Genomic DNA, 112,376 nt, shown 5'->3' with positions numbered 1-112,376 from the left:
CACTCGACAAGAAGATCGGCGAGCCGGTCGAGATTACCGTGAACGGCCGCAAAATCGGCCGGGGCGAGATTACCGTTCTGGAACATGACGACACCAGATTCGGCATCAAGCTCACTGAAATTTATAACGCGAAGAAAAGCTGAACCCTGCTCATGACGAGCCCACTCCCCCTTGCGGGACGGAGACGAAGACCATGATGGACTTTGACGATTTCAGCGGCGCGATCGCCGAGAAACCGTTATCTCAGACTGAAAAGGCAGCCGCCGTCCTTCTCGCCATGGGCAAGCAAGTGGCTGGACGGCTGCTGAAATACTTCACGCAGAACGAGCTGCAGATGATCATCGCCTCGGCGCAATCACTGCGAGTTATTCCGCCGGACGAGCTGGCGCAGCTCGTGGCGGAATTCGAGGACCTCTTCACCGAGGGCGCCGGCCTCATGGATAACGCCAAGGCCATCGAGAGCATTCTCGAAGAGGGCCTGACGCCCGACGAGGTCGACAGTCTGCTCGGCCGCCGTACCGCCTTCCAGGCTTACGAGACCTCCATCTGGGATCGCCTGGGCGAGGCCGATCCGGTCTTCGTTGCCAAGTTCTTCCTGCGCGAGCATCCTCAGACGATCGCCTATGTGCTCTCCATGATGCCTTCGGCCTTCGGTGCCAAGATCCTGCTGCAGCTTCCCGAGGCACAGCGCGCCGACATCATGAACCGCACGGTCAACATCAAGGATGTCAGCCCGAAGGCTGCCCAAATCATCGAAAACCGCGTGCTCGGGCTGATGGCGGAGATCGACACAGAGCGCAACGCCTCCGGTTCCACGAAGGTCGCCGACCTGATGAACGAACTCGACAAGCCGGTCGTCGATACCCTGCTGAGCTCGCTGGAATCGATCAACAAGGAATCGGTCGAGAAGGTTCGCCCGAAGATCTTCCTCTTCGACGATCTCACGCGCATGCCGCAGCCGAGCCGCGTCCTGCTGCTCAACGACATCGCCGCCGACATCCTGACGATGGCGCTGCGGGGATCCGGCAACGAGATCCGGGAGATCGTGCTGTCCTCGATCAGCCCGCGTCAGCGCCGCATGATCGAATCCGACCTGCAGATGGGCAATGCCGGCATCAATCCGCGCGAAATCGCCATTGCCCGGCGTGCCATCGCCCAGGAAGCCATTCGTCTGGCCAACTCCGGCCAGATCGAGCTCAAGGCCAAGGAAAATACGCCTGTGGAAGAAGCCGCATAAACGCGGCGCGACTCAGCCAAAACATCGTAAACAGATGATCTGAGGGCCGCGTATCATGCGCGGCCTCTTTCCGTTTCGCAAAGGGCGGCTGCTTTGGCTGACGAAGACAAGGACAGTAAAACAGAAAAACCGACGGAGAAAAAACTCCGCGATACGATCGAGAAAGGCAATGTCCCCCACTCCAGGGAGGCGACGCTCTTTGCTTCCATGCTCGCGACTGTCATCTACGTCACCTTCTTTCTGCCAGAACGCATGGGCCGCATGGGCGAGGTTTTACGCGACCTCTTCGAAAAGCCGGATCAATGGCAGCTGGAAACGGGCCCGGACGCCATATCGCTGTTTACGCGCATAGGCTGGGAAGTCGGCAACATGGTGCTGCCGGCCGTGGCGCTCTTCTTCGTCTTCGGGATCGGCGCCTCGATCTTCCAGAACCTGCCGACCCCCGTTCTCGAACGAATCAGGCCACAGTTTTCCCGCATATCGCCGGCCAAAGGGTTCACGCGCATCTTCAGCGCCACCGGCCTGGTGGAATTCGGCAAATCCCTCGCGAAAATCGTGCTTGTCAGCATCGTCATGTTTTTTGTGCTGCGCAGCCAGTATTTCCACGCGATCGATTCGATGGTGTCCGACCCACAGACCATCTTCGTGCGGCTCTCGACGATCGTTCAGCGCATCCTGATCATCGTGCTGCTGGCGACCATCGTCGTTGGCATCGCCGACCTGCTGTGGAGCCGCCACCACTGGTTCGACCAATTGAAGATGACGAAGCAGGAGGTCAAGGACGAACACAAGCAGTCGCAGGGTGACCCGATCGTCAAGTCGCGCCAGCGCTCGATCGCGCGTGACCGCGCTCGCCGCCGCATGATGAAACAGGTGCCACGCGCCACGCTCATCATCGCCAACCCGACCCACTTTGCCGTCGCGCTACGCTATGTGCGCGAGGAAAACGACGCGCCCGTCGTCGTTGCCAAGGGCCAGGATCTTATTGCCTTGAAAATCAGGGAGATAGCTGAGGCTAACAATATTCCCGTTTTCGAAGATCCGCCGCTCGCACGCTCCATGTTTGCGCAAGTCTCGGTTGATAGCGTCATACCATCAGCATTTTACAAAGCTGTCGCAGAGCTCATCCATCGGGTCTATGCGGCGCAGACGAAAAAACGGGTACGATAAACCAAATGAAAAAATGCCCCTACTCTGCCCAACGCGAACAAATATTAGCCGAAGCCATTAGCCCGGTCGCAAGCGAACTGCGCCTTCTCGATGCCGCCGATCTGATCTCGCTGCTGCGCTTCGAACGATATGGCAATCTCGGTGATCTCGTGGCCTCGGCGGCTGAGCTTTATTTTCTTCCCGGCACGGTCAACTTCGGGCTCGGCGGCGACTATAAGCTCGAGTGGGGCGGGCCGGCGGAAGTGACACTCGATCTGGAGATCAAGCCGCGGGGCATCACCATCTATGCCAAGCTCGCGCTGACGGAACATCATGCGGGCATCGAAATCAGCCATATCGCCTTCGACAAGGCCTCGTCCGACCCGGACGAAAATACGGCGCTGCTTGCACGCAGCCTGAGAGACGCACGTTATCTCGTTCGCGGCGAAGCGGCACACGCAGTCTGAAAAATTTAGCGTTGCAAGACTTGCGAGGATGATCCGTTTCGGCGCAGCGTCAGCTTATGTAGCCGAAGCGGATCGCCTTTGCGATTGCCTGGATGCGGTTGACGCTATCGAGCTTGATCGTCGCCGATCCGAGATAGGCATTGACCGTATGCACCGACAATCCCAGCTTCTCGGCAATCTCCTCGCTGATGCGCCCATCGCCGGCAAGCTGCAGACAGGCGATTTCGCGCTCGCTCAGCGCTTCGGCGGCCTGTGACCGGCGTTCATCCAGTGACAGGAGCTCCATCATGAGCTGGCAGCTGCGGCCGTGCAGCTCGACGATCATATCGCTCGAAAGATCCATGAACTTGGCCGTGAAGACGGTATAGCCATTGCCGACGGCACCGAGCCGCGCGGGAAAGGCAACGCCGGCAAAGGGCAGGAGATGCGGCTTCAGGCGCTGCGTGAAGGCGGCAAAATCCGGCGTCTCGGCCGTGCTGTCGCTATCGCGCCCGTTCCACATCAGCGGCAGCAGCGATTTGTCGATATGCTCGATCAGCGCTTCGCCATAGGCCTCCACGAAGGATTTGCCGACGACCGAGTTGGCCGAGCCCCAATTATCGAGCTCGCATACCAGGCGCTGCTTATGCGGGAGGCCTGAGCCGTGCAGCCGATAAACGGCGAAATGCTGCGCATCGATCAGCTTCTGCATCGACACGAGCTTCGGGTACAGGTCGGAGCGGCCGGAGATCCGCCCGGAACGGGTAAGCCGTGATTCGGTCGGCATACCCATTGTCCTGTCTGGCTGATAGCGCATCCGGTCGGCCCTTAAACGAGATTGTTGCGCACGGCGAAGGCGATCGCTTCCGAGCGGGTCTTGGTCGCGGTCTTGCGCATTACACTGGTGATGTAGTTATTGATGGTATTGCGCGAGATCCCGAGAATCATGGCGATCTCGTCGCTCGTCTTGCCTTCGGCGATCCAGAACAGGCATTCCAGTTCGCGCTCGGTCAGCTCGAAATCGCGCTCAAGCTTACCCTCGAAGCAACGCGTCGAGCTGGCGAGATAGCCGGCCAGGAGGCCGACGTCCCTCAGCCGCTCGGGCGACAGTACTGCCGCTTCATTCGCCAGCAGCAGCAACGAGAAGCGTGTTCGGCCAACATTGAACGTCAGGGCGTGATACTGACGGCCTATACCTTCAGGCAGCGCGATATCATCCGGCAGGGCCGCCAGGCTCGGCTGAAACAGCGCCATGCATTTTTCCAGCTCGCCGATACGGCCATACCCGCTCGTCAGTTCCGTCGCCAGACGCCGGACGAGATCGAAGGGCCAATCGGAGGCAATCACGAAGTCGAGGCCGCTTTCCTGGATGAGATCGGATCGAACCAGAAGATAATGGGAGGCACCGGCATAGCTCGCCAAGGCATGAAGGCCGGCTTGCAGATAGGCAGGGCCGGAAACGGCACCCAGCTGCAGAACAAGTTGCTCGCGCGAGATGGCTCTGGCGGGCACGCTCGATCGCGCATCCCTATCGCCTTTGCTTACCTGCGATATCTGCATGTCCATACTTGCATTTCCTGCCGCTGTTGGACGATCGGCCGTCAACGAGAGCATTGTTTCGTCAGAACCCAATCCCTTCACCTCAGAGAACCGGCGACGTATCTGGACGAAACATCGAAGCCCGGTCTTTCTCGACCGCGGCACAGATACATCCCGGCGGGTTCGGGAAGGTGAGCATAGCTCGCCTCTGAATTCGACATCCGCAATCGTGTCGGCATACATCGCCGCAAACACAAACCGCGAACCATGGACTAAATCTTTCCGCTTTGAACTCTACGAACTTAGACATGCGAAACGCCGAAAAGCGGGCCGAATCGTTCCGTTTATTCATGTATTACGCAATAAGCACAGTATTTGTAAGTCGATTCTCCACACCCAACAACTGTATGTCCTTTGAATTCCATCTTACGAACACGTCAATTCGGCTTATAGCGACTAATTAATCACAGGTTCAAATCGACGGCGCGGCAGGCTCCAATGCCACCTGTCGAGACAAAAAAAGACCGGGAGATTTCCCGGTCCTTTCATCAGGCTGCCTGGTCGACGGCCCATTTTCTGAGGATCTTTGCTGCGCGCTCTTCGCTGATTTCCACCATGCGGGACAGGCGGCGCTCCGGCCCTTCCTTGACGCGGCGGTTGAAGGTGCCGGCATCGTCGCCCATGGTCAGCAGATCGTCGGTGCTGTCGAAACCGAAGTCCGAGCCGAAGCCGTCCATGAGAGCCGCACCGGGGCCACCCACTGCCGGTGCGAAGTCCGGCAGCTCGAGGCCGGCCGCTTCCGGCAGCGCTGCGCCGCCATTTGCACCACCAAGCGAGCGGATCAGCGGACGGAAGCCCATCCAGATGATGAGGACAGCGACGGCGACGAAGGCCAGCGAGTTGATGATGCCAGCCATGTTGCGGCTCAGCATGTCGGTGATGCTGAAGCTGGAGGACGTATCTTCAAGCAGCTGACTGTCGAGGAAATTCATGGCATTGACGGTGACGATGTCGCCGCGGGCCGGATCGACGCCCGCTGCTGTTGCGACGATCTTCTGCATCTCGGCGATATAGGCATCGACCTTCGCCTGGTCGGCACCTTCGCCGACCATTTGCGCGATGCGACCCTTGTTGACCACCACCGCGACGGAGAGCTTTTCGATCTTGTAGCTGTTGCGGGTCGTGGCCGTCGTCTTGCTGTTGATTTCGTAGTTGGTCTGCTCCTCGCGCTTGTCGGACTGGTCGTTCGACGTCGGCGAGTTGCCACCGGATTTCGGAGCCGCCTGCGGGATATTCTGCTCCACGGTGGCTGCTGTGTCCGGCTGGCTTTGCTGCGACTTCTGCGCTTCCTTAACTGTGCGAACGGAGCGCTCGACCTTCGAGTCGGGATCGAAGGTGGTTTCCTGCACCTGCTGACTGTCGGTATTCAGCTGCGCCGTCACACTGGAACGGAAATTGTCCATGCCGAGGAAGGGCGCCAAGGCTTTGTCGATGTTGGATTCAACTTCGCTCTGGACATTCTGCACAATGCCGAGATTGCGGCTCAGCGCTCCGTTGCCAGGATCGTCTCCCGATGCGAGGAGCTGGCCCGTGGAATCGAGGATGGTGACGTCGTCGACTTCCAGGCCGGGAACGGCGGAGGCGACGAGATGGCGGATAGCCGAAGCCGATTTGCGGGCAGCCTCCGCACTCGCGCGGATCATGACCGATGCCGTCGGCTTCTGATCCGCCTTCCGGAAGTTGCCGACATCCTGCATGACGATGTGGACGCGGGCAGCGCTGATGCCGGCGATAGAAGTGATGGTGCGACTGATTTCACCCTCGAGAGCACGCACGCGGGTAACTTCCTGCATGAAGGAAGTCAGACCGAGCGAACCAACATTGTCGAACAGCTCATAGCCGGCTTTGCCGCTCGTCGGCAGGCCGCGCTCGGCGAGAAGCGCGCGGGCCTTGCCGGTCATGCCTGCCGGAACGGTCAGGCTGGAGCCGTCCGTACCGACCTGGAAATTGATCTTGGCTTCAGCGAGCGCGATGCTGATCTGATTGAGATCCGTCGGGTCCAGGCCGACATACAGCGTCTCCTGAGCGGGCTTATTGACGTAGAGGGCCGCCAAAAGGATCAGCAGCACGGAGGCGGCGCCTACGCCTCCCATGATCATCAGCCGCGTTCTCCCGAGATTCTGCAGATTCCGAAACAGGGGAACTAATTGATTTAACAGATTCATTCTGTTCTCGCACGATTCGTCAAAGACCTGATGGCTTTGTAACCTGCTGCGAAAATAGAAATCGAAACTTGTGCGAGCGTTTCGTCCGGCCAGAAGAGCCCAGAAAAAAGGCGGAAAGAATCGGAAGATTATATAAGAAAAACAGTATCTATCGTCGACGGCAGCTAGAAGAAGTCGAAATCGCCGGCAGCCTTTGCCATGGGTTGGACCAGGGGCTGGGCCATGGACGGGGAATGCGCATGAAAACTGCTGCCGCCAAGCGCCCTTTGCATTTCTGTGAGCTTGACGAGGCTCAGCGCCGTTGCCAGATCCACCGTCCAGGCCTCGGGCATAGCTCCGGCAATGGTATCGATGAATTCGGCGATGCCGCGCGTCTTCTGCACCGCAAGATCGATGCCCTGGACGACCTTCACGGCCTCCGGCGAGGCCAGTATATTGGCATCGCTGATGTCAAGCAGCTGAGGTTCGACGCGTTCGATCAGATAGGCGATGTCATGCAATTCGGAAACGATGCGCAGAAGGATAGCCGGAAGCGTCTCCTCGATGGCAGCCGTCTCAACGTGCTGAAAGGGGGTCATGCACTTGCCTCGCTGATCAGAAAAATTCGATCGTGTTGTCGACTGGTTTGGGAGCCGCGACCGGACGCTGCTCCAGCGCTACGGTCTTCTGTGTCTCGGCGCCGGTCAGCGGATATTGCCTGGCTCTTCCGGAAATCGGCCAATATTCGATCTTGCGCCCGTGCTCGCCGCCCGTGCTGGAACTGACGACCGGGATACCCTCGTCTTTCAGAAACTGCATGGCAAAGATCGCGTTCTGCTCGCCGACATTGGAGAAGGTCGCGATCGTCTTGGCGCCACCGAAGACTTTCGCCTCCAGCCGGTCGCGCCTTGCGCCCTTCTTCAGCAGACCGTTGATCAGAAGTTCCATCAGGTGCACGCCGTAACGCGTCGCATCGCCACCGCTCATCGGCGAGTTCGCCATTCCAGGGAGAAGGAAATGGTTCATGCCGCCGACGCCGGCGATGGGATCGCGCAGGCAGGCCGCCACGCAGGAGCCGAGGATGGTCGTCAGCACCACTTCTGGATCGCTGATAACCTTGTACTCGCCCTGAATGATATGCACGCGACGGGCCGCACCCTCGACGATCATTTCAATGCTCCGAACACAGCCTCGATGGCTGCCTTCATCTTTTCGATGGTGAAGGGCTTGGCGAGTACGTTGTTGGCCCCGAGCTGCGCCGCCTTCTGAACCAGCGCGCGGTCGCCCTGCGCCGTCAGAATGATGAAGGCGGCCTTCTTGGTCGCCGGGTTGGTGCGCACGGCCTGCAGAAGGCCAAGGCCATCCATCTTCGGCATGTTGAAATCGGAGATGACGAGATGATGCGGCTGCTGCTGCATGATCTTCATCCCCTGCTCGCCATCGCCGGCAGCCGTGATCTGCTTGAAGCCGAGCTGCGTCAGCGCATCGCTGAGCAGGAGGCGGCTGGTGACCTGATCGTCTACGATCAGAACTTTGATTTTCTCCGCTAGAGACATTATTCGCTCCCTTCCTTTCGGGCGGCTGTGGCTTTCAAAATTTCCTCGCCAATGGCGTTCAGCGGAAACTGCTGTTCGACTGCACCAAGCTCGTGGGCGACCCTCGGCATGCCGTAGACCACGCAGGTCTTCTCGTTCTGGCCGATGGTGCGCGCACCCGCGTGGCGCATCTTGAGGAGACCGGCGGCGCCGTCGCGCCCCATACCGGTCAGGATTACGCCGACGGCATTGCGGCCGGCCAGTTCGGCAACCGAGTCAAAGAGCACGTCGACGGAAGGACGATGGCCGTTCACCGGCCCGCCGTCTACCAGACGACAATGAGGCGCGGACGCATTGGCGACCCTAAGGTGCCTTTCACCGCCAGGCGCCAGATAGATCTTGCCGATTTCCAGCCGCGCACCGTCGGTCGCTTCCTGGACGACCGGCGCACAGAGGCGATTCAGCCGCTCGGCGAAGCTGCGCGTAAAGGTCGGCGGCATATGCTGCGTGATAACGGTCGGCGGACAATTGGCCGGGAATTTCTGCAGTACATTGATCAGGGCCTCGACGCCGCCCGTGGAAGAACCGATGGCGACGATCTTACGCCCCACGCGGAAGTCCGCGACGGCCGGCGGCGGCACGCGCTGAGCGGTGGGCTTCACATACTGACGCTGCGAGCGGGCAGCCGCCTTCACCTTATCCGCCAGATCGCCGAAAGGATGCGGCTCGCCCGGCGAGGGCTTTCCGACGCAGTCGAATGCGCCGATTTCGAGGGCGGCAAGCGTCGCGTCGGCACCGCGATGGGTCATGGTGGAGACCATGATGACTGGCATGGGCCTCAGCGTCATGATCTTTTCCAGGAATTCGAGGCCGTTCATGTTCGGCATCTCGATATCGAGGGTGACGACATCCGGATTGAGCGCCTTGATGGCGGCGCGCGCTTCCAAGGCGTCGCCAGCCTGGCCGATGACGTCGACCTCTGGATCGGCACGCAAGACGGCGGTGATGAGACCCCGCATGGTCGGGGAGTCATCGACGACAAGAACACGAGCGAGAGAACTCATGGCTTCCTCCCTGCGGTCTTGCCGAGATAGCGATAGGTGGTGATGCCGATATTGTCGAAGACGTGCTTGGCCTCGCCGGCCACGCGCTCGGAGTGGCCGATATAGAGATGGCCGGCATCCTGGAGTTGGCCGGCAAAGCGCGTCCAGATTTTCGTCTGCGTCGGCTCGTCGAAATAGATAACGACGTTGCGGCAGAAGATGACGTCGAACAGGCCCTTGAAGGGCCACTGCCCGAGGAGGTTCAGCTCGTTGAAGGTGATGAGCCGCTTGACGCGATCGTCGATCTGGAATTTGCGGCGACCCTGGACATTGACTTCCTGGAACCAGTGCTTGCGCATGGCAGGAGAAACCGTTTCGAGCGAAGATTCATCATAGGCGCCGGCGCGGGCAAGCCCGAGGATCTTGGGATCGATATCCGTCGCCAGGATCCTGAAATCGAAATCGGCGACATTCGGCATCAAGGCAAGCACCGTCAGCGCGATCGAGTAAGGCTCCTGCCCGTCGGAACAGGCGGCTGACCAGATGCGCACCCGGCCGCCGGCCTTGGCGCGCGCCAACAGGCCAGGCAGAACCTCGTCGCGCAGATGATCGAAATGATGGTTTTCGCGGAAAAAGCGGGTGAAGTTCGTCGTCAGATGCGACAGCATCTCGCGACGCGCCGCACTTCCCGCCGGCGACGACACGAGCTGGCAGTAGTCGCGGAAGCCGGCGAGGCCCAGCGCGCGGATATGCTTCGACAGCCTGGAATAGACGAGCGACGCCTTGCTCTCGTTGAGAGAAATGCCGGCATCCGCATAGATCATTGCGGCGATTTCCGAGAGGTCGCGGCGCGTCAGCGGGTATTCGCCGCTCGCCAGCACCTCGTCCGGAGACGCCTTGAAATCCATTGCTCCCATCATGCTCATGCAGCCTCGCTTTCGCTTTCAGGGAACAGGGCTTCCAGCTCGATCAGGCAGATCATGCGGCGATCGATCGCCACGATGCCGCGGGCAAACTGCCGTTCGTGATCGGAGGAAACCTCCGGCGTCGGCTGTATGCTGTCGTCCGTAATGGTCAGGATATCCGAAACCGCATCGACCAGAAGACCGACCGCCTTGCGCTTGGCCTGGGCCACGATGATCACATGCCGAACTGTCGGTTCCGCCCGCTTCATCCCGAGCCGGGCGGAGAGATCGATGATCGGCAGCACCGCGCCGCGCAGGTTGACGATCCCGAGCACATAGCCGGGCGCATGCGGCATGGCCGTTGCGGGCGTCCAGCCGCGGATTTCCCGAACCGACATGATGTTAACGCAGAATTCCTGGTCGCCGATGCGAAAGGCGATCAGCTCGCGATTGCCCTGGTTCAGGCTCTTGACGGCATAAGACATCAAGTCACCCCGCCGCCGCGTAAGACATTTCGGGCTTCAGCGCCTGGCCGCGCGAAGCGCCGACCACGGCATCGACATCCAGGATAAGCGCCACGCGGCCATCGCCGAGAATGGTCGCTGCAGCAATGCCCGGGACATGCGTGTAGTTGGCCTCGAGGCTCTTGATGACGACCTGGCGCTGGCCCTGGATGGCATCGACCATGAGAGCGCGCTGACCACCACCTTCCGATTCCACCAGCAGTGCGACGCCGTCGACCGGATTGGCCTGAGTGGCGCGGAAGTTCAGGATGCGCCCGACGTCAACCAGCGGGCAGAAGCTGTTGCGGATCGAGATCAGTCGATGGTTGGCGCCGAAGGAGTGGATCGCGGAAGCCTCGGGCTGCAGCGTCTCGACGATCGCCGTCAGCGGCACGACGAGCGTCTGGCCGGCAACCGTGACCACCATGCCGTCGAGAACGGCCAGCGTCAGCGGCAGGCTCATGGTGAAGACCGAGCCCTGCCCCGGCCTGGAGGTGATGTTGATGCGGCCGCCGAGCGCCTGGATCGAGCGCTTGACCACGTCCATGCCGACGCCGCGGCCGGAAATGTCCGAAATCTTGTCGGCGGTCGAGAAGCCCGGCAGGAAGATCAGGTTGTCGATTTCCTCATCCGACAGATTGGCGTCTGCCGCGATCAGGTCGTTGTCGATGGCCTTCTGGCGCACTCTCTCGCGATTGATGCCGGCGCCGTCGTCGGCAAGCTCGATCAGGATGCGGCCGGAACGATGCTTTGCCGTCAGCCGGACGGTGCCTTCCGGGTTCTTGCCCAGCGTCGAGCGCTTTTCCGGCGTTTCGATGCCATGATCGACGGCATTGCGGATCATGTGCGTCAGCGGTTCTGCAAGCTTGTCGATGACCGTCTTGTCGACCTCGGTGTTTTCGCCCTCGGTGATCAGGCGGATCGACTTGCCGGTCATATCGGCGATTTCGCGGACGATGCGCGACATCCGCTGGAAGACGGGCTTCACCGGCTGTGCGCGGATCGCCATGACGCTGTCCTGGATCTCGCGGGTGAGCTGCTGCAGCTCCTCGAGACCCATATTGATCGAGGACACGCCATTATTGTCATTCTCGATGACACTCTGGGAGAGCATTGCCTGGTTGATGACAAGCTCGCCGACGAGGTTGATCAGGCGATCGACGCGGTCGAGATCGACACGGATGGTCTGGCCGGCGGCTGCGGCGGCATTGTTCTGCGCTGCGGCGGCATTGGAAGCGGCAGCTGCGGCAAGGGCGGCCTCTTTCTTCTCGACGCGTGCAGCGGCCGAGGCGAGCAGCGTAACATTGCTTGCGGTTTCCGCGGCCGCAACGGCGGCAGCGACATCGTTTCTGGGCGCCGGTATTTCTTTTCCGGCCTCTGCAGCCGGAGCGACGCCGTCATTGTCAAGGATCGAAAGATCGAAGGGCACCGGTACCATCGGCAACTCTTCGCTGGTCGAAGACCCGTCGTCTGCGGCCGGCTGGACATCGAGATCGCAATCCCATTCGGCAAATTCAAAGACGGTACGAATGGCATCTTCGCCCTTGTCCGTCTTGATCGAGATTGCCCACTTGAAATAGGCGCCTTCGGGATCGATGTCGGGAAGGCCCGGCAATGCATCCATATCGCAGAAGATGTTCATCTCGCCGAGCCGCGAGAGGTCGCGCAGCAACAGCGTCGCATCGTTGCCCTTGGCGTAGAGATCGGACCGCGGCTTGAAGCTGACTTCATATTCCGGCCTGGCATCGACGGCCAGCTCGTCGCTGCCGAAATCATCGTCGAAGCTGAAGGGGATCGGCTGGAAACCACTTTCGTCGGTCGGCGAAGGCGCGGCCGCGACGGACTTCGGAGCAACTTCGGCAACCACCGCTGCCGACGGCGCGGGAACATCGCCATTTGCCAGCGCTTCCAGTTCCTTGACAAGGCCACGGCTGCGCGCCGGATCGACGCTGCCGCCATCGCGAGCAGCATTGGTGAGATCCGCCAGAACGTCGGCGGCCTTGAGCATGACCTTCAGGACATCCTGGGTCGGCTCCAGCTTGTTGGATCGAACGCAATCGAGCGTCGTCTCGAAGACATGAGCGAAGGCGACCAGATCGTCCAGACCGAAGGCACCCGCCCCACCCTTGATGGAATGAACGGCGCGGAATACGGCGTTGACGGTTTCCGGGTCACGGTCGCCATCATTCATTTTCAGGAGACCGGATTCCAGTTCGGCGAGCTGCTCTTCGCACTCCTGGAAGAAAATCTCTTTGATTTCGTTCATGTCCATGAGGGATGGATCCTGTCTAGGCGGTTACGCGCTCGATGGCATCGATCAGCTTGGCGGGATCGAACGGCTTGACGATCCAGCCGGTCGCACCGGCCTGGCGGGCACGGTTCTTCTTTTCCGCGTCGCTTTCCGTCGTCAGCACGAGGATCGGAACCGCGCGGTATCTGTCGTTGCGGCGAACGCCCTCGATAAAGCCGAAGCCGTCGAGACGCGGCATATTGATATCGGTGACGATAACGTCAGGATTGGCTTCTTCCAGAATTTCCAGGCCCTCGACACCGTCTTCGGCCTGAATGGTCTCAAAGCCTGCATTGTTGAGGGTCACGAGAAGCATGTTTCGGATGGTTCGAGAATCATCCACCGTCAGCACTTTTTTCTTCATTGCCGGATCTCCTTGGCAAGCAGATGGGAGATATCCACCCCGATCACCTGCATCGTTTTTTGAAATGCATCCGACACCTTGGAGAAGGTGAAGGAGAGTTTGTCCTCATCCCAGGTCTTGGCGGCAGCCATGATGACCTGCACGCACAAAGTCCCGATCCTTTCGACACCGGACGCATCGATCGCGACATTGCTGCCGCGCAACCCCATCAGTGTACCGCGAAGGCTCGAGGCCTCGTTGAGGTCCAGCACTGCGGCCAGACTGATTGTCTTTTCGCCTTTCCTGCTCGGCATCGCGTTATTCCTCGTTGTCTGAAATCAGGCCCGTCGGCCCGCATGTGCATGAAACTGAAAGATCAATAGGCATTGCGATCGCCTCCCGCTGCGGCCCTGCGAAGCGGGAAGCCGAAATCGGCCATATCCTCTTCGTTCTGCGTGATGCCGAACTCCTCGCGAGCTGGGAGCTGCGGTTGCTGCGCGGCCCTGACCGGGACGGCAGGGGCCGCATGCCGCCGCTCGCGCTCGATGCGGAATTCGCGGATGGTCCGGCCGAGTTCGACGACGACGGAATGAAGGTGATCGGCACCTTCCTCGGAGCGGCTGGCCTCGCTGCCGGCAGCGGCCGCACGCTCGCTGTGGCCACCGATATCTGATGTCAGTGCCTTGAGGCCGGCGACTTGTTCGTCGCTGGCCGCGACAATTCCGGAAATGGCTTCATTGATATCCGTCACCTGGCGGACAATGCTGCCGATCGCTTCCTGGGTGCGGCCGACCATCTGCACGCCGGCATCCACCTGCGCTTTAGTGCCCGTCACCAGAACCTTGATCTCGCGTGCGGCATCGGCGGAACGCTGGGCAAGCGCGCGGACTTCCTGCGCAACGACGGCAAAGCCGCGGCCGCTATCACCGGCGCGGGCGGCCTCGATGCCGGCATTCAGCGCAAGAAGATTGGTCTGGAAAGCGATCTCATCGATGACGCCGATGATCTGGCCGATCTTTTCAGCTGACGTTTCGATATCGGCCATGGCCGATATCGCCTGCCCGACGATCTTGCCGCTGTCTTCGGCCGCCACGCGGGTCGATGCGGTGACGCGCTCGGCCGAGCGGGTATTGGCTGCATTGCCGCGCACCTGTTCGGCCAGTTCCGCTAACTGCTTTGCAGAGGCCGCAAGTCCTCGCGACTGCTCGGACGATTTTTCAGCCAGGGATTTTGTGGCGCGGGAAATGGCGTCGCTCGTCGCTTCGGCCGCCTGCACACCACCGGACAGCGCCGAAAACTGCTGCTGAATATCAGTAAGCGCCGAGTTCAAGGCTTCCGCCACTTCGGTATAGGCCTCAGGACAATCCATCGGCATACGGGTCGTGAGATCGCGAGCGGCAAGGCCGTTGGCGAGATCGGCAATCAAGGCCGCTGCCTCGGCGCGGTCGGCAGCCCGCTGTTCGGCCAGCGCCCGCTGATGACCGACCCGTAATTCGTTGAACCGCAACGATACGGCAATCTCGGCATCGACCATCACCAGGCGCACGACCGATGTCACGAGTTCGCTGAGCTCGCGGGCACGTCGCTTGGCTCCCGGCAGAATGGCACGGCCGCCCATATCTTCGAGCAGGCCGGAAAGAAGATGCTCCAGCATCACGCCATGGCCCGCAACATGCCAGCGCGGATCGAGTCCCATCTTGCTTTCGCTGTCGGACAGAACCTTGACGCGCTCGGCATAGAGGCTGTCGAAGCGCGCATCCGTCAGCACATCCCAGTGCGAGGAGTGCAGATCCTGGAGCCGTAGGAGCTGGCTTTCGCTCGAAAAATTGCGCGCAGCGTCGGGATAGGTCTGGAAACGGAGGAAAAGATCGCGCAGGCCGGCTTTCAGATGCGCCTCGAGCATTGGCCGGTGACGGCGCAGCGTTTCGCATTGTCCGGCATCGAGACCAGCAAAACGCAAGCGGTCGCGAAGGCTGCCAGCCTGTGCCCTGCCTGCCTGATCTGAAGGCGTATCCTGCGCCAAAGTCGCCCCTGCCGAACTGCCGCGCATTGAAGCGCAGGCGAAACCGCTGATGATCCGCGCCAGGCGCAATGAGGAGGCGAGAAAAGGCAGCCGTAGCCGTCGATCGACTGATCGAGGCACCGAAGCTCGCTCGTTCATCAAAGTCTGTTGCGGACCTGTTTGATGACATGGATACCGGATCGGACCCGGTACGACGGGGCGGCTTCATGCCTGGTGAGAACGAGTCACAATTTTCCCATTCCGACGTTCAAGTTCAATATTTATGGTTAATTCCTTGCCCGAAGGTTAATGACGGACGAGACGCAGCTCGTAGTTATCCCTACTAAATTAGCGACTACTTTGTTGCCGGAAAAGAACATCGATCGTAAGTCACGAGCAAGCTTCATCCCTTACTACCCAAGGGATAGACAGTTTCGATGTCGTTACGGAGAGAGCAATGATTGTTCTTGGTTTGACAGCCTCGCTGATGGCCAGCCTGACGCTTACGGCCTTCATGCTTCTATATCGTCTCGAAGAGGTGCGCGGCAAAGCCACTAGCCGCATTCTCTAGACAAAGCTGTAACGGACGTCTCAGATCCAAGATCGGACATATGGCATCTCGTGGCCAAGACGGCGAGCGCTGCTGTTCTTACGGACGGCAGGGAGCTAGCTTTGGCCTCAATAGTTCCGTATTAAGCCTCACGATCAGGCACCGAGACCCATCTTTTAATGCTCGACACGACCCATTCCCGAACAAACGCCCAGAAACTTTCGCTGGGGCTCGCCCTCGCGATCATCTTCGGAGTGACGCTCTGGCGCGTGCTCATGTTGCTCCTCAACAAGACGGACCTCTTCGTCGATGAGGCGCAATATTGGTTCTGGGGCCAGAATCTCGATTTCGGTTATTATTCCAAGCCGCCGATGATTGCCTGGGTCATCCGCTTCTTCAATGCGATCTCCGGCTCGGATTCGACCTTCTGGATCCGCATATCGGCACCGCTCTTCCATCTTGCCACAGCCCTGATGCTGATGTGCACCACGCGGCGGCTGATCGACGACGAGACCGGACGCGAGATTGCGCCATGGGTCGGCGTCATCTTCATCACCCTGCCGGCTGCCTCGCTTTCGGCCGTGCTGGTGTCGACCGATACGATCCAGATCCTGTTCGTGACGATCGCCATCTGGGCCTTTATCGGTCTGACCAGGCGCTCCTCGATACTGGAAGCCATCATCCTCGGCGCTAGCCTCGGTTGCGCTTTCCTGACGAAATATTCGGTGCTCTTCCTTCTGCCGGGCGTCGGCATTGCCATGCTGACGATGCGTTCGGCGCGGATCGCCTGGCGGGATATGGTGATTGCCGCCATCGTCGGCGCCATCGTCGTTTCCCCCAATCTCTGGTGGAACCTTACGCATGATGCGGCGACCATAAAGCACACCGAAAACATCGCCCAATGGAGCAAGAGCGGCGGCGCCAACACTCTGCTGAAGCACATGCTCAACGGGCTCAGCTTCTTCGGCGCGCAGTTCGGCGTAGTCGGCCCGGTCGTCTTCTTTGCGCTCTTGTGGGCAACGTGGCGCCTGATCCGTGGACAGAGCGACGACCGAGAGAAACTGCTGTTCTGGCTCTCTGTGCCTGTCGCAGCGCTGATTACGCTGCAGGCCCTTCTCGCCAAGGCCTATGCCAACTGGGCCGTTTCAGCCTATGCCGCAGGCACCATTCTTGCCGTCTGGCTGCTCTATCGGCTGACGAAAAAGGGGCTGAGCACCTCGCTGATCATAGGCGCCGTCGTCGCCGTCGTGATCCCGGTACTGACGGTCTTCGCCTATGACATCAAGCTGCCGAACGGCAATCTCGTCATGAAGCGCTATGTCGGCCGCAGCGTCATCAGTCAAGAAATCGCCGATATCGCCACGCAGGCGAAGATGACTGAAATTGCCGCGCAGGATCGCGATATCCTTGCCGATCTCTATTATACGCTCAAGGGCAAGCCGTTCCGTATCTATGCCCGCCCTTTCGGCGGCTTCCCCCACAATTATTATGAGCAGGATTTTTCCCTGCCGGCCAGTGTGACCGGTCCGGTATTGTTCGTCGACAACGATCCGATCGAGTGCCCGGAAGGCCAGGCCGAGCTCCTGAAGAGCTGGTCGCCGCCCTATGGCGAAATGAAGGGCAAGACGCTCTACGCCTATCGCGTGCCGGCATCCTGCCTGGCGCCCAAACCGTCAGCCACGGCTGAAACGGAAAATTAAGAAATCGAGCCGGAACTGTTGACCGGCTCGTGCAACTGCATCATGACAGGCCGCTACTAGGAAGACGCTAGGCGTCCTGTTATCATGACCGAACCGCCGGAGTTCGCTCCGGCAAAGGAATGAAGGCATTTTGGACCGTTGAGCCCGCTCGAATTCGGCGCCGCCGACAGCGAAGATAGAGACGACAGGACGCATCGCGCCGGAGCGCGCGTGATCGCCTCGCTGTTCGTCGCGTTTTTCGCCTATATCGGACTGGCGCTCGGCGGCGGCATCAATCTTGCCACGCGCGCCGATGCCGAAGCCCTCTCGTCGGGCAAGGACAGTCAGCCCCTCTACCTTTCCCTGCGCGATCCGGTGCGCGGCATTGTCGTTGCCGACCGGCTGGTGACACCGAAGGCCGCATGGCATGACATCGGGCCTGCAACGCTTGCTGCCCTCCCTACCCTCGGATATCCGGCAACCTTGTGGCAGGCGAACCGCCCGAACGATGCCGCAAGGCTCGAATCCCTGGCGTTTCGCGCCTATCTCGCTCGCGCACCTCCAGCCGCGCTCGCCTGAGCGTTTGGCGCGTATGCGCCGCATTTCCGACAAGACCTCAAGTCCGCCTGCGGCGAAGCCGTCGGCATAGGCCTATTTTCAAGGATAATACCCATGCGTACCTCACCATGGCTCGTGGCACTTTATACAGTGGTCATCGTCATTGGCTTTCTGATCGCCCTGCCGAACGCGCTGCCGCCGTCGGTTCTCAACAAGATTCCGTCCTGGCTGCCGCATAGCCAGGTTTCGCTCGGTCTCGACCTTCGTGGCGGTTCCTATCTCGTTCTCGAAGTCGATGAGAAGGACCTGACGAACGGCCGACTGCAGTCGCTGCAGCAGGACGCACGTCGCGTGCTGCGCGACAAGAACATCCAGACCCGCTCGATCGTCCGCAACGGCGATCAGATCGTCGTGACGCTCACTGATCCCTCGCAGAGCAGCGATGCAGTGACGCAACTGCGCACGCTTGCCAACACGATCACATCCGGCCTCTCAGCCGGTCAATCCGATCTCAACATCACGCCGAATGGCGCGACGATCGCGATGTCCTTCTCGCAAGCCGGCATTTCCGCCAATGTGGATTCAGCCGTTCAGCAGAGCCTTGAAGTCATCCGCAAGCGCGTCGACCAGGTGGGCGTCGCCGAGCCGACCATTCAGCGCGTCGGCCCGAACCGCGTTCTCGTCCAGCTTCCGGGTGCACAGGATCCGTCGCATCTGCGCGAGCTTCTCGGCTCGACCGCGAAGATGTCCTTCCACCTGCTCGCCGGCAATGTCGATCCGAACAATCCCGGCCCCGGCGTCACCATCATGAAGGACGAGCAGGGCAACAGCTATCCGGTTCTCGACCGCATCGAACTGTCGGGTGACCGCCTGACGGACGCCCGCGTCAGCTTCGATCCGAACACGCATGAGCCGCTCGTCACCTTCCGCTTCGACAGCGCCGGCGCCAACCGCTTTGCCGAAATCACCCGCGAAAATGTCGGCAGGCCCTTTGCAATCGTTCTCGACAACAAGGTGCTGAGCGCACCGAATATCCGCGAGCCGATCACCGGCGGTTCGGGCCAGATCTCCGGCAATTTCACCGCCGACAGCGCCACCACGCTTGCAGCCCTGCTGCGCGCCGGCGCTCTGCCCGCCAAGCTCACCGTCATCGAAGAACGCACCGTCGGCGCCGATCTCGGTAGCGACGCGATCCAGAAGGGCATCTATAGCGGCCTCGTCGGCTTCGTCTTGGTTGCCGCCTTCATCTTCGTGCTCTATGGCGCCTGGGGCATTCTCGCCAATGTCGCGCTGCTCATCCACACGGTCCTGACTTTCTCGGCTCTGACGCTTGTCGGCGCCACGCTGACGCTGCCGGGCATCGCCGGTATCGTCCTTGGCATCGGCCTTGCGGTTGATGCCAACGTTCTCATCAACGAGCGCATCCGCGAAGAAACCCGCAAGGGCCGCGGCGCCTTCGCCGCCATCGATAATGGCTTCAAGAAGGCATATTCGACGATCATCGACGGCAACATGACGGCGCTCATCGCCGCCGCCATCCTGTTCTACTTCGGCTCCGGCCCGGTTCGCGGCTTTGCCGTGACCATGGGTCTCGGCCTCATCATCTCGATGTTCACCTCCGTCGCCTTCGTGCGCGTCGTGATGATCGCCATCACCCGTCGCCGCAAGCTGAAGGTGATCAACATCAGGCCGCTGATCCCCTTCAGCCCTTATGACAAGCACATCCAGTTCATGAAGGCCCGCTTCTTCGGCGTCACCGTCTCGGCGATCCTGTCGATCGCCTCGGTGGTTCTGTTCATCCATCCGGGCCTCAACTACGGCGTCGATTTCCGCGGCGGCATCCAGATGTCGGTCAAGACCAAGGACGCAGCCGATCTGTCTACGTTCCGCGAGGGCTTGAACACGCTCGGCCTCGGCGAAATCGCACTGCAGTCCTTCGGCGACAACAATAGCCTTCTTGTCCGCGCCCAGCGCCAGGACGGCGGCGAAGAGGCGCAGACGGCGGCAGTGACCAAGCTCAAGGCGGAAATCGTCAAGATCGACCCCGGCGCGACCATCGAAGGCACCGATGTCATCGGCCCTAAGGTCTCGGGCGAGCTTGCCTGGGCCGGTATCCTGTCAGTCGTAATCGCCAGCCTGGCGATGCTCGTCTATATCTGGGTGCGGTTCGAATGGCCGTTCGCGGTCGGCGCCATCGTCACGCTGGTGCTCGATGTGACCAAGGCGATCGGCTTCTTCGCGATCACCGGCCTCGATTTCAACCTGACGGCCATCGCCGCGATCCTGACGCTTGTGGGATATTCGGTGAACGACAAGGTCGTGGTCTATGACCGCATGCGTGAAAACATGCGGCTCTACAAGTCGATGCCGCTGCGCGACATCATTGACAAGTCGATCAACGAGACCCTGGCGCGAAGCCTCTATACCAACGCCACCGCCTTCCTGGCGTTGGTGCCGATGGCGATCTGGGGCGGCAGCGCCGTCTCCAGCTTCGCGATCCCGATGGTGTTCGGCATCCTCGTCGCCGGCGCCTCATCGGTCTTCATCGCGGCGCCGATCCTGCTGTTCCTCGGCGACTGGCGTCGCCGTCATGCCAAGCCGGTCGCCAATGACACGGCATCGGCAGACGGCAAGCCCGGTAAGGACAACAAGCAGATTCCTGCTGCTTAATATATGAAAAGAGGACATGCCCGGCTTCCGGGCATGTCTACCAGCCGCTTACGAAATCGGCGGCATATGCAAAGGCAAGCCCGGACGCGGGGCCGTAATCTTTTCCACAACACCGTTTTCCTGCTCGCTGACGAGCAAATGCTTGCCGTCCACGGTGAAGGCGATATTGGCTGGCCTTGTGCCGTCGGTGCGGATATGGCCGGCCATTTTTCCCTCGGCGTCCACCATAGAAATTTCACCCAGGCCGTACATGGCACAATACAGCATGCCATTGCGATCAAAAGCGAGGCCTGCCGGTCCGCGCAGCGCATTGACGGCAGGCGATGTCATCGACTGGACAAACATTTCCTGCCTGCCGCCCACGACCTGCCGATAGATTTTTCCGGTCAGCGTTTCGCTATAATAGAGCAATCCGTCGGCATCGAAGGCAATGCCGCTCGCAAAGAGCAAGCCGGCTGCCAGGACCCGGATGACCCGGCCCTCGGCCGGATCGATCTGATAGACACAGCCATTATAAGCCGCCTTGAAGAAATCGGGATGGATGTGGCCGCCTTCGAGAAGATTGGCAAGAGGGATGCCGGAATCAGTCATGTAAAGCAGGCCGTCAGGTCCGAAAGCGAGTGCATTCGGATGGAGAAACGGACCATCGGCGCTGCCTTCAATGACCTGCAGGACGCGGCCTTGCGCCGATAATCTGACAAGGGAATTCTCCGGGCCATTGGCGACCCAGAAACATCCGTCACCATCCGCCGCAATCCCCATCGGCCAGCCGCCGACCCGGCAAAGTTCCTGCGGTACGCCGCTTGCGTCGAAAAGTTTCAGACAGCGGCGGCTGGCATCCATTTCTACGACCGCGAGGCGGCCGTCCGACAAGGCCACGAGGCCGCTAGGCAGACGCAGCCCGGTGGCAATCGTTTCGTTCATGTTTTGAAACCTTCATTCTACGCATTACGAAGCCCCAAAAACTCAAAATGCTGCGCCGAAATGATACATAAGCATGACGAAGATCCTTTTCGAGCCGGGCGAATGCAAATCCCGATAAGATTCTTGCGCCAGAGGTCACATCCGCGTGCAGGCCCTGCTCATCTTGACAGGCTTTAGCGATTCGGAACATCCATAGAACGTTCCTATATTTTCGCGTTTGCGATTCGCCGCATATCGCGCTCCGTGCCGGCCGCCGGAGATAGTCAGGAGAGTTGATGACCGCCGCCTATCTGGAAAAGCTGAACCCGGAGCAACGGCTGGCGGTGGAACACGGCACGACTGCGGGCGACGGTCATATTGCCGGGCCGCTGCTCGTCATAGCGGGAGCCGGCTCCGGCAAGACAAACACGCTTGCCCATCGCGTCGCGCATCTGATCGTCAAAGGCGCAGACCCCCGTCGTATTCTGCTGATGACCTTTTCGCGCCGCGCCGCAGCCGAAATGGGCCGCCGTGTCGAGCGCATCTGCCGCGAGGTGCTGGGTGCGAATTCCGGCATCACCGCCGATGCACTTGCCTGGACCGGCACGTTCCATGGTATCGGTGCGCGCCTGCTCCGGGATTATGCAGAACAGATCGGCATCGATCCCGTCTTCACGATCCACGACCGGGAAGACAGCGCCGACCTCATGAATCTGGCGCGCCACGACCTCGGCTTCTCGAAGACAGAGAATCGCTTCCCGACAAAGGCGACATGCCTTGCCATCTACTCCCGTTCCGTCAATGCGGAAGCGCCCCTCGACGGCGTGCTGCGCGACTTCTTCCCCTGGTGCGCCATGTGGGAAAAGCAGCTGCGCGATCTTTTCGCTGCCTATGTCGAGGCAAAGCAGGTGCAGAACGTGCTCGATTACGACGACCTGCTGCTCTACTGGGCACATATGCTGCAGGAGCCGCTGATCGCCGAGGATATCGGCAGCCGCTTTGACCACGTGCTTGTCGACGAATATCAGGATACGAACCGGCTGCAGTCCTCGATCCTGCTGGCTTTGAAGCCGGATGGGCGCGGATTGACCGTCGTCGGCGACGATGCGCAGTCGATCTATTCCTTCCGCGCCGCAACCGTGCGCAACATTCTCGATTTCCCGAAGGCCTTCACGCCCTCGGCCGATATCGTTACCCTCGACCGCAACTATCGCTCGACACAGCCGATCCTGGCCGCCGCCAATGCCGTGATCGATCTTGCCTCCGAGCGCTTTACCAAGAACCTGCGGACCGAGCGGCAAAGCGTAGAGCGGCCGCGGCTGGTGACCGTGCGTGATGAGGCCGATCAGGCGCGCTACATCGCCGATCAAATACTGGAAAATCGCGAGGGTGGCGCAAGGCTCAAGCAGCAGGCCGTGCTCTTCCGCACCTCGAGCCACAGCGGCCCACTCGAAGTGGAACTCACCCGGCGCAACATTCCCTTCGTCAAGTTCGGTGGATTGAAATTCCTCGACAGTGCTCATGTCAAGGACATGCTTGCGGCGCTGCGCTTCGCCCAGAACCCGCGCGACCGTGTGGCGGGGTTCCGCCTGATGCAGCTCCTGCCCGGCGTTGGCCCTTCGACAGCACAGCGCGTACTCGACCAGATCGGCGAAGAGGCAAGCCCGATCACGGCGCTCACCGAACTCCCGCCGCCACCGCGCACGGGAGACGATTGGACCGCCTTTGTCGAGACGATGCGGGAGGTCAAAAGCGGGAAGGCCGGCTGGCCGGCGGAAATCGGCCTCGTTCGCCAATGGTACGAGCCACATCTGGAACGCGTACATGAGGATGCATCGACCCGCCAGGCGGATCTCGTCCAGCTCGAACAGATTGCCGCTGGCTACGGCTCGCGTGAGCGCTTCCTCACCGAGCTGACGCTCGATCCGCCCGACGCCACCAGCGACCAGGCGGGTGTGCCGCTACTCGACGAGGACTATCTGATCCTCTCGACCATTCATTCCGCCAAGGGGCAGGAATGGACGAAGGTCTTCATCCTGAATGCCGTCGATGGCTGCATCCCCGCCGACCTCGCCGTCGGATCATCCGCCGAAATCGAGGAAGAGCGTCGGCTGCTCTATGTCGCGATGACGCGGGCCAAGGACAATCTCGATCTCGTCATTCCGCAGCGCTTCTTCGTGCACGGCCAGCATGCGCAGGGCGACAAGCATGTCTTCGCCTCGCGCACCCGCTTCATTCCAGCAACCTTGCTGCAGTTTTTCGAGGTCTGCGGCTGGCCGCAGGCGCGTGCCGAAAGCGCTGCCGCCATTCGGGCGCGAGAGGTGCGCGTCGATGTGGGTGCGCGGATGCGGGGCATGTGGCGGTGAGTTGCAGCAATTGAGGTCGGCAGGTCAGGCATGTTCTTTGATGCCGCCTCTTACCGCCTAGCCCCTCACCCGGCCAACTATCCAGCCATCCTCACTTCGCCTCGCGAAACATCTCGATGATCGCCGAAAAATCGCGTCCGCCATTGCCGAGCTTTTCGAAGAGTGCGTAGAGCTGCGCCGCCTCCGCGCCCAGAGGCGTCGACGCACCGCTGGAGAGCGCCGCTTCCTGCGACAGCCGCAAGTCCTTGAGCATCAGCGCCGCCGCAAAGCCGGGCTTGTAATCATTGTTGGCGGGCGAGGTCGGCACCGGACCGGGCACGGGGCAGTAGGTATTGATCGACCAGCATTGGCCGGAGGAGGTCGAAGCGACATCGAAGAGGGCCTGGTGCGAAAGGCCAAGCTTCTCGCCGAGCACGAAAGCCTCGCAGACGCCGATCATGGAGATGCCGAGGATCATGTTGTTGCAGATCTTCGCGGCCTGGCCGGCGCCGGCATCGCCGCAATGGACGATCTTCTTGCCCATCACCTCGAGCAGCGGTTTGGCGGCGGCAAAGCTTTCCGTCGAGCCGCCAGCCATGAAGGTCAACGTTCCGGCCGCGGCACCTCCGGTGCCGCCGGACACCGGCGCATCGAGAGAAAGACAACCGACGTCAGCCGCCATCGCGTGAGCCTTGCGGGCACTGTCGACATCGATGGTGGAGCTGTCGATCAGCAAGGTTCCCTTGGGCACGGAGCGCAGCACGTCAGCCCAGACGGTCAGGACATGCTGGCCTTTCGGCAGCATGGTCACGACCACTTCGGCATCGGCCAAGGCCTCTGTCAGCACGCTGGCAGCCTTTACGCCAGACGCTTCGGCTGCCTTCAGCACATCATGCGAGAGGTCGAACCCAGTGACGGCATGGCCCGCCTTGACCAGATTGGCGGCCATCGGGCCTCCCATATTGCCGAGGCCGATGAATGCGATCCGCGTCATGATGTTTTCCTCCCATGATCGGTTATCTTGCGAAAAGCGGTGGCTGCGCCGGTATGAAGAAACGGTCGATGGCATCCGCCGTCACTTCGGAAAGGCTCGCCGGAGACCATTTCGGATTGCGGTCCTTGTCGATGACGGCGGCGCGCACGCCCTCGTAGAAATCGTGATTATACAATATGCCCTTGCAGGCGCCGAGTTCACGATTGAGGCATTCGGCCAAATCGACGCTCGTTCGCCCTGCCCTGAGCAGCCGCAAGGTCAGCTTCAGGCTGGTCGGCGAGCGGCTGGCAATCACGCTTGCGGCTTCTGCGGCAAATTCTCCCGGTTCATCCGCCAAAGCCTTCAGAATTTCCTCCACCGTGTCTGCCGAAAACGCCCGGTCGATCACCTCTCGGTTTGCCGCGAGCCGGCTTTCGCCGGCATCTACAGCCATCGTTTTGATGAGGGCGTGCACGTCTGCGGCAGAGGCCGCAGCGGGCAGCACGGCTATCGCATCGATGAGGGCTGGCAATGCGGAGGATGCCACACGATGATCGGCAAAACCGGCGTGGATAACATCGGCTGCGCCGACGGTCTGTCCGGTCAGACCCATCCAAGTGCCGGCCTCCCCCGGCGCGTGCGGCAGGAGCCAAGTGGCACCGACATCAGGGAAGTAGCCGATGCCGGTTTCGGGCATGGCAAGGCGCGTGCGTTCGGTGACGACGCGATGGCTGCCATGGGCCGACAGACCGACGCCGCCGCCCATGGTAATGCCGTCCATCAACACGACATAGGGTTTGGGATAGCGCGAGATGGCATGGTTGAGCAGAAACTCCTCGCGCCAGAAGATTTCCGCTTCATCGGTGCTTTCCTTGCCGCTCCGATGCAGCAGGCGGATATCGCCGCCTGCGCAGAAGCCGCGTTCCCCCTCGCCCAGGACGATGACGCTGGCGATCGCAGGATCTGCGGCGAAATCCTCCAGGGCCGGCGCAATGACCCGCACCATTGGCAATGTCAGGCTGTTCAGCGCCTTCGGGCGGTTAAGTCTGACAATGCCCGCCGATCCGCGCCGCTCGATGATGACTTCATCCGTGCTATCCATGCAAATCTCCTGTCCGTGCTGCCAGCCATGAATAGGGCTTCATCTGTTGTCGGCAAGGATCATTTCGGCTGCCTTCTCGGCGATCATGATGGTTGGTGAATTGGTGTTGCCCGATGTGATCGACGGCATGACGGAGGCGTCGGCGATACGCAGCCTTGCCAATGCTCTGAGCCGCAAGCGGGGGTCGACGACGCTTTGCCCGTCGCCGCCCATGCGGCACGTACCGACCGGATGGAAAATCGTCGTGCCGATATCGCCGGCAGCGCGCTCCAGATCGGCATCGGTCTCATAGGCCGGCCCCGGCTTGAACTCCTCCGGGCGGAACCGGGCGAAGGAGGGCTGCGCCACGATCCGCCGCGTCAGGCGAATGGAGCGCACGGCGATATCCCGGTCGCGAGCTGCGGAAAGATAGTTGGGGCTGATGGCCGGTTGGAGGGCGAAATCGGGGCTGCGCACATGCACCGAGCCGCGGCTTTCAGGGCGGAGATTGCAGACACTTGCGGTTATCGCTGGAAAGGGATGAACGGGATCACCGAACCTGTCGAGCGAGACCGGCTGCACGTGATATTGCAGGTCCGGCGTTTCCTTGTCCGGCCCGGAGCGTGTGAAGATACCGAGCTGGCTCGGCGCCATCGCCATAGGGCCTGAACGGCGAACCAGATATTCGAGGCCGATCGCCGCTTTGCCGAACAGCTTCGTCGCCTTCTCGTTCAACGTGGGCACGCCGGTCACCTTGTAGGCAAGGCGAAGCTGCAGATGATCCTGCAGGTTTTCGCCGACGGACCGAACCTCGCGCACGACCTCAATACCGGCTCTACTTAACACCTCGCCATGGCCGATTCCCGAGAGCTCGAGAATGTGCGGCGAGCCGATGGAGCCGGCAGAGAGCACCGTTTCCTTGGTGGCATAGACGCGCTTCGCCACGCCGTCATGTTGGAATTCGACGCCGGTCACGGCATCCCCCTCGACGATCAACCGGCGGACCTGCGCCTTGGTATAGACGGTGAGATTGCCGCGCTTCATGGCCGGGCGCAGGAAAGCTTTCGTGGTGTTCCAGCGAATGCCGGAGCGCTGGTTGACGTCGAAATAGCCGGAACCTTCGTTGTTGCCGCGATTGAAATCAGCCGTTTCTGGGATGCCAGCCTCCTTGGCGGCTGCCTGGAAGGCATCGAGCACGGCCCAGCGCACGCGCGCCTTCTCCACCCGCCATTCGCCGCCGGCGCCATGCATCTCGTCCTTGCCGCGATAGTGATCCTCGGACTTGACGAAATAGGGCAGCACGTCGTCCCAACCCCAGCCGGCGCAGCCGAGCTGGCGCCAGAGATCATAGTCACGCGCCTGGCCGCGCATATAGATCATGCCGTTGATGGAGGAGCAGCCGCCGAGCACCTTTCCGCGCGGATAGTTCAGCGACCGGCCATTCAGCCCCGCTTCCGGCGATGTGGTGAAGCACCAGTCGGTGCGGGGATTGTTGATGCAATAGAGATAGCCGACCGGGATGTGGATCCAATGGTAATTGTCGTTGCCGCCGGCCTCCAGCAGCAGCACCCTGTTGTTGCGGTCGGCCGAGAGCCGGTTGGCGAGCACGCATCCGGCACTGCCGGCACCGATGATGATGTAGTCGAAGCGATCCATTCAAGAGACTCTGTCGTCCCCCTCTCCCCGCATGCGAGGAGAGGGTTAGGGTGAGGGGCGGGAAGGCTCGGCAAATTCCGTATTCGCAGGAATAAGTGCAGGCCCCTCATCCGCCCTTCGGGCACCTTCTCCCCGCCTGCGGGGAGAAGGAAACTCAAATCGCTAGCGCCGATATTCGAACCCCAGCTTCCGTCCCAGCCGCGAGGCATAGAATTCGCCAACGACGCCGCGGCGGAAGAGCAGGACGCAGACCATGAAGACGATGCCGGTGATGATGGTGACGGGGAATTCGGAAGTCGCCAGGTAGTTTTCCAGCGTCGCCACGAAGCCCGCACCGAAAATCGGGCCGATCAGCGTGCCGATGCCGCCGAGGAGCGTCATAAGGATGACTTCACCGGACATCTGCCAGGCGACGTCGGTGAGCGTCGCGAACTGGAAGACCAGCGCCTTGACCGCTCCTGCAAGCCCGGCGAGCGCCGCCGACATGACGAAGGCGCCGAGCTTGTAATGCGCGACGGAATAGCCGAGCGAGATCGCCCGCTGTTCGTTCTCGCGGATCGACTTCAGGATCATGCCGAAGGGCGAATTGATGAAACGCCAGATGATCAGCACGCCGATCAGAAACACGGCGAGGACGAAATAATACATGTTCAAAGAGTTGCTGAGGTCGAGGACGCCGAAGAGATAGCCGCGCGGAACCGACTGAATGCCGTCCTCGCCATGGGTAAATGCCGCCTGCAGGCAGAAGAAATAGAACATGTATGAGAGCGCCAGCGTGATCATGGCGAAATAGATGCCTTGCCTCCGGATGGCGACGAAGCCCATGACAAGACCGAGCAGCGAGGCCCCGGCAACGCCGATCAAAATGCCGAGCTCAGGCGGCAGGCCCCATTCCTTCACGGCGTGGGCGGTGAAATAGGCCGCGCCGCCGAAGAAGGTGGCATGGCCGAAGGAGAGCAGGCCGGCATAGCCGAGCAGCAGATTGAAGGCACAGGCAAACAGCGCGAAGCAGAGCACCTTCATGACGAAGATCGGGTAGATGAAGAACGGCGCCCAGATCAGGCCGACGAGGCCGACAACCAAAAGCAGCTTCTGCACGGAAAGCTTCGGACGCTCCTTGGAACTCAAGCTGATTAATCCAGCCATATCACGCCTCCCGACCGAAGAGACCTGCAGGCCTCAGAAGCAGCACAATTGCCATGATCACGAAGATGACGATATTCGAGGCTTCAGGATAGAAAACCTTGGTGAGGCCTTCGGCAATCCCAAGCATATAGCCTGTGACGATCGCGCCCATGATCGAGCCCATGCCGCCGACGACCACAACGGCGAAGACGATGATGATCATGTTCGATCCCATCAGCGGCGAGACCTGGTAGATCGGCGCGGCCAGCACGCCGGCAAAGGCGGCGAGCGCGACGCCGAAACCGTAGGTGAGCGTCAGAAGCACCGGCACGTTGACGCCGAAGACCTGCACAAGTGTGGAATTTTCCGTCGCCGCGCGCAGATAGGCGCCGAGCTTGGTCTTCTCGATCAGCAGCCAGGTGCCGATGCAGACGACCAGCGAGGCGATGACCACCCAGCCGCGATAGACGGGCAGGAACATGAAGCCGATATTCTTCGCGCCCGCCAGCTCCGTCGGAACGGCATAGGGCTGGCCGGAGGAGCCGTAGAGATAGCGGAAGGTTCCTTCGATGGTCAGCGCCATGCCGAAGGTGAAAAGCAATCCGTAGAGCGGATCGATCCTGTAGAGCCGGCGCAGGCAGAGCCGCTCGACCAGAGCGCCGAACAGGCCGACGATCAGCGGCGCGAGAACGAGGGCCGGCCAATAACCGATGCCGGCATAGGCAAACAAGAGATAGGCGGTGAAGGCACCGAGCATATAGAGCGCACCATGGGCGAAATTGATGACCCGCAACATGCCGAAGATGATCGCCAGGCCGAGGCTCAGCAACGCATAGAAGGAGCCGTTGATGAGGCCGATCAGCAATTGACCGAGAAGCGCCTGCGCGGGGATGCCGAATATCGTCGTCATGGCTCAGACCCCCAGAACCTTGTGCAGCATATCCATGCGCTCTGTGAGTTCGCCAACGGGGAACTCCGAGACCATCTGGCCGTGATCCATCACATAGAAGCGATCGGCGATGCGGCTCGCAAAGCGGAAATTCTGCTCGACGAGCAAGATGGTCATGCCGCGGCCTTTCAGCTTCTGCAGGACTTCGCCGATGCGCTGGACGATGACGGGCGCGAGACCCTCGGTGGGTTCGTCGAGCAGCAGCATGCGGACGCCGGTGCGCAGGATGCGGGCCATGGCGAGCATCTGCTGCTCACCGCCGGAAAGCCTGGTGCCGACGCTGTTGCGCCGCTCATGCAGGTTGGGAAACAGCTCGAAGATCTCATCGAGCGTCATACCGCCTGCTGCGACGACCGGCGGCAGCATCAGGTTTTCATAGACGCTGAGCGTCGAGAAGATGCCGCGTTCTTCCGGCACGAAGCCGATGCCCTGATGCGCAGTCTTGTGCAGCGGCACCTGCATCATGTCCTTGCCGGCAAACGCGATCCTGCCCTTGCGGGCACGAACGATGCCGACGATCGTGCGCAGCGTCGTCGTCTTGCCGACACCATTGCGGCCGAGGATGGTGATGGTCTCCCCCTCGCCCACACGCATATCGACACCGTGCAGAATATGGCTTTCGCCATACCAGGCATTGAGGCCCTGAACGTCGAGAAGCGGCGCCATCGTCAAGCCTCCTCCGTGCCCATATAAGCTTCGCGGACGCGCGGATCGCGGCTGACCGTCGCGTAATCGCCCTGAGCCAGGATCTCGCCGCGCTGCAGCACCGTGACATGATGGCAGATATCGGCAACGACGGAGAGATTGTGCTCCACCATGAGCACGGCCCTGTCGCGCGCGACGTCGCGGATGATGGCGGAGACCGTGTTTACATCCTCCAGCCCCATGCCGGCCATCGGCTCATCGAGCAGCAGCACCTTCGGATCGAGCGCGAGCGTGGTGGCAATCTCCAGCACGCGCTTGCGGCCATAGGAAAGATCGGCAGCGACGGCATTGCGCTCCTTCGAAAGGCCGACGGAGGCAATGAGCTGTTCGGCGCGGGCATTGAGGCTGTCGAGGGCCGATAGCGGGCGCCAGAACTGATGGGCGAGATTGCTCGGCCGCTGCAAGGCGACGCGGACATTGTCCAGCACCGTCAGATGCGGGAAGACGGCGGAAATCTGGAAGGAGCGCACGAGGCCCATGCGCGCGACCTTGTCAGGTCTCGTCTTGGTAATATCGGTCCCGAGCAGTGTGATGGTCCCATGCGTCGGCTGCAGGAACTTGGTGAGAAGGTTGAACACCGTCGTCTTGCCGGCGCCGTTCGGGCCGATCAGCGCGTGGACCTGGGCATGATGTACGTCAAGATCGACATTCTTGACGGCGGTGAAGCCGCCGAAGTCGCGGCGCAGTCCCCGGGCGGACAAAACCACCCGGGGCTCTTCATGCAGATGTGTCGCGGACATCGCCATGGGCCGGTCCGTGTCCTATTGCTTGACGAGGTCGCAGCCGCTCTTGGCCGGATCGATATAGGCTTCCTTGCCGGGGATCGTTGCCAGCACGTTGAAATAATCCCACGGCTCCTTGCTCTCCTCAGGCTTCTTCACCTGAAGCAGATACATGTCGTGGATCATGCGGCCGTTGGCGCCGACCGTGCCGCCGCGGCCGAAGAAATCATCGACCGGCATTTCGTGCAGCTGCTTGGCAACGGCGTCGGTATCATCCGTGCCGGCCTTCTGCACGGCCTTTAGATACTGCATCACGGCGGAATAAGTGCCGGCATGGATCATGTTCGGCATTTTGCCGGTACGGGCAAAGAAGCGCTTGCCGAACTCGCGGCTCTTGTCGTCGAGGTTCCAGTAGTAGCCTTCCGTCAGCGTCAGCCCCTGCGCCGCCTGCAGGCCGAGGCCGTGAACTTCTGCGAGCGTGAAGAGCAGTGCCGCCAGATGCTGGCCACCCTGGGTGATGCCGAATTCGGAGGCCTGCTTGATGGCGTTGGAGGTATCGAGGCCGGCATTGGCAAGACCGATCACCTTGGCGCCAGACGACTGTGCCTGCAGCAGGAAGGATGAGAAATCATTCGTCGACAGCGGATGGCGGACGGAGCCCAGGATCTTGCCGCCGCTTGCCTTGACGAAATCGCCGGTCTGCTGCTCGAGCGAATAGCCAAAAGCATAGTCTGCCGTCAGGAAGAACCAGGTGTCGCCGCCCTGCTTGACGAGCGCGCCGCCGGTGCCGACAGCGAGAGCATGCGTGTCATAAGCCCAATGGAAGCCATAGGGCGAGCATTGCTTGCCAGTAAGATCGGTGGTCGCAGCACCTGTGACGATGTCGATCTTCTTCTTTTCCTTGCCAACCGCCTGAACGGCGAGCGCGACCGAAGAGGTCGTCAGCTCCATGATGGCATCGACCTTGTCCTGGTCGTACCATTGGCGGGCAATGTTGGAGGCGATATCCGGCTTGTTCTGGTGGTCGGCATCGACGATCTCGATCGGCACGCCGAGAACCTTGCCGCCAAAATCCTCCGCGGCCATCTTGGCGGCCGCTACCGATGATTTCCCACCGAAATCCGCATAGACGCCGGACTGGTCGTTGAGGATGCCGATCTTGACGACACCATCGGACGGGCCAGCGGCGAAAGCCGCAGTGCTGGCTGCAAGCAGAAATGCAAGTGACGCAATAAGACTCTTTCGCATATCCTCTCCTCCCAGAGATTTGGCAAAAACGAATCTGTTCAAAATTGGCCAGCCGCTTTCCTCAAAACGGCTTTTCCCACCGCCAAGATCACGGAATTCGCGCGTTGACGCAAGTCGCGATTGCAATTAATTCCAAACAAGGTCTGTTCATTTTTGAACAGAGGAGGATGCATGAAGCGTACGCCGCACTTTACCTGGGACGATTTGCAATTTTTCCTCGCCGTTGCGCGAACGGGGCAGCTTTCCACCGCGGCGCGACAATTGCGCAGCAGCCACGCCACGGTCTCGCGGCGCATTGACCGACTGGAGTTCGCCTTGAAGGTCAAGCTCTTCGAGCGCAATCCACGCGGTTACATGCTGACCAGCATGGGGCAGCGCTTCGTCGATACGGCCGAGCATATGGAGCAGGAGACCGAACGTCTCCGCGCCGATCTATCTGCGGGGTCGGCAGCACAACGGGGTGTCGTGCGCATCAGCGCGCCGGAGGGTTTTTCAAACTTCTTCTTCACCGGCGTCCTGCCGGAATTCACTGCGAAACACCCGAATATTTCGCTCGAGCTGATCACCATTCAGCAGATCATGTCGCTCTCGCGCAAGGAGGCCGATATCGTCGTGGTGCTCGACCCGCCGAAGGCCGGGCCCTACTTCACCGAGAAGCTCACCGACTATCACCTCCAGGTCTACGGATCGCGCAACTACCTCGCCCGCCATCCGCCGATCGAAAGCCGTGACGACCTGCCGGACTTCGCCTTCATCGGCTATATCGAGGACATGATTTTTGCGCCCGGCCTGGATTATCTCGATGACGTCCACCCCCGCATCAGGCCGCAATTCCAAAGCTCAAGCATCTTTGCGCAGCTGACGGCGACCAAGAATGGCCAGGGGCTGTGCGTGCTACCGTTTTTTATCGCCGGCAAGCATCCCGATCTGCAGGTGGTTCTGCCGCATGAGGTGGATCTCAGGCGCCATTACTGGATCACCTGCCACCGCGACCTGCGCCAATCGCCACGCGTGCGCACTGTCATCGATTTTCTCGCGGAAGCCGTGCGCAAGAATGCGCCGGCTTTTCTTGGTCCCTGGAGACGCCCGGAAAGCTGAGATCGTCAGTCGCGTTACAGCATGCTTGGAGCGGCGTAGATCCTGCTGACGCCCGCCGCGTCGAAGCCCGCACGTTCGGCAAGGCGAAACTCCCAATCAAGCGACGAGCGCACGATCATTTCCAGATCATTGTATTTCGGCGTCCATCCCAATTCGCGACGAGCAAGCGTCGCATCGGCGACGATACTGGCCATATCGCCGGCGCGCCGGGGAGCGATGTGGATGCGGAAGGCACGGCCGTAGACGCGCATGACCATGTTGAGCACATCCAGAACCGAATAGCCCTGGCCGTAGCCGCAATTGGCAACCAGTGAGCGGCCGTCTTCGCGCAGATGCCGCAATGCCATCAGATGCGCTTCGACGAGATCGCTGACGTGGATATAGTCGCGAACGCCGGTGCCGTCATGCGTCGCATAATCGGTGCCGTAGATATCAACCTGACCGCGGCGGCCGAGGGCGGCCTCGCAGGCGACCTTGATGAGGTGGGTAGCGCCGTTGGTCGACTGACCCGCCCTTCCCTCGGGATCGGCGCCGGCCACGTTGAAATAACGCAACGCCACATAGCGGAAATCATAGGCAGCAGCGGCATCGCGCAGCATCAGCTCGGACATCAGCTTGGATTGCCCATAGGGGGATTCAGGCCGCAGCGGCGCATCCTCGCCGACCGGCCTGTCCGCCGGCTGCTGGCCATAAACAGCGGCGGTGGACGAAAAGACGAAATGGCGGATGTCGGCCCTGATGGCGGCGCTCATGAGGATGCGGGTCTTGCCCGTGTTGTTTTCGTAATAGGCAAGAGGATCCTCGATCGATACGGGGACGACGGCCGAGCCAGCGAAGTGGATGATGGCCTCTATGTTATTCTCGGCGAAAATCTGATGCAGGAGCGCTTCATCGGCGATATCGCCGAGATAGAAGCGGGCAGCCGGCGGAACGGCCCAGCGAAAGCCCGTGGAGAGACGATCGAGGACAACAACGTCCTCTCCCGCGTCCAGCAATCTCCACACCATGTGGCTGCCGATATAACCGGCCCCGCCCGTCACCAAGACAGTCATTCTTCGCGTCCCCGCCAAGTCTTACCGCCTCCATATGAGGCCGCTTCCCCTGCGAAATTGGTTAAAAGCAGGAGGTCTGCTGGGAAAGATTGCGGGAATGGTTAGAGGGGGCTTTCGCGGATCGATTGCATTTTATGGATCGGCTCTATGGTGCGCTTAGAGAATGCGCCCCCCTCTGTCACTTCGTGACATCTCCCCCACAAGGGGGGGAGATCGTTGGGAGTTTGCCGCACGCTCTGCATGAACAATAAAGCTTTGGCTCAACAGATATGATGTTGGTTGAGTGTGAGAGGCTACCGCGAGTTTCCAATCTCCCCCCTTGTGGGGGAGATGTCGCGATAGCGACAGAGGGGGGTATCAGGACCGGCCAAAGCGAACGCTGCTAGTTGCAGCGCGCAGGTCGCTCCTACAAACTCAAAATATACCGGCTCAACCGCTCCGCAGCATCCGCCACCTGCACCGGATCGCGCAGGAAGCAGGCGCGCATGAAGAGCTCGCCGCCTAACCCGAAAGCCGTCCCAGGCGCGAGGCCGACCCCGGTCTTGTCGACGATGTCAATGGCGGCCTTGCGGCTGTCGGTCACGCCATCGATCTTCAGGAAGGAGTAGAGCGCGCCATCCGGCTTCAGCGTCTGCACGCGATTGGTGGCGATCAGCGCGTCGCAGAGGATATCCCGCGAGCGAGTGGCCTTCTCGATATTGGAGCGGACGAAATCATCGCCCTCGTTCAAGGCCGCAACCGCGCCTCTCTGCATGAACTGCGCAACGCCCGAGGTCGAATATTGCACGAGGTTTTCGATCACCTGCCCGAGCTCAGCGGGTGCGACGATCCAGCCAACACGCCAACCGGTCATCGACCAGTTCTTCGAGAAGGAATTGACGAACAGGATCTTGTCGTCGGCTTCCTTGACGTCGAGGAAGCTCGGCGCGCGGCCGCCGGCATAGTAGTAGAGCGCATAGATTTCGTCGGCCATGATCCAGAGATCGTGCTTGCGCGCTAAGGCGAGAATATCGCTGAGATCCTGATGGGTCGCCGTCCAGCCTGTTGGATTGGATGGGCTATTGATGAACAGGCCCTTGGTCTTCGGCGTAATCGCCGCTTCCAACCGATCGAGATCGAGCGACCATTTACCATGGTCGAATTGTAAGGGTACGGCGACGGAGCGAGCGCCTGCGATCTCGAGCGCAGCGGCGATGTTCGGCCAGGCTGGGGAGAAATAAACCATCTCGTCGCCGGGAGCGGTGATGGCCTGCACGGATAGCTGAATCGCCTGCATGCCGGAGCCGACGACATAGAAGTTCTCCATCGGCAGCGAGGTGCCGAAATGCCGGCCATAATAATCGGCGAGCGCCTGGCGCAGTTCCGGAATGCCGCGTTGCCAGGTGTAGAAGGTCTCGCCGGCGTTGAGCGAGGCCATGGCGGCACGATTGATGAAATCCGGCGTCGGCAGATCGCCCTCGCCGACCCAGAGCGGCAGCAGGCCCTCACGGCCACGGGCATAATTGACCACTTCGACGATCCCGCTTTCGGGCGCTGCAAGCGCGCGCGGGCTGAGGCTATTCAATATCGACATGCAAAGTCTCCGGTTTCCGCCTTCATAAAGCAGAGCGGCGGACAAATCCCATGACTTTGCCTTAGTGACCAATCGATTTTGGTGATGAATAAAGCCCCAGTCCTCGCATGGACCGGGGCTTGCAAAAAGAGTCGAGCAAAGCGAGTCAGCGCTTGGCGAGAAGGTCGCGGATCTCCGTCAGCAACTGGACATCAGCCGGCGGCGGTGCCGCTTCGGCGACCTTGTCATCCTTACGCTCGACTTGCGCACGCAGCGCGTTGACGCCCTTGACCATCAGGAAGATGATCCAGGCGAGAATGAGGAAATTGATGAGGACGGTGATGAAGCTGCCGTAGGCAAGAACCGCGCCCTGGGCACGGGCCGCAGCGAGCGTCGGTGCGTTGACACCGGAGGCGAGGCCGATGAAGTAGTTCGAAAAATCGAAGCCGCCGAAAATCGCGCCGACGATCGGCATGATGATATCGTCAACCAGCGATTTCACGATGCCGCCGAAAGCGCCGCCGATGATCACGCCGACCGCAAGGTCCATGACGTTGCCTTTAGCGATAAATGCCTTGAATTCATTAAGCATTGAGCAGTCCCCTTCGCGTTGCCGTTGAATTCGCTCTTAATAATTAGCACCATCTTTTTCCTTATTTTTCAATAGGAAATTGACCTGGGAGCTTGCCCAGGCATGCATATCCCATGATAATTTCGCCACTTAAGCAACTTAAAGGTGCATATATTCTGCAACTTGTTCGTCAGTTGCGAGCAACCAAGCCGAAGCCGCTGGATGTACCCCAGGGGATCTCGGGTGAGTCATTCGGCATTGTCGGCCGCGCTTCAAGCGCTGACCACACTCTCCCGCATCACCTTCGCGACGAGCTTGCGAACGTAGTGGGGATCGGGCGCCTGGTCGAAGAGAATGCGATAGATGATCGGTGAGATGACGTGATCCATCAGCTCCGCCAGGGCCGGAAAGGGCTCGCCAGCTGCCTCCGCCCGCGCAATGAACACGCTCAATTGACAGCGTGTATAGGTGCAGCATTTTTCGGCGTTTGCGTTATCGGACACCGCGAGAACATCGCGCAGCAGCTGCCGTCCGACTCCCGAAGCCATTTCATCGGCATATTGCTCGACCCAGGCTTCCAGATCCTCGCGGGCGCTGCCGATCCTGGCGGGCTCGCCTTCGGGCTGCAGGCGCGAGGCGGCAACATCCGCCAGAAGCTTTTGAAGGTCGCCCCAGCGGCGGTAGATCGTCGACGGCGTGACATTGGCGCGCTGCGCGATCAGGGGGATCGTTACATCGGCGCGATCCATGGTTGCCAGCATGTCGCGGACGGATTGATGCACGGCCGCCTGCACTCTGGCGCTGCGCCCGCCGGGGCGGGGATTTTCTCTATAGCCCATAAGCCCTTGCCAATTTTCCCTTTTTGCGGATCGCGAATGACCAAAGGCATCCACTAACGCAAATTATTTGCTTTTATACGCCAGGCACCCTATATCCGCCTAACGCAATCTTTTAGCTTTAGGTAGGATATAGTCGATGACCGAACTCGATTCCACCGCCAGCGCTCCGATTTCACCCGCCAGACGCCTGGCGCCGTACTATTATGCCGCAACCAGCGCCTTGTTTTTGGCTGCCTCATCCGCACCGACGCCTCTCTACCGCCTTTATCAGCAGGCCTTCGCCTTCTCGCCGGTGCTGCTCACGGTGATCTTCGCCGTCTATGCCTTCTCCCTTCTCGCCGCACTGCTCATCGTTGGCTCGATTTCGGACCATCTCGGGCGCCGACCGGTGATCTTCACATCGATCCTCCTCAATATGGTGGCCACAGCGCTATTTTTAATGGCTCGAGGTCCGGATTGGCTTATTGCCGCCCGCATCGTGCAGGGCTTTGCGACGGGCACCGCCATCAGTTCGATCGGCGCCGCCCTTGTCGATCTCGATCCGATCAGGGGATCGATCACCAACAGTCTTGCCCCGCTTGCCGGCATGGCGATCGGCGCGATCGGCACGAGCCTGCTGATCCAGTTCGCGCCGGCCCCGACCGTGCTCGTCTATATCGTCACGCTTGCCCTGCTGACGCTGCAAGCCGCGCTGCTATGGATGGTGCCGGAAACAACGAGCCGACGGCCCGGCGTATTCGCATCGTTGAAGCCGGAAGTCGCCGTTCCCAAGCAGGCACGCCGGACACTGCTGGCGCTGACGCCGATCAATATTGCCGTCTGGGCGCTTGCCGGCTTCTATCTGTCGCTGGTGCCTTCGCTGGTCAGCGCGACGACCGGCAGCACGGCGCCACTGGTCGGCGGCTCCGTGGTCGCAGCCTTGACGATCAGCGGCGCCGCCGCCGTCTTCCTGCTGCGCCGGAGATCCGCCACCGTGATCATGAAGTTCGGCATACCGACCATGAGCCTCGGCATACTGACCATCATCGCCGGCATGCATGCGGCCGAAGTGTCGATCCTCGCGCTCGGAACTCTGATTGCCGGCTCGGGCTTCGGGGCAGCTTTCCTCGGCACGGTGAGAAGCATCATGCCGCTGGCCAAGCCCGACGAGCGCGCCGGGCTGCTTTCGGCCTTCTACATCCAGAGCTACCTTGCCTTCAGCGTCCCCGCCATCCTGGCAGGCTTCCTGTCGAAAGCGCTTGGATTTGCCGAAGCCGCCGACATCTACGCGGCGGCAATCCTTCTGCTTATCGGCTGGGGTGTCGTTGCGTTGAGGGCGGGGCAAGAGAAAGCAGTTGAGCGAGGTCAAGCCGGGCAACGCAGCCAGTAGCGCTTGAAGACTTCGATACCAGTGCCGTACGGCTCACGCGTCTTGCCCCACGCGCTGGTTGCGCTTTCCACCAAAGTATCCTCGTCAACGGGAACAAGATTAACCGGCAACGCTGACGATAAAGCCGCCCGACGATACCACGCGATAGCCTCCTTTCGCTGCCGCTCAGCGATGACGCTTGTCCCACCGACAGGCGGAACATGGAAACGTTCCGCATGCTGCTTCACGTCCAGCATCGGATCGTGAAGTGGTACGCGCAAAAGCTCGCGATCGCCCGCAAGCCGCAGTTCAAATTCATCCTGCGCCGCCGGCACCGGACGGTCTTCCGAAGAGGAGGTATCTGCAACATGCGCCGTCAGGATCGGCAGGGGCTGATGCTCCGCCTTCATTTCGATACGGCGGATGTGGCAGAAATCCGAGACCGTTCTGTTCCTGATATCGGACCGGGAGAGTTCGTCGACTATTGTCCAAGCACCTTGCATTTTCTGCACGAAAGGTACCGATCCATCCGCGCCATAGGATAGAAACGCGGCCTGTGCTGTCATTCTTTTCTTCATCGTATTCACGAGCTGAATATTTCGCGCGTTTCTCGCGCTATCTTCCGGGTCGCTGAGGCATCTCACCCAGAAACTCATCCTGGAAGGTTCTGCCGTGTTTGTAATGACGACGACATCATTACTGAGCGGCAAGATGCCTCCCTCTTGAACGCTCCTTTGCATCAGCAGTCCGCGCTGAAGTGCCATCGCTGCGTCCGTGGATTTATCGAGACCGAGCCGTTGCATCTCATCTTGAACGTTGGATATCCAATAGAAATTGCCACCACCTGTCAGACGCAGCTCAAACCGACTTGAGCCCTCCCGGCCGATCCAGCCGTCAAAGATCGAATTGCCCGAGCGAGGTTGGTTGAAATGCGTTCTTATACCCGCGCACAGCATTTTCGGAGCGTCTGCGGGAACATCGTCGGGATAGAAATCCGGCGGTATATTGGCCCAATCGCCGGGCAGTATCTTGAAGATGGTTTGCGGATTCAAATCCGGGCCGACGTCGAACGCCCGCATCAGCCCATCGGTGATCGCTTGCAGGCGCGCGCCGGCACTCAGCTCAGCTGGCTTGGAGGGCGCGACCGCTGCATCCTGAGCCAGGAGCGGCGATGACAAGAACGCCCCGTAGGCCAGCCATGCCAGTACGGCAAGGGCGACATGGCCCCACCGCCCAGTCAAAAACATCCAGACTGCTTTCAGCGACATCTATCGACCTATCATTGTTGCGATGATGAAGACTACCAGCCGCCGAGCTTGACAATACAGCCTCTCTGCGTAGCGGCAGTGCCGATATCCACAACCATGAGCGGTTCAGCGCTCTCAAGCATCACTCTGGAAGAGGTGACCTTCCGGTTCGATTTCCAACGGTTCGCGACATCGTCTGATTGCAGCCGATCAGCCGCACGCAATGGCAAACAAAAAGGCCGCTCCCGACAGGGGCGCGGCCCGTTATTGGTCGTCAGTAACAACCTATTGTCTTACGCGGCTTTCGCGGCGCGGTAGGGATCGAAGCGCCCGTAGAAGGTCTCGCCCTTTGCAGCCATGTCCTTCAGCAGCGCTGTCGGCTGGAAGTGCGAGCCGTAGGCGGCAGCGAGCTTTTCGCAGAGTTCCACGAAAGCCTTCACGCCCATGCCGTCGATGTAGGACAGCGCGCCGCCGGTATAGGGGGCGAAGCCGAAGCCGAGGATGGAGCCGACGTCGGCCTCGCGCGGATCGGTGACGATGCCCTCTTCCATGGTGCGCGCGGCTTCGAGCGCGATGGTCACGAGGAAGCGCTGCTTCAGCACGTTGACATCGACCTCGTCGGCTTTCTTTTGCGGATAGAGATCCTTAAGGCCTGGCCAGAGCGACTTCTTCGCCGGCTTCGGCGGATAGTCGTAGAAGCCCTTGGCGTTCTTCCGGCCCAGGCGTCCCTCGCCTTCGACGAGACCGCTAACTAGCTGCATGTGACGCGGATCGACAGCCTTCTCGCCGAGATCGGCAACCGTCGCCTTCAGGATCTTGTAGGAGAGATCGATGGCAACTTCATCGTTGAGCGCCAGCGGCCCAACGGGCATGCCGGCCATCTTGGCGGCATTCTCGATCATGGCAGCGGGTACGCCTTCGATCAGCATGTCATAGGCTTCGTGGATGTAGCGGAAGACGCAGCGATTGACGAAGAAGCCGCGCGTGTCGTTGACGACGATCGGGGTCTTTTTGATAGCGGCGACGTAATCGAGTGCGACAGCGAGCGCATGATCGCCCGTTTCCTTGCCGAGAATAACTTCCGTCAGCATCATCTTCTCGACCGGCGAGAAGAAGTGGACGCCGATAAAATCGGCCGGACGCTTGGAATTCTTGGCAAGGCCCGTGATGGGCAGCGTCGAAGTGTTGGAGGCGAAGACGGCGCCGGCGGGCAGCACGGCTTCGACGGCCTCGATGACGGCCTTCTTGACTTCGCGATCTTCGAACACTGCCTCGATGACGAGGTCGGCATCCTTCAGGTCGGCATAATCGGCCGATGGCGTAATGCGCGAGAGCAGTGCCGCACCCTCGTCTTGCGTTAATCTTCCCTTACCGATCGAATCCTTGACCAGCCCCTCGCCGACGCCCTTGCCCTTGGTTGCGGCTTCGATATCGCGGTCGATCAGCGTGACGGGAATGCCGGCGGCCGCGGTAACATAGGCAATCGATGCGCCCATGAAACCGGCGCCGACGACGCCGATCTTCTTCAGCTCCGTCTTCGGCTGTCCGGCCGGACGGCGGGCGCCCTTGCCGAGTTCCTGCATGGAGATGAACAGCGAACGGATCATCGAATAGGCTTCGGTGGTCTGCAGCACATGCGTGAAATAGCGCTGCTCGATCTTCAGGCCGGTATCGAAGGGAACCTGCAGGCCTTCATAGACGCATTTGAGGATGGCGAGCGCTGCCGGATAGTTGCCCGATGTCTCGCGACGCAAGATAGCAGGCGCTGCCGGCCAGAGCTGGGCTGCGGCCGGCGTCCAAATGCCGCCGCCCGGTGCCTTGAAGCCCTTTTCGTCCCAGGGTGCCACCGGCTTCAAACCATCCTTGATCATCTGCTTGGCGGCGGGGATCAGCTGATCCGGCTCGACCACCTGATGCACGAGGTTCATCGCCTTGGCGCGCGCGGCCGTCAGCGACTGGCCTGTCGTCATCATCTGCAGGGCGGATTGCGCATCCGTCAGCCGCGCGATGCGCTGTGTGCCGCCGGCGCCGGGGAAGATGCCGACCTTGACCTCAGGCAGCGCGATCTTGACGCTCTTGGCGCTCGACGCGACGCGGCCGTGGCAGGCAAGCGACAGCTCGAAAGCGCCGCCCATGCAGGTGCCGTTGATGGCCGAGACCCAGGGCTTGCCGCAGGTTTCGAGCTTGCGGAACAGGCCTGTCATACGCCCGACGAGATCGAAGAGCTTCTGCGTGGCCGCTGCCGGGTCCTTCGCCTTTTCCTCCTGATAGAAGGAGAACATCGACTTGATCATCGAAAGATCGGCGCCGCCGGAGAAGGAAGACTTGCCAGAGGTGAAGACCACGCCCTTGACGGCCACATCGGCGACGGTCGCGTCGATGATGGCGTTCAGCTCTTCGAGGATCTCGGCGGTGAAGACATTCATGGACTTGCCGGGCATGTCCCAGGTGACGAGCGCGATGCCGTCTGCGTCGGTTTCGACGGTGAAATTCGTGTAAGCCATTGGTTTCCCCTCCTCAGACACGTTCGACGATCGTGGCGGTGCCCATGCCGGCGCCGATGCAGAGCGTCACCAATGCCGTGTTAAGATCGCGGCGTTCCAGCTCGTCGAGTACGGTGCCGAGGATCATCGCGCCGGTCGCGCCGAGCGGATGGCCCATGGCGATCGCACCGCCATTGACGTTGATCTTGTCGTGCGAGATGTCAAACGCCTGCATGTAGCGCAGCACCACAGCGGCGAAAGCTTCGTTGAGCTCGAAGAGGTCGATATCGGCGAGCGTCAGGCCGCTGCGCTTCAACAGCTTTTCGGTGACGTCAACCGGGCCAGTCAGCATCAGTGCCGGGTCGGAGCCGATATTGGCGAAGGCCTTGATGCGGCCGCGCGGCTTCAAGCCCATGCTCTCACCGCCCGCCTTGGAGCCGAGCAGCACGGCAGCGGCGCCATCGACGATGCCGGAGGAATTGCCGGCATGATGGACATAGTTGATGCGTTCGACTTCCGGATGCGCCTGGATACCGACGGCCTCGAAACCGCCCATTTCGCCCGGGAGCTGGAAGGACGGATTGAGCGAAGCAAGCGCCTGCATATCGGTGCCGGGACGCATGTGCTCGTCGCGGTCGAGAATGGTCATGCCGTTGATATCCTTCACCGGAATGACCGAATTCTTGAAATAGCCCTTTTCCCAGGCATGGGCGGCACGCTTCTGGCTCTCGACGGCATAGGCATCGACGTCATCGCGCGAGAAGCCGTATTTGGTGGCGATGAGATCGGCCGACACGCCCTGCGGCATGAAATAGGCCGGGAAATTGACGGAGGGATCCATGAACCAGGCACCGCCAGACATGCCCAGGCCGACGCGCGACATGCTTTCGACACCGCCGGCAATGACGATATCGTCAGCCCCTTGAGCGATCTTCGCCGCACCAAAATTTACGGCATCGAGGCCGGAGGCGCAGAAACGCGAAATCTGCATGCCAGGCGCCTTGGTGGAATAGCCGGCCTCGAAGGCAGCACCCCTCGGGATGACGGCGCCGGCTTCCATGATCGGATCGACGCAGCCCATAATGATGTCGTCAACCGTTGCGGTATCGAGGCCGTTGCGGTCGCGGATCGCCTCGAGCGTCTTGGCGGCAAGGCGCACGGACGGCACTTCATGCAGCGACCCATCCTTCTTGCCGCGCCCGCGCGGCGTGCGCACGTGGTCGTAAATGAAAACCTCGGTCATGTCTCATCTCCCTGCAGCAGCTAACGCCGCCTTGCTCAAAAGGCTTCCGCCGCCAGTTCCATCATCGTATCGGCGCCGGTTTCGATGCGGGCCTTGCGCAGCGCCGTTTCCGGCATGATGCGCTCCATGTAGAACCGCGCCGTGACAAGCTTGTTCTTCAGATAATCCTCGCGCGCGCTGTCGCCGCCCGCAAGGCCTGCTTGAGCCGCTCTCGCCATCTTCGCCCACATATAGCCGAGGACGACGAGGCCGAAGAGGTGCATGTAGTCGGTCGAGCCGGCGCCGGCATTGTCGGGCTTCGCCATGGCGTTCTGCATGAACCACATGGTCGCGGCCTGCACGTCGTTCAAGCCCTTCTTCAGATGCTTGGTGTAGAAGGCCATCTGTTCGTCGTTACGGTTTTCCTCGCAGAAATCGCCGATTTCCTTGAACAGCGCCATGACGGCGCGCCCCCCGTTCAGCGCCAGCTTACGGCCGACGAGATCAAGCGCCTGAATGCCGTTGGCGCCCTCATAGATCATGGTGATACGGGCATCGCGAACATACTGGCTCATGCCGTGCTCTTCGATATAGCCATGACCGCCGAAGATCTGCTGCGCCATGACGGCATGCTCGAAACCCTTGTCGGTCAGGACGCCCTTGAGGATCGGCGTTGCGAGGCCAAGGATATCGTCGGCTGCCTGGCGGTCCTTCTCGTCGGGAGAGCGATGGGCGATATCGGACTTCAGCGCCGTCCAGAGCAGGAAGGCGCGGCCGGCTTCGTTGAAGGCGCGGATCGTCATCAGCGAGCGGCGGATATCCGGATGGACGATGATCGGGTCAGCCTTCTTGTCCGGTGCCTTCGGGCCGGAAAGCGAGCGGCCCTGGATGCGCTCGCGGGCATAGTTGGCGGCATTCTGATAGGCGATCTCGGCGATGGAGAGACCCTGCAGGCCGACGCCGAGGCGCGCCTCGTTCATCATGACGAACATGGCGTTGAGGCCTTTGTTCTCGGTGCCAATCAGGAAGCCCGTGGCCTCGTCGTAATTCATGACGCAGGTGGCGTTGCCGTGAATGCCCATCTTGTGCTCGATCGCGCCGCAGGACACCGGGTTGCGCGCGCCAAGCGAACCGTCTTCCTTGACGAGGAATTTTGGCACGATAAAGAGCGAGATGCCCTTGGTTCCCTCAGGCGCACCTTCGATGCGAGCAAGGACGAGATGGACGATATTATCCGTCATGTCGTGCTCGCCGGCCGAGATGAATATCTTCTGGCCTGAGATCTTGTAGCTGCCATCAGTCTGAGGCACCGCCTTGGTGCGCAAGAGGCCGAGATCGGTGCCGCAATGCGGTTCGGTGAGGTTCATGGTGCCGGACCAGCTGCCCTCGACCAATTTCGGCAAGTAAGTCTGCTTCTGCGCATCGGTGCCATGGACGAGGATCGCTGCGATCGCGCCCTGGGTCAGGCCCGGATACATCATCAGCGACATGTTGGCGGCCGAGGTATATTCGCCGACGGCGCAGTGCAGCACATAGGGAAGCCCCTGCCCGCCGAACTCCTCCGGCACGGCGAGACCCAGCCAGCCGCCTTCGCGATAGGCGCGATAGGCTTCCTTGAAACCCTTCGGCGTCGAGACCGTGCCATCGTCATGGCGCACGCAGCCTTCCTGATCGCCGGAATAGTTGAGCGGGAAAAGCACTTCCTCTGACAGCTTGGCCGCCTCGCCGACGATCGCCTCGATCATGTCGGGCGTGGCATCGGCATAACCGGGAAGATTGTTGTAGCGCTCCAGCCCGAGCACATCGTTCAGGACGAAGAGCGTATCGTTCACCGGGGCCTTGTAGACTGGCATTTCTCGAATTCCTCCAATTCGCCGCCGGACCTTGAGATTCCGGCCACCGTCATGCTCTTACAAAATATTGACGTTTGCGTAAACGTCAAATTCGTGTCTCGCGTTGAAATTTTGGTGAAGCCGGTGAGGGAGAGCATTCCGCATAACGTCGATACGCCCCTCCCCCCAGCAACCGGTCACTGCCTGCGTGCAAGAATATCAGGCCGCGGGACAGCAGAACCGAAATAAAAGGTTAAGATTTCCGACAAACTTAACGAGTTGTTTACCACGTTTCGTAAATTGTACGAGTTGAGCAGCAGTGCTTCGGGTTTCTTCAACTTATGCTTGGAAATCGCGCTGTCTTTGCCGCTCTGTTTGAGGAAAGCCAATACATTTATCCCTTTCCGAACGACGGATGCAGACAGCGCGGCGATATAGCAACGTCTTCTTCCGTCAGCATGACGGCCCGGGGTGGTCCATAGTTCAAGGCGAGCAAAGATATGAGCGGATCGCGATCAAATCCTACCGGTACGGGCGACTGGACGTCGCTGGATGCTCTGAGCCGCACGATCGAGGGGCTGGAAGCACGCATCGAAGGGCTGATGGGAACCGCCGCCGCGCGCGATACGCGCCAGCGCGTCGCTGCCGGCTATGCGCCTGCCCCCGAACGAGCCGCCCCGGAGCGGATGCCGCCCCGCCCCGAACGTGAACAATATGCCAGCCGCGCTTACGAGCGCCCGCTGCGCAACGAACGCCATGAGAGCGATCTCCGCTCGGATCCGCTTGCCGAGATCCGTCAACGCCAACGCACGCTGGAAGCAAACCGCGAACGTCTGCAGCCAAGACGCGAGGAAATCTCGCACGCAGAACCGCAGGCGGCTCGGCGGCCGATCGACAGCCATGCGCAGCGCCAGCCGATGCGGGCTGCAGCCGCCGACGCACCGGTCGATATCGCCCAGGCGCTCGTCAACCTCCGCCAGGATCTGAAGCGCGACATCGCCGACAGCGTGAGCCGCGAAGTCACCGCTCTGCGCGCCGAAATCCGCGATATCCGTGAAAACGCCGAGGACAAGCATTTTGTCGCCGATGTCCGCCAGGACATGGCCAGGCTTGCCGACAGCATCAACCAGCTCACCGGCCAGCCGGAAACCGCCGGGCTGAAAGCCGAATTCGACGAGCTGCGCTCTCTGATGGACGGCCTTGCCCGCGAGGAATCCCTGCATCACGTCGAGCGCCAGGTGAAGGCGATCGACACGTCGGGCCTGCAAGACGAGCTCGTCTCGCTTGCCTACCGCCTCGATGACATCAAGCAACATCTCGGCGGCATGAACGACAGCCCGGCCGTGCATGCGCTGGAAAACAAGCTGCTGACGATCGCGACCGCGATGGAGAGCCTCGGCTCCATGATGCAGCCGCAGGACCAGGCCATGCAACGGCTGGAAGGCCGCCTCAGCGGCCTTGCCGACCAGATCGACCTGATGAGCCGCGATGCTGCCGGCCGGCATCAGCCTGCCGACGATCTTTCCAGCCGTCTCGAAGCGCTCGCCATGCGCATCGACGAGCTCGGCAGCGCCAAGGCCGTCGCCCGCCTCGAGGAGCGGCTGGACCAGCTTTCGCACTTGATGGAACGTTCGCAAAAGGCCGCGCCACAGCCCGAACTCGTCACCTATCTCGCCGACATCTCCCATAAGATCGATGCGCTGGAACATGGTTCCGTCGGTAACGTACTGGCCGATCGGCTGGATTATCTCGCTCGCCGCATCGACGAGATCGATTTCCATCCGCCCGCTCCGGCAGCAAGCCTCGACGACAGCATGGCGCGCCGGCTCGAAGGCCGCCTCTCCGACATCGCAGCCCGCCTGGAAGCAAGCACCGCCGCACCGCCGACGGATACGCAGGCACTGCGCAGTCTCGAAGAGCAGATCGCCCATCTCTCGACATTGCTGACGAACGAGCCCCGGGCCGTCGCCAATCATCTGCCGCCGGATTTCGACCGCCGGATGAGCGCGATCGAAGACTACATGGCGACCAACGATGAATACATTATCGAAGCGGCCCGCCATGCGGCGGAAACCGTCGTCGAGGCCTATTCCCGCGAAGGCGGAATGGTGAACGGTTCGCAAGCAGCCGACATGTCGGCTTTGGCGGCTCTTGCGGACGATCTTCGTCATCTTGAGGACCTCAGCCGCGCCACCGACGAACGGACGCATCGCACCTTTGAGGCCTTGCACGGCACCCTGCTGCAGATCGCCGACCGTCTCGACCATATGGAGCAGCGCAAGCCTGCGCCCGCCATGCCGGCCGCAACGTTCGAAAGCGACGTTTTCGCCGAAGCGGATGCTCCGGGCCTGAAGCCGCCCATGGCGGCACAGCAGAAGGCAGGTCCGATCATCCGTACGGTTGCGCCAGCAGAATCCTCGGTCTCCGGCGAAGTCGCCATCGCACAGGCGATCGACGCCAATACGAAGGCCGAAATCAAGGCAGCTGTGAAGAAGAGCGGCAAGTCGAGCCTGTTCGCGAGCCTCGGCAAGCGCTTCTTTACGCCGGAAAAGGCCGAGCCGATCTTTCTGCCGGACCGTCCGGTCATCGAACAGGCGCCGTCGATCGATCCCGCCGACGTGATGCCCGGCGAAGAGGCCAACGAACTGCTGGAGCCGGGTTCCGGCGCACCCGATATCAAGAAGATCCTGGAGCGCGTGCGCGCCAGCCAAAATACGTCGCGCAGCGGAAACGCGCGTCAGCCGACCGAAAACGAACGGGCCGACTATATCGCAGCCGCCCGCCGCGCCGCGCAGGCCGCTGCCATGGAAGTCGACCAGACGCAACGCTCGGCTCCTGCTTCCAAGAAAGACGCCAAGAAGGGCGGCGCGTTCTCGCGCTTCCGCCGGCCGATCCTGCTTGCATTGGGCGCCGTCATGCTCGCCATCATGGCCTATCCGCTGGCGAATACGCTGACCCGCGGCCAGAAGGCACCGGCACCAGCCCAAGTATCGACGATGGTCGCGCCTGCCGCTAGCGCCGCGACCAATACCGTCGCTGCCAATACGAATCCGGCCGCCAGCAATCAGCAGCCTGCCGCAAATCAGGCCGCCGCCCCCTCGGTTTCCACGACGCAGACGGCCGAAGTCCCGCCCGCACCCACGGCCAGCGATCCCGTCGCCGCGCCAGCCAACGATCACCTGACGGCAGCGAGCCCGCTCGACGGCAACCAGACGGCAAGCGAAGAGTTGGCACCTGCCGCCAACGCAGCTCCACAGCAGGCCGCCGCCTTCGCTCAGACCGAGAATACGGCCGCCGCAACTCCCGCCGCCACGCCGGCAGCGCCTGATATCACCGTGCCCGACGGCATCCAGCCGCCATCGCTCGTCGCTGCCGCAAAATCGGCCGATCCGGTCGCGCTCTTCGAAATCGGCGCACGCTACACGGATGGCCACGGCGTTGCTGCCGATATGAATCAGGCTGCGAGCTGGTATCAGCTTTCGGCCGACAAAGGTTATGCCCCGGCACAGTACCGCCTCGCCAGCATGTATGAGAAGGGCAATGGCGTCGATCGCGACCTCGTCAAGGCCAAGCAATACTATGAGCAGGCCGCCAATCAGGGCAACGCCAGCGCCATGCACAATCTCGCGGTTCTCTATGCTTCCGGTACTGCCGGCCCGCAGGATTATGATAGCGCGGCGAACTGGTTTATCCGCGCCGCCGATCTCGGCGTCTCCGACAGCCAATTCAACCTCGCGATCCTCTATGCACGCGGCAACGGCGTGAAACAGGACCTGCAGGAATCCTACAAGTGGTTTGCTATCGCCGCAAAGAGCGGCGACAAGGACGCCGCCCAGAAGCGCGATGAAGTCGCCAACGCCATGAAGCCGGCCGATCTGGAAAGCGCCCGCGCCAAGGTCGACCTCTGGAAAGTGCAGCCGGCCGATCCGAAGGCCAATGGCACAAACATTCCTGACGAATGGACTACCGGCAAGGGTGTGAATACGGCCTCGATCGATATGAAGAAGGCGATCCGCAACATTCAAGCCATTCTCAACAAGAATGGCTTCGATGCCGGTTCGCCCGACGGCGCCATGGGTGACAAGACGGTCGCCGCCCTGAAGAGCTTCCAGAAATCCGTCGGCCTGCCGGCGGATGGACGGGTCACCGATCAGGTGGTCAAGGAACTGCTCGCCCGCAATAAGTAGTCAGGGATTTCGTGCGAAAGCGATCAAACGACATGCCGGCGTCAGCACGCCGGCATTTTGTTTAGGTAGCTCAACGTTGCCGCACCCTCTGCCGAGGTTGGCCAATCCGCTATACAGCGTCACAGAAAAGTGGAAAAAGCCGGGTTAGGGTACAATCCGGCCATTCGAAAACCGTGGCAGCGCCGCCTTTCCTAAGGCTCTGGCAATGATTTCGGATTAGAATCTGCCGTTTAAGGGGAAATAGGCTTCGGTCACCGCACCGAAAAGTCTGCAAATGGGAACAAGGCGTGACGATCTATCTGCCGATCGCAGAATTGTCGGTGAATATTTTCATTATTCTCGGCATGGGGGCAGCCGTAGGGTTTCTCTCCGGCATGTTCGGCGTCGGCGGCGGTTTTCTCATCACGCCTCTTCTGATTTTCTACAATATCCCGCCTATTGTTGCCGTCGCGACCGGTTCCAATCAGGTCGTCGCCTCCTCCGTCTCGGGCGCACTCAGCCATTTTCGCCGCGGCTCGCTCGACCTGAAACTGGGCTCGATCCTGCTGGCCGGCGGTCTGGCGGGGGCGACCTTCGGTCTCTGGCTATTCGTGCTGTTGCGCAGGCTCGGCCAGATCGACCTGATCATCTCGCTGATCTACGTGATCCTCCTTGGCACGGTGGGCTCGCTGATGCTGTGGGAAAGCGTGCGGGCCATGCGTCGCGCCGCCGGCAAGCTGCCGCCAACAACCGGCAAGCCGCGCCATCACAACTGGGTGCAGCGGCTGCCGTTGAAACTGCGATTCAAGAAATCCAAGCTCTATCTCAGCGCCATTCCAGTCATCGGCCTCGGCTTCTTCGTCGGTATGCTGACGCCGATGGGTATCGGCGGCGGCTTCATCCTCGTGCCCGCCATGATCTACCTGCTGCGCGTGCCCACCAACGTCGTTGTCGGCACCTCGCTGTTCCAGGTCATTTTCGTGACGGCCTTCACGACAATCGTTCAGGCCGCGACGAACTATTCTGTCGATATCATTCTGGCCTTCCTCTTGATGGTGGCGGGCGTCATCGGCGCGCAATACGGCGTTCGCGTCGGCCAGAAACTGCGCGGCGAGCAACTGCGCGCGCTCCTTGGCCTGCTCGTCCTGGCCGTCGGCCTTCGCCTCGTCGTTACTCTCGTGGTGACGCCGGCTGACGTTTACTCCGTCGTCATGGAAGGAGTGAGCCGATGAGAGGATTCGGACTGCTTCTTGCTACCGCATTGCTGCTCGCTCCGTTCACCACACAGGCGCAGGTGCTGCTCGATCAGCCGACGACCTCGACCACGGCGCGGGAGACGATGGAGATCGGCACCTCGACGAGCGAGATTGCCATTACCTCGGACTTCACCGGCGCCGATCTGACGATTTTCGGCGCGCTCTCCAATACCGATCAACTGCTTCTGGCGATCGGCCAATACGATATCGTCGTCGTGCTGGAGGGCCCACGCGAGAATGCAACGGTTCGCCGGAAAGAGCGCGTCTTCGGCATATGGGTCAACACCCGCTCGATGACGTTCGAGCATGTGCCGGAAGCCTATTCGCTCTCCAGCACGCGCGCGGTCGACAATATCACCACACCGCTCGAACTCAGCGACCGCGGTATCGGCGTCGATCATATTCCGCTGACCCCGCTCGGCTTCGTCGGCAATGTCGGCGATGTTCCGGAATTCCGTAATGCCTTCCGGCGCCTGCAAAAGACAGGTGGGCTCTATGAAAGCGATCCCGCCGGCGTTCGCTTCGTCAGCTCCTCGCTCTTCAAGGCAACGCTTAGGGTTCCCGCCGACGTGCCGAACGGTGTGCATATGGTGCGTGCCTATCTCTTCAAGAGCGGCAAGTTCCTGAGTGAGAAATCGCTACCGTTGCGGGTCATCAAGACGGGAATAGAGCAGACGATCACGGATGCGGCGCATCAGCGACCGATCACCTATGGCATTTTTTCCGTGCTGCTGGCCCTCGTCACCGGCTGGAGCGCAAGTTTCATCTTCCGGAAGAACTGATCAGCCGGTTTTCCGGCGATTGGCGACTTCGAGATAGGCTTCGGTCAACCGACCAAGCACCGAGGGCGTGCCCGGAGGCAGCACCTTGCCGAGATGCTTGGCACGCAGCTCGTCCATGAAATCATCCCAAAGCTTCTGGCCACCATTCTCCAGGAGCTCCGCCCGGATCGACAGCTCTTCGGACACCGGAAGATGCTTGCGGCCCCAGGCACCCATATGGGCAAAGAGCGGCACGAGGTCTATCGCCATTTCCGTCAGGCTGTAGATAGCCTTCTGCTTATGCGTCGGATCATCCTCGCGGGTCAACAAGCCGCGCTCCACCAGCCGCTTCAGCCGGTCCGCGAGGATATTGGAAGCAATCCCCTCCTGCGACTTCTGCAGTAGCTCACGAAAATGCCGGCGATTGCCGAACATGATGTCGCGGATGACGATCAGGCTCCAGCGGTCGCCGAGAATTTCCAGCGTCAGATTGATCGGGCAGCCAGAACGATGCAGCGCGTCCATAATGATCTCCAAAAACTACTTGCATTTTGCCATCAGTCTAGCTAGCTTGCAACTACTTGCTTTTAGCAACCAGTTTTGATTATGATGCAGTTATCACAATGGAGGAAGTGATGAGAAAGCTCGTTATCTGGAATCTTATGACGCTCGACGGCTATTTCGAGGGAACCAAGCCCTGGGACCTCGATTTTCACATGCTCGCTTGGGGCGAAGAGCTGGAACACTACGCGACCGAGCTCGGCAAGGAAGGCGATCTGCTGATCTTTGGCCGCAAGACCTATGAAGGCATGGCCGCCTATTGGCCGACCGCGACGGAAACGTCTGACATCGCCGCCTATATGAACGGCATCGCCAAGATAGCCGCCTCGCGGACGCTCGACAAAGCGGGCTGGAATAATACCCGCGTCGTCGGCGACATTGTCGCTGAAGTGAAGAAGCTGAAGGAAGAACCAGGCAAGACCATGTTCGTCTTCGGCAGTGCTGAAGTGGCCGATGTATTGCTCAAGGCGGGGCTCGTGGATGAGCTCAGGATCTGCCTCGTTCCCGTCGTGCTTGGCGCCGGCAATCCGCACTTCAAACCGGCGGCCGAACAACGGCCGATGAAGCTCATCGATTCACGCCCGTTGAAGACGGGCGCGGTGATCCTGCGCTATGAGCCAGCGAACGCGGCCTAGAGCTTTTTCGCTTTTCTTCGAATCGCGAAAACGCTCTATCTTCTTGTTTTTGCACAATTCCTGGCGGAAAACCGCTTCGCACTTTTCCTGGAATTGCTCTAAGCCGAGAGATTGCCGAACCGCACGGAATAGATGCGGTCGCGCCCGAGCAGGTGCGCGATCAGGCTCTCCCGCTCGAAGAGGCCGGCCATGGCCTTGTGGCGAAGATCGAGGCCACCGGTCATCACGCCGAAGGCCGGCATCAGCAGACGGGCGCCATCCGTTGCAAAGCACGGGCGGCGCACCGATTTCTCCCGACGCCGAACGGTGGCCGAGGGATGCAGGTGGCCGGCGATCTCGCCGGCCTGCAATCCGGCCTTTGGCTCATGACGGAACGTCAAGCCGCCATAATGCATCTCGTCGACAGAATGGCCGGGGAGATCGACCGTGCCGTCCGGATCGTGATTGCCGTTGATCCAGATCCATTCGCGGCCGCGGGCCATGTTGACGATCAGGCCACGAAACTCGTCCGGCAAGTGCTGCGAACCGATGCGATCATGAAAATTGTCGCCCAGCGAAACCACAAGTTTCGGATCGTAGCGCGAGATGACGGCGGAAAGAACAGTCAGCGTCGCCAGCGTATCGTATGGCGGCAGCATCATGCCCCGGCGGGCAAAGGCCGCGCCCTTTTCCAGATGCAGGTCGGAGACGACGAGAATGCCGGCATCCGGCAGATAGAGCGCGCCGAGCGGATCACAGACGGCGGCGACACCATGAATGACGGCCTCGACGCCCACCGCACTGGTTGCGCCGTTGCCTTGAGCATTCATATCTCGCGCTAGCGCCAGGCGGTTCATCACTTTAACAATCTACCTTCGTCGTCTGCCTTACGGCATCCTTATTCCATTGCCTCGCGGATCAGGTCATCGGCCGCTTCCGCAAGCAGGGAATCGTGCGCCTCGCCCGGCACCGGCACCTTGCCGATTTCCAGCATCACCGGCACGGCGAGCGGGGAAATATGGTCCAGCGCGCGATGGGTAATGTGGCCCTTGATTCGCTTCAGCATATCCGCAAGACGGCCAATATCCAAAAGTCCGGTCGCAGCATCCTGCCTCGTGGCCTGCAGCAGGATATGATCGGGCTCGTGGCTGCGAAGCACATCATAGATCAGATCCGCAGAAACCGTTACCTGCCGGCCGGTCTTTTCCTTGCCTGGATGCCGGCGCTCGATCAAGCCGGCAATCACGGCGCAATTGCGGAAGGTGCGCTTCAAAAGAAAGGATTCGTCGAGCCAGGCTTCGAGATCATCGCCGAGCATATCTTCGTCGAAAAGATCGGAGAGGCTGAGGCGCCCGTTAGCGATCATCAGCCCCATATCCTCCAGCCCCCAGATGCCGAGAGAATAATCGGTCGCGACGAAGCCCATGGGCTTGGCGCCGGCGCGCTCCAGCCTTCGGGTCAGCAGCATGCCGAGCGTCTGGTGAGCCAGCCTTCCCTCGAAAGGATAGGCGACCATGTAGGCGCGGCTGCCGCGCGGGAAAGTCTCAATCAGAAACTCATCGCGCTTCGGCAGCAGCGATTTCTCGCTTTGAATTTCCAACCAGTCGCGCACCTGATCCGGCAGGCGGTGCCGCCGGTCGGGATCGGCAATCATCGCCCGCACCTGATCGGCGAGATAGGTCGAAAGCGGAAACTTGCCGCCGGCATAAGAGGGGATTTTCGGGTCCAGCGAGAAAGCCTGCGAGGCCAGGCATTCGCTTTCGCGGATGCCCTCGAAGCGCAGCACCTTGCCGGAAAAGAGGAAGGTATCGCCCGGTGCCAATTGCTCGACGAAATATTCCTCGACCTTGCCCAGCGGCGCGCCGCCTCTTCCAAGCGAGCCCAGTGCATTGCGTTTCACCAGACGGATATTCAGCATCGCCTCTTCGACGATCGTGCCGAGATTCAGGCGATACTGCTGCGCGACCTGCGGATTGGAGACGCGCCAGCGGCCATCCGCCATCTTGCGGATGCGGGCATAGCGCTCATAGGTTCTGAGCGCATAGCCGCCAGTGGCGACGAAATCTACGATGCGCTCGAAGGTCTCCCAGGAAAGCTCAGCATAAGGAGCGGCGCTCTGCACCTCGTCGTAAAGCTCCAGCATGTCGAAGGGTTCGGCGCAGGCCATGCCGAGCACATGCTGGGCGAGAACGTCGAGCGCTCCTGCGCCGATGGGCGGCGTGTCCTGGGCGCCCATATAGTTGGCATCAAGTGCTCCCTGGCACTCCATGACCTCGAAGCGGTTGGCCGGCACCAGGATCGCCTTGGAAGGTTCGTCCATGCGGTGGTTGGCGCGGCCGATGCGCTGGGCAAGGCGGCTTGCACCTTTCGGCGCACCGACATGGATGACAAGATCGACGTCGCCCCAGTCTATGCCGAGATCGAGCGTCGATGTGGCGACGACAGCGCGCAGCCGGTTTTCCGCCATGGCCGCCTCCACCTTGCGGCGCTGGCCGACATCGAGCGACCCGTGATGCAGGGCGATCGGCAGATTGTCGTCGTTGGCCGACCACAGCTCCTGAAACAGCATTTCGGCCTGCGAGCGCGTGTTGACGAAGAGCAGCGTCGTGCGATGCGCCTTCAGCTCGCGATAGATATCGGGGATGGCATATTTGGCTGAGTGGCCGGACCAGGGGATGCGCTCTTCCGTCGCAAGGATCGAGATATCGGGCTTGGCGCCACCCTCGACGATGACGAGGCCGGCGTGGTGCTCTTCTCCCGGCCGCTGCGCCACCAGCCATTTCTGCAGGTCCATGGGGTCGGCGACCGTCGCTGAAAGGCCGATAGTCTGCACGCGCGGCGCCAGCTTGCGGATGCGGGCAAGGCCGAGCGACAGCATATGGCCGCGCTTGGAGGTGACAAGCGAATGCAGTTCGTCGAAGACGATGTATTTGAGGTCCTTGAAGAAGCGTTCGGCTTCGCGATTGGCGAGCAACAGCGCCACCTGCTCGGGCGTCGTCAGCAGAATATCGGGCGGATTGAGCTTTTGCCGCTGGCGCTTGCCGCTCGGCGTATCGCCCGTGCGGTTTTCGACCGTAACAGGCAGGCCCATTTCCGAAACGGGCTTCATCAGGTTGCGCTCGATATCGACCGCGAGCGCCTTCAGCGGCGAGATGTAGAGCGTGTGGATACCGGTAAAGGCCGAGCCAGGCGGAATCTTGCCGCGCCGGGTGAGGTCCGTCAGCGACGGCAGGAAACCGGCAAGCGTCTTGCCGGCGCCGGTGGGCGCAATCAGCAGCGTGCTTTCGCCGGCCTCAGCGCGGGCCAGCAGTTCCAGCTGATGGGCGCGCGGCTGCCAGCCCTTTTCCGCAAACCAGCGGGTGAAGGGGGCGGGCAAGGCAAGGAGGCGGTCGGCGTCGATCTGGTCCACGGGCTGAATGTAGTTGAAATGTGGAGGATAGGAAGCTGGGAGGCTCGTTGGCCTTGGCATTTTCGGAAAGTACGCACCCCCCTCTGTCCCTGTCGGGACATCTCCCCCACAAGGGGGGAGATCGATAATCCGTGGCACTTGCTCGCCACAAACAAACCTCGCCTCCGCCGGCGCCAAAGCCTGATGCTGACCGAGATGCAGCGGCACACTCCAAACGATCTCCCCACTTGTGGGGGAGATGTCACGAAGTGACAGAGGGGGGTATCGGGCGCGCGGCGGACTCCGAGCGCAGCTTGTACGTAGTCCCATTTCCCTGGCTCTTGACTCCCATCATAATCATAGATAAAAAATATCCATGATTAGAGAGGCACGAAAATGAAGCTCGGAGACGGCGTTGAACAATCCATCCATTGCGTTGGCATGCTGGCTGGCCTTTCCGATGGTGGCGTGCTGTCAGCAGCAGCGCTTGCCGAATTTCACGGTGTCTCTGTCAGCTATCTTCTGAAGCATCTGCAGGCGCTTTCGGGTGCCGGCATTCTCGATACCGTGCCGGGACCGAAGGGCGGATACCGGCTGGCGCGCAAGCCGCAGGAGATCACTCTGCTCGATATCGTGCTGGCGGCGGAAGGCCCTGCACCCGCCTTTCGTTGTGCAGAAATCCGCCAGCGCGGCCCAAACCCGCTCGAAGGGCGCTACTTCGCCAAGCCCTGCGGCATCAATGCCGCCATGCTGGCGGCCGAGCGCGTCTATAGGGCCGAACTGGCAAAGACAACGATCGCCGACGTGCTGACCGATCTCAGGCAGACGGACACGGACGGTGGCATAGCCGCGAGAGGCTGCGCCTTTCTCGAGCTGCATGAACGCAAGACCAGAAACTGAACCTCAATTTAAACCCAAGGAGAAGACCCATGCATCCGCGTTTCAACTTCGCCAAAGCTTCCCCCGACTCCTACAAGGCTGTCGTCGCGCTGGAAAACTTCGTCCAGAGCAGCGGCCTCGATCGCCGCTTCATCCACCTGATCAAGCTCCGCGCCTCGCAGATCAATGGCTGCGCCTATTGCGTCGACATGCATGTGAAGGAAGCCCGCCATGATGGCTTGAGCGAACAGTGGATCAACCTGATGTGCGTCTGGTGGGAATCGCCTGTTTATGACGATCGCGAGCGTGCCTTGCTCCGCTGGGTCGATTCCGTCACCAAGATCGCCCAGACCGGTATTCCGGATGCCGATTTCGAGCCGCTGAAACAGCATTTCAGTGAAGAAGAGATCGTCAAGATCACCGTCGCGATCGGCACGATCAACATTTGGAACCGCCTCGCCGTCGGCTTCCGCTCGCAGCACCCGGTGGATGCGGCAAGCAAGGCTGCTTGACGAAATAGATGCGATTGCCGGAGAGTCTCCCCCCCTCTGTCACGACAGTGACAGAGGGGGGGTGCCGCACGGGCAACGAGATCAAAAGCTGCGGCCAATCCTCAAATCATACCCCAGATACAATTATGGCGCCGATCCAAAAGACCGACGCCATATTCAATGCTTAGGCAGCAACCGAGCCGAAATCAGCTGTCGGAACTTCCGAGATGGTCTTCAGAACCTGCGAAGCGATCTGGTAGGGGTCGCCTTGCGAGTTCGGACGACGATCTTCGAGGTAGCCCTTGTAATCGTTCTTGATGAACGAGTGCGGAACGCGGATCGAAGCGCCGCGGTCGGCAACGCCGTAGGAGAACTTGTTCCACGGAGCCGTTTCATGCTTGCCGGTCAGGCGCATATGGTTGTCCGGGCCGTAGACAGCGATGTGGGCTTCGAGGTTCTTGTCGAACTGAGCCATGAGCGCTTCGAAATAGGCCTTGCCGCCGACTTCGCGCATGAACTTGGTCGAGAAGTTGCAGTGCATGCCCGAGCCGTTCCAGTCGGTATCGCCGAGCGGCTTGCAGTGGAACTCGATGTCGATGCCGTATTTTTCGCAAAGACGCAGCAGCAGGTAGCGAGCCATCCAGATCTGGTCGGCGGCCTTCTTGGAGCCCTTGCCGAAAATCTGGAATTCCCACTGGCCCTTGGCCACTTCGGCGTTGATGCCTTCGTGGTTGATGCCTGCTTCGAGGCAAAGGTCGAGGTGCTCTTCAACGATTTCGCGAGCGACATCGCCGACGTTCTTGTAGCCGACGCCGGTGTAGTACGGACCCTGCGGAGCCGGATAGCCCGCTTCCGGGAAGCCGAGCGGACGGCCGTCCTTGTAGAAGAAGTATTCCTGCTCGAAGCCGAACCATGCGTCTTCATCGTCGAGGATGGTCGCGCGGCTGTTGGATTCGTGCGGGGTGACGCCGTCGGGCATCATGACTTCGCACATGACGAGAGCGCCGTTGGTACGGGCCGGGTCCGGATAGATGGCGACGGGCTTCAGCACGCAATCAGAGCTGCGGCCTTCGGCCTGCATCGTCGACGAACCATCGAAGCCCCAAAGCGGAAGCTGCTCGAGCGTCGGAAATGCGTCGAATTCCTTGATCTGCGTTTTACCGCGCAGGTTCGGTACCGGGGTGTACCCGTCGAGCCAGATGTACTCGAGCTTATATTTTGTCATTACGCACCTCATAACAGTTAATCAGGCGAAGTAGGAAAACTTGCCCGGCGCGCCCGCCGGAAAATTCCTCACTACGAACGGCTGTCGAGAGAGATGCATGTGCCGTGCCAGATCGCATCGACATCTGACCCGTCAGGCGAGATTTTTATGATTCAGCCGCGTTCGGGCAAGATTTCCCGGTGCCAAGCATCAGATTCTTTTCAAATCGCCGCCATGGTTCCAATCGAGCTGCCAAAGTGTCGCAGGCTCGACTGGCCCTAAAATGGATTGGAAAATCGGCAGATCAAAGAAGCGGCATCGACGACTTCATCTTCAAATTGCCTATAATTTCATCATTTAGCATTTTTTTTAAGCGGAATGGTGATATTTGCCTTGGGCTTTGCTATATATGAGTTGTCTCTTGAAGCGCGCCCGCTTGAACACCAAAAAGGGAGAGACAACGAATGGCAATCGGTACTCGGCACGAAACCGCAAAGATCTATCAGTTTCCCGTCACGGCCCGCCCCACGGCGCTCAGCCAGCGTCCGAAGGTGAACCTCACCCCGGATATCGGCCCGTCTATTGCGACGGCCGCATTCGACAGCTGGTATCACGAAGCCGCGATCGTCGAATCCGACGAGACCCGCAAGCAATAGATATAAGCTTTACAGCGCTATATAGCGGTCTGAGCGATGATTGATCGCAACGAAAAGGTTGAGGACAATTGCGCCGATCACGGAGCAGATGACCACTGGCGGCGTGGTCACGGCAAAAGCGACCGCGAGCACGCATAGGTCGATTGCAAGCTGCACCAACCCTGCCCTGATGCCGAAACGCTCCTGCAGATAAATCCCCAGAATGCCGACGCCGCCGAGGCTTGCCCGATGGCGATAGAGTGCGAGCAGCCCGAAGCCGAGCAGAATGCCGCCGAGGAGCGCCGACCAAAGTGCATTGATATGTGCGACATTGAACAGCACCGGCTGCAGATTGGTCAGCAGCGAGGTCAGCGCGATGGCGATGAAGGTCTTGATGGTGAAGGCCGGGCCGAGCTGTTTCAGCGATAGATAGAAGAACGGCAGATTGACCACAAAGAAAGCCAGGCCGAAATTCACGCCGATTGCGTAATGCAGCAGGAAAGCGATGCCGGCGGTACTGCCGGTCAAAAGGCCGGCGCTCGAAAGGCAGAACAGCCCCAGCGACGAAATCAGGCTGCCGGAGACGATACCCTGAACATCCTCAATCCACGAATGCCGGGTCGCGGACGTCTTCCAGACACCAAATGCGCTCTTTGCGTTTGCCATGTGCTTTCCCCTGGGTTTCCAGGCTTTTTGCTGGAAGCTCAGGCGACAATCAAGCAAAAATACGTAAGCAATGCTGACCTATTTTAAATTCGCAAGATTCGAAATCATCAAGCCGATTTCCGGGTAATGAACAGAATGCCGTGGACCGGTTTTCCGCCATCCATGCGAATGATGCTGCGGGTGAGATCCAGCACCGTAAAGCCGTGACCGGCCAATATTTCCCGAACATAGGCTTCGGAGTGCGCAAATCGGAGAGAATCGCGCAGCACATAGCCATCTGCCTGCTGCGCATCCTCGACGGAAAAGGCGAAGATCGCTCCACCGACCGAAAGCTTGCGGACGATCGCCATCACACCTTGCAGATCACCGAGATACATCAGCACGTCGGCCGCAGTGACCAGATCCGCCCGGCTGGCGGCAAGCTCGCCATCGAACACGCCCGAGAGATCCGGTGCCAGCGACAGATCCGCCTGGCCGAGATAATCGTAGACATGCTTTTCCGCCGCCTTGGCGAGCATGCCCTTCGACAGGTCGTAGCCCTCCAGCCGATCGACGCGAGCACGGATTTCCGGCCCGAGCAGGCCCGTGCCACAGCCGAGATCGATCGCGAGGCGGAAATGTTTCGCGATGTCGACGGTTTCGGCAATCAGGGCCGCAAGCTTGCCGGGCACGCTATATCCGAGCTTCTCGACCAGCGAGGTTTCGAAGCGGTCGGCATAGTCGTCGAACAGCCGCTCGACATAGAGGCTCGGCGGCCGGTCCGGCACATCGGCACCGCCAAGCACCGCAAGCTTCAGGCGGGCGCCAAAGACATCCCCCTCATCGAGCGTCAGCACCTCGTTCAACGCCGCGATCGCGCCTGATGCATCGCCGGCCTTCTCGCGATAGGTTGCGAGCGAGAACCAGCCCGCCGCCCAGCGCGGCGCCAGCTCCAGCGCCTGCTCCATTAGCTCGGCAGCGCTGGCGGGTTCGCCGCTCTCGGCAAGCATCTTCGCATAGTCTGCGCGGCGGTCGGCAATGACATCGCCGGAGGAAAGCTGGCTGGGCAGCATGGGTTTCATCCTGTTTGACGCTTGCCTTTGAATGCGGCCATAAAAAAACTCAAGTCCTATTTCAGGCAGACGCTGGTTTACGGTGTAAGCTGGGGCAAAAGTGCTTGCGAGTCGCAAGCGCCGGCCCTATCTCAACACCGACCGACTGCCATTATGGAGACGTCAGTATGTCCGATCAGGTGAACAGATTCCTTGGCGACTCGCCAGGCAGAACGCTGGTGAAGCTCGTCATCGTGTCGCTCGTCGTCGGCTTCGTAATGAAGTTCTTCGGCTGGCGGCCACTCGACTTCCTCTATGGCGTCCGCCGCTTCCTGCTCGATCTCTGGCACAGCGGCTTCGCTGCGCTTGGCGAGTTCGGCGACTATGTGCTGCTCGGCGCATCCATCGTCATTCCGATCTTCATCATACTTCGTTTGTTCAATTACCGCAGCTGACATGACCTCCCAGACCCTGACCTTAACGCGCCGCGATACGCTGCGCCTCGCAGCCCTTGCGCTTACCGCATCCGTTGCGAGCTGCGCCACGCCGCCCGCCCGCGTTTCCAATATCCCCGCAAGCGACCAGACCGCCTCCGCCCTGCCGCTCGTCAATGCACTGCGCGCCAGGAACGGCCTGCCACCGCTGAAGGTCGACGCGGCTGCCAGTGCCGCCGCCGTCTATCAGGCCAGGCGGATGGCGGATGCCGGCAAGATGGAGCATCTGATCGGCCTCGGCGACGATTTCGGCAAGCGGGTCAAGACAAGCGGCGTCAAGCTGCCCGCGGCAGAAAACATTGCCGAGGGCCAGCGCGACGTGAGCGCCGCAGTGACGGCCTGGATCAACTCGCCGAAGCATTTGCACAACATGCTCGGCAAATATGACGGGCTTGGTGTCGCTCTGGCCTACACCCCCTCTTCCGGCGACAGGCCCTATTGGTCCATGGTGCTGTCCTCGAACTGAGGAGGCGTAACGCAGCATGGATATTCAGCAGAGGAGCGTAAGGGTCCTACCCTTCGACGTAACACATCGGCTGGTGCTGTCGATCGCAATTCCGATGACGCTCGGCTTCATGACCACGCCACTCCTCGGCCTTGTCGATACCGCCGTCGTCGGACATCTGGGCCAGCCGGACGCGCTAGCAGGGCTTGCGATCGGCGCCGTGCTGTTCGATCTCCTTTTCTCAAGCTTCAACTTCCTACGCGCTTCGACGACAGGGCTGACCGCGCAAGCCTATGGCCGTCACGACCGGCACGAACAGCAGGCCGTGTTCTGGCGGGCGCTGATCTCGGCGCTCGGCTGCGGCTTCGTGATCGTCCTGCTCTCGCTCCTGCTGCTTTGGCTCGGCCTCAAGCTGATGGGGCCGGAAGGTGGCATCGCGGATGCGACGCGCACCTATTTCTCCATCCGCATGCTCTCTGGCCCGGCAGCGCTTGCCAATTACGCGCTTCTCGGCTTCGTGCTTGGCCGCGGCCAAGGCCGCATCGGGCTCTTGCTGCAGACCGTCATCAACGGCGTCAACATCGTGCTCGCCATCCTGCTGGGGCTCTATCTTGGCTGGGGTGTGGCCGGTGTTGCCTGGGGTACCCTGATCGGCGAGGCGAGCGGCATGCTGCTCGGCCTTGCTATCGTGCTGCGCAGCTTTGCCGGCGAGGAGCGACCGGCGCGCGCGGAACTGCTTTCCCGCGCCAAACTTACCCAACTCTTCGCGCTCAACCGCGATATCCTGATCCGCACCTTCGTTCTGATTGGCGCCTTCACGCTGATGACGCGCATCGGCAACAGTTTTGGTGCGGTCATGCTCGCCGCCAATGCCGTACTGATGAACTTTTTCCTGCTGTCAGGCTATTATCTCGACGGGCTGGCAAACGCGGCGGAACAGATCACCGGCCGCTCGATCGGCGCCAATTACCGGCCGGCCTTCGAGCGCGGCTTGAAGCTGACCGGGCTCTGGTCCTTCGGGCTGGCGCTTGCCGCCGCCATCTTCTTCTTCACTGTGGGACCAGCCTTGATCCGCCTGCTGACGACCTCCGAGGAGGTTCGCGCTGTGGCCGGAACCTACCTGCCCTGGGCGGCGATCACCGGGCTGACCGGGGCACTCGCCTTCCTGATGGACGGGGTCTTCATCGGCGCCACATGGTCACGCGAGATGCGCAACAAGATGCTGCTCTCCTTCGGTGGCTATCTCATAGCGCTCGCCATCCTCGTGCCAACGCTCGGCAATCACGGCCTATGGATGGCCATGAATGCCTTCCTGCTGTTTCGTGGCATCTTCCTGGCCATGGGCCTGAAGAAGCGGGCGGATCAGACGTTCCGGTTCGCCCAGTAATCCAGCTTGGCGTCGCGCAGGTCGCGGATCGAGCCGGCACGCTCGCGGTCGAGCAGCTTCGACAGGCCGGTGACGACCTGTGCCGGCAGGCCGGGGCCTTCGTAGACCATGCAGGAATAGAGCTGCACGAGATCGGCTCCGGCCTTGATCTTCTCCAGCGCCGTCTCTGCCGATGATACGCCACCGACGCCGATAATCGGCAATGTGGCACCCACGCGGCGGCGCATCTTGGCGAGCACCACGGTCGATTTTTCGAAGACCGGTTTTCCGGAAAGTCCGCCAGCCTCCTTGGCCTGACGCTGATCCTTCAACCCATCGCGCGATAGTGTGGTGTTGGAGACGATCAGACCATCAAGCGCGTGAGATAAAGCTTCGGCGGCGATATCGTCCATGCCTTCCTCGGTCAGATCCGGAGCGATCTTGAGAAAGACGGGAAGGCGATTGCCGGCCTTTTCCGCTTCCTCGTCGCGGGCGGCAAGCACGGCAGATAGCAAGGCCGACAGGCTTTCGCGCGCCTGCAGATCGCGCAGGCCCGGCGTATTCGGCGAGGAGATATTCGCGGTGAAATAGCGCGCTACGGAGTAGAAGCGGCGGATGCCGGCGACGTAATCGGCGATGCGGTCGGCGCTATCCTTGTTGGCGCCGATGTTGACACCGATGATGCCATTTCCGCGGATGGTTTTGAGGCGCTGAAACGCTGCCTCATGGCCCTCATTGTTGAAGCCGAGGCGGTTGATGACGCCTTCGTCCTCGATCAGGCGGAAGATGCGCGGACGTGGGTTGCCCGACTGAGCCTTCGGCGTCACCGTGCCGATCTCGGTAAAGCCGAAGCCGAGCTTCAGCAATGCCTCCGGCACCTCGGCATTCTTGTCATAACCGGCAGCCATGCCGATGGGGTTGGCAAAGTCGAGCCCGGCCACGGTCTGGCGCAGGCGAGGATCGGCACTGATACGGCAGGCCGGAACCAGCCCCGATTTCAACGCCGCTATCGACATGCTGTGAGCGGTTTCCGGATCGAACAGGAACAGCCCGCGCCGGCCGAGATCGCGAAAGGCGCCGATCATTCCGCCATCTCCGGAAATATGTGGGCACCGTCATCGCCAATCGGCAGCGGCTTTTCCCAGAGCACGGCCGAAAGCGGCAGTGGCGCATAGAGATGCGGGAAGAGATCGCCGCCGCGCGAGGGTTCGAAAACCAGCTTCTCGCCAAGCGCATCGCCATCGATCGCGACGAGCAGCAGCCCGGTCTGACCTGCGAAATAGAGCTCGGCGGTTTTCTTTGCCTGCTTCGCGGTGGAGAGATGAATGTAGCCGTCGGTCAGATCGATCGCCGCGCCATGAAAAACGCCGGTTTGTCTGGCTTGCTGCCAGAGCGTATCCGGCACGATCTTGTAAACCACTGGCATGGCGATCATCATCCCTCTGTAAAGCTGTGCTGATAGGGCTTTGCACGAAAACATCAGCCGATGTCCACGGTTTCCGTGATGGATTTGGGGTTTAACGCAGAAAATCCGGAGGATGACATGACGAAGGAACTGAAAATCGGCCTTGCGGCCATGCTTCTGCCTGCTGCTTTTCTTCTCTCCACACCGGCTTTGTCGGCCGAACCGGATGCGGAACGCTTCCAGCTGGAGCGCAGCGGCGATCACTTCATCCGGCTCGACAAGCAGACCGGCGCGATGTCGATCTGCCAGGATCAGGGCGGCAATCTCGTCTGCCGCATGGCCGCCGACGAGCGCACAGCCTATGACGATGAGCTGGGCCGGCTTTCCGACCGCGTGACGAAACTGGAAAAAACCGTTGCCGCAAACAAGGGATCGAGCCTGCCCGATGACGCCGAGATCGACCGCACGCTCGGCATCATGCAGAAATTCATGCGCGGCTTCATGGGCATGGCGAAGGAATTCCAGAACGAGCAGCCGGACGTCAAGCCGCAGCCGCAGAAGACCTGACGCCTAAAAAGGCGCCGCCGCGAAAGCACGGGGATAAAGGACCCTATTCCTATGCCGGTCTTTACTCGCCAAAATGCCTCGGTTAACCTTTTCTAAAGAACAGAGCGCCGGGCGAGCCGGCGCGGATACCGAGCGGCGATGCTGTCACACGAGCAGATATGGGGTGCGATCGACCGGCTTGCCGAGCGGCATGCCTTGACCCCTTCCGGCCTTGCCCGCCGCGCCGGACTTGACGCTACCTCATTCAACAAATCGAAGCGGCTTAGCCAGGACGGACGTCTCCGCTGGCCCTCGACGGAATCGATCGCCAAGATCCTGGATGCGACCGGAGCAAGCCTGGAACAATTCCTGAGCTTTATCCGCCCGGCCGAGCCACCGACCGCAGCACGTGCGAACGGATTCCTGCCCTCCGGCACCTCCATCCCGCTGATCGGCTTCGCCCAGGCGGGGGCTGGCGGCTTCTTCGATGATGGCGGCTTTCCCGCCGGGCAGGGCTGGGACATAGTGGAATTTCCCGTCGCTGCCGGGCACAGGACGGGCGCCTATGCGCTGGAGGTGCAGGGCGAGAGCATGTTGCCGCTTTATCGCGACGGGGATATTCTGATCGTCGAGCCGGGAGCCCAGATCAGAAAGAACGACCGCGTCGTCGTGAAGACCCGAGAGGGCGAAGTCATGGCCAAGGTCCTGCTGCGGCAGAGCGCCAAGTCGATCGAGCTTTTGTCGCTCAATCCGGAACACCCCAACCGCAGCTTCGATCTTGCGGATGTGGAATGGATTGCCCGGATCATATGGGCCAGCCAATAGGAAAGTATTCTCGTTATGCGTCGTGATATTTGGCTCGCAGGTGTGGCAGGCGCGGTCGTGGGTTCTTGGTTGACCCTGGTCGCGGTACAGTTCGCGGGGCATGGCTTCGATCTGCACGGCCGTGGCAACACGACTGCAGACAACAAGCCAGCCGCGACGACGCAGAGCGACACCGCCAAGGCCGAAACCACGTTGCCAAAGGCTATCGAGGCACCCAAGCCTGCCGAAGCGACGAAGGATAAGGCAACGATCCTGGCGACCGCGTCCCCTTCAACAAGCAGCTCTGACAGCAGCCCCGAGCTGTCTGCCACTGTCATGGCGGCGGCTGCCGCGGCGGGTGCCGGCGACGATGCGAAGGTCGAGGAAACCAAGATAGCGGCCGAGCCGGTGAAGCAACAGGACATTAAGGTTCCTACCGATCCCGCGCGCTCCAACGACATGTCGACGAAGCCAGAGGAAGCACAAGTATCGCCGCCCGCAGCAGATACCGCGAACGGCAAGGGCGCTGCCGCCCCTGCACCGCAGCCAAATGAGGCCAAGCCGGACAAGACGGCTGTTACTTCATCGGACACAGCATCTTCCGGTGAAGCCAAGGCCGATCCTGCTCCGGACAACCGGATACCAGCCGATCAGATCGATAGGCAAACGGCGGCGGCCGAACATCGAACCCTATCGCCGGTATCGCCGCAGCAGCAGGCTCAGCCCATGCCTCAGTCTGAACCTCAACCTCAATCCGAACAGGCAGCGATTGATCCCGCATCCAAGCCGCAGGAGCAGACGACGACGATCGAACTCGTCCGTCCCTTCTCCGATCAGGCTGGTATATTGACTATCGGCGGTAGAAGCGTGCAGCTCACCGGTATCATTCCGACCGATGTCGATCGGATGTGTACCGGCCCGAGCGGAAAGGACTGGCCCTGCGGCCAGGCAGCACGCACGGCATTCCGCATGTATCTGCGCGGACGCTCCATCGATTGCGACGTGCCCGATGCCAATTGGAAAGGCACGGCCAAGGGCGCCTGCCGCTATGTCCGGGTCGATCTCAGCGCCTGGCTGGTCCGCTTCGGCTGGGCCGATCCGGAGCCTGGTTCGCCGCTCGCGGCTCTCGTCGATGAAGCCAAGGAAAAGAAGCGCGGCATCTACGGCGACGACCCACGCAAGGGCGGAAAATCGACGCTTGCACCGCCTCCGGCCAAGGAAGACCCGCTCAATCCCATCTGACGCCTTGCTTCCGCCACTACAGCGCCTGCGCGTCATATATGACGCGCAGGCGCTGTAGCACTTTTAATCGGCTGTATAATTTTGTCCTTAAATCGGTACCGATTTAAGGAATTATGCAGTAGCTTTTGCCATGAGATACGCGACTTTTCAGTCTGCCAAATTCAAAGGACTTCGCCTGTCATGAACAAGCCGCTTTCTGCTCACGAGGCCCTGATCTACGTTATGGTACTGGCCTCGGCCGTCGACCGCACGATGAACGACCGGGAACTCAGCCGCATCGGAGAGCTCATTCACGCCCTGCCGGTCTTCAAGGGGTTCGACGACGAGAAGCTGATTTCCGTGTCCCGCGATTGCGCCAAGCTGCTTTCGAACAATGAGGGATTGGACATCGTGCTCGAAACCGTGCGCGATACGCTTCCCGCACGTCTGTACGACACGGCCTATGCGCTCGCCGTCGAGGTCGCTTCGGCCGACCTGTCAGTCAAGGCCGAGGAGCTACGCCTGCTCAGCCTGCTCCGCGACCGCCTGGGCCTCGACAAACTGACCTGTGCGGCCATCGAGCGCAGCGCCATCGCCCGCTATCGCAAGGCCTGAGGTATCACGCATTCCGGACGGAAAAACGCTGCGCGGTTTCCTGAAATTACTGAATCAGTAAAGCCCGTAAGGAAAATAGCGCAGATAGATTTCCTGCAGCCTGCCATCCCGTGAGAGGGTGGCAAGCGCATGATTGATCGCCGCCGTCAGATCGGCATCCTGCTGGCGCAGCATGATGGTCATGCCTTCGCCGAGAAATTGCTGCGACAGGTAGGGACCGTCAAAAAGGGCGCAGCATTTTTCCGCCGCCGGCGACGAGACCCAGAAGGAAAGCTGCAGGCCATCGGCAAATGCCGCATCGACCTTGCCGTCCTTGACGGCGGCCAGAAGCCCGTCCTTGTCATCGAAGGGCACCGGCTTGATCGCCGGGAAGAAGGCCGCCAGCATCGCCGCATGCACCGTTCCCTTGACGACGCCGACCGGATGTCCCGACAGCGAGGCGGCGGTCGTGCCGCTGATCGATGCCTTGAGATTGCGCACGAAGCGGGCCGGCAACATCAGGAAAGGCCGTGAAAAGGCGAAAGTCTTGCGCAGCTCGGGCGTAACCGCCACGCCGGCGATGATGGCATCGCCTTGCGAAGCGGCAAGTGCACCCTGCAATTCGCCGAAGGGCAAGGCCTGGATCTGGCATTTGTCCGATATTGCCAGCTCATCGCAGATCTTGCGCGTCAGCTCGACATGGAAGCCGGTGAGCTTGCCATTCTGATCGAGGAAGTTGAAGGGCGGAAAGTCGATCGACGTCAGGAAGCGCAGCCTGACCAATGAGGACAGATCCGGCTTCGGCAGGCGCTCACGCGCATCGAACAGGATCGGCAGGCTCTGCGGCTTCGTCTCCTGAGCGGCAACCGGCACGGTGCAGGATAGAGCGATCAAGGCCGCAAGCGTCAGGTGCCGGGCGACTGACATGATCGACGAAAGGCAAACACGCATGGTCTGGATACGGCCTCCGGTCGTGGATGCACATTCTGATTCACCAATCCGATGTAGCAGAGACAGGCCGCAGGGGGAATATCGCGCGATTAATGATGACTGAAACGGCGCTGGGATGGGTGGCTTTGGAGCCTTTTACTTTTTCGGCAGAACGAGCCGTTCAATCTTTCCCGACCGGCTGCCTTCAGCTTCTCCGCGCCGCTTCAACAGTCTCGCCGGAGCGCCGACATAGATGCCGTAAGGCTTGGTCCGGCCCTTGACGACGGCGTTGGCGCCGATAACGCATCCCTTGGCGATATGGGAGCCACCGAGGATCTTGGCGCCCGCCCCTATCCAGACATCGTCCTCAATGACGATCGGCTTCTTCGTCACGCCCTGAAGGCGGATCGGCTGCGAGATGTCATCGAAATTGTGATCGAAGGAGACGACCATTGCATGGGCGGCGATGCGCACATCATTGCCAATCACAATCCCGCCGCGGCCGAGCAGAATGCTGTAGTCGTTGAAGGAGACATGATTGCCGATTTCGATGCTGCCTTCTTGCGCATCGATGATGACGCCCTTGCGGAAATGCACTCTTTCCCCGATGCGGACATCGCCCCGCTTCCAGATGATTTTGGTGCCGAGAGGTACTTTGGTGCTGCGGGCAATCTTCAGCGCACCGCTTCGAAAGAGTGCTCTCAACCTGTAAAACCATGCAATGCCACGCATTTCGACGCTCCTGACAAGGAGCGCCCGTTCTTACACGCTTGTCTGACGCCCGCCTGAATGCGCTACAGATGGCGATGCGGCAGTGCATTCACAAGTGCCGTCCCATTGCCCGTGCTGTTCAGATGCGCGCGGCAAGGCCTGTGATCAACGCAATCACGCCGAAGCCCGCGGCCCCTGTACAGACGGCAACCCAGCCGCCGAAATCCCAGGCAGTTCCGGCAAGAGCCGATCCCAGCGCGCCGCCGAGAAAGAATATGCCGACAAAGAGGCCGTTGATGCGACCGCGGGCTTCCGGCTTCAGGAGATTGACGGCGCGACGACCCAGGGTCTGATCGCCGGTGACGCCGACATCGAGCAAGACCGCGCTGACGCCCAGAAGGATCAATAGTGCCACAGAGTCGCCGGACCGTATTCCACCCACCCAGGCAGCCAACGCCATAGCGGCAAGCACGATCAGATGCGACGCCAATGTCGCCGTCCGTGTCCAGCCCCTGTCGCCCATGCGGCCGAAGACAGAGGTCGCCGCTGCACCACCGGCGCCAACGAGGGCAAACAGCGCGATGCCGGACTGGCCGAGTGAAAATGGCGGCTGCGCCAGACGCAGGGCGACGGAGGTCCAGAACAGGCTGAAACTCGCCATCATCAAGGCTGCAGTGAAGGCACGCAGCCGCAGCACCGGCTCCTCCCGCAGGAGCCCGAAGAGCGAACCGATCAAGGCCCCGTAACTCGCGTTGATCAGAGGGCGCCGCTCCGGCAGGCGTAAGGCAAGCACAGCGGCGAGCAGCGCAAGCGTTGCGGCACTCAGAGCATAGAAACTTCTCCAGCCCCAAAAGTCGGCAATCAAGCTCGCCAGAGGGCGCGAGACAAGAATGCCGACCATGACGCCGCTCATGACATTGCCGATAACCTGGCCACGATGTTCAGGCGGCGCCATCGCTGCCGCGATCGGCACGAGGATTTGGATGGCGGAACAAGCCGCTCCCAGCAGGAAGAGGAAGATCAGAAGGCTCCAGCCCGTCGGTGCGAAGGCGGCGGCAATAGCCATGACCAGAGCCGAGAGAAGCATGCGCAGCACGAGCTGCCGGTTTTCCATGAGATCCGCCAGCGGCACCAGAAAGAACAGGCCGGCGGCATAGCCGAGCAGCGAGGCCATGGCCACCAGGCCGGCACCGCTTTCGGAAAAGCCGAGCGACGGGCCGATGATGCCGATCAGCGTCTGAGGCGCGAAGAGATTGAGGATGATGACGCCGGTAGCGATGGCGAACAACAAGGTCGAAGGAGCGGCCGCCGTTGTGGAAACCTCTCCCTCCGGCTCGCTCGTCATGCGTTCGGGGACTTGCGACATGAGCTCTCCAATAATCCTTGATAATAAAGATAGCCATGTTTATCGCTTTGTCGCATAATGCAGCAATTGAAATGAACTAATAATGATTATGCGAGTTCGGCATGAACATTCATGATCTGGAAGCCTTCGTCGCCGTGGTGGAAACGGGTTCGATCGTTGCCGCCTCGGCGCGCATCAATCTGACCCAGCCCGGCATCACCCGACGCATACAGAACCTGGAAGACAGCCTCGGCATCGCCTTGCTCGACCGGCAGTCGAAGCCCCTACGGCCGACCGCGGCGGGACGCGAAGCCTATGAGCATGGGCGCCGCGTGTTGCGCTCGCTCGACGATCTCAAGGCCGGCGTTTCGCCCGGCGGCGCGATCGGCGGCGAATTCCGTCTCGGGATCATGCCCTATCTCTCCGAAGCGGCCTTATCCGCTCCGCTTGATGAATTGCGCAGCCAGTTTCCGCAATTGACGCTGCGCATTGTCACCGGCTGGTCGCCGCAGCTGATCGAGCAAGTCGCTCATAGCCAGCTCGATGCAGCAACCGTCTGCTTGGCGGAAGGGTTGCAGCCGCCAGATAATGTCGTCGGCGAGATGCTCGGAGTCCATGCCGTCATTCTCGTCGCGGCGCCGTCGCTCGGCGTTCCCAAGCAACCGAGACTGGAAGATCTCTCCCGTTTTCCCTGGATCATGAACCAGAGCGGCTGCGGCTTTCGCGCCTTCATTCAGCATCGCTTCGAAGCCGAACGTCTGCCCTTTGATGTCGGGGTCGAGGCCATGAGCGCCGATCTGCGCATGTCGCTGGTCGCACGCGGGCTCGGCATTGGCGTCCTGACGCCGGCCGCACTGACGGACAGCCGCTGGCGCAATGCCGTCGAGATCGTCGAAGCACCGGATTTCAGCCCGGAAGTCGTCAACTGGCTGGTGCATCGTCCGCCGGCCGGGCGGCTGGCGCGACCGATCGCAATCTTTGGAGATGCGCTAAAGGAAGCGCTGAAATCGAAGAAACCGCTTCTGACGTGAAGATTATGGAGCGGGCGAAGGGAATCGAACCCTCGTATTCAGCTTGGGAAGCTGCTGCTCTGCCATTGAGCTACGCCCGCCTGACACCCTGAGATGTCCAACAGTTGGCGGCCCCTGTCAAGATCAGTGAACCGGCTTCTCCCGTCTTCAATGGATCAATCACCGCCGACGGGCATCGGAAATGTACTTGGCCATTAAAACACGTTTCCTAGCAATGGCGCGGCAGAATAAGAAACATTGCGGGAAGTATCATCGTTCCGAACAAGGCGCCGTTCGAAATATATGGCAGAAGACGTTTGCGCTTCGGCTTTTTGCGACTTCTCGGTTTCGGAAGAGGGCCGTACGGGCCTTCACCATTTGACTGAAAATAAAAGAAACCAATTGCCATATGTATCAGCACGGCGACAACGGCGATCGATAGTATGACAACGGTGCGAGCCCATGCACTCGCGGCGCATTCCACCTGCCGATCGTCTATGTTGAGACCCGTAGCAATCTTGACGACTCCGATAACCGGCAAATACGCGAACAAATACACGAGCATCATATATGCCGCCCCGAGCCGGCCGGTTGGATCACTCGGTAATTTCATATCCGCCCATCCGAATAGACAGCTGAGACTTCCATTTATCGCCACAAATTTATCCCACGAGATGTGGGGGCGCTCTGCTTCCACCACAAGATGAGTTCATTACATTCTTTGCGCGAGATTATAGCAAAAGGGGCGCCTGATATTCATCGGACGTCCCAGTAGACAGCACCTATCGCTTTCCCAAAAAGGGTCACTAGAGCCGGAAGTGCTTCGAGAGCTTCAGGCCCTGTGCCTGATAGTTCGAGCCGAGGCCGGAGCCGTAGAGGCTGCTCGGCTGTTCCAGCATGTGTTCGTAGATCAGGCGGCCGACGATCTGGCCGTCTTCCAGAATGAAGGGTACTTCGTGGCTGCGCACTTCGAGCACGGCGCGGCTGCCGCGGCCGCCGGCCGGCGCATGGCCGAAGCCGGGATCGAAGAAGCCGGCATAGTGGACGCGGAATTCGCCGACCAGCGGATCGAACGGCGTCATTTCGGCGGCGAAATGCGGGGGAACATGCACCGCCTCGCGCGAAACGAGGATGTAGAATTCGTCGGGATCGAGGATCAGCTCGGTACGGCCGCGGCTATAGAGCGGCTCCCAGAAATCGAAAATATCGTGCTGGGCCTTCTTGTCGACATCGACGACGGCCGTGTGATGCTTGCCGCGATAGCCGATCAGCCCTTCCTTGTCGCCGGCAAGGTCGATCGACAGAGCGATGCCGCCGCCGGTGATGTTCGGCTTCTTGCTGGCAACCAGTGTTTCGCTCTCGTGCAGCGCCAGCAATTCCGGCTCGGTGAGCAGGGCCTGGCCGACGCGGAAGCGGATCTGCGACAGGCGCGAGCCGCGGCGCACGACGATCGGGAAGGTACGCGGGCTGATTTCGAGATAGAGCGGGCCGGAATAGCCGGCTGGGATCTTGTCGAACTCCTGCGCCCGGTCGGTGATGACGCGGGTGAAGATGTCGAGACGGCCGGTCGAGCTCTTCGGATTGGCCGATGCCGACATATCTTCGGGCAGGTCGAGGCGCTCCATCAACGGCACGATATAGACGCAGCCGGTTTCCAGCACCGCGCCTTCCGAGAGATCGACGACATGCAGCTTCAGCCGGTCGAGCTTGTCGGCGACCAGATGCGACGGGCCGGGCATGAAGCTGGCGCGGACGCGGAATGCATGCGAGCCGAGCCTGAGGTCGAGGCTTGCCGGCTGGATCTGATCGACGTCCAGTTCTCTCTCGCTCGTCAGCCGGCCTGTTTCAAACAGCGCTGCAATGGCCCGGTCGGCCAGAATTCCAGTATTGCGAGCCATCATGCTTCTCTCATAATTTGCCGCAGACAAAACCAAACTCAGGGAATTGACGCAAGCCGTCAACGGCAGTATTGCAACTTATCCCGTGGTGATTTGGCCGGTCGGCTTGCAGCCACGTTAAACAAATGGCTAAAAAGACCGGGGTTGAACCGGTCTGCTTTTGCGACCGGTTTTTTTGTTTTGAAAGTGGTGATGGCATGAGCAAGACTTGGCGCCCCGCAACCCAGCTCGTTCACGGCGGAACACTCCGCTCGCAATTCGGCGAGACCTCCGAAGCAATCTATCTGACCCAGGGCTTCGTCTATGACACCTCGGAAGCGGCGGAAGCCCGCTTCAAGGGCGAAACGGATGGGTTCATCTACGCCCGCTACGGCAGCCCGACCAACGACATGTTCGAAAAGCGCATGTGCGCTCTGGAAGGCGCTGAAGACGCCCGCGCCACCGCTTCGGGTATGGCCGCTGTCTCGGCCGCCATCCTCTGCCAGCTTAAGGCCGGCGATCATATCGTTGCAGCCCGCGCCCTCTTCGGCTCCTGCCGCTGGGTGGTCGAGACGCTCGCGCCGAAATACGGCATCGAATGCACGCTGGTCGATGGCCGTTTCACCGAGAACTGGGAAAAGGCCATCCGCCCGAACACCAAGGTCTTCTTCCTCGAAAGCCCGACCAACCCGACGCTGGAAGTGGTCGATATCGCCGCTGTCGCCAAGCTCGCCAACCAGATCGGCGCCAAGGTCGTGGTCGACAACGTCTTTGCAACGCCGCTCTTTCAGAAGCCGCTGGAACTCGGCGCTCATATCGTCGTCTATTCCGCCACCAAGCATATCGACGGCCAGGGCCGTTCGCTCGGCGGCGTCATCCTCTCCGACAAGCAGTGGATCGACGAGAACCTGCAGGACTATTTCCGCCATACCGGACCGGCCATGTCGCCCTTTACCGCGTGGACGCTGCTGAAGGGCATCGAGACGCTGCCGCTGCGCGTTACACAGCAGACGGCGAATGCCTCCAAGGTTGCCGATTTCCTCGCCGAGCAGACCAACAAGGTCGCCCGCGTGATCTATCCAGGCCGCAAGGACCATCCGCAGGCCGATATCATCGCCAAGCAGATGAGCGGCGGCTCGACGCTGGTCGCCTTCGAGCTGAAGGGTGGCAAGGAAGCGGCCTTCAAGCTGCAGAACGCGCTTGAAATCGTGAAGATCTCCAACAATCTCGGCGACTCGAAGAGCCTGATCACGCATCCTGCCACGACCACGCACAAGAACCTTACCGACGAGGCCCGCGCCGAGCTCGGCATTTCGCCGGGCACCGTGCGCTTCTCCGCCGGCATCGAGGACAGCGCCGATCTGGTCGAGGATTTCGCCCGCGCTCTCGAGCAGGTTTCCGCCTGATATCCGTCGAGCCGCCCGGATTTTCTCCGGGCGGCTCGATTGCCCTTGGACAATTGGCAGCCCGTCAGATGGCGACCTTGAATTCCACCAGGCCGTTGTTCAGGAAGACCATCTTGTCGAACAGCTTGAGATCCAGCGGATTCGGCAGGCGAACATCCGCAAGATCGGGCACGGGCTTCAACGCGGGATCGTAGGAACGGTCGATCTGCGAGATGAAGACGACGATAATGCCTCTGACGCGCGCAAACGCCTTCAATATCTGAACCTGGATCATTAATTCCGGATTCTCCCGCTTCTGATCCAGCAGCTGCAGAAAATCGACCACCGCCAATGTACCGGGCGCCGCCGCAGTCAGCCTCTCCACGATATAATTGGCGCTGATGGCATCCGAATTGTCGAACTCGAATAGATCAGCAAATTCCGCATGATCGGCACCGATGACCGGAAAACGGTCCAGAACGACCTTTTCGGTGTCTTCCAGCGTGAAGAAGATGCCACGATTGCCAGCCTTCATGGCTTCGACGGCGAGCCTCAGGCTCATCAGGGTCTTGCCGTGACCGCGCCGTGCGCCGATCAGCACCAGATCGCCTGGGCTTAAACGCGAATACAGCTCGCCGACGGGCACGGCTGAGTTCGTTTTGCTCGCAAGCAAACTCCAGCCTCCGAAACCCTCGACGGCCGCGACACGATCCAGCGCGGCGTGCAAGGGGATGTTCTGCTGGCGGGACAGGAGCCTCGCCTTACGTTTCAAATGATAAACAGGGGCAGAAAGCCTCATATAAACCTCCTATTGCGAGCAATGACCGCAACCCCTCCTTATGCCAGGCGCTCAAACAGTCGGTTTGGATATCGACGGCCCTGCATGAAATATACTTTCCCGAACGGAGGGGGGAGGCATGGGCGATGCCAGAATCAGATGATAGCCGAAATCCTCCTGCAGGGAAATCTCATCCAAGCCCTGTCAGAGGAACATATAAAAGGAATGGGGGTTATATGGCCCGGAGGTTTTGATGCCGGGCGATCAGGTTGACCGTCGATCACAGAAGTCCACGGACAATCGTGGCAAGCGTTTCCTGAGTACGGAGGATGCGCCTACCTCTACTCCGGCAGATAAGATCAAATCACGGTGACCTAGGATACTTGGAGATGACTTCGTTAACCTTCAACATGAACCGCAATAGCTGGAATCGAAACCGTCCCAACCGTTCACGCAAGATTTCATTACGTCGTTCCTTGACGGAAAGCATCGGTTATAGGATACCGCTAAATATCCTGCACTTTGCGGGAATGGTGGAAAGCGGATAATATGCCGCAAACTTGAAAATGCTGAAACGGCGATGCGGCTTCAAGGAGCTCTCGACGTTTCAGGGCAGTGGCAAGGTGTCAGGCATGTATCGCGCCCTAACACGCGACATCGAGGTGGTTGTAGAGCCGTTTTATCTGGAGGAGCAATCCGATCCGGATGATGACCGTTATGTCTGGGGATACCGCATCGTCATTTCCAACCACTCGAAGGAAGCCGTGAAGCTGGTAACGCGCTATTGGCACATCACCGACATGAACGGCATCGTGGATGAAGTGACAGGCCCCGGCGTGGTCGGGGAGCAGCCGCACCTGAAGCCCGGCGATACCTATGAATATTCCTCGGGCTGCCCACTGGATACACCGTCAGGGATGATGTTCGGTCATTACCAGATGGAAACGGACGGCGGGGAGCAATTCCATGTCAAGATCCCCGCCTTTTCACTGGATACGCCCAACCTGCTGCGTACGCTGAACTGAGCGACCTCAGGCCACCTCTATTTCCGACACTTCGAAGCGATAGGTCGTCGAGCAGAACTCGCAGGTGACGGCGATCTCGCCATTCTCCTGGCTGGCCTCGATCTCCTCGGCTGTGAAACCTTTCAGGACGCCCTTCAGCTTGTCGCGCGAGCACGAACAGCGGTCATAGACGGCCTTCGGTTCATAGACGCGTACGCCGCGCTCGTGGAAGAGGCGATAGAGAAGCCGCTCGGTGCCGACCTGCGGATCCGTCAGCTCATCTGCATCGATGGTTTCCACCAGGCTGCGCGCTTCCGCCCAGGCATCGTCCTCGGCATGATTACGCGCGCCGGTATCGCCATCGCCGCCATGCAGGTCCGGCTGGCGCATGCGCTCGGGCGCTTCCGGCAAGAACTGCGCGATCAGGCCGCCGGCACGCCAGCGGTGACGCGGCTTGCCGTTCTCATCGCGATCGAAGAGCTCTGCAGCACCCAGACGCACGCGCGTCGGGATCTGTTCCGACTGGCGGAAATACGTGCCGGCAATCTCCTCCAGCGAAGCGCCATCAAGCGCGACAATGCCCTGATAAGGCTGACTGAAGCGGCCCTGATCGATGGTAAAAGCGAGCACGCCCTTGCCCAGCAGCTGCTCAGGCTCGGTTCTGCCTTCCGCAACTGCCTTTGCCAGCGCTTCTTCATTGAAACGCGCATAGGCCCGGACGTTTTCCGGCGTCGAGAAATCGGCGACCAGAAGGTCGACGGGACCGTCGCCCTTGGTCTGCACGGTGAACTTGCCTTCGAATTTCAGCGACGTACCGAGCAGGACGGTCAGGACAATGGCCTCGGCGAGAAGCCGCGCAACCGGCGTCGGATAATCGTGCCGGGCAAGGATCGTGTCCAGCAGAGGACCGAGCTGCACGGCACGGCCGCGCACATCCAAACCTTCCACCTGGAAGGGAACGACATGATCGTCACCGGCGAAATCGAACTGACCCAGCGAGGCGGCATTTTCTGCCATTAGCTTACTCCTACTGCGCCCGCGCCCTTGAGACGCGGCTTGATATCTTCAGATCGCGCCCAGGCACCAAGCAAGAATCGACTTTTGCGCATGAAGGCGGTTTTCCGCCTCATCAAAGACAACGGATTGCGGGCCATCGATCACCTCGTCCGTCACCTCCTCCCCGCGATGGGCGGGCAGGCAATGCATGAACAACGCGTCTTTGCCGGCCTGTGCCATCAAAGCCTTGTTGACCTGATAGGGCTGGAAGACGTTGTGACCGCGTGCCCGGTGCTCCTGATTCATGGAAACCCAGGTATCGGTTACCACGCAATCGGCGCCGGCGACCGCACGGTCTGCATCATGCGAGAGCATGATTTCGGCGCCCTCGTTGCGGGCCCAGTTCAGATAGTGATCCTTCGGCTCGGAACCAAGGGGTACCGCCATATTCATGCGATAGCCGAAACGGGCGGCCCCTTCGATCAGCGAATGCAGCACGTTATTGCCGTCTCCGGTCCAGGCAAGCGTCTTGCCCTTGATCGGGCCGCGATGCTCTTCGAAGGTCATGATATCGGCCATGATCTGGCAGGGATGCGTGTCGTCGGTCAGCGCATTGATGACCGGAACGGTCGCATGTTCCGCCAGCTCCAGCAGGCGGGAATGATCGGTCGTGCGGATCATGATCGCATCGACATAGCGCGACAGCACTTTCGCCGTATCGCCGATCGTCTCGGCGCGGCCAAGCTGCATTTCGGTGCCGGAGAGGAACAGCGTCTCGCCGCCGAGCTGCCGCATGCCGACGTCGAAGGAGACGCGGGTTCGGGTGGACGGCTTCTCGAAGATCATCGCCAGCATCTTGCCGGCAAGCGGCTTGTCGGCCGTGCCGGCCTTCTGCGCGCTCTTTCGGACGATCGCGTCATCGATGATGTTGCGCAGATCGGCAGCCGGGACGGCAGAGAGATCGAGAAAGTGTTTCGGAGAAGCCATGTCCTTACCTGTACTCCAGAAAAAACAATAACGCCCGCGTGGGGCAGGAACGCCCCGACAGCGGGCGTTGAATTCAAGCCGATTTCTTGGTGCGGGCAGCGCGCGCACGCTCGGCAGCGCGCTCCAGGCGAGCGAAACCTTCGCGTGCTTCCTCGGCAGTGACGACCAGCGGCGGCAGCAGGCGGATGACGTTATCGCCGGCCGGAACGCCGAGCAGACGCTCGGCACGGATCGCCTGCAGCAGGTCCGCCTGCGGAATGGCCGCCTTGATGCCGAGCATCAGGCCTTCGCCGCGAACGTCCTCGATGATGTCAGGAAAACGATCCTTGAGCGAGGCGAGCCCCTGGCGGAAGACCAGCGAGACATCGCGCACATGCTGCAGGAAGCCTTCGGCAAGCACGATATCGAGAACCGCATTGCCGACTGCCATGGCAAGCGGATTGCCGCCATAGGTCGAGCCATGCGTGCCGGCCTTCATGCCGGAAGCAGCTTCTGCCGTCGCAAGGCACGCACCGAGCGGGAAACCGCCGCCGATACCCTTGGCGACCGCCATGATGTCAGGCTTGATGCCGGACCATTCATGGGCAAAGAGCTTGCCGGTACGGCCGACACCGCACTGAACTTCGTCGAGGATCAAAAGCAGGCCGTGCTCATCGCAGATCTCCCGCAGCCCCCGCAGGAATTCGTTGGTCGCCGGGCGGATGCCGCCCTCGCCCTGAACCGGCTCGATCAGGATCGCAGCCGTCGCATCCGTGATGGCGGCGCGCACGGCATCGAGATCGCCGAACTCCACCTGGTCGAAGCCCGGTGCCTTCGGGCCGAAGCCTTCGATATACTTCTCCTGGCCACCGGCGGCGATCGTTGCGATGGTGCGGCCGTGGAAGGCGCCTTCGAAGGTGATGATATGGAACTTCTCGGGATGCCCCTTGGCGAACTGATAGCGCCGCGCAGTCTTGATGGCGCACTCCAGCGCCTCCGCGCCCGAATTGGTGAAGAACACCTTGTCGGCGAAGGTCACCTCCGTCAGCCGCTTCGACAGCTTCTCCTGGCCGGGCACCTCATAGAGGTTGGACAGGTGCCAGACCTTGTCGGCCTGCGCCTTCAGCTCGGCGACAAGATGGGGATGAGCATGACCGAGCGAATTGACCGCGACGCCGGCTGCGAAATCGAGGTAGCGTTCGCCATTCTCAGTGACCAGCCAGACGCCCTCGCCTCGCTCGAACCGCAGCGGAGCGCGCAAGTAGGTGTCGTAAAGCGGCGTGGTCTCGGCCATGGCCATATCTCCTGATCACAACTTTAAGGACCGATCGCTTCCATTTGATGAAACGGGTCCGAAAAAATCAAAAATGCCGCCTTGCGGCGGCTTGGGCACTATTGATGTTTTGCACCGCGATGTCAACAAAACTGCCGTTTTAGCAGGTGCGAGAAAACGCTTGCCGGCAAAAGAGATGCATCGGGCGGCGCCTATGGCAGAAATGCCACGCCCGGACAGCAAGTTGGGGAAAACCTCGAAATCGATTCCTCAAGATTCCCGCGACTCTTGTCACGGAGTCAGCCTCACACTAGGTTAAAAACCAATTGCTAGACTGCATGCGGCGGAACTAGTCACCACAATTTTAGAGCGTTTCGCGCCTCGATACCATGCGAGGCAATGGTGAGGGATTCTGCCATCGGAAACGCGACAGCGGAGACAGGGCATGAATTGGACAGACGAACGCGTCGAGAAGCTGAAAAAGCTATGGTCCGAAGGATTGAGCGCCAGCCAGATCGCTGCGCAGCTCGGTGGCGTGAGCCGTAATGCCGTTATCGGCAAGGTACATCGCCTGAACCTCCCCGGCCGAGCGAAGGCGGGCGGCACGACAACCGCAGCGCGCACGCCGAAGCGAAGCGCAGCGGCACCTCGCGCTGCGACCTACGGATCGCGCGTTGCTACCCGCACGGTGGTTGCCCGCCAGCAGGGCGCAACCATGCTGAAGGAAGAGATCGAGATCGATTCCGTCAATGAAATCCAGTATCGCCCGGCATCGAACGTCGTCGTTCCGATCTCCCGCCGCCTCGGCCTGACGGAACTGACGGAGCGCACCTGCAAGTGGCCGGTCGGCGATCCGCTGAAGGACGATTTCCATTTCTGCGGCAACGAAAGCCCAGATTCATCGCCTTACTGCACCTACCATCAGCGCCTGGCCTACCAGCCGGTGCATGAACGCCGTCGGCCAGCGCAACCACGCGGCTGAGACGCGCCATCGATGAGATAAAAGAAACGGGCCCTTGGGGCCTGTTTTCTGTTTCCGCCGCTATGTTGAATGCCTGATCGGGGATACCCGATCAGGCCTCCATGGAGTAGCCCGCGCCGCGAACGGTGCGGATGACATCCTGCATATTGGAGAAATTGAGCGCCTTGCGCAGGCGGCCGACATGGACGTCGACCGTGCGTTCGTCGACGTAGATATCGTGACCCCATACGCCGTCCAGCAGCTGCGAACGCGAGAAGACGCGGCCCGGCGAGGACATCAGGAACTCCAGCAGGCGGAATTCCGTGGGCCCCAGCCGCACTTCGCGGCTCTTGCGGTGGACGCGATGGGTTTCGCGATCCAGCTCGATATCGCCGCAGCGCAGCACCGTGGAGAGAACCTCCGGGCGGGCACGCCGCAGCATCGCCTTGACGCGGGCCATCAGCTCCGGCGTCGAGAACGGCTTGACGACATAATCGTCCGCGCCGGTCGAAAGCCCGCGCACGCGCTCGCTTTCCTCGCCGCGCGCCGTCAGCATGATGATCGGCAGACGCTCCGTCTCCGGCCGCATACGCAGCCGGCGGCAGAGCTCGATGCCGGACACGCCGGGGAGCATCCAGTCGAGGATCAGGAGATCGGGGATGCGCTCCTGGAGACGCAGCTCGGCCTCATCGCCTCTGAGGATCGTGTCTACCTCGAAGCCTTCGGCCTCAAGATTGTAGCGCAGCAGAACGCTGAGCGCTTCCTCGTCTTCTACAACAGCAACTCTCGGAACCATGCGCCTATGGTCTCCTTTCTTCGCTTTCGGATTATTCCGTCACTGCGCCGACGGTATTGGCGGTATCGTCCTTCGGGCGCTCGCCTTCCGGCTGCGCGCCCGTCGCCATGTAATAGATCGTCTCGGCGATGTTGGTGGCATGATCGCCGATGCGCTCGATGTTCTTGGCGCAGAAAAGAAGATGCGTGCAGGTGGTGATGTTGCGCGGATCTTCCATCATGTAGGTCAGCATCTCGCGAAAGAGCGAGGTGTACATGGCGTCGATTTCCTCGTCGCGTTCGCGGATCGACACGGCCTTGTCCGGCGAGCGGGTCGCGTAGACATCCAGAACTTCCTTGAGCTGGCTCAGCGCCAGTTCGGAGAGATGCTCGATGCCGCGAGCGAGACGGCGCGGGACACCGGTGCCCTGGACGGCGATGACGCGCTTTGCGGTGTTCTTGCCGAGATCGCCGACGCGCTCCAGATCGGAGGCGATGCGGATCGAGCCCATGATTTCACGCAGGTCAGCCGCCATCGGCTGACGGCGGGCGATGGTGACGATCGCCTTGTCGCCGACTTCGCGCTCGGCATGATCGAGAACGACGTCGTCGGAGATGACCTTCTGGGCCAGGGCAGTGTCGCTGTTGACCAGCGCGCGTACGCTGTCGCTAACCATCTGCTCTGCCAGGCCGCCCATTTCAGCAATGCGGCGCGTCAGGAACTTCAGGTCTTCGTCATAGGCAGAGAGAATGTGAGTGGAGACCATTTTTCTATCCTCAAGGTGAACTGTGTGAAATGAGCCGCGCGCCTGACATCATCAACCAAAACGGCCCATGATGTAATCCTGCGTGCGGAAATCGTCGGGATTGGTGAACATCTTATCGGTGTCGTTCTCCTCGACCAGGTGGCCGAGATGGAACATTGCGGTACGCTGCGAGACGCGGGCTGCCTGCTGCATGGAGTGCGTCACGATGACGATGGTGAAATTCTCCCGCAGTTCGTGGATGAGATCCTCAACCTTGGCGGTTGCGATGGGGTCGAGCGCCGAGCATGGCTCGTCCATCAGGATGACTTCCGGACTGACCGCGACGGCGCGGGCGATGCACAGACGCTGCTGCTGACCGCCGGACAGGCTCGTGCCGGCATCATGGAGCCGATCCTTCACCTCGCCCCAGAGACCGGCCTTCTGAAGACTGCGCTCGACGATATGCTCGAGATCGGCCTTTGAGCGATGCAGGCCATGGATGCGCGGGCCGTAGGCGACGTTCTCATAGATGGACTTCGGAAACGGGTTGGGCTTCTGGAAGACCATGCCGACGCGGGCGCGCAACTCCACCACGTCGATGCTGTCGTCGTAGACATCCTGATCGTCGAGCGTGATCTTGCCGGTGACGCGGCAGGTCTCGATCGTATCGTTCATGCGATTGAGGCAGCGCAGGAAGGTGGACTTGCCGCAACCGGAAGGGCCGATCAAAGCCGTAACCGTATTCGCGCGGATCTTCAAATTGACGTCAAAGAGCGCCCGCTTGTCGCCGTAGAACACAGAAACGTCCTGGCCGATCATCTTGTAGGGGATCGTCATCATCTTCCTGGACAATGCTTTTTCGCTGGCGGCTTCCGTCATCATGTTCATTTCGTGCGCCCTCCCTTACCAGCGCCGCTCAAAGCGGCGGCGCAGCAGGATGGCGCCGATGTTCATCGCGACGAGGAAGAAGAGAAGCACGATGATGGCACCCGACGTCCTTTCGACAAAGGCCCGCTCGGCTTCGCTCGCCCACATGTAGATCTGCACCGGCAGCGCCGTCGAAGGTTCGAGCGGCGATGCCGGATAGTTGGCGACGAAAGCGACCATGCCGATCAGAAGCAGCGGCGCAGTCTCGCCAAGCGCGTGCGCAAGCCCGAGGATCGTGCCCGTCAGAATGCCCGGCATCGCAAGCGGCAACACGTGATGGAAGACCATCTGCATGCGCGATGCACCAAGACCGAGCGCCGCGCTGCGGATCGACGGCGGTACGGCCCGCAGCGCCGAGCGTGTGGCGATAATGATCATCGGCAGCGTCATCAGGCTCAGCACGAGACCGCCGACCAGCGAGGCAGAGCGTGGCAGTCCCATCATGTTGATGAAGACCGAGAGACCCAGCAGGCCGTAGACGATCGATGGGACGGCCGCGAGATTGTTGATGTTGACCTCGATCAGGTCCGTCAGCCGGTTCTTCGGTGCGAACTCCTCCAGATAGATCGAGGCGGCGACGCCGACCGGCAAGGCAAGCACGAGAACGGTCAGCATCAGGTAGAACGAGCCGATCAGAGCGACGCCGAGCCCGGCGGCTTCGGGTCGGCTCGAGTTGCCCGACAGGAAGAGACCGCTGTTGAAGGCCTTGTAAAGCGCACCGCTTTCGCTGAGTTGCTTCATCCAGGCGACCTGGCGGTCGGATATCTTGCGATCCTTCTCATCGACCGTCAGATCGATCTGGCCCTTGTTGGCTGAATCGATATTGGAGCTGGCAAGGAAGGTGACGTTCTGCGTCGTCCCTATGATCGAGGGATTGGCGACGACCCTATCGCGCAGCGCGATCCTGGCACTGTCCGACACCATCGCCGTTGCCTCGCGAACGAGAGCGCGATTGGCCGGATCGATACCAAGCGCCTTCACCAGTGCATCGCGCACCAGTACCGGGTAGTTGGCAGCGATCAGAACCTTCGGATCGCTGGCGCGCTTGGCTGCAGGGTCGATCACCTTCTCGGTGAATTCGATCGGCAAGGTGATCGATGTCTGAACAAAAGCCGTGTAGCCGGTGCGGACCACGGTCGAGACCAAGATCATAAGGAAGACGAGACCGAAAATGACAGCCGTGATCCCATAGGCGCGAAAGCGGCGCTCGGCAGCATAGCGTTTTTTGATACCGATATCACGGCGCACCGACGCACCCGGCGTCAGGTCACGCGGCATGTTGAGCTGAGAGGAGGATACGACACCGCTCATTCGTATTGCTCCCTATATCGACGGACGATGTAGAGCGCGTAGACGTTGAGGCAGAGCGTCAGGCAGAACAGCGTGATGCCGAGAGCGAAGGCGACGAGCGTTTGCGGCGAAGTGAACTCCAGATCGCCGGTCAGCTGGTTGACGATCTTCACGGTGACCGTCGTCATCGGCTCGAAGGGATCGAGCTGCATGCGCGCGGCGACGCCGGCTGCCAGCACCACGATCATGGTTTCACCGATCGCCCGCGACGCAGTCATCAGCAGTGCGCCGACGATGCCCGGAAGGGCGGCCGGCAGCAGAACACGCTTGACCGTTTCCGACCGCGTGGCGCCGAGGCCAAGAGAACCGTCGCGCAGCGAGCGCGGCACGGCCATGATGATATCGTCCGATAGCGAGGAAACGTAAGGGATGAGCATCACGCCCATGACGAAGCCGGCCGTCAAAACGCTCTGTGCCTCGATAAAGCTTCTGTAGTTTCCAGTCATCAGACCGTCGATCTCGGCGGAGATATCGCGCAGGAAGGGGCCGACGGTGACAAGGGCAAAGAAGCCGTAGACGATCGTCGGGATGCCGGCTAGGACCTCCAGCATCGGCTTGGCGATGGAGCGGACGCGCGCCGAGGCATATTCAGCCATGTAGATCGCCGCGAACAGGCCGATGGGCACGGCGAAGAGCATGGCGACGAGCCCGATATAGATCGTGCCCGCCAGCAGCGGGATCAGGCCGAAGGTGCCTGAAGTTTGCGTGCCGGCGCCGGCGAAGCGCGGGTCCCAGACCGTGCCGAAGAAGAACTCGCTGGCCGGCACCATGCCGAAGAAGCGTGCCGCTTCCGAAAGCATGGAAACGACGATGCCGACCGTCGTCAGCACTGCGATGGAGGAAGCGACGATCAGTGCCCCGAGAATGACCTGTTCCACACGATTGCGGGCGCGAAAACGCGGGGCGATGGCGCGAAGGCCATGGGCTGCGCAAAGCAGCGACAGAACGATCGCCACTGCCGACATGACCGTGCGGCTCACTTCGCGCATGCCATTATATTTGTTGACAGCGTCGATCATGTAGCCCGTGGGGCGAACGGCAAGCGGAACGCCCTTCTGCGCCAGCAGCAACTGAAGATCGGCCTTGCCTGCATCGACATCGGCGAGCTCCTGGCTATCGAGCATGCGCATGCCGCGAGCGATGCTGCGCACCATGCCGTAGCTGAGATTGAGTTCAGCCGGCGGCAGAGACTGAACCTCCTCCGGGAAAGATTTCGTCACCAGGCGGTCGATGACGATGGGGCCGGCGATCAGCCAGACGCAGACGAGCGCTAAGGGCGGAAGCACCGCCCAGATAGCGGCATAGGCACCGTGATAGCCGAGCCGGGAATGCATGGACGAGGACCTGCCACCCGACAGCGCAGCCGCCCTCACCCGCCCCAGCACGAAAGCGGAGGCGCCGAAGACCGACAAGCAGAGCAGCAGCAGCGATACACTCATTCCCATTCCCCGGCGAACCCCGGCGTGGCGGAAAGCCGCACCGGTGCCCGACCCTTCCGCATTCACATGATCTTCCCGACCGCGACATCCTTACGGATCTGGTCGCGCTCAGCATCCGGCGCCGGCACGAGGCCATATTCCGCTAGCGGGCTCTCAGGTCCGATCATCTGATCGCTCGTGAAGAAATCGACATATTCCTTGAGCCCAGGGATGACACCCAGATGGGCTTTCTTGACGTAGAAGAACAGCGGCCGCGATACCGGATAGGTGCCATCGGCAATCGTCTGACCCGAAGGCACGATGCCGTTGACGGTGGCTACCTTCAGCTTGTCGGCGTTGTTCTGGAAGAAATACAAGCCGAACACACCGATGCCGTGCTTGTTGGCATTGATACGGGCCAGCGTTTCGGGATAGTCGCCGTCTATATCGACGGCGACGCCATCCTTACGCACGGCAACGCATTTTTTGGCCTGCTGAGCGGCGTCGGAGACTGCAGCCTTGATCACATCGGCGGCGCCCGAAGCCTTGCAGCCGGCGGCAAGCACCTTCTCTTCGAAGACTTCGCGCGTGCCGTGCTTCTCACCCGGAATATAGGTAGCGATTTCAAAATCCGGCAGCGATGGATTGATCTCAGACCACTTCTTGTAGGGGTTGGCGACGAGCTTGCCATCGACGACCACTTCGGCGGCAATCGCCTTATAGAGATCGATGGGCTCGAACCTGATGTCTGGATTGCTCTTGTCGAAGGCAAAGACGATGCCGTCATAGCCGATCTTGATCTGCTGGATATCGGTGACGCCGGCGGCCTTGCAGGCTTGGACTTCGCTGTCCTTGATCGGGCGCGACGAATTGGCGATGTCGATGGAATCCGTTCCGACACCCTTGCAGAATTCCTTCAGGCCGGCTCCGGAGCCGCCAGACTCGACCACAGGAGTCTTGAAATCGGCAAAGGTCTCGCCGAAGGTTTCGGCAACGATCTTGGCATATGGAAATACGGTCGATGAGCCGGCGATCTGAATTTGATCGCGGGCGGTTGCAGTGCCGCAAAGGGCAACCGATGCAACCAACGCAAGAACGGACATTTTCAAAGCATTCACAACGAATCCCCCTGATGAGCTTTGAAGAGCGCCGAGGTGGAGGCCACATCCACTTTTTCAGCAGTCCATTCTTACTGATGAAAACACCGCCCTTTTATGTCAGGCGAGTGAAACAATTATGACAGATTATGTATCTGATATTGTTCTGGTAAATCGCCATCCGAATGAGGATGCGGGGTACTTCTCAGAAGCGAACCGTAAAATCGGTTCCTTTTCCGACTTCCGACTTTACGATCAGCCTGGCACGGTGGCGGGTCAGGATATGCTTGACGATGGCAAGCCCGAGACCGGTCCCCTTCTTGGACCGGCTGTCCTCAACGTTAACGCGATAGAAGCGCTCGGTCAGGCGCGGCACATGTTCTGCGGGTATGCCCGGCCCCTTGTCCGAGACGACCACTTCAACGGCCTGGCCGGCACCGCTGAGTAGCGAAACCTCCACCGACTTGCCTTCCTGGCCGTATTTGCAGGCGTTCTCGATCAGGTTCTCGAAGACCTGCACCAGCTCGTCTCGATCCCCCAATACCTCCACCTTGCCCACCGGCAAATGCAGATTGATGGTGACGTCGAGATCCCCAGCAAGCGGCAGCAGGGAGTCACGCACATGACCGAGCAAGGGGACGAGATCCACCTTCTGATCCGGCGCGATATGCGACTTCAGCTCCAGGCGCGACAGCGACAGAAGATCGTCCACCAGCCTGCTCATGCGCGTCGTCTGATCGAACATGATGCCGAGGAAACGCTGCTGCGCTTTCGGATCGGCTTTGGCGGGCCCCTGGATCGTCTCGATGAAGCCGCGCAGCGATGCCAGGGGCGTGCGCAATTCATGGCTCGCATTGGCAACGAAGTCCGAACGCATGCGATCGATGTGGCGCAACTCCGATATGTCGCGGAAAGAAAGCAGGAAGAGCGCATCTTCCTGCCTGTCGATCTCAGGCAGATCGATCGGCGCGATACGCACGACATAGACCCGCTCCGATGGCAGTCGCTCGGAATGCTCGATCTGGTTCGGCGCATTGGTGGCGATGGTCTCGCGTACCATGTCGAGCAAACCCGGCGAGCGCAGCTTGGAGGAAATATGTGCGCCGATTGGAAAGGCGCCGAAAGCTTTTTCGACGGCCATGTTCTGTACCAGCACCGACGCCTCGCGGTCGATGATCAGCACCGGCATATCGAGTGCCGCCAGTCCCGCAAAGGCGGTGCGCAACAGGGTTTGCGCATCGGCAGGCGCAGGTTCGGCTTGTGATGGCACCTCGACCCGCTCGACCAGCGGCGGACGAATGAGCGTGACGATCATGACGATCGCCCAGATCCAGAATACGGCGCCGGTGTTGATGCCTTCGACGAGGGCGAGCGCGGCAATCAGCGTCGCCAGAACCAGGATGGCACTCTCCTGCCGCAGCCGCACCGCCAACTTCCTGACAAATGACCATTCGTCTTCCAACTGCGCCGTCCTTCGCCTGCCATCATGGAACGCTGGATTCCGCGTCTTATCTGCGATTCATGACAGAAGTATTCGGCTCTATCCACAGAAGCCAGCAATTGGCAGAAATAAATGTAGCCGGCAAACGAGGGTGGCGGCAAAAGGCTTGAAACTATTGAATAAATGCCCCAGTTTTCTGGCCAAGCTTTTTGCCGCCGGCGGCGGCAGGGTTAACGCCATGTAAACAACCGAGGAGCCGACATATGGGGGAGAAGACAGAAAGCCGGGCGGTGGAGCTGGATATTCATGGCATCAAGCGCATATTCGATGTCGATAACCCCGTGCTGCCGAGCTGGATCGATGACGAGGCGCTGACCTCGGGTGGCTATCCCTACAAGAAGAAGCTGAAGGAAGAAGAATATCTCGATGAGCTGAAGACGCTGCAGATCGAACTCATCAAGGTGCAGTTCTGGCTGCAGGCGACCGGCAAGCGGGTGATGGCGCTCTTCGAGGGACGCGATGCCGCGGGCAAGGGAGGCTCGATCGCTGCGACCTCAGCCCATATGAACCCTCGTCTGGCGCGGGTCGTGGCGCTGACGAAGCCGACGGATCGCGAAAGCGGCCAATGGTACTTCCAGCGATACGTCGCCCAGTTTCCGACGGCAGGCGAATTCGTGCTCTTCGACCGCTCCTGGTATAACCGCGCCGGGGTGGAGCCGGTCATGGGCTTCTGCACGCCGAAGCAATACGAGCAGTTCCTGAAGCAAGCGCCGCAGATGGAAAAGCTCATCGTCCAGGACGGCATCCATTTCTTCAAATTCTATCTCGATATCGGCCGGGAGATGCAGCTGAAGCGTTTCCACGACCGGCGCCACGATCCACGCGCCGTCTGGAAGCTCTCCTCGATGGATATCGCCGCACTGCCGAAATGGAAGGACTACAGCGAAAAGCGCGACCGCATGCTGAAGGATACGCATACGGACCACGCTCCCTGGACCGTCCTGCGCGCCAACGACAAGCGGCGCGCGCGCCTGAACCTTATCCGTCACATTCTGCTGACGCTCGATTATGACGGCAAGGACAAGGAAGCCATCGGCAAGATCGACGAGAAGATCCTCGGGATGGGATCGGATATCCTCGCCTGACGAGTTCGACGCGTGGCCCGGACCTAAAGCACTTCCAGGAAAAGTGCGTAGCGGCTTTCCGTCCGGAATGCGTTGGGAAATAAGAGCATAGAGCGTTTTCGCGATTCAAAGAAAAGTGGAAACGCTCTATTGCCCGGGCAGAACACGGATGGCGTAGATATTGACGCCGCGGGCCTTGCCATCGACATCGCTATTGATGATCAGGCGCCCTGAACTGGTCGGCGCCATAGCGCGATCGAACTTGACCTGGAACAGCGAATCCGTCTTTTGCCGGCTGACGGTAAAACGATGCCGGCCGCAACGGCCGAGAGAACCGAAATCGCACTCCACCGTGATCTGCGTCGGTGCATCCGAGGTGGATTGCAATGTCAGTGCGACCGTCGAGGCCTTGCCGGCCATCTGCTGCAGTACATTGACGGGCACCTCGATCGAGCCGCTGCCGTCCGGGCCGCTGCTAAGCGAGGTCAGCCTCACGGCCGGCCCTTCATTCTCCGATACGTTTTCGGCCTTCGATTGCGGGCTGGTGGCAACCTTCGGCGCGTCGGTGGGCTTCAATACCTCCAGCCATTCCGCGGAGAAGCTGTTCTGCGGATCGATGGTGGCAAGGCCCGGATTGACCGGGCCGCTATTGTCATCCTGATCCGACGTGTCCTCATCATTGCTGTTGCCGCTGAAATCCTGCGAATCGACATGCGCCGGCGGATTGGGCACGCTCGTATCCCGCTGGGCGGCGGACATGAGCACACCCGAGGTCTTGATCCACCAGGCACCGACGCCGAGGAAGGCAAGCAGAATGCAGAAGACGAGCAGACGCGAGAAGAACTTGCGCGGCTTACGGCGCACGGCCGCGCGCTCCGGCTTGAAGTTCATCGACCGCGCCGGCCGCGCATCGGCCGTCGGACGCACATCGCTGTCCGCACCGAGATGATCGGCGGGTCCGGCGCGCATATCGCCGAAATCACCTTCGCGTCCTGCCCGCTCGGCCGACATCGGCTCCACCGGAACGGCAGGGCCAGCCGACATCGGGGGATCGCGTGTTTCCCCGCGCACGCTCATGACGGGCTCCTGCGGCCGTGCGGCTGCCTGCCTTGTGTCGGGTCTAGTTTCGGGCCTTGCTTCGGAGCGCGGTGCGGATGGAGAAACATGCGGAGCGTCCAGCGCCGGTGAAACCGGTATCGCCTGCGCGGGGCGGGCGCGCTCCTCGACCTCGATCTCGCGGATCGTCGCCTCAAGACGCTGGCGCTGGGCGGCTACGACATTGACGTCGGTAATGTCCTGCTTGCGAAGACCGGCTTCCAGCGCCTGCCGTGCCGACTGATAGATGCGAGCCCGGATTTCCGGATTGGCGCGATCAGACCGATCCAACGCGCTTCTGATGGCCGTTTCTAATCCGCTCACATCCGATCCTTTACGCTCACTCGCACCGTACTTGCATAGCCCGCTGGCAAGGCAGCCGTATTTTCATCAATCGTTAACCGGATTCGGTAACGCCCCGTTCTGCAATACGCAAGCCTCCGCCTTGGGTTAAGGGCACTCGGGCGGGGATAAATGGCAAAGACGACACAAATGGGGTGCCGGTAGGCAGCAGCAGTAGGCGAAGGTATAGGACCGGGACGGCCAGGCACTATTGCCCATTGTCTCCTGCTCTGCTTGCCTCCTCCACCATCTTCCCCTCTCGGCAGACATCTGCTATCCCTTTTGACGTTTTCGTAAACGTCAAAAGGGATGATGTTCATGCCCCTCCCCTCGATCCTGACCGAGCATCTGCGCCTGCCGGTCGTGGCTTCGCCGCTCTTCATCATCTCTCATCCCGCCTTGACGCTGGCTCAATGCAAGGCCGGTGTCGTCGGCTCGTTTCCGGCGCTGAACGCGCGCCCGGAAAGCCAGCTCGACGAATGGCTTGCTATGATCACCGAGGATCTTGCCGCCTACAATGCCGCAAATCCGGATCGTCCGGCAGCTCCATTTGCAGTCAATCAGATCGTCCATACGTCAAACAAACGCCTGGAACACGATCTGATGCTCTGTGTGAAATACAAGGTGCCGATCGTCATTTCCTCGCTCGGCGCCGTGCCCGAGGTGAACGCGGCCGTGCATTCCTATGGCGGCATCGTGCTGCACGACATCATCAACAACCGGCATGCCAATTCGGCGATCCGCAAGGGTGCGGACGGGCTGATTGCCGTCGCTGCCGGCGCCGGCGGCCATGCCGGCCAGCTTTCGCCCTTCGCGCTCGTGCAGGAAATCCGCGAATGGTTCGATGGACCGTTGCTGCTGGCCGGTGCCATCGCCACCGGCGGCGCGATCCTCGCGGCGCAAGCTGCCGGCGCTGATCTTGCTTATATCGGCTCGCCCTTCATCGCGACTGAGGAGGCCCGCGCAGCCGACGCCTACAAGCAGGCGATCGTCGAGGGCACCGCTGCCGATATCGTCTATTCCAATTATTTCACCGGCGTACACGGCAATTATCTGAAACCCTCGATCCGCGCCGCGGGCCTCGATCCGGACAAGCTGCCCGAGGCCGACCCTTCCAAAATGGATTTCGAGGCCGCCACGACAGGCGTGAAGGCCTGGAAGGATATCTGGGGTTCCGGCCAGGGCATCGGCGCGGTCAGGTCCATCCAGCCCGTATCCGCTCTCGTCGATCGGCTGGAGAGAGAATACCAGCACGCACGGGCGCGGCTGGCGCTTTAACCGGCGCTGAAAAGCGGGGCTTTTTTCACAAGCACCTCGCTTTTTTGCCAAATGGCAATTTGAGCGCTTGAAATCTGACTGCATAGACTGTATCAGCGCCATGCAAATCGCGGGGCCGAACCGAATGCCCCGCAGAATGCCGCTTTAGCTCAGTCGGTAGAGCACATCATTCGTAATGATGGGGTCACGTGTTCGAGTCACGTAAGCGGCACCATCCATTTTTCCTGTTTGCCAGTGATATTGAACCGCATGTTCGAACGCGGATCGAGATCGTTCGCGGCACGAGGCTGCCGCTTGCTTGGAATGAGCACGGAACTTTGTGTCCAAGCCCGATTTTTCCCGCTTAGGCCAGAGATTGATTGCGGAACGCCTAAAAGGGCGCCGGCGGATTAACAAAGTTAAATGCATCTCCAATGGCAGAAGGTCCAAAACGGCTGCGCCAAGGCGGAGTCTTCGACCATGAACATCGTGCCACACTTCCCTCCGATCCGCATCTTTCGCTGCGGATCTGGTGAAACGAAATCCGTCGGTACGGTGGAGGAAGTATGGAAGACGCTTCTCGATGACTGGCCTTCGGAGGAAGGTGACTGCTTTCTGTCGGCATTGCTTATCTGCATCGACGTCCAACGCGGCAGGCGAGCGCCGGAAGAAGCGCGCGTCGCCTTTATTGCCGCAGCGGCCGAAGCAGGAATTCCCTTGTTGTCGTGAGGGTGCGGATTCGCCCGGCGTGCCTCCGGGAACATTTCGACCAACGGCACGTTGATCGCGGAAGGAGAAACTTCATGGCGCAATGGTGGAGCAAACCCGTAATCGTCGAGACCCGCAAGACAGGCGACCGGCTGGTGATATCGAATGCGGAACGCGCCATGGAATACATGGCAAAGGAGTGGCCGACGCTTGAGGACGGACAAGCCTACAGGGTCGCCAGAAAAGCGCTGTTGGACGCACATGAGGGCAAGCTTGATGCCGAGAAAGCCAGAGAGGCTTTCATCGCGGCTTTGCAGGAAGGCGACATATTCATCTTCGACGATTGAGCTTATCGATTCCATGATCCGCGCCTTTAAAACCCACGTGAGCAACTGCTAAGCCGACAATGTCGGTCAATGCGGTCATTTCTCACCCGGCAACGAACGGCGCGGTGACCTGTTTCAGAACCGTAGATGCTGCAAGTCTCGGCATTCATGGCTTGCGTCACGCATTCGAGCCGATCACGAATGCCGACCTACGAGACGGACGCGCTCGTTCGAAACGCTCCGTCGACAGATGTAACGGACCGGCCGCTGACAACAAAACGCCTTTCACGCGCGATCCGTTAAATGCACGCGATTAGCACAACCAAACATTCAGCTTTTGGTGGTTCCGTGCGCCTCGGGATCATATTCTGGGGGTGCATCATGAAAATTGCCGTTGGCGTGGCGACATGCGGTCGCAAGGCGATCCTCGCCTCAATGATCGACAGGCTCGCGACACAGGCGCGCAAGCCGGATCACCTCTTCCTCTGCCCTACCAAGGATGACGATATCGACATGGCGCGCTTGAGCTCAGCGCCGTTTCCGGTGACGATCCTCTCCTCGCCGCAGGGAAGCTGCCCGCAGCGCAATGCCATCATCGATGCGGCTGTCGGCATAGATGTCGTCGTTTTCTTCGATGACGATTTCTTCCCGGCAACGAACTATCTTGCCGAGACGGAAGCCCTATTCGAGGCGGATGAAGATATTGTCGTGGCGACAGGCGAAGTCGTTCGTGACGGTATCCTTGGGCCAGGCCTGACGGCGGACGAAGCGGATGCCGCACTCGCAGCCGATGCCACTCCCTTTCCAGCACCGACGATCGAGGCCACGCATAACGCTTACGGCTGCAACATGATCTTTCGCCGAAAAGCGATGCTGGCAAATGGTATCTATTTCGACGAGGATCTGCCGCTCTACGCCTGGCAGGAAGATGTCGATCTGTGCCGGCGGCTGCGTCCTTTCGGCAAAATCGTCAAGTTCAATCGCCTGCGTGGCGTCCATCTCGGCGTCAAGACCGGCCGCACATCGGGGCTGCGCCTTGGGTACTCCCAGGTCGCCAATCCGCTCTATCTCGTCAAGAAGCGCTCGGTATCGCTGAAATGGGCGCTGAAGCTGATGGGCGGCAATATCGCCTCGAATGTCGTCGGCTCGGTCAGCCCACCGCCCTATATCGACCGGCGCGGTCGCCTGCAGGGCAATCTCCTTGCCGTCAGCCACCTCCTGAGCGGATCGCTCGATCCGAAATACATCAATCGGATGTAAACCCACCGGAAGCAGCGGGATTCGAAGCGCGATTAAAATGGACGTTCGGCGTTCGGCTCGCGTCTTTCCGTGATAATGGTGAACCGGCCGCGCATTCGGCAGCGTCCACTCGTTTATCCGTATAGCTATCTTGCCAAGGACATGTCCATGATTCACGTACTCGCCATCCTCACCGCCCATCCCGGCAAGCGCGCCGAAGTGCTTAAAGCCTTCCAGGCGAATGTTCCGGCCGTTCACGCCGAAGACGGCTGCATCGAATATACCGCCGTTGTGGATGTCGAAGGGGCCGATCCTGCCTTTGGGCCTGACACCTTCGTCGTGGTCGAGAAATGGGAGAGCCTGGCGGCGCTGAAGGCGCATGCCGCCTCCGCGCATATGGCCGCCTATGGCGAGAAGGTGAAGCATTTGATGGCCGATCGCGCCGTTCACGTCCTGAACCCGGCGTGAATCAACACTGCGGGACAGCTTATAAACTCATCCTGACACGGCGCCGAAAGGCGCCGTTCTGCTATCGGACAGACCCTCAGTTATGCGAGAAATGCGGCTCGCTATAATAGCGCCAATGGCCGCCGCCGCCATGCCATCCGTGATGACCGCCGGCATACCAGCCATGATGGTATCCGCGCCCGCCATACCAACCGTGGTGATGGTGATAGCCACCATAGCCCCCGAAAACGCCGAATACGCCCAAGGGATAGTAGGGCTGGTAATAGCCGTAATAGGGTCGGTCATAGCCATAATAAGGCGCGTAATAGCCGTAATATGGGCGATAGTAGTGATGGCGGTAATAGTAGTGGTGATGATAATACCGATGGACGAACACCCGATGGTGGTGTCCATGATGATGAGGACGCGCTTCGGCATAGGTTGCCGGCAACACGACCATACCTAGCGCAATCAGCGCTGTTGCCAGAATTTTCATTTCCAGCCTCCTTGAATGCCGGACGTAAACGCTACTCGGATTACTTGCGTCCTCCGGACGATATAATAAACGCAATAGCACCTTTGAAAGTTCCGCTATCCCTTGAGGAGCAGGCGTTTTCGCGACATCGCCCTCGGACCCGCCTGATCACGATCGCAGGCTCATCGGCCGGTGCGCTTCAACCGATATTAGCAAGCAGGAAGAAGAAGGACGCAATTGGCCAGTGGCCAAAAAAACGGCGCCCGAAGGCGCCGTTTTCATGCCTGTCCGTAGCGGTCAGGCATGCGAGAAATGCGGCTTGCTGTGCCAGCGATGATGGCCGTGACCATGCCGCCAGCCTTCATGGCGATGCCAGCCATGATGATGAGGGCGATAGTCGCGATGATGGTGCTGATGCCAGCGGTGATGGTGATGATCACGCGCCTCGGCATAGGTAGCGGGCAGAACAATAATGCCGAATGCGACAAGCGCCGTTGCAAGAATTTTCATGTATGGTTTCTCCTTGGGTGCCGAACGCGCCCCCCGGCTGCGTACGCCCGGACTAACCTAACCGACCTAAACGCGAAGATGCCGCATTTGTTCCGCTACCCGCGGGATGACGAGCGCTTTCGTGCCGTCCCCATCTCTCCAATCAGTTCACGAACCGCCTGCTGGATCAGCCGGCAGGCTTCCACCGAGGCTTTGCGACCGTTATGGGCGAGATGATAGGACAGCGGCAAGATCTCATCGGGATCGACGATGCGAACCTTGTCGGAGATCGGAAGCGCGCTGACCCGGCCGAGGAACGACACATAGCCGTGGTTGGCGACGAGATCGACGATGACGGGCAGGGAATCGGCCGAGGTGATGTCGCGGCCGCGAAACCGGCGGCGATCGCGGCTGTCATAGCCGAAGGCCGTTGCGGCATTGCCGATGCCGGTGCGCGGGCTCGGCACGCAGAGCGGATGGTTTTCCATGAGCGCGGCGAAGGTCTGCTCCGTGCTGTCGGGCGGGGCGATCGCCACCATGTCCGTGGCGACCAGTTCCACATGTTCGAAGGCGTCGAGGCCGAAGACGGAATCGACAATGGCGACATCGATGCGGCCAGATCGAAGCGCCTCGCGCAGATCATCAGCCGTCATCAGCAGCAGCGACAGCATGTTGCTGTTACCGCCGATGTTCCAGCGCGATACCAGGCTCGCCAGCGAGCGCGCCACCCAGCTTTCCGAGCCTGTGGGAATGATCGAGCCGATGCGCACCGCGCGGGCGGTTCGCTGGAAACGCTCGTCCGCTGCCGCTTTCATCTCGTCCCAGGCCTGCGCTATGGCGGAGAGGATAGCATGAACCTCCTGTCCGGCCTCCGTCAGCACGGAACCCTGCGCCTGCCGGGCGAACAGGCGGCAGCCGAACAGTTCCTCCAGATTGGCAATCTGCAAAGAAAGTTGCGGCTGGCCCAGCCTAAGGCGGCGGGCGGCGCGATTGATGCTGCCCTGATCGGCAACCTCAAGGAAGCGTTCGATGGTGGCGATCTTCAGCGGCAGGCGTGCGGCCCATTGGTCGTAGTCCTTTGGAGCCGGCGGTTCCTTCATCAGGGTCGAAAGCTGGCGCATGCCGGCGAGAATGGGCTGCAGCCCCTTCTGAACCTTGGAACTCGCCAGAAGGGTCGCAAGCTCACCAGAGGCACGCTCGACAAGCTTCATGGCAAGCTCCGTTTCGAGCCGCCGCAGGGCACCGGAGACGGTCGATGCCGAAAAAGATAGCCGCCGCGCGGTCTCCCTCACCGAGCCGACGGAGAACACCATGTCGGCTACGAACAATGCGCCGAGATACAAATCAGATCCCTCTCAGCCGCGGCGCGCATCCTGGCTCGACCGCAGCAATATCAACGATATCCCGACAATATGACGTGTTCTCAAAAAAAGATATCCCTAAGCCGAAAAGCGACAGCTATCGTTTCTTTGTCGCCCCACTGATCCAGCCACAAAATGAGATCGGAACAGCGCCAAACGGGTAAGGGGAACAAAAACAAACGCACTTGCCCCCGAAAAAAGAAATCCAATTTCGCGCGAATGTCGAGTACGCTCGTCATAATCGCGCGACTGCAACGGGTATCGGAAGCGCATCGACTTTTCCGCGATGAGCGCTAGCTGCCTGAAGTAGCCATAAATTCGCTTGTGGGCCGCCGGCCCGCTCCAAGCCTGCCTGCCCGGACTGCGGCCCTTCAAGGCGCCGCGGGCATGCAGAAAAACGATTTAACGGGGTACAAAGGGAAACATCATGTTCAAGAAGCTTGCACTTGCCGCCACGTTGACGGCCCTCCTTGCCAGCGGCGCCAGCGCCGCCGACGTCGTCGTCTCCTCGAAGATCGACACCGAAGGCACGCTGCTCGGCAACATCATCCTCGCGGCGCTCAACGCCAACGGCATCAAGGCGCAGGATCGCATCGCGCTCGGCACGACGCCGGTCGTACGCAAGGCGCTCACAGCAGGCGAGATCGACATCTATGCCGAATATACCGGCAATGCCGGCTTCTTCTTCAACAAGGCCGACGATGCCGCCTGGAAGAACCTGCAGCAGGGCTATGATCTGGCCAAGAAGCTCGATTATGACGCCAACAAAATCGTCTGGTTGACACCGTCGCCTGCCAACAACACCTGGGCGATCGCCGTGCGCAACGATGTCGCCGGCCCAGCCAAGCTGAAGACCATGTCGGACTTCGGCAAGTGGGTCGCCGGCGGTGGCCCGATCAAGATCGCGGCTTCTTCGGAGTTCGTCAATTCGCCGGCAGCCCTGCCTGCCTTCGAAACCACCTACAGCTTCAAGCTGAAGCCGGATCAGGAAGTCGTGCTTTCTGGCGGCGATACGGCGGCGACCATCAAAGCTGCGGCCGACCAGACCAACGGCGTCAACACCGCGATGGTCTACGGTACCGACGGCGCCATCGAAGCCGCCGAACTGACTGTCCTTGAGGACGACAAGAGCGTGCAGCCGGTCTACGCGCCGACGCCGATCATCCGTGAGGCCGTGCTGAAGGCCAATCCGAAGATCGAAGAAGTTTTAACGCCGATCTTCAAGGGCCTGACTGCCGACGTGCTGCGCAAGCTCAACGGCCGCATCCAGGTCGATGGCGAGCCGGCTAAGGCTGTTGCCGAATCCTACCTCAAGGACAATGGCTTTCTGAAGTAAGGCATTGACGCTGCTCTGGCGGCTTCATTTTGATAGAGTGAAGCCGCGGGGTTTCAATTGGGCATGATCTTGTCCGAACCCGCCTTGAATTCTGGGCTCATGCGCTGACGGAGCTTGCCTGATGGAAGATGCGCTAGCGGTCCGCAGGGTGGACCGTCTCGGAGTGGTATTGGTGGCCGGCGGCGGGCTGGCAATGGCCTGGATGCCGTTCATCATCGTCAAGGCAAACCGCATCGCCGCGGGCAAGCCACAACTGCTGACGCAGCTCATTGTCCAGCCGGCAGCGCTGATGCTGATCGCCCTTCTCGCTGCCGCGGCGCTTGCCGCGCTTTTCCTTCGCAATCAGGTGATCCGTCTTGGCATAGCCACGCTTGCGATCACTGCGCTGATCGTCACGCTCGGCCTCGTCTCGACCGTCGCAACCCCCGCAGGCAGCACTGTGGCACGAATTACGCCCGGCGGATCCTTCTGGGTGCTGCTTGGGGTCGTCGGGTTGATGATTTCGGACGCGCTGGTCAAGCTGCGGCTGACGCCTTGGTTGCGGGTGGCGGCGCTTGCTGTTTATGCCGCGCTGCTTGCCGTCGTCCTGCGCTCCGGCCTGCTGGACAATCTTTCGATCATGAAGGAATACGCCAACAACGCCGACAAGTTCTGGCATGAAGCGCTGCGTCACGTCTTTCTTTCCCTCGGCTCCGTCGCCATCGCCATCGTGCTTGCGCTGCCGCTCGGTATCTTTTGCTACTGGCAGCCGCGCCTCCGCGCCGTGGTGCTGCGGGCGTTGAGCCTGGTGCAGACCATTCCGAGCCTGGCGCTGTTCGGCATCCTCATGCTGCCGCTCGGCTATATCGCCGCCCATGTGCCCTTCGCCGCTGCTATCGGCATTCAGGGTATCGGCGTGGCGCCGGCGCTGGTGGCGCTTATCATCTATTCGCTGCTGCCGATCGTTGCCAATACCGTCGTCGGTCTTGCCGGTGTCGATCCCTCAGTGCGCGATTCCGCTGCCGGCATGGGGCTGACGCGCCGGCAGATCCTGACCGGCATCGACCTGCCGCTTGCCTTTCCGGTCATCCTCACCGGCATACGGATCGTGCTGGTGCAGGCGATCGGGCTGGTGACGGTCGCAGCCCTCATCGGCGGCGGCGGCTTCGGCCTCTTCATCTTCCAGGGTATCGGCCAGACGGCGAACGACCTCGTTCTGCTCGGCGCCGTGCCGACGGTCTTTCTCGCCTTCTCATCGGCCGTCATCCTCGATGCGGTCATCGACAGCATCCGGGGACAACGCGCATGACCAACATGATCGAGCTCAAGGGCGTCACCAAGCGTTATGGCAATGCCACCGTGGTCGACGATGTCAGCATGAGCATGGAGAAGGGCACGATCACCGTCATCGTTGGTACGTCCGGCTCCGGCAAATCGACGCTGATGCGCATGATCAACCGGCTGGTGCCGATATCGGCCGGCCACATCTCCGTTGCTGGCGAGGATATCATGAATGTGCCGGCGACCGAGCTTCGCCGCCGTATCGGCTATGCCATCCAGGGGCACGGGCTTTTTCCGCACCGCACGGTCGCGCAGAATATCGCCACCGTCCCCGAGCTGCTCGGCTGGGAGAAGGCGCGCATCGACAACCGTGTCGAAGAGCTTCTCAATCTCTTCCATCTCGACCCCAGCACCTTTGCCGGCAAATATCCGAGCCAGCTTTCCGGCGGCCAGCAGCAGCGCGTCGGCGTCGCCCGCGCGCTTGCGGCCGAACCGGAATTGCTGTTGATGGACGAGCCCTTCGGCGCGCTCGATCCGGTCATCCGCGGCAAGGCACAGGACGACCTGCTGGCCATTCAGAAGCAGTTCGGCACGACCATCGTCCTCGTCACCCATGACATGGACGAGGCCTTTCATCTCGGCGACAAGATCGCGGTCATGAGCGGCGGCAAGCTCTTACAATGCTCGGAGCCAGAGAAGATCCTGACAGAGCCGGCCGATCCCTTCGTGCAGCAGTTGACCGGCACCTCGGACCGCGCCTTGAAATTGATGTCGCTGCTGCCGCTGAAGGAAAGCATGCAGCCGCCGCGGCCTGGCCTCGGGCATCGCCTGCCGCAGACCCTCAATCTGCGCGACGCATTGGCGGAATTGATCTGGCAGGGCGCGGACGAGGCGACGGTCGAAGACGAGCGCAAGGTGCCCGTCGGCTCGATCTCGATCCAGCACCTGATCGAGCTGGGCCGCAAAGCATGAGATTTCTGGCCGCCAATCTCTTTCGCGTCCTGGCCCTGACCTTGCTGCTAGTCATGCTGTTCCGTCCGGAATGGCTGATTCCTGTGCTTGCGCCGCTGACCAAATTCGGAGCGTCGCCGATCTATACGCAGAACAGCCTGCCGAGCCTGGCGCTCAGCCATCTCGAGCTGATCCTTGTCTCGATCGCCGCGAGCGGCATTCTGGCGGTGCTCGGCGGTATCTTCGTCACGCGGCCGATCGGCGCCGATTTCCTGCCGCTGTCGCGGGCGATCGCCAATGCCGGCCAGACCTTCCCGCCCGTTGCCGTGCTGGCACTTGCGATCTCGACCACCGGCTTCGGTGCCGTGCCGACATTTATCGCGCTGTTTCTCTACGCGCTGCTGCCGATTTTCGAGAACACGGTCGCGGGCCTGCAGCAGGTGCCGGCCTCCGTGCTCGATGCCGCCGACGGCATGGGCATGAACGGCTGGCAGCGCCTCTTCCGCGTCGAGCTGCCGCTCGCCCTGCCCCTCATCATCGAGGGGCTGAAGATCGCAACCGTTATCAATATCGGCACGGCGACGATCGGCTCCACCGTTGCCGCCAAGGGGCTCGGCGAGGTCATCATTGCAGGGCTCATCAACGACAACACCGCCTTCATCCTGCAGGGTGGCCTGATCGTCGGCCTGATGGCGGTGCTGATCTATGACGGCATGGAGATGATCGAACGGTCGGTCACGAGCAAAATCGGCCTCCAATCCCACGGAGATTGAGGGCGATCACAGCCTGCCCTCAATTGCCTTCGCCTGACGGCAGGGATGCGCCGGGCAAATAGAGCGAAATCGGTCTGACTTCATAAACGGCGGTCGGATTGACGCGGCGCAATTCACGCGCTGCCTCGATTGCCTCTTCTATCGTTGGAAAATCGACGACGTAGAAGCCCAGCAACTGCTCCTTCGTTTCCGCAAACGGTCCATCGATCACCATTCCCGCGCCTGGCCCCCGCAAGGTAACGGCGTTTTGGGTCGATCCGAGACGCGCGGCCGGCCCGAGCGATTTCTGCGCGACCAGCCGGTCATTGATCTCCAAAAGCTCCGTCATGAGCGCGGCATCCTCCTCCTTGCTCCAGGATTCGACGATACCTTCCTCGTGATAGGCCAGAATGGCGTAGTACATGGTTTCTCCCCCTTGAGCCGCATAGTTGAGCGCCGGGAGTTAAGCAGACCGATCGCAATCCGGAAACCCTGGATCTATACTCGACTGGAGATATGGCGAGTTTCCCCATGCTTGCCTTCACCGACTGCCGATGGCATTGGCTGCAATGACATGCCCTGACGATTTATGGAGACGCCGATGGCCAAGATGATCCACTCGATGATCCGCGTGCTCGACGAAGCGCGCTCGATCGAATTCTACGACAAGGCTTTCGGCCTCAAGGTTGCCGACCGCATTGCCTTCGAGACCTTCACCCTGGTCTATCTGAGCAATGCCGAGACCGGATTCGAACTGGAATTGACCGTTAACCAGGGCCGCATCGAGCCTTATGCGCAAGGGGATGCCTATGGCCACCTTGCAGTCTCCGTTGCGGAATTGAAGGACGAGCATGCACGCATGACCCAGCTCGGGCTCAACCCGGGCAAGATCGTCGAACTCAATCGTGATGGGAAGCTTTTTGCATTGCTGTTCTTCGTCACCGACCCCGATGGTTACAAGATCGAGGTCGTGCAAAGGCTTGGGCGGTTCAAATAGCCCAAACAAGGCGCCGGCCCCGCCTCGGCGGGGCATTCCGGCAGTTCCGCCAGCGCGTTCACATCCAATAGGGAGGCACGCCAAAATAATCGTGGCCCTTGTGGCCATGATTCTTATGGTCGTGATCGTCCTTGGCAGCGAAGCGGCACGCCTTTTCGATATCGTTCTTGGTCATGCTGACGCGATAGCCGTCAATGCGGGCATCGTAGCGCAGCTTCTCCCACGGCAGCCGGTAGTGCTCCTGGCCGATGCCGAAGAAACCGCCGAAGCTCAGAATGACGAAAGCGATGCGTCCATCACTTTTTTCCATCATCAGCCGCTCGATATGACCAATCTGCTTGCCGTCCGAACCGTATACCCTGGACCCTTCGACGCGATCGCAGGCGACCAGCATCGACATGTCCTTGATGTAAAGGTCACGACCCGAGAAATCGGCACTCTCTTTATGCATATGCGCACCTCCTTTTGGATACGCGTCACATAAACCATGGAGCGTCCGATCTGCTCTTTGAGGCAGCACGATGCTCCGATGGGTCTAAGCCCATGGCGCTATTAACGCTCCGTTGTCATAAAAGTTCCAGTACTTTTTTCAGGATTGTAAAAAAACGTGAGCACGCAACAAATATTGACGTTTACGTCAAGGTTATTGTAGCTTTCGTGATGCTCCAATGATTTAATTGAGAGCAACACTACGGCGATGTGAAAAGCGGGAGACTTTTTGATCGTCCAATGACACTCTGCATAGCCGCCGCATATGACGGCCGGGCGTGGTGATGGTGCGTAGAGGAGGAAATGCGCATGAATTCAGTCTCCGCTCCTTCGGATAAACCGCAGGTCAAGAAAATATGGCTCGCGTCTTACCCGGATATCGTACCGGCGGAGCTGCCGCCGCTGGAGCATGCCTCGCTCGCCGAACTGCTGGAGGAAAGCTGCGCGCGCTATGCCGACAGACTCGCCTTCACCAGCATGGGCAAATCCATCACCTATCGCGATCTCGACCTGCAGACGCGCAAGATCGCCGCCTGGCTGCAGAGCCTCGGCCTGCAGAAGGGCGATCGCGTTGCCGTCATGATGCCGAACGTGCTGCAAAACCCGATTGCGGTTTACGGCATCCTTCGCGCCGGGCTCGTCGTCGTCAACGTCAACCCGCTCTACACGCCGCGCGAGCTTGAGCACCAGTTGCGCGATTGCGGCGCCAAAGCGATTTTCGTTCTGGAAAACTTCGCCCATACGGTCGAGCAGGTTCTGGCCCATACGGATGTGCGCCATGTGGTCGTCACCGCGCTCGGCGACATGCTGGGCGTCAAGGGCCACATCGTCAACCTGATCGTCCGCAAGGTGAAGAAGCTCGTGCCGGCCTGGTCCATTCCCGGCCACCGCAGCTTCAAGAGCGTGATCGCCGAGGGCTCGCGTCTGCCCCTGAAGCTATCGGAACTGACAGGCAGCGACATTGCCTTCCTGCAATATACCGGCGGCACGACCGGCGTTGCCAAGGGCGCGATCCTCACGCATTCAAACCTGCTCGCCAACCAGCTGCAGTTGCTGCTCTGGCTGCAATCCGCCTATATCAACAAGCCGCGCCCGGAACAGCTGACTTTCGTCTGTGCGCTGCCGCTCTATCATATCTTTGCGCTGACGGTGAATTCACTGATGGGCATGTCGCTCGGCGGCCACAATGTGCTGATTGCCAATCCGCGCGACATACCCGCCTTCATCAAGGAACTCGGCAAATACAAGTTCGACATGTTCCCCGGCCTGAACACGCTGTTCAACGCGCTGATGAACAATCCGGAGTTCAGCAAGCTCGACCTGTCCAATACGGCAACGCTTGCCGGCGGCATGGCGGTGCAGCGGCCCGTCGCCGAACGGTGGCAGAAGATGACGGGCGCCTGGATCACCGAAGGCTATGGCCTTTCCGAGACGTCGCCGGTCGCAAGCGCCAATCGTTTCGACAGCCCGGAATTCACCGGCACGATCGGCCTGCCGATCACGGGCACCGATTTCGATATTCGCGACGAGAACGGCAATTCGCTGCCGCTCGGCGAAGTCGGCGAAATCTGCATTCGCGGCCCGCAGGTCATGGCAGGCTATTGGAAGCAGCCGGCCGAAACCGCCCGCGTCATGACGGAGGACGGCTTCTTCCGCAGCGGCGACATGGGCTTCATGGACGAGCGCGGCTACACCAAGATCGTCGATCGCAAGAAGGATATGATCCTGGTCTCGGGCTTCAACGTATATCCGAACGAGATCGAGGAAGTCGCCGTCATGCATCCGGGCGTTCTGGAAGCAGCTGCGATCGGCGTGGCCGATCCGCATTCCGGCGAGGCGGTGAAGCTCTTCATCGTCAAGAAGGACCCGGCTTTGACCGAGGCCGACGTCAAGGCTCACTGCGCGGAAAATCTTACCAATTACAAACGCCCGCGCTTCATCGAGTTCCGCACCGAACTGCCGAAATCGAATGTCGGCAAGATCCTGCGCAAGGAGTTGCGCGGCTGACATGATTCCATGTCATTCAGGAAGCCGCTCGTGCTTGTTTCACGAGCGGCTTTTTTCGTTTTGGGCGATAGGTGAACTTGATTTACGCCCTACATAGGGAATAGTTTTCGCGACCAAACTCAAAGCGCTTGGCCCGGTTTTGAAGGCCAGCAGCGCGAACCGCAAGGAGCCTCCCATGAACGCCCTCGTCGATCAACTGAAGAGCACCGCATCGGCAACGAAGGCCACGGATATTCGCGCCGCCTTCGCCGCCGATCCGAAACGCTTTTCCCGCTTCAGCGCCTCGTTCGACGACCTGCTGATGGATTACTCCAAGACAGCTGTTAACGACGATATCCTCGCCCTTCTCGAGAAGCTCGCAGCCGAGGGCGGCGTTGCCGCCAAGCGCGAGGAAATGTTCTCCGGCGTCGCCATCAATTTCACTGAAAACCGCGCCGTGCTGCACACCGCGCTGCGCAACCGCTCGAACAAGCCGGTGCTGGTCGACGGCAAGGATGTCATGCCTGACGTCGATGCGGTTCTGGCCGCCATGGGCAAGTTTGCCGACGGCATCCGCTCGGGCGCGCTGAAGGGCTCGACGGGCAAGGCGATCACCGATGTCATCAATATCGGCATCGGCGGCTCCGATCTCGGCCCGGTCATGGCGACGCTGGCGCTCGCCCCCTTCCATGACGGCCCGCGCTCGCATTTCATCTCCAACATCGACGGCGCCCATATCGCCGATATCCTGAAGCTCGTTAAGCCGGAAACGACGCTCTTCATCGTCGCTTCGAAGACCTTCACGACCATCGAGACGATGACGAACGCTCAGACGGCGCGCAAGTTCATCGCCGATGCGCTCGGCGAAGCTGCCGTACAGCATCACTTCGCGGCCGTTTCGACGGCGCTCGACAAGGTTGCCGCCTTCGGCATCGACAGCGAGCGCGTCTTCGGCTTCTGGGATTGGGTCGGCGGCCGCTACTCGATCTGGTCTGCCATCGGCCTGCCGCTGATGATCGCGATCGGCCCGGAAAACTTCGGCAAGTTCCTCGATGGCGCGCATGCGATGGACAACCATTTCCGCCAGGCGCCGTTCAAGGAAAACCTACCGATGCTGCTCGGCCTCATCGGCTTTTATCACCGCAACGTGCTCGGCTATCCCACGCGCGCGATCCTGCCCTATGATCAGCGCCTGTCACGCTTCCCGGCCTACCTGCAGCAGCTGGACATGGAATCGAACGGCAAGGGCGTTACCATCGACGGCACCCCGGTCGAGGGCAATTCCGGTCCCGTCGTCTGGGGCGAGCCCGGCACCAACGGCCAGCACGCCTTCTATCAGCTCATCCACCAGGGCACGAGCATCATCCCGGCCGAATTCATGATCGCCGCCAACGGCTTCGAGCCGGAGCTACGCCACCAGCACGACCTTCTGATGGCCAATTGCCTGGCGCAGTCGGAAGCGCTGATGAAGGGCCGCACCTTCGAAGAGGCCAAGGCCCAGCTCACCTCCAAAGGCATGGACGACAAGAAGGCCGATTTCATCGCGCCGCATCGCGTCTTCACAGGCAACCGCCCGTCGATCACTTTCGTCTATGACAAGCTGACGCCCTTTGCACTCGGCCGCCTGATCGCGCTCTACGAACACCGCGTCTTCGTCGAAGGCGTACTCTTCCGCATCAACTCCTTCGACCAGTGGGGCGTCGAGCTCGGCAAGGAACTGGCAACGGGCCTACTTCCGGTTATCGAAGGCAAGGAAAGTGCTGCCGGCCACGATTCTTCGACGCAAGGGCTGGTGGCTGCGCTGGCGAGCCGCGCGAAGTAACCCGCTCACCCACCTCCCCCTCAAGGGGGATTAAGCGTTGCGCGATCTCATCGCATCAGTAAATGGAGGGTGCGCCCCCCTCTGTCACTATCGTGACATCTCCCCCACATGGGGGGGAGATCGTTGGGAGGCTGCCGCACCTTCCTCAGATGCAACAGATACAGTCTCAGCAGATGCGATATCGGCTTGGGGCGATGGAGTGCCACAAGCTACCAATCTCCCCCCATGTGGGGGAGATGTCCCGAAAGGGACAGAGGGGGGTACACACTCTCCCCACTCGCGAAGGCCGATGAAGGATTACAGCCCGATCTCACTTGCCCAGGGCGGATTGGCTCCGGCGCGGGAGACCGTGACGGCCGCAGCCTTCGCGCCCAGAGCCAGCGCATCCTGCAGCGCCTTTTCGTTCAGCGAAGCCACCTGTGCCTTGGTCAAAAGGTTGTTCATCTTCAGCGATGCCAGAATGCCGGCATCAAAGGTATCGCCGGCACCCACGGTATCGACAACGGTGACGCGCTCGCTTGGCACCGAGACTTTCAGCGACTTGGTGTAGCCGGTTGCGCCTTCCGCACCCTTGGTGATGACGACGAGCTTGGCGCCCTGGTTAAGCCAATGGGCGGCCAGCTCATCGTGATTCCCAGCAATGCCGAACCATTCCAGATCCTCATCGGAGAATTTGAGAATGTCGGACATGGCAGCCATCCGGCTGATGCGGCCCATATGGGCTACCTTGTCCTTGATGAAGCCCGGGCGGATGTTCGGGTCGAGCGAGATGACCCGGCTCTGATGCTCACGCTTCATCAGCGCCTCGTAGGTTCCGCCACATGGATCGGGGATCAGGCTGATCGCGCCGAAGTGCAGCGCTTCGCAATCATCGCCGAGCGTCGGGAGATCCGCTTCGGTGATCATGCGGCCAGCCGTGCCTTCGTCGTAGAAGGCATAGGTCGCCTGACCGTTGACGAGCTTGACGAAGGCGATCGTGCTCGGACGGGGTGTGATGGCGCAATAGCTGAAATCGACCTTGGACGCCGAGAGCGTGTCGCGCAGGATTTCGCCCATCATGTCATCGGCGATGCCGGTGAAAAAGCCCGTGGGAATGCCGAGGCGACCGAGCGCGATCGCGGTGTTGAAGATCGCACCGCCGGCATAGGGGGCAAAGCCCTTTTCACCCAGCGTCGTATCCCGCGGCAGCATGTCGATCAAAGCTTCGCCACAGCACAAAATCATTCCGGCCTCCCAAAGAGCGCGTCCATCGTGTCCATTACATAAATCGATTAGATAGATTCAATGCAAAAGCAAAGCGTCAGTTTGTGGGCAGCTCCGAAATGCCGCCATTCCAGCCGGACCAGGCGAGCGGCGCATTGAGAAAGGCCTCGACTTCCTCGAGCGTCTTGTCGTCGAACAGCTTCTGCTCCTTGGCGACGGCGAGCACTTCGCGCCAGGTCGTGATGTATTGCAGGCTGACTTTCCGGTTGGCAAAGCGTTCGACCGCCTCGGGGAAGATGCCGTAATAGAACAGCGCCATGCCATGATCGACAATGCCGCCGGCTGCACGGATCGCGTCGATGAAGGTGAACATGCTGCCGCCGGCCGTCGTCAGATCCTCAATGACGAGCACGCGTGCGCCGTCCTTCATATCGCCTTCGATCTGGGCGTTGCGACCATGACCCTTCGGCTGCTTGCGCACATAGATCATCGGCAGGTTCAGGCGCTCGGCCAGGAAGGCGGCGAAGGGAATGCCCGCCGTCTCGCCGCCGGCGACGCAATCGAACTGCTCGAAGCCGACATTGCGCACGATGATGCTGGCTGCAAAATCCATGACCGTCGAGCGGATGCGCGGATAGGAGATCAGCTTTCGGCAATCGATATAGACCGGGCTCGCCATGCCGGACGCAAATTTGTAGGGCTTGTCGGCATTGAAGTGGACCGCCTTGATCTCCCAAAGCATCCTGGCCATCAGCTCGGCCATGACAGTGCGATCGGTGAATATCATCTGGGTCATGCAAGGCCTCCTTGGCGAGCGCTAATGTTCCAGCGGCAATAGCAGCAAGCGGGCCGAGTTTCCAGACATATGAAAGCTTTTGCGGATATCCCTCGGTCGCCGTCTGCAGGGCGACCGGAAGCAATCAGCGCAGCGCTCCAAGATCGGCAGGGAGCATGGCCTTGAACAGCGCGATGACCTTGTCGCCTTCTTTCCGTTCGATCGAAATCGCATAGCGCACCGCAGCCGCGACAAGCTGCATGGTCAATCGGGCTGTTCTTGCAAGTTCGGAATCATCGCGCCCCGGCCAGAGGCGCTTTAGGACGGTCAGAAACGCCTGCGAATGCCATTCCATATCCTCGGCATCGACCTGCTGCAGCAGCTTATCGGCATGGGTCGCGTGCCAGATGTCGCGCATGACTGGCTCTTCCAGAAACATGGCGTAGTAGCCATCGACGATGCGGCCGAGAGCGGGCTGCAGCTGATCGCGGCTTTTGATCGCCATCAGTTCGTCTTCGACGCATTGCCGGCCCTGCTCGTTGAAGCGCTCGGCCAGCACGCGGATGATCGCCGTCTTGTCGGGGAAATATTGGTAGAGCGAGCCGAAGGAAACGCCCGCCTTTTCGACGATCTCGCCCATGCGCAGCGCATCGCTGCCGTTTTTCGCAATCAGCTCGGATGCCACAGAAAGGATCAGATCCACGCGCTCGCGACCGCGTTGCTGGCTGGGTATGCGCCGCGGCGTCCCCGCCTCGTCCTTGCTGCGCCTGCGTCTCGCTATCGGTTCCCGTGCCATTCCATCCCTGCCTATCACCGTTGACAAGCAATATAAGAGAGTTTATCACATTTGCAAATGAAAGAATTTATCACATTTTATGCTGGAGGAGCTTGAAATGCAGATCTCGACAATTGCCGTCATCGGCGGATTGGGAAAAATCGGCGACCGCGTCGTCGAGCGTCTCGACGGCCGCAACTCGCCTGTCATGAACGGCATCGGCCGGATCCTCCGCAGGCAGCCGAAAGATTTTTTCGATTATGCCCGACAAACCGCCGCAACCGGCATCTGGAGTGCTCAGTCATGACCTTTCCGATCACGAATATCGCTCTCATCATCGCCGCGCTCAGCAGCGGGCTTCTCGCCGGCGTCTATTTCGCCTTCTCGACGTTCATCATGCAAGCTTTCGCCCGCCTCCCGGTCGATCAGGGGATTGCCGCGATGCAATCGATCAACACGACGATCGTGCGTTCGCCCTTCATCGTGCTGTTCCTGCTGACGGCAGCGCTCTCGATCTTCATCGCAGTGATGGCCATCCTTTACTGGCGAGGCGGCACCAGCGTTCTGATGCTGACGGGTGCAGCGCTCTATATCGTCGCGAGCCTGCTTTCGACCATGGTCTTCAATGTGCCCCTGAACGACGCACTCGATAAAGTGGACGGCCATTCCGCTGAGTCGATGCAGCTATGGTCCACCTATCTCAGCGACTGGACACGCTGGAACCATGTGCGCACGGTCGCCTCGCTACTGGCCGCATGCGCCTTCGTGAAGGCCCTGTTCTGACAGCCTGTGACGAGAGACGGTCAGCCGAAAACGGCCGGCTAGACAGCCCGCAGATAGGCCGCGACCTCTACACGGTTGCGGCCATTTCGCTTTGCCTCATAAAGCGCCTTGTCGGCGGCGCGAAGCACATCATCGAAGCCGAGCCCTTTGGCGGTACCGGTCGCGATCCCAGCACTGACGGTGCAGGCGAAAGATTTGCCTTCGATGCTGATCGCCCGTGCCGCAAAGGCATCACGCACCCGCTCTGCGACCTGCTCCGCGCGACCCGGCAGCGCGTTGTCGAGAACAAGCGCAAATTCCTCGCCTCCCAGACGCGCCACCGTGTCGGAAGGCCGCAAACCGAAGGCGAGTTCCTGGCCGAAAAGCTTGAGCACGAGATCGCCGGCGGCATGGCCGTGCTGATCGTTGATCGCCTTGAAACGGTCGATGTCAAAGATGATGACGGCCATCGAAGGGCCGAAGGACCGGCGGCCGTAAAGATCGAACAGCGCGCGGCGATTAAGCAGCCCGGTCAGGGCGTCGGTGATCGCCTCCTGACGATGAAATGCAGCTTGGCGCCACTGGTGCAAAGCAAGGGACAGCGCCCCGATCCCGGTCATTCCGGCGATGCAGACGGCGAGGCTGACATCCTCCGCCCAGTTGTCCGGCGCATGACCGAGTACGAGCTTGCCATCGGCGATCAGCACTGCCGCGCATAAGGCAAAGGAAATGGCCGTCAGCGTGTAAAGCGCCGTAATGCCATAGAGCGGCGTCGGTGCCTCGCGCCGGCTGAGCCAATATTCGCGCGCCGTCAGAAGCAGGAGCACGCAGATGACAAGGTTATCGGCGATGAAAGCCAGCCCGTCGTAGCCGGCAAGCATCGGTCCGATCGATGCTGACATGCCCGGCAAGCAACCGAGGGCAAAGCGGATGCTGGAAAGGCGACCCGTGCGAAACTGATAACCGGCCACCCAGATCGTCGCGAAGCCAAGGAAGAACAAGACGAACGTCAAAATGGCAAAAATCGGCTTGGGATGGTCGACATAGGCGCCGTAGACGAAGATGCCGCCGACGATAGGCACAAGGCCGGCAGAACACGTCAGGAGGAAGGTATCGGGCCGGCGCGAAAACCAGCTCCCGACCAACGTGACCGCAAGGCAAGATGCGGAAACGCCGAGGGCCAGAAGCAGGGAATTGTAATCAACCAGCATCATGCTCTTTCGACGGTTGGACTTCTACCGCAGGGTGTGTCGTCGGCACACTAGGCCTTCAGGCGTATCCAATT

Annotated in this window: 106 protein-coding genes, 2 tRNA genes and 1 riboswitch (1 of these 109 running past the window's edge); of the genes, 44 read left to right on the top strand and 64 right to left on the bottom strand. The window is 60.6% G+C overall.

The window, feature by feature from the left end; all coding sequences use genetic code 11:
- The 4 genes from fliN to AC13RE_RS12945 form a co-directional block, all read left to right on the top strand.
- Nucleotides 1–143, top strand: the 3' end of a protein-coding gene (gene fliN, locus AC13RE_RS12960; protein ID WP_488563225.1) for a flagellar motor switch protein FliN. The gene continues 394 nt to the left of window position 1, outside the view; 143 of the gene's 537 nt are visible here — the last part of the coding sequence; the start codon falls outside the window, past its left edge; it ends in the stop codon at nt 141–143.
- A gap of 50 nt (nt 144–193) precedes the next feature.
- Nucleotides 194–1,237 carry a flagellar motor switch protein FliG gene (gene fliG, locus AC13RE_RS12955; protein WP_132715811.1) on the top strand — a complete coding sequence of 348 codons (1,044 nt, stop codon included), beginning with the start codon at nt 194–196 and terminating at the stop codon, nt 1,235–1,237.
- A 93-nt stretch (nt 1,238–1,330) separates the two neighbouring features.
- Nucleotides 1,331–2,407 carry a flagellar biosynthesis protein FlhB gene (gene flhB, locus AC13RE_RS12950; protein WP_488563224.1) on the top strand — a complete coding sequence of 359 codons (1,077 nt, stop codon included), beginning with the start codon at nt 1,331–1,333 and terminating at the stop codon, nt 2,405–2,407.
- Nucleotides 2,408–2,412: 5 nt separating this feature from the next.
- Nucleotides 2,413–2,853, top strand: a complete 441-nt coding sequence (locus AC13RE_RS12945; protein ID WP_112608109.1) for a hypothetical protein — start codon at nt 2,413–2,415, stop codon at nt 2,851–2,853.
- A gap of 49 nt (nt 2,854–2,902) precedes the next feature.
- On the opposite strand, the gene visR is transcribed toward AC13RE_RS12945, so the two are convergent.
- The 13 genes from visR to AC13RE_RS12880 all read right to left on the bottom strand — a co-directional run bounded on the left by visR (nt 2,903) and on the right by AC13RE_RS12880 (nt 15,217).
- Complete coding sequence (gene visR, locus AC13RE_RS12940) at nt 2,903–3,649, bottom strand: transcriptional regulator VisR (protein ID WP_488563223.1); 747 nt, start codon at nt 3,647–3,649, stop codon at nt 2,903–2,905.
- 11 nt (nt 3,650–3,660) lie between these two features.
- Nucleotides 3,661–4,398 carry a transcriptional regulator VisN gene (gene visN / locus AC13RE_RS12935; RefSeq protein WP_488563222.1) on the bottom strand — a complete coding sequence of 246 codons (738 nt, stop codon included), beginning with the start codon at nt 4,396–4,398 and terminating at the stop codon, nt 3,661–3,663.
- A gap of 521 nt (nt 4,399–4,919) precedes the next feature.
- The gene (gene fliF / locus AC13RE_RS12930; RefSeq protein WP_132715807.1) at nt 4,920–6,596 is read right to left on the bottom strand and encodes a flagellar basal-body MS-ring/collar protein FliF; all 1,677 of its coding nucleotides are present in this window, start codon (nt 6,594–6,596) and stop codon (nt 4,920–4,922) included.
- A 164-nt stretch (nt 6,597–6,760) separates the two neighbouring features.
- Nucleotides 6,761–7,174 carry a hypothetical protein gene (locus tag AC13RE_RS12925; RefSeq protein ID WP_488563221.1) on the bottom strand — a complete coding sequence of 138 codons (414 nt, stop codon included), beginning with the start codon at nt 7,172–7,174 and terminating at the stop codon, nt 6,761–6,763.
- Between the two features lie 16 nt (nt 7,175–7,190).
- A complete protein-coding gene (gene cheD / locus AC13RE_RS12920; RefSeq protein WP_488563220.1) occupies nt 7,191–7,745 on the bottom strand; it encodes a chemoreceptor glutamine deamidase CheD in 555 nt (184 codons plus the stop codon).
- Nucleotides 7,742–8,131, bottom strand: a complete 390-nt coding sequence (locus tag AC13RE_RS12915; protein WP_007695708.1) for a response regulator — start codon at nt 8,129–8,131, stop codon at nt 7,742–7,744. The genes cheD and AC13RE_RS12915 overlap by 4 nt, the downstream gene beginning before the upstream one ends.
- Nucleotides 8,131–9,174 (bottom strand): protein-glutamate O-methylesterase CheB, encoded by a 1,044-nt coding sequence (gene cheB / locus AC13RE_RS12910; RefSeq protein WP_488563219.1) that lies wholly within the window; start codon nt 9,172–9,174, stop codon nt 8,131–8,133. The genes AC13RE_RS12915 and cheB overlap by 1 nt, the downstream gene beginning before the upstream one ends.
- Complete coding sequence (locus AC13RE_RS12905; protein WP_488563218.1) at nt 9,171–10,079, bottom strand: protein-glutamate O-methyltransferase; 909 nt, start codon at nt 10,077–10,079, stop codon at nt 9,171–9,173. Before AC13RE_RS12905 ends, cheB begins: the two co-directional genes overlap by 4 nt.
- Complete coding sequence (locus AC13RE_RS12900; RefSeq protein WP_488563217.1) at nt 10,076–10,543, bottom strand: chemotaxis protein CheW; 468 nt, start codon at nt 10,541–10,543, stop codon at nt 10,076–10,078. The genes AC13RE_RS12905 and AC13RE_RS12900 overlap by 4 nt, the downstream gene beginning before the upstream one ends.
- A gap of 4 nt (nt 10,544–10,547) precedes the next feature.
- Complete coding sequence (locus tag AC13RE_RS12895) at nt 10,548–12,833, bottom strand: chemotaxis protein CheA (RefSeq protein WP_488563216.1); 2,286 nt, start codon at nt 12,831–12,833, stop codon at nt 10,548–10,550.
- A 16-nt stretch (nt 12,834–12,849) separates the two neighbouring features.
- Nucleotides 12,850–13,215, bottom strand: coding sequence for a chemotaxis response regulator CheY1 (gene cheY1 / locus AC13RE_RS12890; RefSeq protein WP_004128526.1), 366 nt, complete (start codon nt 13,213–13,215; stop codon nt 12,850–12,852).
- Nucleotides 13,212–13,508 (bottom strand): STAS domain-containing protein, encoded by a 297-nt coding sequence (locus tag AC13RE_RS12885; RefSeq protein WP_015338779.1) that lies wholly within the window; start codon nt 13,506–13,508, stop codon nt 13,212–13,214. Before AC13RE_RS12885 ends, cheY1 begins: the two co-directional genes overlap by 4 nt.
- A gap of 62 nt (nt 13,509–13,570) precedes the next feature.
- Nucleotides 13,571–15,217, bottom strand: coding sequence for a globin-coupled sensor protein (locus AC13RE_RS12880; protein WP_488563342.1), 1,647 nt, complete (start codon nt 15,215–15,217; stop codon nt 13,571–13,573).
- Between the two features lie 708 nt (nt 15,218–15,925).
- On the opposite strand from AC13RE_RS12880, the gene AC13RE_RS12875 reads away from it, so the two are divergent.
- The 3 genes from AC13RE_RS12875 to secD all read left to right on the top strand — a co-directional run bounded on the left by AC13RE_RS12875 (nt 15,926) and on the right by secD (nt 20,653).
- On the top strand, nt 15,926–17,446 hold the full coding sequence (locus tag AC13RE_RS12875; protein ID WP_488563215.1) for an ArnT family glycosyltransferase: 1,521 nt from the start codon (nt 15,926–15,928) through the stop codon (nt 17,444–17,446).
- Nucleotides 17,447–17,584: 138 nt separating this feature from the next.
- Entirely contained in the window at nt 17,585–18,004 is a 420-nt protein-coding gene (locus AC13RE_RS12870; protein WP_488563214.1) for a hypothetical protein, read from the top strand.
- 93 nt (nt 18,005–18,097) lie between these two features.
- A complete protein-coding gene (secD, locus tag AC13RE_RS12865; RefSeq protein ID WP_488563213.1) occupies nt 18,098–20,653 on the top strand; it encodes a protein translocase subunit SecD in 2,556 nt (851 codons plus the stop codon).
- A gap of 48 nt (nt 20,654–20,701) precedes the next feature.
- Here secD and AC13RE_RS12860 read toward each other — a convergent pair whose 3' ends face one another.
- On the bottom strand, nt 20,702–21,577 hold the full coding sequence (locus AC13RE_RS12860; protein WP_488563212.1) for an SMP-30/gluconolactonase/LRE family protein: 876 nt from the start codon (nt 21,575–21,577) through the stop codon (nt 20,702–20,704).
- Nucleotides 21,578–21,852: 275 nt separating this feature from the next.
- Here AC13RE_RS12860 and AC13RE_RS12855 point away from each other — a divergent pair, with 275 nt between their 5' ends.
- A complete protein-coding gene (locus AC13RE_RS12855; protein ID WP_488563211.1) occupies nt 21,853–23,922 on the top strand; it encodes an ATP-dependent helicase in 2,070 nt (689 codons plus the stop codon).
- A 91-nt stretch (nt 23,923–24,013) separates the two neighbouring features.
- Here the strand turns inward: AC13RE_RS12855 and mmsB are convergent, their stop codons facing one another.
- The 8 genes from mmsB to AC13RE_RS12815 all read right to left on the bottom strand — a co-directional run bounded on the left by mmsB (nt 24,014) and on the right by AC13RE_RS12815 (nt 32,360).
- Nucleotides 24,014–24,895, bottom strand: a complete 882-nt coding sequence (gene mmsB / locus AC13RE_RS12850; RefSeq protein WP_488563210.1) for a 3-hydroxyisobutyrate dehydrogenase — start codon at nt 24,893–24,895, stop codon at nt 24,014–24,016.
- A 22-nt stretch (nt 24,896–24,917) separates the two neighbouring features.
- On the bottom strand, nt 24,918–25,976 hold the full coding sequence (locus tag AC13RE_RS12845) for an enoyl-CoA hydratase/isomerase family protein (RefSeq protein ID WP_488563209.1): 1,059 nt from the start codon (nt 25,974–25,976) through the stop codon (nt 24,918–24,920).
- A gap of 39 nt (nt 25,977–26,015) precedes the next feature.
- Complete coding sequence (locus tag AC13RE_RS12840) at nt 26,016–27,611, bottom strand: GMC family oxidoreductase (RefSeq protein WP_488563208.1); 1,596 nt, start codon at nt 27,609–27,611, stop codon at nt 26,016–26,018.
- Nucleotides 27,612–27,773: 162 nt separating this feature from the next.
- Nucleotides 27,774–28,757: a branched-chain amino acid ABC transporter permease gene (locus AC13RE_RS12835; RefSeq protein WP_488563207.1), complete on the bottom strand. Its 984-nt coding sequence runs from the start codon at nt 28,755–28,757 to the stop codon at nt 27,774–27,776.
- 1 nt (nt 28,758) lies between these two features.
- Nucleotides 28,759–29,646 (bottom strand): branched-chain amino acid ABC transporter permease, encoded by an 888-nt coding sequence (locus tag AC13RE_RS12830; RefSeq protein ID WP_015338767.1) that lies wholly within the window; start codon nt 29,644–29,646, stop codon nt 28,759–28,761.
- Between the two features lie 3 nt (nt 29,647–29,649).
- Entirely contained in the window at nt 29,650–30,351 is a 702-nt protein-coding gene (locus tag AC13RE_RS12825; protein WP_488563206.1) for an ABC transporter ATP-binding protein, read from the bottom strand.
- Between the two features lie 2 nt (nt 30,352–30,353).
- Nucleotides 30,354–31,136: an ABC transporter ATP-binding protein gene (locus AC13RE_RS12820; RefSeq protein WP_488563205.1), complete on the bottom strand. Its 783-nt coding sequence runs from the start codon at nt 31,134–31,136 to the stop codon at nt 30,354–30,356.
- A gap of 15 nt (nt 31,137–31,151) precedes the next feature.
- Nucleotides 31,152–32,360 carry an ABC transporter substrate-binding protein gene (locus AC13RE_RS12815; RefSeq protein ID WP_132715791.1) on the bottom strand — a complete coding sequence of 403 codons (1,209 nt, stop codon included), beginning with the start codon at nt 32,358–32,360 and terminating at the stop codon, nt 31,152–31,154.
- 171 nt (nt 32,361–32,531) lie between these two features.
- Between AC13RE_RS12815 and AC13RE_RS12810 the strand changes: the two genes are divergently transcribed.
- Nucleotides 32,532–33,458: a LysR family transcriptional regulator gene (locus AC13RE_RS12810; protein WP_488563204.1), complete on the top strand. Its 927-nt coding sequence runs from the start codon at nt 32,532–32,534 to the stop codon at nt 33,456–33,458.
- A 14-nt stretch (nt 33,459–33,472) separates the two neighbouring features.
- Here the strand turns inward: AC13RE_RS12810 and galE are convergent, their stop codons facing one another.
- The 4 genes from galE to AC13RE_RS12790 all read right to left on the bottom strand — a co-directional run bounded on the left by galE (nt 33,473) and on the right by AC13RE_RS12790 (nt 37,472).
- A complete protein-coding gene (gene galE / locus AC13RE_RS12805) occupies nt 33,473–34,510 on the bottom strand; it encodes a UDP-glucose 4-epimerase GalE (RefSeq protein WP_488563203.1) in 1,038 nt (345 codons plus the stop codon).
- 406 nt (nt 34,511–34,916) lie between these two features.
- Nucleotides 34,917–36,083, bottom strand: coding sequence for a pyridoxal phosphate-dependent aminotransferase (locus AC13RE_RS12800; protein ID WP_488563202.1), 1,167 nt, complete (start codon nt 36,081–36,083; stop codon nt 34,917–34,919).
- 145 nt (nt 36,084–36,228) lie between these two features.
- Nucleotides 36,229–36,654 carry a large conductance mechanosensitive channel protein MscL gene (gene mscL / locus AC13RE_RS12795; RefSeq protein ID WP_112608065.1) on the bottom strand — a complete coding sequence of 142 codons (426 nt, stop codon included), beginning with the start codon at nt 36,652–36,654 and terminating at the stop codon, nt 36,229–36,231.
- Nucleotides 36,655–36,905: 251 nt separating this feature from the next.
- Nucleotides 36,906–37,472: a TetR-like C-terminal domain-containing protein gene (locus AC13RE_RS12790; protein WP_488563201.1), complete on the bottom strand. Its 567-nt coding sequence runs from the start codon at nt 37,470–37,472 to the stop codon at nt 36,906–36,908.
- A gap of 136 nt (nt 37,473–37,608) precedes the next feature.
- On the opposite strand from AC13RE_RS12790, the gene AC13RE_RS12785 reads away from it, so the two are divergent.
- Nucleotides 37,609–38,841 (top strand): MFS transporter, encoded by a 1,233-nt coding sequence (locus tag AC13RE_RS12785; RefSeq protein WP_488563200.1) that lies wholly within the window; start codon nt 37,609–37,611, stop codon nt 38,839–38,841.
- Here the strand turns inward: AC13RE_RS12785 and AC13RE_RS12780 are convergent.
- The 4 genes from AC13RE_RS12780 to AC13RE_RS12765 all read right to left on the bottom strand — a co-directional run bounded on the left by AC13RE_RS12780 (nt 38,817) and on the right by AC13RE_RS12765 (nt 45,625).
- Complete coding sequence (locus AC13RE_RS12780) at nt 38,817–40,088, bottom strand: hypothetical protein (RefSeq protein WP_488563199.1); 1,272 nt, start codon at nt 40,086–40,088, stop codon at nt 38,817–38,819. The two genes, AC13RE_RS12785 and AC13RE_RS12780, sit on opposite strands and share 25 nt — an antisense overlap.
- A 272-nt stretch (nt 40,089–40,360) precedes the next feature.
- Nucleotides 40,361–42,571 carry a 3-hydroxyacyl-CoA dehydrogenase NAD-binding domain-containing protein gene (locus tag AC13RE_RS12775; protein WP_488563198.1) on the bottom strand — a complete coding sequence of 737 codons (2,211 nt, stop codon included), beginning with the start codon at nt 42,569–42,571 and terminating at the stop codon, nt 40,361–40,363.
- Nucleotides 42,572–42,584: 13 nt separating this feature from the next.
- A complete protein-coding gene (locus tag AC13RE_RS12770) occupies nt 42,585–43,793 on the bottom strand; it encodes an acetyl-CoA C-acetyltransferase (protein WP_488563197.1) in 1,209 nt (402 codons plus the stop codon).
- Between the two features lie 35 nt (nt 43,794–43,828).
- A complete protein-coding gene (locus tag AC13RE_RS12765) occupies nt 43,829–45,625 on the bottom strand; it encodes an acyl-CoA dehydrogenase C-terminal domain-containing protein (RefSeq protein WP_488563196.1) in 1,797 nt (598 codons plus the stop codon).
- 479 nt (nt 45,626–46,104) lie between these two features.
- Between AC13RE_RS12765 and AC13RE_RS12760 the strand changes: the two genes are divergently transcribed.
- From AC13RE_RS12760 to AC13RE_RS12750, 3 genes are all read left to right on the top strand, one after another.
- The gene (locus AC13RE_RS12760) at nt 46,105–49,791 is read left to right on the top strand and encodes a peptidoglycan-binding protein (RefSeq protein ID WP_488563195.1); all 3,687 of its coding nucleotides are present in this window, start codon (nt 46,105–46,107) and stop codon (nt 49,789–49,791) included.
- A 287-nt stretch (nt 49,792–50,078) separates the two neighbouring features.
- Nucleotides 50,079–51,002 (top strand): sulfite exporter TauE/SafE family protein, encoded by a 924-nt coding sequence (locus AC13RE_RS12755; RefSeq protein ID WP_132715779.1) that lies wholly within the window; start codon nt 50,079–50,081, stop codon nt 51,000–51,002.
- Entirely contained in the window at nt 50,999–51,808 is an 810-nt protein-coding gene (locus tag AC13RE_RS12750; RefSeq protein WP_488484153.1) for a TIGR02186 family protein, read from the top strand. The genes AC13RE_RS12755 and AC13RE_RS12750 overlap by 4 nt, the downstream gene beginning before the upstream one ends.
- Here AC13RE_RS12750 and AC13RE_RS12745 read toward each other — a convergent pair whose 3' ends face one another.
- Nucleotides 51,809–52,312, bottom strand: coding sequence for a winged helix-turn-helix transcriptional regulator (locus AC13RE_RS12745; RefSeq protein ID WP_488563194.1), 504 nt, complete (start codon nt 52,310–52,312; stop codon nt 51,809–51,811).
- A 110-nt stretch (nt 52,313–52,422) separates the two neighbouring features.
- Here AC13RE_RS12745 and AC13RE_RS12740 point away from each other — a divergent pair, with 110 nt between their 5' ends.
- Nucleotides 52,423–52,983 (top strand): dihydrofolate reductase family protein, encoded by a 561-nt coding sequence (locus AC13RE_RS12740; RefSeq protein WP_488563193.1) that lies wholly within the window; start codon nt 52,423–52,425, stop codon nt 52,981–52,983.
- A 98-nt stretch (nt 52,984–53,081) separates the two neighbouring features.
- On the opposite strand, the gene pdeM is transcribed toward AC13RE_RS12740, so the two are convergent.
- Both pdeM and AC13RE_RS12730 read right to left on the bottom strand, forming a co-directional pair.
- Nucleotides 53,082–53,819, bottom strand: coding sequence for a ligase-associated DNA damage response endonuclease PdeM (gene pdeM / locus AC13RE_RS12735; protein WP_132716668.1), 738 nt, complete (start codon nt 53,817–53,819; stop codon nt 53,082–53,084).
- Between the two features lie 41 nt (nt 53,820–53,860).
- Complete coding sequence (locus AC13RE_RS12730) at nt 53,861–56,371, bottom strand: ligase-associated DNA damage response DEXH box helicase (RefSeq protein ID WP_488563192.1); 2,511 nt, start codon at nt 56,369–56,371, stop codon at nt 53,861–53,863.
- A 375-nt stretch (nt 56,372–56,746) separates the two neighbouring features.
- Here AC13RE_RS12730 and AC13RE_RS12725 point away from each other — a divergent pair, with 375 nt between their 5' ends.
- Nucleotides 56,747–57,250 (top strand): RrF2 family transcriptional regulator, encoded by a 504-nt coding sequence (locus AC13RE_RS12725; protein WP_488563191.1) that lies wholly within the window; start codon nt 56,747–56,749, stop codon nt 57,248–57,250.
- 29 nt (nt 57,251–57,279) lie between these two features.
- Nucleotides 57,280–57,741: a carboxymuconolactone decarboxylase family protein gene (locus AC13RE_RS12720; protein ID WP_488563190.1), complete on the top strand. Its 462-nt coding sequence runs from the start codon at nt 57,280–57,282 to the stop codon at nt 57,739–57,741.
- A 163-nt stretch (nt 57,742–57,904) separates the two neighbouring features.
- On the opposite strand, the gene AC13RE_RS12715 is transcribed toward AC13RE_RS12720, so the two are convergent.
- Nucleotides 57,905–58,945, bottom strand: coding sequence for a glutamine synthetase beta-grasp domain-containing protein (locus AC13RE_RS12715; RefSeq protein ID WP_488484158.1), 1,041 nt, complete (start codon nt 58,943–58,945; stop codon nt 57,905–57,907).
- A gap of 443 nt (nt 58,946–59,388) precedes the next feature.
- Here AC13RE_RS12715 and AC13RE_RS12710 point away from each other — a divergent pair, with 443 nt between their 5' ends.
- On the top strand, nt 59,389–59,580 hold the full coding sequence (locus AC13RE_RS12710) for a DUF2735 domain-containing protein (RefSeq protein WP_015338743.1): 192 nt from the start codon (nt 59,389–59,391) through the stop codon (nt 59,578–59,580).
- Between the two features lie 9 nt (nt 59,581–59,589).
- Here the strand turns inward: AC13RE_RS12710 and AC13RE_RS12705 are convergent, their stop codons facing one another.
- On the bottom strand, nt 59,590–60,225 hold the full coding sequence (locus tag AC13RE_RS12705; protein WP_132715772.1) for a YitT family protein: 636 nt from the start codon (nt 60,223–60,225) through the stop codon (nt 59,590–59,592).
- A 107-nt stretch (nt 60,226–60,332) separates the two neighbouring features.
- A complete protein-coding gene (locus AC13RE_RS12700; RefSeq protein WP_488563189.1) occupies nt 60,333–61,277 on the bottom strand; it encodes a class I SAM-dependent DNA methyltransferase in 945 nt (314 codons plus the stop codon).
- A gap of 167 nt (nt 61,278–61,444) precedes the next feature.
- Between AC13RE_RS12700 and AC13RE_RS12695 the strand changes: the two genes are divergently transcribed.
- The 3 genes from AC13RE_RS12695 to AC13RE_RS12685 are packed head-to-tail and all read left to right on the top strand — an operon-like array spanning nt 61,445 to nt 63,582.
- Nucleotides 61,445–61,711 carry a DUF6460 domain-containing protein gene (locus AC13RE_RS12695; RefSeq protein ID WP_047628163.1) on the top strand — a complete coding sequence of 89 codons (267 nt, stop codon included), beginning with the start codon at nt 61,445–61,447 and terminating at the stop codon, nt 61,709–61,711.
- 1 nt (nt 61,712) lies between these two features.
- On the top strand, nt 61,713–62,216 hold the full coding sequence (locus AC13RE_RS12690; protein ID WP_488563188.1) for a CAP domain-containing protein: 504 nt from the start codon (nt 61,713–61,715) through the stop codon (nt 62,214–62,216).
- A gap of 16 nt (nt 62,217–62,232) precedes the next feature.
- Nucleotides 62,233–63,582, top strand: a complete 1,350-nt coding sequence (locus AC13RE_RS12685) for an MATE family efflux transporter (RefSeq protein WP_488563187.1) — start codon at nt 62,233–62,235, stop codon at nt 63,580–63,582.
- Here AC13RE_RS12685 and AC13RE_RS12680 read toward each other — a convergent pair.
- Together AC13RE_RS12680 and AC13RE_RS12675 are read right to left on the bottom strand one after the other, a co-directional pair.
- Nucleotides 63,558–64,646: a quinone-dependent dihydroorotate dehydrogenase gene (locus AC13RE_RS12680; protein ID WP_488563186.1), complete on the bottom strand. Its 1,089-nt coding sequence runs from the start codon at nt 64,644–64,646 to the stop codon at nt 63,558–63,560. The two genes, AC13RE_RS12685 and AC13RE_RS12680, sit on opposite strands and share 25 nt — an antisense overlap.
- Nucleotides 64,643–64,999, bottom strand: coding sequence for a DUF952 domain-containing protein (locus AC13RE_RS12675; RefSeq protein ID WP_488563341.1), 357 nt, complete (start codon nt 64,997–64,999; stop codon nt 64,643–64,645). The genes AC13RE_RS12680 and AC13RE_RS12675 overlap by 4 nt, the downstream gene beginning before the upstream one ends.
- Before the next feature lie 105 nt (nt 65,000–65,104).
- Between AC13RE_RS12675 and AC13RE_RS12670 the strand changes: the two genes are divergently transcribed.
- The 4 genes from AC13RE_RS12670 (at nt 65,105) to AC13RE_RS12655 (ending at nt 68,152) form a co-directional block, all read left to right on the top strand.
- Complete coding sequence (locus AC13RE_RS12670; RefSeq protein WP_488563185.1) at nt 65,105–65,533, top strand: hypothetical protein; 429 nt, start codon at nt 65,105–65,107, stop codon at nt 65,531–65,533.
- 138 nt (nt 65,534–65,671) lie between these two features.
- Entirely contained in the window at nt 65,672–66,337 is a 666-nt protein-coding gene (locus AC13RE_RS12665) for a S24 family peptidase (protein ID WP_488563184.1), read from the top strand.
- A 15-nt stretch (nt 66,338–66,352) separates the two neighbouring features.
- Nucleotides 66,353–67,558 (top strand): thermonuclease family protein, encoded by a 1,206-nt coding sequence (locus AC13RE_RS12660; protein WP_488563183.1) that lies wholly within the window; start codon nt 66,353–66,355, stop codon nt 67,556–67,558.
- Nucleotides 67,559–67,738: 180 nt separating this feature from the next.
- Nucleotides 67,739–68,152 carry a tellurite resistance TerB family protein gene (locus tag AC13RE_RS12655; protein WP_015338732.1) on the top strand — a complete coding sequence of 138 codons (414 nt, stop codon included), beginning with the start codon at nt 67,739–67,741 and terminating at the stop codon, nt 68,150–68,152.
- A gap of 54 nt (nt 68,153–68,206) precedes the next feature.
- On the opposite strand, the gene AC13RE_RS12650 is transcribed toward AC13RE_RS12655, so the two are convergent.
- The 3 genes from AC13RE_RS12650 to AC13RE_RS12640 form a co-directional block, all read right to left on the bottom strand.
- Nucleotides 68,207–69,082, bottom strand: a complete 876-nt coding sequence (locus tag AC13RE_RS12650; protein ID WP_488563182.1) for a transporter substrate-binding domain-containing protein — start codon at nt 69,080–69,082, stop codon at nt 68,207–68,209.
- 135 nt (nt 69,083–69,217) lie between these two features.
- Nucleotides 69,218–69,793 (bottom strand): acyltransferase, encoded by a 576-nt coding sequence (locus AC13RE_RS12645; RefSeq protein ID WP_488563181.1) that lies wholly within the window; start codon nt 69,791–69,793, stop codon nt 69,218–69,220.
- Nucleotides 69,794–69,911: 118 nt separating this feature from the next.
- Nucleotides 69,912–71,138 (bottom strand): MFS transporter, encoded by a 1,227-nt coding sequence (locus AC13RE_RS12640; protein WP_488563180.1) that lies wholly within the window; start codon nt 71,136–71,138, stop codon nt 69,912–69,914.
- A 101-nt stretch (nt 71,139–71,239) separates the two neighbouring features.
- On the opposite strand from AC13RE_RS12640, the gene AC13RE_RS12635 reads away from it, so the two are divergent.
- Nucleotides 71,240–72,148: a LysR family transcriptional regulator gene (locus tag AC13RE_RS12635; protein ID WP_488563179.1), complete on the top strand. Its 909-nt coding sequence runs from the start codon at nt 71,240–71,242 to the stop codon at nt 72,146–72,148.
- Nucleotides 72,149–72,154: 6 nt separating this feature from the next.
- Here AC13RE_RS12635 and AC13RE_RS12630 read toward each other — a convergent pair.
- Together AC13RE_RS12630 and AC13RE_RS12625 are read right to left on the bottom strand one after the other, a co-directional pair.
- A tRNA-Gly gene (locus AC13RE_RS12630) sits at nt 72,155–72,228 on the bottom strand.
- A 705-nt stretch (nt 72,229–72,933) separates the two neighbouring features.
- A complete protein-coding gene (locus AC13RE_RS12625; RefSeq protein WP_069611245.1) occupies nt 72,934–74,028 on the bottom strand; it encodes a 2'-deoxycytidine 5'-triphosphate deaminase in 1,095 nt (364 codons plus the stop codon).
- A 72-nt stretch (nt 74,029–74,100) separates the two neighbouring features.
- Nucleotides 74,101–74,179, top strand: a riboswitch (SAM riboswitch).
- Between the two features lie 43 nt (nt 74,180–74,222).
- Between AC13RE_RS12625 and AC13RE_RS12620 the strand changes: the two genes are divergently transcribed.
- The gene (locus AC13RE_RS12620; RefSeq protein WP_488563178.1) at nt 74,223–75,410 is read left to right on the top strand and encodes an O-succinylhomoserine sulfhydrylase; all 1,188 of its coding nucleotides are present in this window, start codon (nt 74,223–74,225) and stop codon (nt 75,408–75,410) included.
- A 64-nt stretch (nt 75,411–75,474) separates the two neighbouring features.
- Here AC13RE_RS12620 and AC13RE_RS12615 read toward each other — a convergent pair whose 3' ends face one another.
- Nucleotides 75,475–76,188, bottom strand: coding sequence for a DNA helicase (locus AC13RE_RS12615; RefSeq protein WP_488563177.1), 714 nt, complete (start codon nt 76,186–76,188; stop codon nt 75,475–75,477).
- A 611-nt stretch (nt 76,189–76,799) separates the two neighbouring features.
- Here AC13RE_RS12615 and apaG point away from each other — a divergent pair.
- Nucleotides 76,800–77,192 carry a Co2+/Mg2+ efflux protein ApaG gene (apaG, locus tag AC13RE_RS12610; RefSeq protein ID WP_015338724.1) on the top strand — a complete coding sequence of 131 codons (393 nt, stop codon included), beginning with the start codon at nt 76,800–76,802 and terminating at the stop codon, nt 77,190–77,192.
- A 6-nt stretch (nt 77,193–77,198) separates the two neighbouring features.
- Here the strand turns inward: apaG and AC13RE_RS12605 are convergent, their stop codons facing one another.
- The 3 genes from AC13RE_RS12605 to AC13RE_RS12595 all read right to left on the bottom strand — a co-directional run bounded on the left by AC13RE_RS12605 (nt 77,199) and on the right by AC13RE_RS12595 (nt 80,427).
- The gene (locus AC13RE_RS12605; RefSeq protein ID WP_132715758.1) at nt 77,199–78,188 is read right to left on the bottom strand and encodes an Hsp33 family molecular chaperone; all 990 of its coding nucleotides are present in this window, start codon (nt 78,186–78,188) and stop codon (nt 77,199–77,201) included.
- Between the two features lie 48 nt (nt 78,189–78,236).
- Nucleotides 78,237–79,154, bottom strand: coding sequence for an ornithine carbamoyltransferase (gene argF / locus AC13RE_RS12600; RefSeq protein ID WP_069611241.1), 918 nt, complete (start codon nt 79,152–79,154; stop codon nt 78,237–78,239).
- 73 nt (nt 79,155–79,227) lie between these two features.
- Nucleotides 79,228–80,427, bottom strand: coding sequence for an aspartate aminotransferase family protein (locus tag AC13RE_RS12595; protein WP_132715756.1), 1,200 nt, complete (start codon nt 80,425–80,427; stop codon nt 79,228–79,230).
- Nucleotides 80,428–80,851: 424 nt separating this feature from the next.
- On the opposite strand from AC13RE_RS12595, the gene AC13RE_RS12590 reads away from it, so the two are divergent.
- Nucleotides 80,852–81,388 (top strand): GcrA family cell cycle regulator, encoded by a 537-nt coding sequence (locus AC13RE_RS12590; RefSeq protein ID WP_112336597.1) that lies wholly within the window; start codon nt 80,852–80,854, stop codon nt 81,386–81,388.
- A 91-nt stretch (nt 81,389–81,479) separates the two neighbouring features.
- Here AC13RE_RS12590 and phoB read toward each other — a convergent pair whose 3' ends face one another.
- The 7 genes from phoB to phoR all read right to left on the bottom strand — a co-directional run bounded on the left by phoB (nt 81,480) and on the right by phoR (nt 89,111).
- Nucleotides 81,480–82,163: a phosphate regulon transcriptional regulator PhoB gene (phoB, locus tag AC13RE_RS12585; RefSeq protein WP_004128368.1), complete on the bottom strand. Its 684-nt coding sequence runs from the start codon at nt 82,161–82,163 to the stop codon at nt 81,480–81,482.
- Nucleotides 82,164–82,194: 31 nt separating this feature from the next.
- Nucleotides 82,195–82,908: a phosphate signaling complex protein PhoU gene (gene phoU / locus AC13RE_RS12580; RefSeq protein WP_037155605.1), complete on the bottom strand. Its 714-nt coding sequence runs from the start codon at nt 82,906–82,908 to the stop codon at nt 82,195–82,197.
- Nucleotides 82,909–82,959: 51 nt separating this feature from the next.
- Nucleotides 82,960–83,775 (bottom strand): phosphate ABC transporter ATP-binding protein PstB, encoded by an 816-nt coding sequence (pstB, locus tag AC13RE_RS12575; protein ID WP_488563176.1) that lies wholly within the window; start codon nt 83,773–83,775, stop codon nt 82,960–82,962.
- Nucleotides 83,776–83,790: 15 nt separating this feature from the next.
- Nucleotides 83,791–85,125 carry a phosphate ABC transporter permease PstA gene (gene pstA / locus AC13RE_RS12570; protein WP_488563175.1) on the bottom strand — a complete coding sequence of 445 codons (1,335 nt, stop codon included), beginning with the start codon at nt 85,123–85,125 and terminating at the stop codon, nt 83,791–83,793.
- A complete protein-coding gene (pstC, locus tag AC13RE_RS12565) occupies nt 85,122–86,603 on the bottom strand; it encodes a phosphate ABC transporter permease subunit PstC (RefSeq protein ID WP_488563174.1) in 1,482 nt (493 codons plus the stop codon). The genes pstA and pstC overlap by 4 nt, the downstream gene beginning before the upstream one ends.
- Nucleotides 86,604–86,665: 62 nt before the next feature.
- Complete coding sequence (locus tag AC13RE_RS12560; RefSeq protein ID WP_488563173.1) at nt 86,666–87,685, bottom strand: substrate-binding domain-containing protein; 1,020 nt, start codon at nt 87,683–87,685, stop codon at nt 86,666–86,668.
- A 199-nt stretch (nt 87,686–87,884) separates the two neighbouring features.
- Entirely contained in the window at nt 87,885–89,111 is a 1,227-nt protein-coding gene (phoR, locus tag AC13RE_RS12555; protein ID WP_132716665.1) for a phosphate regulon sensor histidine kinase PhoR, read from the bottom strand.
- 272 nt (nt 89,112–89,383) lie between these two features.
- Between phoR and ppk2 the strand changes: the two genes are divergently transcribed.
- Nucleotides 89,384–90,265 (top strand): polyphosphate kinase 2, encoded by an 882-nt coding sequence (ppk2, locus tag AC13RE_RS12550; protein WP_488563172.1) that lies wholly within the window; start codon nt 89,384–89,386, stop codon nt 90,263–90,265.
- A gap of 126 nt (nt 90,266–90,391) precedes the next feature.
- Here ppk2 and AC13RE_RS12545 read toward each other — a convergent pair whose 3' ends face one another.
- Nucleotides 90,392–91,663: a serine/threonine-protein kinase gene (locus AC13RE_RS12545; protein WP_488563171.1), complete on the bottom strand. Its 1,272-nt coding sequence runs from the start codon at nt 91,661–91,663 to the stop codon at nt 90,392–90,394.
- A gap of 336 nt (nt 91,664–91,999) precedes the next feature.
- Here AC13RE_RS12545 and AC13RE_RS12540 point away from each other — a divergent pair, with 336 nt between their 5' ends.
- The 6 genes from AC13RE_RS12540 (at nt 92,000) to AC13RE_RS12515 (ending at nt 95,679) form a co-directional block, all read left to right on the top strand.
- Complete coding sequence (locus AC13RE_RS12540; protein ID WP_488563170.1) at nt 92,000–92,959, top strand: NAD(P)H-dependent flavin oxidoreductase; 960 nt, start codon at nt 92,000–92,002, stop codon at nt 92,957–92,959.
- Between the two features lie 138 nt (nt 92,960–93,097).
- A tRNA-Thr gene (locus tag AC13RE_RS12535) sits at nt 93,098–93,173 on the top strand.
- A gap of 245 nt (nt 93,174–93,418) precedes the next feature.
- Nucleotides 93,419–93,667: a DUF982 domain-containing protein gene (locus tag AC13RE_RS12530; protein WP_112607995.1), complete on the top strand. Its 249-nt coding sequence runs from the start codon at nt 93,419–93,421 to the stop codon at nt 93,665–93,667.
- Between the two features lie 74 nt (nt 93,668–93,741).
- Complete coding sequence (locus tag AC13RE_RS12525; protein ID WP_488563169.1) at nt 93,742–93,993, top strand: DUF982 domain-containing protein; 252 nt, start codon at nt 93,742–93,744, stop codon at nt 93,991–93,993.
- A gap of 360 nt (nt 93,994–94,353) precedes the next feature.
- On the top strand, nt 94,354–95,232 hold the full coding sequence (locus AC13RE_RS12520) for a glycosyltransferase (protein WP_184367655.1): 879 nt from the start codon (nt 94,354–94,356) through the stop codon (nt 95,230–95,232).
- A gap of 147 nt (nt 95,233–95,379) precedes the next feature.
- The gene (locus tag AC13RE_RS12515; RefSeq protein WP_112398436.1) at nt 95,380–95,679 is read left to right on the top strand and encodes a putative quinol monooxygenase; all 300 of its coding nucleotides are present in this window, start codon (nt 95,380–95,382) and stop codon (nt 95,677–95,679) included.
- A 76-nt stretch (nt 95,680–95,755) separates the two neighbouring features.
- Here the strand turns inward: AC13RE_RS12515 and AC13RE_RS12510 are convergent, their stop codons facing one another.
- From AC13RE_RS12510 to AC13RE_RS12500, 3 genes are all read right to left on the bottom strand, one after another.
- A complete protein-coding gene (locus tag AC13RE_RS12510) occupies nt 95,756–96,154 on the bottom strand; it encodes a hypothetical protein (RefSeq protein ID WP_132715746.1) in 399 nt (132 codons plus the stop codon).
- A 276-nt stretch (nt 96,155–96,430) separates the two neighbouring features.
- Nucleotides 96,431–96,643, bottom strand: coding sequence for a hypothetical protein (locus AC13RE_RS12505; RefSeq protein ID WP_132715745.1), 213 nt, complete (start codon nt 96,641–96,643; stop codon nt 96,431–96,433).
- 95 nt (nt 96,644–96,738) lie between these two features.
- A complete protein-coding gene (locus tag AC13RE_RS12500) occupies nt 96,739–97,965 on the bottom strand; it encodes a LysR family transcriptional regulator (RefSeq protein ID WP_488563168.1) in 1,227 nt (408 codons plus the stop codon).
- Between the two features lie 445 nt (nt 97,966–98,410).
- On the opposite strand from AC13RE_RS12500, the gene osmF reads away from it, so the two are divergent.
- The 4 genes from osmF to AC13RE_RS12480 all read left to right on the top strand — a co-directional run bounded on the left by osmF (nt 98,411) and on the right by AC13RE_RS12480 (nt 102,303).
- Nucleotides 98,411–99,319, top strand: coding sequence for a glycine betaine ABC transporter substrate-binding protein OsmF (osmF, locus tag AC13RE_RS12495; RefSeq protein WP_488563167.1), 909 nt, complete (start codon nt 98,411–98,413; stop codon nt 99,317–99,319).
- A gap of 121 nt (nt 99,320–99,440) precedes the next feature.
- On the top strand, nt 99,441–100,607 hold the full coding sequence (locus AC13RE_RS12490; RefSeq protein WP_488563166.1) for an ABC transporter permease: 1,167 nt from the start codon (nt 99,441–99,443) through the stop codon (nt 100,605–100,607).
- 5 nt (nt 100,608–100,612) lie between these two features.
- Complete coding sequence (locus tag AC13RE_RS12485; protein WP_488563340.1) at nt 100,613–101,551, top strand: ABC transporter ATP-binding protein; 939 nt, start codon at nt 100,613–100,615, stop codon at nt 101,549–101,551.
- Nucleotides 101,548–102,303 (top strand): ABC transporter permease, encoded by a 756-nt coding sequence (locus AC13RE_RS12480; RefSeq protein WP_488563165.1) that lies wholly within the window; start codon nt 101,548–101,550, stop codon nt 102,301–102,303. The genes AC13RE_RS12485 and AC13RE_RS12480 overlap by 4 nt, the downstream gene beginning before the upstream one ends.
- Nucleotides 102,304–102,322: 19 nt before the next feature.
- Here the strand turns inward: AC13RE_RS12480 and AC13RE_RS12475 are convergent, their stop codons facing one another.
- Nucleotides 102,323–102,706: a YciI family protein gene (locus AC13RE_RS12475; RefSeq protein ID WP_488563164.1), complete on the bottom strand. Its 384-nt coding sequence runs from the start codon at nt 102,704–102,706 to the stop codon at nt 102,323–102,325.
- Nucleotides 102,707–102,883: 177 nt separating this feature from the next.
- Here AC13RE_RS12475 and AC13RE_RS12470 point away from each other — a divergent pair, with 177 nt between their 5' ends.
- On the top strand, nt 102,884–103,279 hold the full coding sequence (locus AC13RE_RS12470) for a VOC family protein (RefSeq protein ID WP_488563163.1): 396 nt from the start codon (nt 102,884–102,886) through the stop codon (nt 103,277–103,279).
- 58 nt (nt 103,280–103,337) lie between these two features.
- Here AC13RE_RS12470 and AC13RE_RS12465 read toward each other — a convergent pair whose 3' ends face one another.
- Nucleotides 103,338–103,730, bottom strand: coding sequence for a PRC-barrel domain-containing protein (locus AC13RE_RS12465; protein ID WP_183713212.1), 393 nt, complete (start codon nt 103,728–103,730; stop codon nt 103,338–103,340).
- Between the two features lie 347 nt (nt 103,731–104,077).
- On the opposite strand from AC13RE_RS12465, the gene AC13RE_RS12460 reads away from it, so the two are divergent.
- Together AC13RE_RS12460 and pgi are read left to right on the top strand one after the other, a co-directional pair.
- Entirely contained in the window at nt 104,078–105,775 is a 1,698-nt protein-coding gene (locus AC13RE_RS12460; RefSeq protein WP_488563162.1) for a long-chain-fatty-acid--CoA ligase, read from the top strand.
- 175 nt (nt 105,776–105,950) lie between these two features.
- On the top strand, nt 105,951–107,576 hold the full coding sequence (gene pgi, locus AC13RE_RS12455; protein ID WP_488563161.1) for a glucose-6-phosphate isomerase: 1,626 nt from the start codon (nt 105,951–105,953) through the stop codon (nt 107,574–107,576).
- 297 nt (nt 107,577–107,873) lie between these two features.
- Here the strand turns inward: pgi and AC13RE_RS12450 are convergent, their stop codons facing one another.
- The 3 genes from AC13RE_RS12450 to AC13RE_RS12440 all read right to left on the bottom strand — a co-directional run bounded on the left by AC13RE_RS12450 (nt 107,874) and on the right by AC13RE_RS12440 (nt 110,350).
- Complete coding sequence (locus tag AC13RE_RS12450) at nt 107,874–108,800, bottom strand: carbohydrate kinase family protein (protein WP_488563160.1); 927 nt, start codon at nt 108,798–108,800, stop codon at nt 107,874–107,876.
- Between the two features lie 76 nt (nt 108,801–108,876).
- A complete protein-coding gene (locus tag AC13RE_RS12445; RefSeq protein ID WP_112336620.1) occupies nt 108,877–109,575 on the bottom strand; it encodes an orotate phosphoribosyltransferase in 699 nt (232 codons plus the stop codon).
- A gap of 124 nt (nt 109,576–109,699) precedes the next feature.
- Nucleotides 109,700–110,350: a TetR/AcrR family transcriptional regulator gene (locus tag AC13RE_RS12440; protein WP_488563159.1), complete on the bottom strand. Its 651-nt coding sequence runs from the start codon at nt 110,348–110,350 to the stop codon at nt 109,700–109,702.
- Between the two features lie 97 nt (nt 110,351–110,447).
- Between AC13RE_RS12440 and AC13RE_RS12435 the strand changes: the two genes are divergently transcribed.
- Both AC13RE_RS12435 and AC13RE_RS12430 read left to right on the top strand, forming a co-directional pair.
- The gene (locus tag AC13RE_RS12435; protein WP_132715731.1) at nt 110,448–110,636 is read left to right on the top strand and encodes a hypothetical protein; all 189 of its coding nucleotides are present in this window, start codon (nt 110,448–110,450) and stop codon (nt 110,634–110,636) included.
- Nucleotides 110,633–111,112: an anthrone oxygenase family protein gene (locus AC13RE_RS12430; RefSeq protein ID WP_488563158.1), complete on the top strand. Its 480-nt coding sequence runs from the start codon at nt 110,633–110,635 to the stop codon at nt 111,110–111,112. The genes AC13RE_RS12435 and AC13RE_RS12430 overlap by 4 nt, the downstream gene beginning before the upstream one ends.
- Nucleotides 111,113–111,150: 38 nt before the next feature.
- On the opposite strand, the gene AC13RE_RS12425 is transcribed toward AC13RE_RS12430, so the two are convergent.
- A complete protein-coding gene (locus AC13RE_RS12425) occupies nt 111,151–112,302 on the bottom strand; it encodes a GGDEF domain-containing protein (protein WP_488563339.1) in 1,152 nt (383 codons plus the stop codon).
- Nucleotides 112,303–112,376 lie beyond the last annotated feature (74 nt).

It is taken from the genome of Martinezella sp. CNPSo 3959, from assembly GCF_057784355.1.
This window is presented reverse-complemented; position numbering and strand designations above follow the sequence as displayed.

Excerpts from the sequence above, each read along its gene's own strand:
- AC13RE_RS12925 (WP_488563221.1), bottom strand. The coding sequence starts at position 7,174 with ATGACCCCCTTTCAGCACGTTGAGACGGCTGCCATCGAGGAGACGCTT.
- AC13RE_RS12800 (WP_488563202.1), bottom strand. The coding sequence starts at position 36,083 with ATGTCGATATTGAATAGCCTCAGCCCGCGCGCGCTTGCAGCGCCCGAA.
- AC13RE_RS12665 (WP_488563184.1), top strand. The coding sequence starts at position 65,672 with ATGCTGTCACACGAGCAGATATGGGGTGCGATCGACCGGCTTGCCGAG.
- AC13RE_RS12725 (WP_488563191.1), top strand. The coding sequence starts at position 56,747 with ATGAAGCTCGGAGACGGCGTTGAACAATCCATCCATTGCGTTGGCATG.
- AC13RE_RS12905 (WP_488563218.1), bottom strand. The coding sequence starts at position 10,079 with ATGAGCATGATGGGAGCAATGGATTTCAAGGCGTCTCCGGACGAGGTG.
- mscL (WP_112608065.1), bottom strand. The coding sequence starts at position 36,654 with ATGCTTAATGAATTCAAGGCATTTATCGCTAAAGGCAACGTCATGGAC.
- AC13RE_RS12645 (WP_488563181.1), bottom strand. The coding sequence starts at position 69,793 with ATGCGTGGCATTGCATGGTTTTACAGGTTGAGAGCACTCTTTCGAAGC.
- argF (WP_069611241.1), bottom strand. The coding sequence starts at position 79,154 with ATGGCTTCTCCGAAACACTTTCTCGATCTCTCTGCCGTCCCGGCTGCC.
- AC13RE_RS12445 (WP_112336620.1), bottom strand. The coding sequence starts at position 109,575 with ATGACCCAGATGATATTCACCGATCGCACTGTCATGGCCGAGCTGATG.
- AC13RE_RS12680 (WP_488563186.1), bottom strand. The coding sequence starts at position 64,646 with ATGATCGGCGCCTTTCGCGATCTCGGCCGGCGCGGGCTGTTCCTGTTC.
- mmsB (WP_488563210.1), bottom strand. The coding sequence starts at position 24,895 with ATGACGCGGATCGCATTCATCGGCCTCGGCAATATGGGAGGCCCGATG.
- AC13RE_RS12490 (WP_488563166.1), top strand. The coding sequence starts at position 99,441 with ATGGAAGATGCGCTAGCGGTCCGCAGGGTGGACCGTCTCGGAGTGGTA.
- AC13RE_RS12505 (WP_132715745.1), bottom strand. The coding sequence starts at position 96,643 with ATGAAAATTCTTGCAACGGCGCTTGTCGCATTCGGCATTATTGTTCTG.
- pstB (WP_488563176.1), bottom strand. The coding sequence starts at position 83,775 with ATGAACATGATGACGGAAGCCGCCAGCGAAAAAGCATTGTCCAGGAAG.
- AC13RE_RS12480 (WP_488563165.1), top strand. The coding sequence starts at position 101,548 with ATGAGATTTCTGGCCGCCAATCTCTTTCGCGTCCTGGCCCTGACCTTG.
- galE (WP_488563203.1), bottom strand. The coding sequence starts at position 34,510 with ATGACTGTCTTGGTGACGGGCGGGGCCGGTTATATCGGCAGCCACATG.
- AC13RE_RS12625 (WP_069611245.1), bottom strand. The coding sequence starts at position 74,028 with ATGATGGCTCGCAATACTGGAATTCTGGCCGACCGGGCCATTGCAGCG.
- AC13RE_RS12510 (WP_132715746.1), bottom strand. The coding sequence starts at position 96,154 with ATGAAAATTCTGGCAACAGCGCTGATTGCGCTAGGTATGGTCGTGTTG.
- AC13RE_RS12460 (WP_488563162.1), top strand. The coding sequence starts at position 104,078 with ATGAATTCAGTCTCCGCTCCTTCGGATAAACCGCAGGTCAAGAAAATA.
- AC13RE_RS12830 (WP_015338767.1), bottom strand. The coding sequence starts at position 29,646 with ATGACGACGATATTCGGCATCCCCGCGCAGGCGCTTCTCGGTCAATTG.
- AC13RE_RS12810 (WP_488563204.1), top strand. The coding sequence starts at position 32,532 with ATGAAGCGTACGCCGCACTTTACCTGGGACGATTTGCAATTTTTCCTC.
- cheY1 (WP_004128526.1), bottom strand. The coding sequence starts at position 13,215 with ATGAAGAAAAAAGTGCTGACGGTGGATGATTCTCGAACCATCCGAAAC.
- osmF (WP_488563167.1), top strand. The coding sequence starts at position 98,411 with ATGTTCAAGAAGCTTGCACTTGCCGCCACGTTGACGGCCCTCCTTGCC.
- AC13RE_RS12785 (WP_488563200.1), top strand. The coding sequence starts at position 37,609 with ATGACCGAACTCGATTCCACCGCCAGCGCTCCGATTTCACCCGCCAGA.
- AC13RE_RS12825 (WP_488563206.1), bottom strand. The coding sequence starts at position 30,351 with ATGGCGCCGCTTCTCGACGTTCAGGGCCTCAATGCCTGGTATGGCGAA.
- ppk2 (WP_488563172.1), top strand. The coding sequence starts at position 89,384 with ATGGGGGAGAAGACAGAAAGCCGGGCGGTGGAGCTGGATATTCATGGC.
- AC13RE_RS12715 (WP_488484158.1), bottom strand. The coding sequence starts at position 58,945 with ATGACAAAATATAAGCTCGAGTACATCTGGCTCGACGGGTACACCCCG.
- AC13RE_RS12670 (WP_488563185.1), top strand. The coding sequence starts at position 65,105 with ATGACGAAGGAACTGAAAATCGGCCTTGCGGCCATGCTTCTGCCTGCT.
- AC13RE_RS12765 (WP_488563196.1), bottom strand. The coding sequence starts at position 45,625 with ATGCCAGTCTACAAGGCCCCGGTGAACGATACGCTCTTCGTCCTGAAC.
- AC13RE_RS12790 (WP_488563201.1), bottom strand. The coding sequence starts at position 37,472 with ATGGGCTATAGAGAAAATCCCCGCCCCGGCGGGCGCAGCGCCAGAGTG.
- AC13RE_RS12860 (WP_488563212.1), bottom strand. The coding sequence starts at position 21,577 with ATGAACGAAACGATTGCCACCGGGCTGCGTCTGCCTAGCGGCCTCGTG.
- AC13RE_RS12515 (WP_112398436.1), top strand. The coding sequence starts at position 95,380 with ATGATTCACGTACTCGCCATCCTCACCGCCCATCCCGGCAAGCGCGCC.
- AC13RE_RS12780 (WP_488563199.1), bottom strand. The coding sequence starts at position 40,088 with ATGTCGCTGAAAGCAGTCTGGATGTTTTTGACTGGGCGGTGGGGCCAT.
- phoU (WP_037155605.1), bottom strand. The coding sequence starts at position 82,908 with ATGGTCTCCACTCACATTCTCTCTGCCTATGACGAAGACCTGAAGTTC.
- AC13RE_RS12595 (WP_132715756.1), bottom strand. The coding sequence starts at position 80,427 with ATGGCCGAGACCACGCCGCTTTACGACACCTACTTGCGCGCTCCGCTG.
- AC13RE_RS12530 (WP_112607995.1), top strand. The coding sequence starts at position 93,419 with ATGAACATCGTGCCACACTTCCCTCCGATCCGCATCTTTCGCTGCGGA.
- AC13RE_RS12470 (WP_488563163.1), top strand. The coding sequence starts at position 102,884 with ATGGCCAAGATGATCCACTCGATGATCCGCGTGCTCGACGAAGCGCGC.
- AC13RE_RS12690 (WP_488563188.1), top strand. The coding sequence starts at position 61,713 with ATGACCTCCCAGACCCTGACCTTAACGCGCCGCGATACGCTGCGCCTC.
- AC13RE_RS12640 (WP_488563180.1), bottom strand. The coding sequence starts at position 71,138 with ATGTCGCAAGTCCCCGAACGCATGACGAGCGAGCCGGAGGGAGAGGTT.
- visN (WP_488563222.1), bottom strand. The coding sequence starts at position 4,398 with ATGGACATGCAGATATCGCAGGTAAGCAAAGGCGATAGGGATGCGCGA.
- AC13RE_RS12705 (WP_132715772.1), bottom strand. The coding sequence starts at position 60,225 with ATGGCAAACGCAAAGAGCGCATTTGGTGTCTGGAAGACGTCCGCGACC.
- AC13RE_RS12475 (WP_488563164.1), bottom strand. The coding sequence starts at position 102,706 with ATGTACTACGCCATTCTGGCCTATCACGAGGAAGGTATCGTCGAATCC.
- AC13RE_RS12845 (WP_488563209.1), bottom strand. The coding sequence starts at position 25,976 with ATGGATAGCACGGATGAAGTCATCATCGAGCGGCGCGGATCGGCGGGC.
- pdeM (WP_132716668.1), bottom strand. The coding sequence starts at position 53,819 with ATGAACCGCCTGGCGCTAGCGCGAGATATGAATGCTCAAGGCAACGGC.
- AC13RE_RS12425 (WP_488563339.1), bottom strand. The coding sequence starts at position 112,302 with ATGCTGGTTGATTACAATTCCCTGCTTCTGGCCCTCGGCGTTTCCGCA.
- AC13RE_RS12485 (WP_488563340.1), top strand. The coding sequence starts at position 100,613 with ATGATCGAGCTCAAGGGCGTCACCAAGCGTTATGGCAATGCCACCGTG.
- AC13RE_RS12520 (WP_184367655.1), top strand. The coding sequence starts at position 94,354 with ATGAAAATTGCCGTTGGCGTGGCGACATGCGGTCGCAAGGCGATCCTC.
- AC13RE_RS12660 (WP_488563183.1), top strand. The coding sequence starts at position 66,353 with ATGCGTCGTGATATTTGGCTCGCAGGTGTGGCAGGCGCGGTCGTGGGT.
- cheB (WP_488563219.1), bottom strand. The coding sequence starts at position 9,174 with ATGAGTTCTCTCGCTCGTGTTCTTGTCGTCGATGACTCCCCGACCATG.
- AC13RE_RS12900 (WP_488563217.1), bottom strand. The coding sequence starts at position 10,543 with ATGTCTTATGCCGTCAAGAGCCTGAACCAGGGCAATCGCGAGCTGATC.
- pstA (WP_488563175.1), bottom strand. The coding sequence starts at position 85,125 with ATGAGCGGTGTCGTATCCTCCTCTCAGCTCAACATGCCGCGTGACCTG.
- secD (WP_488563213.1), top strand. The coding sequence starts at position 18,098 with ATGCGTACCTCACCATGGCTCGTGGCACTTTATACAGTGGTCATCGTC.
- AC13RE_RS12760 (WP_488563195.1), top strand. The coding sequence starts at position 46,105 with ATGAGCGGATCGCGATCAAATCCTACCGGTACGGGCGACTGGACGTCG.
- AC13RE_RS12465 (WP_183713212.1), bottom strand. The coding sequence starts at position 103,730 with ATGCATAAAGAGAGTGCCGATTTCTCGGGTCGTGACCTTTACATCAAG.
- AC13RE_RS12895 (WP_488563216.1), bottom strand. The coding sequence starts at position 12,833 with ATGGACATGAACGAAATCAAAGAGATTTTCTTCCAGGAGTGCGAAGAG.
- AC13RE_RS12560 (WP_488563173.1), bottom strand. The coding sequence starts at position 87,685 with ATGTCCGTTCTTGCGTTGGTTGCATCGGTTGCCCTTTGCGGCACTGCA.
- AC13RE_RS12700 (WP_488563189.1), bottom strand. The coding sequence starts at position 61,277 with ATGCTGCCCAGCCAGCTTTCCTCCGGCGATGTCATTGCCGACCGCCGC.
- AC13RE_RS12740 (WP_488563193.1), top strand. The coding sequence starts at position 52,423 with ATGAGAAAGCTCGTTATCTGGAATCTTATGACGCTCGACGGCTATTTC.
- AC13RE_RS12615 (WP_488563177.1), bottom strand. The coding sequence starts at position 76,188 with ATGAGGCTTTCTGCCCCTGTTTATCATTTGAAACGTAAGGCGAGGCTC.
- AC13RE_RS12710 (WP_015338743.1), top strand. The coding sequence starts at position 59,389 with ATGGCAATCGGTACTCGGCACGAAACCGCAAAGATCTATCAGTTTCCC.
- AC13RE_RS12675 (WP_488563341.1), bottom strand. The coding sequence starts at position 64,999 with ATGATGATCGCCATGCCAGTGGTTTACAAGATCGTGCCGGATACGCTC.
- AC13RE_RS12635 (WP_488563179.1), top strand. The coding sequence starts at position 71,240 with ATGAACATTCATGATCTGGAAGCCTTCGTCGCCGTGGTGGAAACGGGT.
- AC13RE_RS12650 (WP_488563182.1), bottom strand. The coding sequence starts at position 69,082 with ATGCGTGTTTGCCTTTCGTCGATCATGTCAGTCGCCCGGCACCTGACG.
- pstC (WP_488563174.1), bottom strand. The coding sequence starts at position 86,603 with ATGAGTGTATCGCTGCTGCTGCTCTGCTTGTCGGTCTTCGGCGCCTCC.
- AC13RE_RS12685 (WP_488563187.1), top strand. The coding sequence starts at position 62,233 with ATGGATATTCAGCAGAGGAGCGTAAGGGTCCTACCCTTCGACGTAACA.
- AC13RE_RS12450 (WP_488563160.1), bottom strand. The coding sequence starts at position 108,800 with ATGATTTTGTGCTGTGGCGAAGCTTTGATCGACATGCTGCCGCGGGAT.
- AC13RE_RS12770 (WP_488563197.1), bottom strand. The coding sequence starts at position 43,793 with ATGACCGAGGTTTTCATTTACGACCACGTGCGCACGCCGCGCGGGCGC.
- phoB (WP_004128368.1), bottom strand. The coding sequence starts at position 82,163 with ATGGTTCCGAGAGTTGCTGTTGTAGAAGACGAGGAAGCGCTCAGCGTT.
- pgi (WP_488563161.1), top strand. The coding sequence starts at position 105,951 with ATGAACGCCCTCGTCGATCAACTGAAGAGCACCGCATCGGCAACGAAG.
- cheD (WP_488563220.1), bottom strand. The coding sequence starts at position 7,745 with ATGATCGTCGAGGGTGCGGCCCGTCGCGTGCATATCATTCAGGGCGAG.
- AC13RE_RS12750 (WP_488484153.1), top strand. The coding sequence starts at position 50,999 with ATGAGAGGATTCGGACTGCTTCTTGCTACCGCATTGCTGCTCGCTCCG.
- AC13RE_RS12855 (WP_488563211.1), top strand. The coding sequence starts at position 21,853 with ATGACCGCCGCCTATCTGGAAAAGCTGAACCCGGAGCAACGGCTGGCG.
- AC13RE_RS12840 (WP_488563208.1), bottom strand. The coding sequence starts at position 27,611 with ATGGATCGCTTCGACTACATCATCATCGGTGCCGGCAGTGCCGGATGC.
- AC13RE_RS12835 (WP_488563207.1), bottom strand. The coding sequence starts at position 28,757 with ATGGCTGGATTAATCAGCTTGAGTTCCAAGGAGCGTCCGAAGCTTTCC.
- AC13RE_RS12775 (WP_488563198.1), bottom strand. The coding sequence starts at position 42,571 with ATGGCTTACACGAATTTCACCGTCGAAACCGACGCAGACGGCATCGCG.
- visR (WP_488563223.1), bottom strand. The coding sequence starts at position 3,649 with ATGCGCTATCAGCCAGACAGGACAATGGGTATGCCGACCGAATCACGG.
- AC13RE_RS12695 (WP_047628163.1), top strand. The coding sequence starts at position 61,445 with ATGTCCGATCAGGTGAACAGATTCCTTGGCGACTCGCCAGGCAGAACG.
- AC13RE_RS12720 (WP_488563190.1), top strand. The coding sequence starts at position 57,280 with ATGCATCCGCGTTTCAACTTCGCCAAAGCTTCCCCCGACTCCTACAAG.
- fliF (WP_132715807.1), bottom strand. The coding sequence starts at position 6,596 with ATGAATCTGTTAAATCAATTAGTTCCCCTGTTTCGGAATCTGCAGAAT.
- AC13RE_RS12875 (WP_488563215.1), top strand. The coding sequence starts at position 15,926 with ATGCTCGACACGACCCATTCCCGAACAAACGCCCAGAAACTTTCGCTG.
- AC13RE_RS12540 (WP_488563170.1), top strand. The coding sequence starts at position 92,000 with ATGCCCCTCCCCTCGATCCTGACCGAGCATCTGCGCCTGCCGGTCGTG.
- apaG (WP_015338724.1), top strand. The coding sequence starts at position 76,800 with ATGTATCGCGCCCTAACACGCGACATCGAGGTGGTTGTAGAGCCGTTT.
- AC13RE_RS12815 (WP_132715791.1), bottom strand. The coding sequence starts at position 32,360 with ATGCGAAAGAGTCTTATTGCGTCACTTGCATTTCTGCTTGCAGCCAGC.
- fliG (WP_132715811.1), top strand. The coding sequence starts at position 194 with ATGATGGACTTTGACGATTTCAGCGGCGCGATCGCCGAGAAACCGTTA.
- AC13RE_RS12440 (WP_488563159.1), bottom strand. The coding sequence starts at position 110,350 with ATGGCACGGGAACCGATAGCGAGACGCAGGCGCAGCAAGGACGAGGCG.
- AC13RE_RS12620 (WP_488563178.1), top strand. The coding sequence starts at position 74,223 with ATGAGCAAGACTTGGCGCCCCGCAACCCAGCTCGTTCACGGCGGAACA.
- AC13RE_RS12655 (WP_015338732.1), top strand. The coding sequence starts at position 67,739 with ATGAACAAGCCGCTTTCTGCTCACGAGGCCCTGATCTACGTTATGGTA.
- AC13RE_RS12435 (WP_132715731.1), top strand. The coding sequence starts at position 110,448 with ATGCAGATCTCGACAATTGCCGTCATCGGCGGATTGGGAAAAATCGGC.
- AC13RE_RS12945 (WP_112608109.1), top strand. The coding sequence starts at position 2,413 with ATGAAAAAATGCCCCTACTCTGCCCAACGCGAACAAATATTAGCCGAA.
- AC13RE_RS12430 (WP_488563158.1), top strand. The coding sequence starts at position 110,633 with ATGACCTTTCCGATCACGAATATCGCTCTCATCATCGCCGCGCTCAGC.
- AC13RE_RS12605 (WP_132715758.1), bottom strand. The coding sequence starts at position 78,188 with ATGGCAGAAAATGCCGCCTCGCTGGGTCAGTTCGATTTCGCCGGTGAC.
- AC13RE_RS12820 (WP_488563205.1), bottom strand. The coding sequence starts at position 31,136 with ATGGCGATGTCCGCGACACATCTGCATGAAGAGCCCCGGGTGGTTTTG.
- AC13RE_RS12525 (WP_488563169.1), top strand. The coding sequence starts at position 93,742 with ATGGCGCAATGGTGGAGCAAACCCGTAATCGTCGAGACCCGCAAGACA.
- AC13RE_RS12885 (WP_015338779.1), bottom strand. The coding sequence starts at position 13,508 with ATGCCGAGCAGGAAAGGCGAAAAGACAATCAGTCTGGCCGCAGTGCTG.
- AC13RE_RS12745 (WP_488563194.1), bottom strand. The coding sequence starts at position 52,312 with ATGGACGCGCTGCATCGTTCTGGCTGCCCGATCAATCTGACGCTGGAA.
- AC13RE_RS12590 (WP_112336597.1), top strand. The coding sequence starts at position 80,852 with ATGAATTGGACAGACGAACGCGTCGAGAAGCTGAAAAAGCTATGGTCC.
- AC13RE_RS12915 (WP_007695708.1), bottom strand. The coding sequence starts at position 8,131 with ATGTCTCTAGCGGAGAAAATCAAAGTTCTGATCGTAGACGATCAGGTC.